This window comes from Mycobacterium sp. IDUB_24 (assembly GCF_055419385.1).
This window is the reverse complement of sequence record NZ_JBVAXO010000002.1, coordinates 112883-222988: the sequence shown is the minus strand read 5'-3', so window position 1 is coordinate 222988 and position 110106 is coordinate 112883. Positions and strand designations below refer to the sequence as shown.

Sequence of the window (110106 nt, the reverse complement as noted above, 5' to 3'; positions counted from 1 at the left end):
ACCCAAAGGCGCGTTGCTGACCGCGGCAGCGTTGCGATCCAGTGCCGAGTCCACCCACGCCCGATTGGGTGGCGACGGGCGGTGGCTGCTCGCCCTGCCCGCCTATCACATTGCAGGACTGCAGGTCCTGGTGCGCAGCACGCTGGCGGCCACCACGCCCGTCGCCGTCCCGCCTTCGTTCGACCCGAGCGAGTTGCCCTCTGCGGTGGCCGCTTTGGGCAGTGGACGCCGCTACGCCTCGCTGGTGGCGGTGCAGCTGGACAAGTCCTTGCAACACCCGGCCGCCGCGGATGCGCTGGCCGCACTCGATGCCGTGCTGATCGGCGGCGGGCCGATGCCTGCCGGTGTGGCCGAACGTGCGCAGGCGGCAGGGGTGAACGTGGTGCGCACCTACGGGATGAGCGAGACCGCGGGCGGCTGCGTGTACGACGGCGTGGCGCTGGATGGGGTGAAGGTGCGTATCGACAATGCCCGCATCGTGCTGGGTGGCCCGACCGTGGCCAAGGGGTATCGCAACCCGATCACCCCTGACCCGTTCGCCGAGCCCGGCTGGTTCCGCACCGACGACCTTGGCACCCTGGATGATTCGGGCACATTGCGAGTTCTGGGCCGGGTCGACGACGCGGTGAGCACCGGCGGTCTGACCGTGCTGCCGCAACTGGTCGAATCGGCTCTGGCCGGCCATCCGGCGATCGCCGAGTGCGCGGTGTTCGGCGTTCCCGACGAGCGGCTGGGCCAGCGAGTGGTGGCTGCACTGGTGCTGACCCCGGGTGCGGTGCCCCCCGGTGTGGCCGAACTGCGGACCCAGGTGGCACAGACCCTCGATGCCACGGCCGCACCACGTGAGCTGCACATCGTCGACGCCTTGCCCCGCCACGGCATCGGCAAGGTGGATCGCCGGGCGCTAATGGCGCGATTCGGTGCCTCATAAACCATTGGCCATCACAGGCATGATGGAGGCATGCGCCGAGAAGTGACCTCCGCGGATGAGCTGCGTGCCATCGTCGGGCAACCCACCGCCGCCGTCGCCAAGAAGGTGACTGCCCGACTGTCAGAAGCACAACAGGGCTGGCTCAAACAGTCGCCGCTGGGCTTCGTGGCGACCACCGATGCGCACGGCCGCGTCGACGTCTCTCCCAAGGGAGATCCTCCCGGCTTCGTCCAGATCATCGATGACACCACGATCGCGGTTCCCGAGCGGCCCGGCAACCGGCGGGTCGACGGTTTCCTCAACTTGCTGCAGCGCCCGCATGTCGGCACGGTCTTCGTCATCCCCGGCCGCGGCGACACCCTGCGGATCAACGGGACAGGCCGGATCCTTTCGGACGCAGATTATTTCGATGACATGGCAGTGGGCGGCAAGCGACCGATCCTGGCTCTGGAGATCGCCATCGAAGAGGTGTTCTTCCACTGCCCCAAGGCATTCCTGCGCTCTGACACGTGGAAGCCCGAGACCTGGAATCCGACGGCGGTGCCCTCGGTGGCGCAGATGGCAAAGGCCTTCAAACCCGACCAGAGCCAGGAGGAACTCGACGCGTATTACCGCGAGGACAACCTGCGCAAGATCCTCTACTGAACGTCCTCAACAGGTTTCACCAAAATCGCCCGCGTGTAGAGCAACTGGAAGCCCCAGCGCTGCACGTTGTGTTGGGACTTCGAGCCGGGCGCTGTCGTCACCACGGCGATCTCGCATCCGGCGTCTGCCGCCTCGGCCAGCCGCACCCCCAGGAGCGCGGCCTGCACGCCGCGGCGCCGGTAGGCCGGAGCCGTCGCCGCTCCCGCCAACTGGGCGACCCCATCGGCCAGGCGCATCATCGCCCCACCGGCTACCACTCCGTCACAGAACGCGATATACGGTGTCGCCCCGGCTTTTTCGATGTCGCGCTCGGCTCGCTCGATGATGTCGGCGGGGAACTGCTCGTGGCTGACGAGCCCCTCGCCGTCGGGATGCGCAAAGCCTTCGACCACCACTTTCACCCACACGTCGAGATCGTCGGCCCGGCGCACCTGTATGTCGGTCGCCGGCGCCTCCTCGATGCCGATCGGCCTGCCGAGCACGTTTTCGAACTCGACCAGCCGATAGCCTCGGCCGGACAACAGCGCGGCGATCTCGGGATCGGCCAGATTGGACAGCTCCACCCGGGTCGAGCCGCCCCTGGCCGCGAAGGCCCGTTCGATCTCCCCCAGAACGGCCTCGTCGGGCACACCGTCGAAGCCGAGGCCGACCACCTTGTTCATCGGCGACTCGGCTTCGGCGAAGCAGGCGAATCCACCGGTGACGGGTAGGACCAGCCCGTCGCCGCCGCGGTGCCCGGCAGCGTGCGTCGCCGCGGTGATCAGGTCGGCCTCGGCCTTCTCGATACGTCCGGCCAGATCGATACCGCAGAACAACTGATCCGAGCCCGCATCCGGGTCACCGTAAATAGTCACGTCGATATTGTGCCCGCACAGGCATTTCCGAAACGTCCCGCCATCGTGTCGGTCAGCGCGGCGGCCCAGCCGGCTCCCACGACTGCATCGCGGTGTCGAGCTCATCGGCATCGAGCGCCTTCACCGGAATGGGCGATTGACCGGCGTGGTAACGCATGCCATCCAGCAAGATGGCGACGTAGCGACGCCACAGTTCGCCGTCGACATTGCCGGCGTATTCACTGACCGTGCCGGCCAGAAGCCCGAAGATCGGCATGTCCGTGGACGACAGCTCCGGGCGGAGGTACCCGTCTCCCTGGGCTCGCTCGACCAGTTTGGTCAGCGCCGGGACGAGTTGCTCCTGGCAGGCCTTGACCCGGTCGCACCCATAGGCCTTGCTGAACGCGATTTCCCGCAGTCCACGGTCAGTCGCCGTGACCTCACACATCTTCTCGACGTACCACGCGAACCCTTGCCATGAATCTTCTTGTCGCAGCGCGGATTCAGCCAGCGCGGTGAGCTGCTCCATACCGTCCACGAAGATCGCCCCGATCAGCTCCTCCTTCGTGGCGAACCGCCGGTACACCGTGCCCACCCCGACATTGGCGTAGCGCGCCACGTCGTTGAGCGTCGCTTCGAGACCTTTCTCGGCAAACAGCTCCCGCGCAGCGTCGAGCACTCGCTGTCGGTTGCGCTCTGCGTCCTTGCGCAGTGCGGGGCGTGTTTCCTCGGTCATATCTCTCAGTTCAAGTGAGCGGCGTCATAAGTGGATTGATCCTATCCACTTATTCCGATAACTTTACCCTTCGAAGTGCGTAGGCCGCCTGAAAGCAAGGTCGTCGCGAACGCATCGAAACGTCGGGAGGCCCTACCAATGACAGCTGTCATCGACATGCCCGCCGCGGGCCTCCCCTCGGGACAGCCGCAATGCTGAAGGCCATCAGCCGAATATGGCTGCCCGTACTGATCGTCATCGCCATGGGGGCAGGCGTGCTGATCGTGATGAACGTCCGCAAGGTCTTCGGCGCACATCCGGTCATCATCACCGACACCACCTCGGACAACGCCGAGGACTTCAACCCCAAGTTCGTGAAGTACGAGATCTACGGCACAGGCAGCACTGCCGTCATCAACTACATGGACCTCGAAGGCAAGCCCCAGCGCACCGGAGAGGTGCCGCTGCCATGGACTTTGACACTGCAGACCACGTTGCCGTCGGTACAGCCCAACATCCTGGCGCAAGGCGACGGGAACAGCATCAGTTGCCGAGTCACCGTCGATGACAAGGTCAAAGAAGAGAGAACGGCTACTGGATTGAACGCGCAAACTTTCTGCTTTGTGAAGGCAGCATGAGCAGCCCGAAGGAAGAGACCCAGACCGACGACACCCCGACCGACGCCATCGCCACGGGGCGCCACGCGGCACCTCCCCGTCCACCGATCCCGCGACTGATCCGGACGCTCGCCCTGCCGATCATCCTGGCGTGGATCGTGATCGTCGCACTGCTCAACACCGTCGTCCCGCAACTCGAGGTCGTCGGAAAGATGCGCGCGGTGTCGATGAGTCCCAACGACGCCCCGTCGATGATCGCGATCAAAGAGGTCGGCAAGAAGTTCCAGGAGTACGACACCAGCAGCTCGGTGATGGTGGTACTCGAAGGCGACAAGCCGCTGGGCCTCGAGGCGCACATCTTCTATGACCAGATGGTGCGTGAACTGCGCGACGACACCACCCACGTGCAGCATGTGCAGGACTTCTGGGGCGACACCCTGACCGCCAAGGGCGCGCAGAGCCGCGACGGCAAGGCCGCCTACGTGCAGGTCTACATCGCCGGCGACCAGGGCGAGACGCTCGCCAACGATTCCGTCGAGGCCGTACGCCGCATCGCCACCGAAACGCCCGCACCCGACGGCGTCAAGGCGTATGTAACGGGATCCGCGGCGTCGAGCACCGACCAGAACATCGTCGGCGACGAGAGCATGGAGCTGATCGAGCTCGTCACCTTCGGCGTCATCGCGGTGATGTTGCTCGGCGTCTACCGGTCGATCATCACCACGCTGATCGTGCTGGCAATGGTCGTACTCGAACTGTCCGGCGCCCGAGGAATGATCGCGCTCCTCGGTTACCACAACTTCTTCGGTCTCACGACGTTCGCGACCAACATGCTGGTGACCTTGGCCATCGCCGCGGCCACCGACTACGCGATCTTCCTGATAGGCCGATATCAGGAAGCCAGACGCAACGGCGATGACAAGGAAGCCGCCTACTACGACATGTTCCACGGCACGGCCCATGTCGTGCTCGCGTCGGGTCTGACCATCGCCGGCGCGACGTTCTGCCTGCACTTCACCCGCCTGCCGTACTTCCAGACCATGGGTATCCCACTGGCGATCGGAATGACCGTCGTGGTCGCCATGGCACTGACCTTGGGGCCGGCCGTCATCTCGGTGTTCAGCCGATTCGGCAAGATCCTCGAGCCCAAGCGGCATTCGAAGTCGCGCGGATGGCATCGGGTCGGCACCGCCACCGTCCGCTGGCCGGGCGCAATCCTCGTGTGCGCCATCGTGGCAGCGTTGGTGGGCCTGCTCGCCCTGCCCGGCTATCACACCACTTACAACGACCGCATCTTCCTGCCCAAGGACGTCGGTACGAACATCGGCTACGACGCCGCGTTCCGGCACTTCTCGCAGGCCAAGATGAACCCGGACCTGATGATGATCGAGTCCGATCGAGATCTGCGGAACCCGGCCGATTTCCTGGTGATCGACAAGATCGCCAAAGCGCTCAAGGGGGTGCACGGTATCGCCCAGGTGCAGACCATCACCCGCCCCGACGGCGAGCCGATCAAGCACTCCACGATCCCGTACACGCTGGGCCAGAGCGGCACGACCCAGCTGATGAACAACGACTACCTGCAGAGCAATCTGGACAACATTCTCAAACAGGCCAACGATCTGCAGACCAGCATCGACTCGATGACCGAGATGATGAGCATCCAGACCGAACTGGCCGCGGTGTCGCAAAGCATGGCCGACAAGATGAAGAAGACGTCCGGCGACATGTCCGAAGTACGGGACCACCTGGCGGATTTCGACGATTTCTTCCGGCCGATCCGCAACTACTTCTACTGGGAACCGCACTGCTTCGACATCCCGGTCTGCTGGTCCATGCGGTCGATCTTCGAAAGCCTGGACGGCATCAACACGATGTCCGACGACTTCCAGGAACTGGTTCCGGAGATGCAGCGCATGGCCGACCTGATGCCGCGGATGGTGGCCGTGTTGCCGGCGCAGATCCAGACCATGAAGAACCAGAAGCAGATCCTGCTGAACCAGTACCAGGTGCAGAAGGCCCAACAGGACCAGACGATGGCGATGCAGAACACCGCCACCGCCATGAGCGAAGCGTTCGATACGGCCAAGAACGACGACTCGTTCTACCTGCCACCGGAAGCCTTCGGGACCGAGGACTTCCAGCGCGGCCTCAAGCTGTTCATGTCGCCCGATGGACATGCAGTGCGGTTCACCATCATTCACCAGGGTGATCCACTGACCCCGGAAGGCACCGCACGCATCGCACCGCTCAAGGTCGCGGCAGCCGACGCGATCAAGGGGACACCGCTCGAGGGATCCAAGATCTACCTCGGCGGCAGCTCGGCGACATTCGCCGACATGCAGCAAGGCGCCGACTACGACCTGATCATCGTCGCCGCGGCGGCACTGATCCTGATCTTCATCATCATGTTGGTGCTCACCCGGGCCGTGGTGGCCTCTGCGGTGATCGTCGGCACGGTGGTGCTGAGTCTCGCCTCGGCCTTCGGGCTGTCGGTACTGCTGTGGCAACACATCGTGGGAATCCCACTGCACTGGATGGTGATGCCGATGTCGGTGATCGTCCTGCTGGCCGTGGGCGCGGACTACAACCTGCTGCTCGTCTCACGAATAAAGGAGGAGATCCACGCCGGGCTCAAGACCGGAATCATCCGGGCCATGGTCGGCACCGGTGCCGTGGTCACCTCCGCCGGCTTGGTCTTCGCCTTCACCATGGCCTCGATGGCGGTCAGCAGTTTGATCGTTATCGGTCAGGTCGGAACGACAATCGGCCTAGGCTTGCTGTTCGACACCCTTGTGGTCCGGTCGTTGATGACACCGTCCATCGCCACGCTGCTCGGACGCTGGTTCTGGTGGCCTCAGCGGGTCCGTCAACGTCCGTTGCCGCAACCGTGGCCGAAGCCCGTTCAACGAGATCCAGAGGAGGCCCTGGCCTGATGAAACGCCTGATCATTGCCCTGTCGATCTGCGCCGCAACCGGTCTGGCCGTCTCAGCGCCGGCCTATGCCGACCCGGACACCGATTTCGCCAATGAGCTGCACACATTCGGTATCTACGGGCAGCGTGACTACAACGCCTGGATCGCCAAGATCATGTGCAAGCGGTTGCACAACGGGGTCGATCACACCGCCCAGGACTCGGTCGGTTTCGTGAAGAAGCAACTGGCCAAGGACAGCACCGACGCCCAGGCCTGGCAGTTCACCGGCACCGCCATCAATTACTACTGCGTCGATCAGCGCGGCGTTTACGAGCAGGCCGCGCACTAACCGACTTTGGGAGCGACATGTCCAACCGCACGAGCGTCAAAAACCTCTTCCGCACCGGCGTAGCCACCTGTGCCGTCGCCGCCAGCCTGGCCGGAGCCGGCATCGCCTCGGGGCTGTTCGGGGTCGGCACTGCCTCCGCCGATGCCACCGACGACTACCCGATCCCCAACCGGATCCTGCGCACCCCCTGCACCGCCGAACAGATCATGGCCGCCGCCCGCGACGTCGAACCGGTCTACTACGAGCGCTACATGATCGACTACAACAACAAGCCCGTCGCCGATCAGCAAGGCGCCCAGGACCGCATCCACTGGTTCTTCTCCATGGACTACGCCGGCCGCCGCCAATACTCCGAGAACACCGCCACCAACGCCTTCTTCGAGAACATGGCCTGGCGCTGGCCGAACTGGGCCAAGCTCTTCTTCAACAACAAGGGCGTCGCCGCCAACACCACCGACGTCTGCCAGAACTACCCACCCAACGACATGTCGGTCTGGGACTGGCACTGACGCACCGCGCCAAGAGCGTCCCCGAGCGTCCATAGCGCAACACCGATGAGCACCAGGTCCTTCAACAGGAACTGACCGGGTTGCGCGCCGAGCACCGGGATCGGGCCTGCGTGGTTGACCACCACGCGACCGCTCCGGCTCTGAGGAAGTGATAGATCCACGACATGTTGGGACTGTGTTCGATAAGGACGCGGGCCTCCATCTTCACGTACTTCCCCGCGCCGATCCACGCCCGTACGATGACGAGCCCGTAGCGGCTCACCCCTTGGCCGATCGCGGAAAGACGCTTCGGTAGCGCTGCACTCATCGTCATGTCGTCCTCCGATGTCATGAGTTCCACGATGCGCGGAACGAGGGGTGAATCCCACGACTCACCACCCGACGTCACCGAAACGTCAGACATGTCCCAGCGACGCGTGCCTAGGCTTGGGCCATGCAGATCAGTCGCCGGGAAGCTGTCGCGGTGGTCATCGGCCTGATCCTGGTGATAGCCGCATTCGCTGTGCCCCGCCTACATCTGGGTATCGTGACGCCACTGGTCAACAGCACACCCGCGCAGATCTACAGCTTCACCGACACCGCACCGATTTTCGGCTGGTGGAACGCGCACGTCGGCTGGGGCACCATCCCGGCGATCGCAATCGGAATAGCCGCGGTGTGGTGGGGTCCCGCACTCGCGCAACGGCTTTCGTGGAGAGCCGTTCCAGTGACTGCGTGGGCGGCATCGTGCGCCTGGGCGTTCTCGCTGGCGATGGTCGACGGTTGGCAGCGCGGCTTCGCCGGCCGCCTCACGGCGCGCCACGAGTATCTGCGCCAGGTTCCGACGATCACCGACATCCCCGAGGCGCTGCGCACTTTCTCCTCGAGAATTCTCGACTACCAGCCCGATTCATGGATCACCCACGTGTCGGGGCACCCACCCGGCGCGCTGCTGAGTTTCGTGTGGCTGGACCGTATCGGCCTGGGCGGTGGCGCGTGGGCCGGCCTGCTGTGCCTGCTCGCCGGGTCCAGCGCGGCTGCGGCGATCGTCATCGCGGCACGTGTCCTCACCGACGAGGCCACCGCACGGCAAGTGGCGCCGTTCGTGGCGGTGGCACCGACGGCCATCTGGATCGCGGTCTCGGCCGACGGGTACTACGCGGGGGTGGCAGCATGGGGAATCACACTGCTGGCCGTGGCTGTGCACGGATCGGGATCGCGCCGGATCCTGTGGGCCGGCGCGGCCGGGTTGGTGCTGGGCTGGGCCATCTTCCTCAACTACGGACTGGCTCTCATGGCGGTGCCTGCACTGGCGGTGCTCGCGACAGCCGCCGACTGGCGAACTGCCTTACGTGTCGCGGTTCCCGCCGTGGTGACAGCACTGGCCGTGGTCGTGGTGTTCACGGCGGCAGGATTCTGGTGGTTCGACGGTTACACCCTGGTCCAGCAACGCTATTGGCAAGGTATCGCCGCCAACCGTCCGTTCCAGTACTGGTCGTGGGCCAACCTGGCATCCGTGGTCTGCGCCATCGGCCTGGGCAGCGTCGCCGGGATCGGCCGGCTGTTCGATGTCGCCGCGGTCCGGCGCCAACCGGGCCTTCGGATCGTGCTGATCGCCGCGCTCGTGGCCATCCTGTTCGCCGATCTCAGCATGTTGAGCAAGGCCGAAACCGAACGCATCTGGCTGCCATTCACGGTGTGGCTCACCGCTGCGGGGGCGTTCCTACCGGCTCGGTCACAGCGCTGGTGGCTGGCGGTCAACGTCGTCGGCGCGCTTGCGCTGAACCACCTCATCCTCACCAATTGGTAGTAGTCGCACGAGCAGCTGATACAGCAGTACGCTCAGCCACACTACCGCCAGTGAAACATACAGTCCCAGAGGATAATTACGGTCGAGGACAGTCATGTTGTCGGGCCGCATCCCGGGCCGGCCGAACACCGGGACGGCCAGCAGAACCAGCACCACGCTGCACAGCGCCGCCACCGCGATCGGCGCGCGGGACGCGCCAGGGATCAGCCGACGACCCGCCCATCCCATTGCGGCGCACAACGGCGCGAAAACGAAATCGTGCACAACCACTCCGACTACTGCCCACACCAGGATCCTCATGATGATCACCGGCGGGTTCTCCGACAGCAGCAGCGCGCCGTAGCCCATCATTCCGGCACCGATCAACGCGAGCAGCAGCCGCGTCACTGTCATCTCACCACCTCGATTCGCGACAGCCACTTCGTCTGCAGCACACCAGGTCTACTAGGAGCGATGAGACGGCACGGGTACCCGTGGTCCAGGTCGAGAGGCTCACCGTTGAGCCGCAACGCGATCAACGTCGCGCTGTCGCGAGCGTGCCGCGCGGGCAGCACCGTGCGGGAGTACGGGCCCGGTGGTTCCAGCGAGATCATCCGTAGATCGGAGTCCGGAGCGCCGCCCACGGCGGCGAGCAGATCGGCCAGCACCACCCCGGTCCAATCCGCGTCGACGCTCCAGCCCTCGACGCACGCCATCGGCAGCCGCCGGGTGGTCTGCGGTAGAGCCGACAACTCGGCGATGGTGAAGGTCCGCACGACGGCTCCCGAGGTCACAGTCAGCCGGTAGTCCGGGGAGGACGCGCTGCGCAGCACACCGGCCGCGATTGCCGACCGGTTCACCGGAACCCCTTGCGGCCCTTGCCCGGACCGCGGCGCCAGCACGGAGACGCGGCGCAGAAACCCCACACTCTGCCCGGCGGTCACGGTCGTCGCCAGCGCCACCGCCAGTCCGGTGGCACGGAGCACGGTGCGCCGGGTGGGGCCCGCGGTCACATCTCGTGTCGCAGTACCCGCCTCCCGATCCGGCGACTCCCCCAAGACGCGCCGGATCACTGGCAACTTCACCGCGACATGTACCAGCACGGCCCCCGCGGCCAAATAGGCCATGGCGTAGTGGGCGGTCGTAAAAAAGAAATCGAACGCGTACCACTGCGCGATGTTCAGCAGCCCGGTGGACAGTTCGAACAGGATGGCGCCCACCAGCACCAGGATCGACAACCGTTCCACTTGGCGCGTGAGGCCGCCGATCACCGGGCGCTCGAACAGCTTCGGCCATACCGACCACAGCTTGACCACCACGAGCGGAATCGCGGCGATCCCCGAGATCACGTGCAGCCCTTGGGTCAGCCGGTACAGCCAGACCGGACGGGTGGGCCAGAAGAACCAGGGCTGCGGATGCTGGATGAAGTGGCTGATCAGCCCGGTGATGAAGCAGATGGCCACCGCGACGCCCAGGGCCGTTCCGAAGCGGACGGTCACCGCCGGTCCGCGCAGGCTCATATCGCTTCCAAGGACGCGATGACCCGGTTGCCGACGGGGTGCACCGCCGTCACCGCGAGGCCGACATCCCCGGCGAGACCGGCCGCGCAGTTCAAACCCACCGTCGCCCAACGGAACCACGGTCCGATGCTACGTACCGTCTCCAACCTGACCCATGCCGCGTCGACCCCCGTTGTCATCGTGTCGAATTCGACAAGGCAGCGGCCGCCCCGCCGAAGCAGCTCACCGGCGCGCTGCAGCACCCGCCACGGATCACCGCCCAGCCCGACATTTCCGTCGGCCAACAACACGGTGTGCCAGCGACCGGTTCCCGGCAGCGGTTCGAACAGGTCGCGGCAGAGCACCGGTGCGCCACTGTCGCGGGCCAGCTCGACCGCGGTGCGCGACAGGTCCACGCCGAGCGCAGGTAACCCGCGCTGCACCAATCCGGCGACCAGCCGTCCCGGCCCACAGCCGAGGTCGAGCGTCGGCCCTGAGCACAGGTTCACGATGGCCTCGTCAAATCGCCGGTCCAACCGCCGGTCGAAGCGGTGGTCGGCGCCGGCACCGCCCAGCCAGCTGTACACCGGCAGGTGACGCAGGCTGCCGTCGTCGCGCCGGATCCAGCAGCGTTCCCCTACGAGGGCACGGTCGTAGAGCCGCCCGTGCATGTCAGATCCCCCGGACCGCGCGGACGAACCGGCTGCCCGGCGCACACGCCCGCCGCACCCCGGCGATGTCGTCAACCGTGTCGAAATCCGCCACCTCATCGACCAAGGCCACTGTCGCACCGGTGTCGCGCAGGGCGGCAAGGGTTTCCGCGCCAGTATGCGACGTGGACATCTCGACGCCGGCCAGGCATGCGGCCGTGCGGGAGTCCCGGACACCCAGCACCCACCAGCCGCCGTCACGCGCCATCCCGAGCACCGCGTCCGCATCGGCCAACGCGAGCCCGCACTTGTCGAGCAAAGCGGCTGTCACCTGCGGGGTGTCCATCCCGATCTGCAGCACCGGCAACCCGGTCACCGCGGCCGCGTCGGCGTGCGCATTGGCCAGCCGCTCGGCGAAGCCGACGCCGCGCTGGGGCACGACGATGAAATCGTCCAGCCGGTCCTGAATTTCCTTGCCGCAGTGCGCCCGCTCGAGATCACCGGTGAGCGCCACCACCCGCGCGGCGACGGCGGTGTCGACAACCGCGTCGAGGGTGTCCAACAGCGCCGCGGCCGCGATGTCGGCGGCGGCCTCCGCACCGACTCCAGCGGCCAGCCGAGTCTTGGCCAGCCCGGGAACCGGCGCCTTGGCAACCACAAGAACCGCAATCGATTTCACGAGATCACCCGCCAGAAATCCAGTGCGGCAACAACACTGCCGCGCACCGATCCACTCACCTTGGATCGCCCTCCGGTGCGGGGTCCGTATGTCACGTCACGCTCGACCACCCGCCAACCGGCCTGGGCAGCACGGACCAACAGCTCGAGTGGATAACCGGACCGGCGATCGGTCACCCCCAGCCCGATCAGGGCATCTCGGCGGACCACCCGCATCGGTGCGATGTCGTGCACCGGCAGCCGGTATCGCTGCCGCAACCGCCAGCACACCACGGCGGTACCGAGCCGGGCATGCCACGGCCATTTCAATCCGGGGACCGGTCGTCGCCGGCCGATGACCAGATCGGCGCCTCGGTCGAGTTCGGCGACCAGCCTCGGGAGCTCCCCCGGATCCAGCGATCCGTCCGCGTCCAACACCGCCACGACCGGCGTGGCAGTCGCGACGACGCCTGCGTGCACGGCCGATCCGTACCCGCGGCGCGGCTCGGCCACCACACCCGCACCGAGGGCACGGGCCACCTCCGCCGTGCGATCAGTGCTGTTGTTGTCGACGACCAGCACCCGGTATCCATCCGGTATCGCCGCCAGCACGCCGGCCAGCGAGTGCTCCTCGTCCAGGCAGGGCAGCACTACGGTCACGTGGTCGGCAGGGGCCATGACATCCGACGGTAGGCCGCCCCCGGCCCGCTGACCAGGGCCCAATCATGACGAAACTGTGACATAGCCGCAGGTAGCGGCGCCGCGGCAGTAGCCTCGAAAGGTGACCCGGGTACTGATCGCCGATGACGACACCGTGGTGCGCGATGTCGTACGGCGCTACCTGGAACGCGACGGCCTGGACGTCTCGATCGCACACGACGGCACCGAAGCAGTGCGGCTGCTCGACTCCGAGCAGATCGACGTCGCCGTTCTCGACGTGATGATGCCCGGTTCCGACGGGCTGTCGTTGTGCCGCGATCTCCGCCGCGACGGCGACTACAGCATGCCGGTGATCCTGCTGACCGCCCTCGGAGAGGAGGACGATCGCATCGCGGGCCTGGAAGCCGGCGCCGACGATTATCTGACCAAACCGTTCAGCCCTCGTGAACTGGCGTTGCGGGTGCGGTCGGTGCTGCGACGCAGCAGCGGCCTCACCACGCCGGTGCCCGCGGAGCTCGCCGTCGGAAATCTGCACGTCTCTACCGCGGCGCGCTCCGCCGCCGTCGCCGGGCGCCCGGTCAATCTGACCAACCGCGAGTTCGATCTGCTGGTGTTCTTCCTGACCAACAGCGACGTCGTGTTCTCCCGCGAGGAACTGCTGAAGCGGGTCTGGCGGTGGGACTTCGGCGATTTGTCCACCGTGACGGTGCACATCAAACGGTTGCGGTTCAAGCTCGGCGATCAGCACCGGATCCAGACCGTGTGGGGACGGGGCTACCTGTGGGGTGGCGATGAGCGCTTGCGCGAAGAACAGAGGATGTAGTGCAGAACCTCGTTGAGATCATCGGCTGGGCGCTGGCCTGCTCGGTGCCGGTCGTCCTCGCCGGGGCGATCATCATCCGGCTGGCCCGGTCGTGGTCGCTCGCGCTGAGCATGGTGGTGCTGGTGCTGATCCCGACGCTGGCCACGTTCACCGGCGTGCTCGGCGCCAGCGGATTCATGATCACCGAGACCTTCGAGCAGACCGGTGTCGTGCTGGTGATCGTGTCGGTGGTGACCATCCCCGCAGCCGTGATGCTGGCCCGCTACCAGGCCCGACGCACTGTATGGGAGCAGGAGATCCGTGATTCTGAGCGGGCGGCCGAGCACTCCCGCCGCCGGCTGGTCGCGTTCGTCAGCCACGATCTGCGCACCCCGCTGGCGGGGATCCGCGCGGTCTCCGAGGCCATCGCCGACGGTGTGGTCACCGACGACGAGGTCAGGACTCAGGCCAAACACATCGAGCAGGAATCGATCCGGCTTTCCGAGATGGTCGACGACCTGTTCGAGATGTCGAAGATCAACGCCGGTTCAGTGCAGCCCGTACGCGAACCGGTGGCGCTCGACGAGGTGGTGGCCGATGTGATCGCCGCCCACCGGATACCGGCCGGCCGCGCGGGCGTGCGGTTGACCGCGGAACTCCCCCCGCAACCGGTGCGGGTACTGGGCAGTGACCGCTCCCTGGTCCGCGTGCTGTCGAACCTGGTGGCCAACGCCATCGCGCACACACCAGACGGGGGCAGCGTGACGCTGACCCTCGGGGCGGACCATGACGGCGCATGGGCGCACGTCGACGACACGGGCGTCGGCATCGACGAAGCCGATCTTCCGCGAGTATTCGACGTGGCCTACCGAGGCTCCAACGGCCGTGTGCCACGGGCGGATTCATCGCTGCCGAGCGGATCAGGGCTGGGCCTCACCATCGCGGCGGGCCTGGTGCAGGCGCACGGCGGCACGTTGTCCGCCCGCAACCTGGACACCGGGGCGCGCTTCGAGGTGCGACTGCCCTTGGCAACCGACGCGGTCGAATAGCCGTCAGTCCGGCAGCGAGTTGCTCAGCCGCTCGGTGGCGGCCACATAGTCCTCGATGAACTCGCGCACCACCTCACGTGCCGGTTTCACCTTGTTCATCAGCCCGACGCCCTGCCCGACGAAGTACGTCGCCAATGCTTGCGCACCCGGATGGCCTTGCGCGGCAAGCACATCGATTCGCCGGATCACGGGCTCGGCGAGCATGTTCTGCAACGGCAACGGAAGCGTTTGGTGTCCGGCAGGATTCGGTGCCCACGCCGCCGTCCACTCCGAGGCCAGCTGGCGCGCCGGCTTGCCGGTACGCCCGGTCGAGCGCACGGTATCGCGCGACGTGGCCGCCAGCATCTTCTGCACGGTGTGCGGCGCCGTCTCGGCCTCCTCGGTGGTCAGCCACACCGACCCGGTCCAGGCACCGGCAGCGCCCATCGCCACAGCAGCCGCCATCTGCCTGCCGGTCACGATGCCGCCCGCGGCCAGCACCGGGATGTCGCTGCCGGCAGCCTCAAGGGCTTCGATTACCTCGGGGACCAGCACCAGCGTCGACACCTCGCCACAATGCCCACCTGCCTCGGTGCCCTGCGCGACGATCAGGTCCACGCCGGCCAGCACCTGCTTGAGCGCATGTTCCCGGGCACCCACCAGGGCGGCGACCGGGACCCCGCGCTCACGACCCGCCTCGATCATGTAATCCGGCGGTACCCCGAGCGCGTTGGCGATCAGCTTGATCGGATGGCTCATCGCCACATCCAGCAGCTCGTGGCCGGTGTCGCCGGACAGCGAGGAGCCGCCCAGGCGCTGCTCGGCCTCGGGCTCGATGCCGTGATCGGTAAGCAATCGCGCGACGAACTCGCGGTACTCGGCGGGAATGCGGTCGGTGAGCTGCCCGCGGGACAGATTCTCGCCCTTGCCCTCGAATTTCGCCGGGACGATGATGTCGGCGCCATACGGTTTGCCGCCCACCTGTTGGTCGATCCAGGTCAGCTCGCGGTCCAGCTGCTCGGGCGTATACGCCGTGGCGCCGAGGACACCGAAGCCGCCGGCATTGGTCACCGCAGCCACCACGTCGCGGCAGTGGCTGAAGGCGAAGAGGGGGAAATCGATCCCGAACTGCTCACAGATGGCGGGTTTCACCCCGTCAGTATTGCCACGCGGACTTGACGGGTGTCAAGAGCGCTCCCGCTCGCCACTCAGACGCGCAGCGGCGCGAACGCGAACTCGGCCAACCCGTCGTACGGGTCGATCGCAGCCTCAAAGCCCAGCACCTGCGCGGCGTGCACCGGTGAGGCCACGATGTGGCGAACGTCGCCGCTGCGGTACTGACCGGTGACGACGGGCCGGCCCGCACCGCGGGCCGCGCACAGGCGGGCGGCCACCTCCATGATCGAAATCGGCCGCCCCGAGCACACGTTGAACGCGTTGAAGCCGTCGAGCCCGGCACCGACCGCCGCCACGTTGGCGGCCGCGACGTCGTCGACGTGAACGAAGTCGCGCATCTGCCCACCGTCCTCGAAAACCCTTGGCTCCTGCCCGGATTCGAGCTGTGAGCGGAAGATCGCCGCGACTCCGGAGTACGGGGTGTCGCGCGGCATGTTCGGGCCGTAGACGTTGTGATAACGCAGTGCGACCACAGCCCCGGCACCTGCTTCCGCCCACGCCAAGGCGTAGTGCTCCTGCGCGGCCTTGCTGGCGGCGTACAGACTGCGGGGGCGCAGCGACGCACCCTCCCCGACGAGCCGCCACCGCAATTCTTCCCCGCCGATCGGGCAGCGGTGCTCGAACACGCCGGCGTCCAGGTCGGCGCGGGTGCGCGGTGCCGGGTCGACCGGGCCGTGCTCAGGACAGTCGTAGCCGCCCTGCCCGTACACCACCATCGACGAGGCCAACACCAGACGGGTGCAACCGGCGGCGAACATCTCGGCAAGCAATACCGCCGTCCCGTAGTCGTTCACGCCGGCATAGGACGGCGCGTCGGCCGCGTTGACCCCGGCACCCACCACCGCGGCCTGATGACACACCACATCGACCCCGGCAAGCAGGGGCGCGAGCGCCGAGCCGTCACGGATGTCGACCACGCGGCACTGCGGCGGAGGTTCTGCGCCGGGACCGTGCGCGGCGGGCAGCATGGTGTCGACGGCGACCACCTCGTGCCCGGCGGCCTGCAACGCGGCCCAGGTACGGGTACCGATGAAGCCCGCCGCACCGGTGAGCAGAATCCTCATGGCAGTTCGAACGGCAACTTCACGCCGTCGTGGGCGAGGCAATGCGTGCAGGCGCGCTCAGTGTCGATCGCGGCTACGGTTTCCAGGGCCTTGTACACGAGCTTCTTGAACGGCACCAGGTTGCGCTCGAATTCGGCGAACACATCCACGGTCCTAACCCCGGAACCCGCCTCGATTCCGGCATCCAGATCAGTCACCAAAGCTATTGCCGCATAACACATCTCAAGTTCACGCGCCAGCACCGCCTCCGGATAGCCGGTCATGTTGACCAGGGTGAAACCCTGATCGGCGAACCATCGGCTCTCTGCCCTGGTGGAAAACCGCGGACCCTGGATCACCACCATGGTTCCGCCGTCCACCACGTCGGGTAGCCCGGCCGCCGCGGCCCGCAACGCCGGACAGTACGGATCGGCGAAGCCGACGTGAATGCCGCCGGAATCGAAGTAGGTATCGGCCCGGGCGCTGGTGCGGTCCACCAATTGATCGGGCACCACGATCGAACCCGGGCCCAGCTCGGCGGTCAGACTGCCCACCGCGCAGGGACCGAAGATCCGTCGTACCCCCAACGAGCGCAGCGCCCACATGTTGGCCCGGTACGGAACCGTGTGCGGCGAGTACTCGTGGTTGACCCCGTGGCGCGGCAGAAAGGCCACCTCATGGCCGCCCACCGTGCCGACCGTGATCGCGGCGCTGGGAGCACCGTAGGGGGTGTCCAGGCCGACGGTACGGGCATCGGGCCCGAAGAACGAATAGAAACCACTACCGCCGATGACGCCGAGCATGTAGTGCTATTCAGCCTCGTCGGGTGTCGCGACGTCCTTCGGGTCATCGACGGGTTCGACGACGGGATCGTCGAAATCGGCATCGAAATCCTCATTGGCCTTGCGGGCGCCGTCGGCGATCTCGAAGACATCGGTGGCCAGGCCACCGATGACCGTCGCCACATCCTTGACGGCCGTGGTGATGATCGAGGTGACCTGCCCGACCGTCGAAGCCACTGCCTCGACGGATTCCTGCAGCACGTCCTTGCCGATCTCGGTCTTGCTGAGCTGCTCCTTCATGACGCTCAGTGTAAGAGTCCGCGCGGCCGGGCACCCGGCCAGCTCATACGATGACCGTCGTGGCCAGTTTCGCGCAATGGATCGAAGGCGCCCGTCCCCGCACCCTGCCCAACGCCGTCGCCCCGGTGCTCGCCGGTACCGGCGCCGCCGCCTGGGTGGGTTCCGCGGTGTGGTGGAAAGCCTTGCTGGCGCTGGCCGTATCGCTCGCGCTGATCATCGGGGTGAACTACGCCAACGACTACTCCGACGGCATCCGCGGCACCGACGACGTGCGGTCGGGCCCGCTGCGGCTGGTGGGCTCCAAGCTGGCCTCGCCGCGGGCCGTGCTGACCGCAGCGGTGGTGAGCCTGGCGGTCGGCGCGGGCGCCGGGCTGGTGCTCGCGGCTCTGAGTGCACCGTGGCTGATCGCGGTCGGCGCGGTGTGCATCGCCGGGGCCTGGCTCTACACCGGCGGCAAGAAGCCCTACGGCTACCTCGGCCTGGGCGAAATAGCCGTGTTCATCTTCTTCGGCCTGGTCGCGGTGCTGGGCACGCAGTACACCCAGACCCTGCGCGTCGACTGGGTCGGGTTGGTCGCGGCGGTGGCGATGGGCTCGCTGTCGTCGGCCGTGCTGGTGGCCAACAACCTGCGCGACATCCCCACCGACAGCCAGTCCGGCAAGATCACGCTGGCCGTACGTCTCGGCGATGCCCGCACCCGGCTGCTGTATCAGGTGCTGGTCGCCGTGGCGCTGGCGCTGCCTCTGGTGCTGATGCTCGCCACGCCGTGGTGTGCCGTGGGCCTGGTCGCGTTGGCGCCGGCGGTGCGGGCGTTGCGGCCGGTGCGTGACGGCAGCACCGGCGCCCAGCTGATCCCGGTGCTGCGCGATACGGGGCTGACCATGTTGCTGTGGTCGATCGCGGTGTCCCTGGCCCTGTTTCTGGGATCCTGAGCCGACGGCACTACGCCGCGTCGTCCAGGAGTCCGACGACGCCGTCGCGCAACTCGCCGGCACCTACACGTTCGGTGATCAGACCGACAGCGCGGCGGTCTCCCCCACGCAGGATTCCCAGCAGGATGTGCTCGGTTCCGATATAGCCGTCCTTGTGCGCCAACGACTCCCGCAGTGCCAGCTCCAATACCTTCTTGGCCGGTCTGGTGAAGGGAAGATGCCCACGCCGCCTACGCCGTCGTCCGGTGCTGCGCAGCGCGTTGTCGAAGGCGCCGTCGCCGAAGGTGCGATCGACGTTGGCTCGTACCGCCCTGAGATCGATGCCTATGGACCGCAGCGCTTCGGCGTCCCCGTCGAACGACTCGTCCCCGGGCGCATCGGCAGCCGCCAGCTCGGCGCGGACCACATCTGAGGTCAAGCCGAAACCGGCCAGCAGGGCGGATAATTCGCGTCCGGAACTCTGTAGCACACCGACCAGAATGTGTTCGGGCCGAATGTCGTTGGCCTCGAGTTCGCGGGCCTCTTCCTGCGCCAGAACCACCGCAACGCGCGCGTGACGACTGAACCTCTCGAACATGTCATCCCTTCCGATTGTGCTTCTGGTGTACGGCCTGGCGGCTGACCTCGAGTGCGTCGGCGATCGCCTGCCAGCTCCAACCCTGCTCCCGGGCATTGGCGACGTGTATCGCCTCGAGCCGCTCCTGCAACCGCTGCAGAGCCCGCACGGCACGCAGCCCCACGGCTGGGTCCGGGCTACTGACACCGTCAGCGATCAGCTCATCGACTTCACTCACCCTGTCAAGATAACTTGACAGAGTGGGGTCGTCAAGAAAAGTTGACAACTCCGGGAGGGGAGGCGGGAAGCCAATTCGACGCCGCATACCAGCGGTTGCACTAACGTGGCCGTCGGCCGAGGCAACGCCGATCACTGGGGGATGCGCATGACCATTTCGACCGAGGCGCATCAGCCCGCACCATCGGGCCGCGCCGAAACCCGCCGCGCCATCTGGAACACCATCCGGGGCTCGTCGGGCAACCTCGTCGAGTGGTACGACGTCTACGTCTACACCGTGTTCGCCACCTACTTCGAAGCACAGTTCTTCGACAAGGCCGACAAGAACGCGACCGTCTATGTGTACGCGATCTTCGCGGTCACCTTCCTCACCCGCCCGATCGGCTCGTGGTTCTTCGGCCGGTTCGCCGACCGGCGCGGCCGCCGAGCCGCGCTGACGTTCAGCGTCTCACTGATGGCGCTGTGCTCACTGGTCATCGCGCTCGTGCCCTCGCGCGAAACCATCGGTGTCGCAGCACCGATCATCCTCATCCTGTGCCGGCTGGTGCAGGGCTTCGCCACCGGCGGCGAGTACGGCACCTCCGCGACCTACATGTCCGAAGCGGCCACCCGGGAACGGCGCGGCTTCTTCTCCTCGTTCCAGTACGTGACCCTGGTGGGCGGTCATGTGCTCGCCCAGTTCACTTTGCTGATCATCCTGACGACCTTCAGCACCGCACAGGTCCACGAATTCGGTTGGCGCATCGCCTTTGCCATCGGCGGTGTGGCCGCGATCGTGGTGTTCTGGCTGCGGCGGACCATGGACGAATCACTGTCCGAGGAGCAGCTCCAGGCGATCAAGGAAGGCAAGGACAAGAGCGCAGGCTCGCTCGCCGAACTGCTCACCCGCTACTCGAAGCCACTGTTGCTGTGCTTCCTGATCACCATGGGTGGCACCCTCGCGTTCTACGCCTACAGCGTCAACGCCCCGGCCATCGTCAAGACCACCTATAAAGACCAGGCGATGACAGCTACCTGGGTGAACCTCATCGGGTTGATCTTCCTGATGGCGATCCAACCGGTCGGCGGCATGATCAGCGACAAGGTCGGCCGCAAACCGCTGCTGGTGTTCTTCGGCGTCGGCGGGGTGATCTACACCTACATCCTGTTCACCTATCTGCCCCAGACACATTCACCACTCTTGTCCTTCCTGCTGGTGGCCGTCGGATACGTGATCCTGACCGGCTACACCTCGATCAACGCGCTCGTGAAATCCGAGCTGTTCCCCGCGCATGTGCGCGCCCTCGGGGTGGGAATTGGCTACGCACTGGCGAATTCGATGTTCGGCGGCACCGCGCCGGTGATCTACCAGGCGCTCAAGGAACGCGACCACGTGCCGCTGTTCATCATCTACGTCACGGTGTGCATCGCCATCTCGCTGGCGGTGTACATCTTCTTCCTCAAGAACAAGACCGAAACCTACCTGGACCGAGAGAAGGGTTCGGCCTTCATCCGATAGCGCGACCCGCAGGGATCACGTTCGGGGAAAAGAACTGCTGCCTACGCGGATTTCGGTGGCTCGTCGCCGCGCAACCGTGCCTGCAGCTGCTCACGATCCTTGCGGCGCCGCTCGTCGACCAACGCGATGGAAGCTGTCGCCCGTTCACGCAACGGCCGGAACAGCCAGATGCCCAACGGCAGCGCGATCACGATGGCGAACAGCAGGGCCACCACTACCGGGAAATTCGCCACAACCAGCTGCCCCACCCCGTAGATCGCCGCGGCCAGCACAGCGACCAGCACCAGCCTGGCAATGAGGTAAACCGCGACGTCGGTGACCATACGGGAGGTCGAACCACTTCCTGACACGCTCCGAGCCTACCGACGACGCGTATATTCAGATCAAGGAGGTTTCGAGTGGCATATCTACTCCTGCTCATTGCCGCGGCAAGCCTGGTGTATCTCGGCTGGCGGCTGGCGCGGGTTTCCGGCAGTCGATCCAAGACCCGTGTGATCGGCCCCGACGACGACCCGGAATTCCTGCGTCGCCTCGGGCACGGCGACAATCCCCGTAACTAGCGCGCGTCGGGCGCGCGGTTCATCGAGCGACGTGCCCCGGCAAAGTCGGACGCCACCACGGCCGCCAGCTCGATGAGCGCCTCACGGGTGCCGGGCTTGAGCCGCTCGAGGCTGATCTCGGCACCCTCCTCCAGATGCGGATCGAAGGGCACCAGGCGCACCGCACGGCAACGCCGGGAGAAGTGGTCCACCACCTTGGACAGGTCCACCTTGCCCGAGCGTGGGCGCACCGCGTTGATCACCGCAATGGAGTTGCGCACCAGATCCTGATGCCCGTGGGCGTCGAGCCAGTCCAGCGTCGCCGACGCACTGCGCGCCCCGTCCACCGAACCCGAGCTGATCACGACCAGCACGTCGGCCTTGGACAGCACCGCCGACATCGCCGAATGCATCAGACCCGTGCCACAGTCGGTGAGCACGAGGCTGTAGAACCGCTCCAACACCTCCAGCGCGTGCAGATAGTCGTCCGAGCTGAACGCCTCCGACACTGCCGGGTCGCTTTCGGACGCGAGCACCTCCAGCCGGCTCGGCCCCTGCGAGGTGTACGCCCGCACGTCGCTGTAGCGCTCGATGCCTTCGGCGTCGCGCAGCAGGTGCCGCACCGTCGCAGCCGTCTCCAGCGGCACCTTCTGGCTCAGCGTGCCCCGGTCGGGGTTGGCGTCCACCGCCACCACCCGGTCACCCCGGATCGAGGCGAACGTGGCCCCCAGCGTCGCGGTGATCGTGGTCTTACCCACGCCGCCTTTCAGCGACATCAGCGCGATCCGGTAGCAGCCCTGCAGTGGCTGGCTGACCTCGCCGATCAGATTGTTGTGGTGGGTGGCCTTGGGGCTCTCGCCGACGTTGATCTGTTTGAACGACGCGACGTAGAGGGCCTTGCGCCAGCCCGAGGTGGGCGGGTTCTTGCGCTGGCCGAGCAGCGCGGCGGTGGATAGGTCGCGGTAGGGCGTGGCGAAGTCGGCAGCGGCGGGCCGCTCATTAGCTCCAGCGGCGGGCCGCTCAGTGGACCCAGCGACGGAACGCTCAGGCGCGACGGAACGCTCAGGCGCGGCGGGGCGCGCAAGTGCGGCGGGCTGCAGGGGTGCGGGGCCCGCGAAAACTCCGGCCGGTGCTCCGTCGAAACTTCCCGGCACCGGCGGTGCGGTGATCACCGGGATACCGTGCGGCGGCGTCGGAGCGGTCCACTCGGCGGGCAGCGGGGTGGAGACGCCGGGCTCGGCGGGATTGCTGAACCGCTGCTGACCGCGGAATCCGGGGATCGGGGCGAACACCGACGGGACGAGCGGCGGCTCGGCGACCGGGGCCGGCGCGACAGCCGGGGACGCAGACGGCTCTGCTGCCGGCGGCTCGTCGACCGGTGCGTCTGTCGAGGGTTCGCCGGTGTCCTGCGGCGCAGGCTCCTGCGCTTCGGACGGCTCAGGCACCGGTTCCGATACCGGCTCCGACATCGGATCCGACACTGACTCAGACACTGGCTCGGACACGAAATCTCCTCTTTCCCACACGCTTCCGACCGGACTGCAGCGGCGCCTCAGCCTCCGGGCGCACGGTCATCTCACCAATCTGACGACGGCTAGCCGACCCCAGCGTACGAATGCAGGCCCACGGTCACCAGGTTGATGAAGAACAGGTTGAACACCATCGCGACGAAACCGACCACGTTGATCCAAGCCGACTTACGGTCCCGCCAACCCGCGGTCGAGCGCGCATGCAGATACGCCGCGTAGACCACCCATGCGATGAACGACACCGTCTCCTTGGGGTCCCAGCCCCAGTACCGACCCCAGGCTTCCTCGGCCCAGATCGCGCCGAAGATCACGCCGAAACCGAAGATGGGGAAAGCGAAGATCGTGGTGCGGTAGGCGATGCGGTCCAAGGTCTGGGCGTCGGGCAGTCGCTCGACGATGCGCGCCACAGTGCCCTCCCGCCCCGGCTCCCCCAGCGGGGACATCTTGAGCAGGAACAGGATGCTGGCCACACCGGCCACCAGGAACACACCGGAGCCCAGGCTGACCACCGACACGTGGATGGGAAGCCAGTAGGACTGCAGCGCGGGCATCACCGGGGCGGCGTTCGAGTACAGCCAGCGTCCCGACACCGTCAGCAGAATCAGCACCGGAACCAGGACGAACACCCAGAGCGCGCGGAACTGCGGCTTGCGCAGCACCACCGCGGCCGCGACCAGGCCGCAGAAGCTGGTCAGGTTGATGAACTCGTACATGTTGCCCCACGGCACCCGTGAGGTGGCCAGGCCACGCAACACGATGCAGATGAACAGCATGCCGATGCCGACGTAGGTGAGCGCCAGGCCGGTTTGGCCGACGCGCTCGTCGAACGGGCGCCGGGCTTCCTCGACGACGACGCCGGGGGTGGCGCTGTCGGCGCCGACGGTGGCGCCGACCAGTTCACGGCTTTCGACTTTGCGGCCGCGACTGGAGGCGAGTTCGACGGCGAGCAGGATCAGCGCCCCGACGAGGACGACGACCGACGACGTGAACGCCCAGTCGGAGTACCTGGCCAGCCCGATGTCGATGTGCTCGGTATTCACTGCTCCGCCTTCTCTCCTGCCGGCTGCTGCTCGTAGCCCTCCAACAACCGCTCGGTCAGCTTCTCGAACTCATCGCCCCAGCCGGAGTTGTCGGTACGGGCCAGCCCGCCCAGCTCGACGTTCACCGTACCTGCTGGAGCGCCTTGCACCCGAACCCAGATCCGGCGCCGGCGCACCACCAAAGACACCAGCAACCCGGCCATCATGGACATCGCGAACACCAGCACCCAGATCTGGGCGGGGTCGTGCGAGACCTGCAGGTTGACGAACGGGACAGCGCCGTCGAAGCGGACCTTCGTGCCGTCATCGAGCCGGGTGTCCTGGCCCTTCACCAGGTTGACGCGGGCCGCTTTGGTCAGTTGCTTGCGATCGATTAACCGGGGGTCGAGGGAGAACAACGACTGCGGCCGGCCGGTGTCCAGGCCGGTGTCGCCACGGTAGATGTCGATGGCCACCGCCGGGTCGTTGAGCGCCGGATACTTCGACGACAACAACGTGCCCTCGAGTTCCTTGGTGGGCGCGAACAGACCCTGGATGGCGATCTGATGTTTGCGACGCTCGTCGGCATCGGGATAGGTGCCCGCCGGCGGGTCGATGCGCACCACCCCCGAGGACAGCAGCGTCGTCTGCTCCTCTGGCCGCCACTGGATGGTCTGGCTGCGCTGTTGGCCGTCGGGGAACGTCACCGTGAACGACGGCGCATACCCGTGTCCCTGCAGGTACACCCGGTCGCCGCCGATGCGCAGCGGATGGTTGACCTCGAGGCGGTAGGGCCGCCAGGTGTTGGCAGCCAGATCGTCGCCGGACTGGTAGTCGATATCGGCGGCGAACGACAACGCCTGCCCGGTGGGCAGATAGTTTGCGTCGAAGCTGTTGACCCGCAGGCAGACCGGGCTCAGCGAGGTGCCGTCGACGGTGTTGCCCGCGCGGAACGAATCGAAGGCGGCCGGCGAGGCGGTGCAGAATCCGGGGCCGCCGTCGGCGATGACGATGACATTGCCCTCGTAGCCGAACAACTTGCCCGCGGCCACGGCCACCAGCAGGCCGAGTAGCGAGAAGTGGAAGACGATGTTGCCGAACTCCCGCAGATAGCCCTTCTCTGCTGATATCTCGGTGTCGCCATCTTGCTTGCGGGTGACCGTGCGCCACCCCTTCAGCCGTCGCGTCACGGTGGTGGCGACCTCGTCGGCGTCGGCGCTCACCTGCGCGGCGTGATGTTTGGGCAACCGGCCCAGGTTGCGCGGCGCGGGCACCGGCTCCGCCCGCAGGTTGCGGAAATGCTCGATCATCCGCGGTGTCAGGCAACCCACCAGCGAGATGAACAGCAGCGCGTAGATAGCGGTGAACCAGAAGCTGGAGAAGACGTCGAAGGCCTGCGCGCGGTCCAGCCACGGACCCAGCGTGGGGTGTGCGACCAGGTATTCGTCGACCTTGGATTCGTTGAGGCTGCGTTGCGGCAACAGCGCGCCTGGGATCGCGCCGAGGGCGAGCAGGAACAGCAGCACCAGCGCGGTGCCCATCGACGTCAGGGTCCGCCAGGTGTTGCGTACCAGCGCGAGCAGACGCAAACCTGCCCCAAAACGCGGCTTTTTGGGCAGGTTTGTGTCTGCTCGCGGAGAAACCTGGGTCATATCGGCAGCCTCACATCACTGACGAAGGCGTCGCGCACCCACGACACGAACTCGTTCCACAGACCCGTCACCAGCGCCGCGCCCACCAGGATCAGCAGCACACCGCCGAAGATCTGGATGGTTCGGGTGTGCCGGCGCAACCAGCCCAGGCCGGTCACCGCCCGCGCCGACCCCAACGCCAACAGCACGAACGGGATGCCCAGCCCCAAGCAGTAGGCCAGCACCAGCACCACCCCGCGCGCCACGGTGGCGCCGTCGGTGGCCGAGGCCACCGCGATCACCCCGGTCAGCGTCGGGCCCAGGCACGGAGTCCAGCCCAGAGCGAACACCGCACCCAGCAGCGGCGCTCCCGCCATCGTGGACCACTGCCGCGGGGCGAACCGGGCCTGACGTTGCAGTGCCGGCACAAAACCGACGAACACCAGACCCATCACGATCGTGACGACACCGCCGATGCGTTGCAGCAGAACCTGATTGGCGATCAACGTGGTGGTCATCCCGAGCACTGCGACGGCGCCGAGCAGAAAAACCACGGTGAAGCCGGCGACGAACAAGGCGGCCGCGCCGGCCACCCGCAGTCGGGCCGTCTTGGTGGCGACAGTTCCGGCAACCGCATCGGAATCCTGCACGCCGACGACCGCGGCCAGATAGGACAGATAGCCGGGCACCAGCGGCACCACACACGGCGAGGCGAACGACACCAGCCCGGCCAGCACGCTGATCCCCAGCGCCAGCAGCACCGGCCCGGCGGCGGCGATCTCGGCGAATCCGGTCATGGCTGCTGCCCTTCGGCAGCCAACCGTTCGACGACGGGGCGCAGATCGTCGGCCAGCAGTTCACGCAGGAACACCGCGGCCACCCGGTGCTGACGGTCCAGCACCACGGTCGACGGGATCACCGTGGTCGGGTACTTGCCACCGAACGCGATCATGGTGCGCATCGACGGGTCGTAGATCGACGGGAAGGTCACCTTGCGGTCGGTGACGAAATCGACTGCGGCTTCACGGTTGTTGTCCCGCACGTCGATGCCCAGGAACTGAACGCCGTCTCGACGGGTCTCTTCGTACACCTTCTGCAACTGGCCGATCTCGGCCCGGCACGGCCCACACCACTGGCCCCACACGTTGATCACCACGACCTTGCCGGCGAAATCTTCCAGCGAGATGGTCTTGGTCGGGTCGGTCAGTTCGGGCCCGCTCAATTTTCCTGGGGTGCCGCGCTTTTCGGGTGGATCGTAGAAGATGTCGGTCTTGCCGCCGGGCGCGACGAACTCGAAGGTGCCGCCTTGGGCCACCGCGTCGTCACCGGTGGAGCATCCGGTGAGCAGCACCAGCCCTGCCAGCACCGCCGCACTCACCCGGGCGACCCACGATCTCATTCAGATGCCCCAGGGCTCCGTGTAGCCCCATCGGATCAACGTGTCGTCGTCGAAGGTGAACGACGTGATCGAGGACAGATTGCACAGCCGGCTGTGCGGCAACGGCAAGTGGGCCAGCTTGCGCCCGGTCATCGCCCGGCGCAGCGTCTCGACCGGAAGCTGGTGGCTGACGCACACCGCCTCGTGCCCGGCCGCCTTCTCCCGGGCCCGGTGCATGGCCGCCATCATCCGCGGGGCGATCTCGGCGTAGGGCTCACCCCACGACGGCTTGGCGGGGTTGCGCAGCTTCGGCCAGTTCCGCGGATCGCGCAAGGCACCGTCGCCGGGGGCCACCCGCTCCCCCTCGAACTGGTTCCACGACTCGATCAGGTCGCCGTCGGTGGCGATCGGCAGCTTGTGGCTCTCGGCGATCGGCGTGGCCGTCTCCTGGGCCCGTTCCAGCGGAGAGGCCACCACGTAGACGATGTCCTTGTCGGCCAGCCAGTCCGCGGCAGCCCGCGCCTGGGCCTGGCCACGCTCAGACAGGTGGTAGCCGGGCAGTCGGCCGTAGAGCACCTTCTCCGGGTTGAACACCTCGCCGTGCCGCATCACGTGCACTGTCGTGCGTACGGTCACGGGCGGGCCTCCGCGGCAGCCCGGGCCGCACCGGGCAGCGCGTCGGCGATGCGGGAGAACGCGTCGTCATCCAAAGCCGCTGAGACGAACCAGGTTTCGAAAGCGCTGCACGGTGGGTAGACACCGGCGTCCAGCAGTGCGTGGAAGAACGGCGGGAAGCGCCAGGTTTCGGTGGCCTTCGCCGCGGCGAAGTCGTTGACCGGCTCGTCGGTGAAGAAGACGCTGAGCATGTTTCCCGCGCGCTGCACGCGGTGGGCCACACTCGCGTCGGTCAGGGCGCCGGTCAGCAGGCCGGCCAACCGGTCGGCGTTGGCGTCCAGCCGGGCGTAGGCGGCGTCGTCGGCGTGGCGCAACGTGGCCAGCCCGGCTGCCATCGCCACCGGGTTACCGGAAAGGGTCCCGGCCTGGTAGACCGGCCCCAGCGGGGCGAGCCGACCCATCACCTCGGCGCTGCCGCCGAAAGCCGCGGCGGGCAACCCGCCGCTCATCACCTTCCCGAAGGTGAACAGGTCGGCATCGACGGGATCCAGCCCGTACCAGCCGGCCCGGCTGACCCGGAAACCCGTCATCACCTCGTCGAGGATCAGCAGCGCGCCGTGGGCCGCGGTGATCCGGCGCAACGCCGCGTTGAAACCGGGCAGGGGGGCCACAGTTCCCATGTTGCCCGGGCTGGCTTCGCTGATGACACAAGCGATCTCGTCGCCGAACCGGCCGAAGATCTCTTCCACGGCCTCAACATTGTTGTAGGGCAGCACGATCGTGTCGGCCGCGGCCGCACCGGTGACCCCGGGCGAGGACGGCAGGCCCAGGGTGGCCACGCCCGAGCCGGCGTCGGCCAGCAGCGCGTCACTGTGGCCGTGATAGCAGCCGGAGAACTTGATGATCTTGGCGCGGCCGGTGTAGCCGCGGGCCAACCGGATCGCGCTCATGGTGGCCTCGGTGCCCGAGTTGACCAGACGCAGCCGCTCGACGGGGGCGACGCGGGCGATGATCTCGGCGGCCAGCTCGGTCTCCGACGGGGTCGGGGCGCCGAAGCTCAACCCGTCGGCCGCCACCTTCTGTACGGCCTCCACGACAGCCGGGTGCGCGTGGCCGAGCAACATCGGCCCCCAGGAGCAGACGAGGTCGACGTAGCGGTTGTCATCGGCGTCGGTGAGCCAGTAGCCCTTGGCCGACGTGATGAACCTGGGGGTGCCGCCGACGGAGTTGAAGGCACGCACCGGGGAGTTGACGCCACCGGGGATGACGGCGCAGGCATCGGCGAACAGCTGGGCCGATCGCTCAGTCTGCTTTTCGTGCACAGGCATGACCACCAGTGTCCCAGCCGGTGCAAATCGGTCAACTACAGGGTGTAGTGGACTCGGTCACCCAGCCGGCGTGAGCGCGAACACCGGGTGATCGGCGTCATCGGGCAGATCACGGAAGTAGCCCTCCACCACCTTGCCCGCGAGCGGACGGTAGGCGGCGATGACCGGTGCCCGCTGCGGTACCGGAACCTCGGCAGCGATGTACTCCACGCCTCCGAGCCGGACCTTGGGTTCGGCCCGCACATTGCGCACCCAGTCCGACTCACCACGGGTCGACACCAGATATCTGACCCCGTCGACCACCGGAACGACGACGGGAATCTGCTGTGGCTCCTTGTTGGTCCGCCGGGTCACGGTGAGCGTCTCGCTGTGCCCCACGCCCGTCGCCATGGCGATCCGGTTGAACACCTTCCGGACGAACCACGGTGGTTTGAGATAGGCCATTTCTTCAGTCTCGGCTCATTCGCCCCGGCGCGGCAAGATAGGGACCAAGATCCGACCACAGTAGGTTGTGACCGCTGTCACGGCCGCGCTTGAATGGGGCCATGCAACTGCCGCAATCGCTGGCCCGGTTCAACCGCCACGTCACCAACCCGATCCAGCGACTCTGGGCGGGCTGGGCACCGACGTTCGGGATTCTCGAGCACGTCGGCCGCAAATCAGGTCGGGCATACCGGACTCCCCTGAGTGTCTTTTCGACCGACACCGGTGTGGCGATTCTGCTGACCTACGGGCCGGACCGCGACTGGTTGAAGAACATCACCGCGGCCGGTGGTGCCGAGATGCGTCGCCACGGCAAGACCATCCGGCTCGCCGACCCGCAGGTGATGTCCAAGTCCGAGGCCGCGGCTCACGTAAAAGGTCGCGTCAGGCGGGTCTTCGCCCGGCTGCCGTTCGAGCAGGCGGTGCTGCTGCGGCGGATCTGAGGCGGTTCGCCGATCCCCGAGAGCGGGCGCACACGTGTGTGCATAGTGTGTGTATGGCGCGGCTGAATGTCTATGTCCCCGATGAGCCAGTGGATCGGGCGCGCTCAGCTGAGGTCAATGTGTCCGCAATGGTGCAGATGGCCGCGTGGGCACGACGGGGGGACATCCGACTGCTCGGTGCTCTTTATGTCGAACTGGCCAGTCAGCTTCGCATACCTCTGCTTACTGCTGATCGCAAGCTCGCACGAGTGTGCGGCATCGCCGAGGACCTCACGGCCTGATCCTGACCGACGCACTCGACACGGCTGAAAATACCTGCGCCTCAATAGCAATCGCTCCCTCGCCGGCCGCGGGGCCCGGTGCGTGGATCGCCACCGTCGGTGACCGATGCCTGTCCAACACATAGGCAGGTCGTTCATGGACCCCAGATCGGTCGTTCCCTCATCGTGGCGCAACAGTCCGGTCGGACGGGCGCGGTGTTGTTTGCGCGTCTGAACCGTCGCCGGCTCGACCGCCGGCGCCGAACTGGGCCCGGGCCGCCAACCGGGCCGCCACCGATGAACTCCCGGCACCACCGGTGCGTATACCTCGTTGAGAGCAAGCGCCTCTTCAATGTCGAAGGTAGACAGGAGTTTTGGACATGAGACTATCGATTGAGGTTGCTGCCATATTGCTCGCTGCCGGCTTCGTCGGCGGGGCCGCACCCGCCGCGGCAGCGCCCTCCGCGGGTATGGACGCGTCCGAGGTGGTGGGCCGGCTGCAGAAAGAGGGCTACACCGTGCAACTGAACGGGCCTACCGGTATTCCTTTGTCGCAGTGCACCGTAACCGACGTGCACGGGCAACCGGCCCACGCCGGAACGGCCGTCGGATCCGGCCTGTTCACGACGGTCTACGTCGACATCAACTGCCAAGCCGAAGGCTGAGCGCGGTGCTGCCGATCTCATCCGGCGAGCACCACGGCAGATTCGCAGTGGGAACCTCGTAATCCGGATACATTGACTGCCGAGCAGTGTGACCACCCGATAACCGCTCGGCAGAAAAGGAACCATCCCGAATGTGCCGTACGCGATGATGACAGCGGTCGACTGGATCGTTCGCACCCTGGAATCGACTCCCGAGATCGCGCTGTTCGTATGCCTTGCGGCCGGATTCGCAGTGGGCAAGGTGCGGGTCTGGAAGATTTCCCTCGGCGGGGTAGCCGGAACGCTGGTCGTCGCGATCCTGATCGGCATGCTCGGTGACATCAAGCTGAACGACGAAGTGAAGACGATCGCCTTCGCCCTGTTCATCTTCACGCTCGGCTACGTCTCGGGGCCGACCTTCGTCGCCAGCCTCAACCGCAAGAGCCTGAAGTACGCCGCGTTCACCGTCATCGAGGTCGTCTCTGTGCTGGGCATCACCGCCGCCGCGATCCTCATCATGGACCTGGATGTCGGCACCGCGGCCGGACTGCTCGCCGGCGGCGCCACCGAATCCGCCGTGGTGGGCACGGCGACCGACGCCATCGCCAGGCTCCCGCTCTCGGACGCCGACATCGCGACACTGCAGGCCAACGTGGGCACCGCGTACTCGATCTCCTACATCTGCGGGCTGATCACGATCGTGGTCCTGTCCAGCCAGATCTTTCCGCTCATCATGCGCGTCTCCCTGCGCGACGAGGCGGCCAAGCTGTGGAAGCAACTCGGAGGAGGGTCCGACGAGGACACCGCCACCCCCGCCGCACCGCGCGTCGTCGGGCGCGTCTACCGGGTCGACAACGCGACCGGCCAGACGATCGCGCGCGTCCTGGACAGCCTGGGCGACGAGATCACCATCGAGCAGGTCTCCCGGGCCGGCGCCGTCCTCGACGTCCAACCCGACCTGGAACTGGCCCGGGGCGACGAAGTCCTCGTCGTGGGCCTCCGCGACAAGGTGGTCGGAGCATCGAGCAGCCTCGGCACCGAAGTCGCCGCAGACGACCTCGGGATGGACATCGACGTCGCCGATGTCGTCGTCACCGACGACGACTACCGGACCACGACGCCCGGCCAGTTCAAGCGCGACATCGATGTCGAAGAGCGGCGCGGCGTGTTCCTTCAGCGAGTGAGACGTGGGGACCAGGACCTTCCGGTGAACGACGCGACCGTGATCCAGCACGGGCGACATCGTGCGCCTGGCCGGTTCCTCCCGCGACCTCGAACGCGTGATCGGTCGGATCGGGTTCCGGCTGGACCCGACCGTCAAGATCGACCTCGTCTTCATCTCGGTCGGACTCATCGCCGGGTTTCTCATCGGACGCCTGATCCTGCCGATCGGAGACATCCCGCTCACCCTCGGCACCGGCGGAGGCTGCCTGCTGGCCGGGCTCCTGTTCGGATGGATCCGCTCCAAGCGGCCGACATTCGGGCAATACGACTCTGACGCGGCCGACGTGATCAAGACGATGGGACTGGCCGTATTCATCTGCGCCGTCGGCCTTTCGTCGGGTCCGCAAGCCGTGGCGCTGGTCGAACAGTTCGGCATCGGCCTGCCGATCGCCGGCGTCGCGATGACCGCGATACCGGCGACCATCTCACTGTTCGTGGCCTGGAAGGTCATGCGCCTGCCCGCACCGCTCACGCTGGGTGCGCTCACCGGCCAGCAGTGTTCGACGCCGGGTGTCACCGCGGTTCAGCAAGCCGCAGGCAACGCCACTCCGCTGGTGGCATACACGATCGTCTACGCCTTCTCCAATGTGACGCTGCCGCTTCTGGGCCCGATCGTGGTGGCGATGGCTCACGCGCTGGGCTCCTGATCGCCTGCGCCGAGAAGTACGCAGCGAAGTTCGACGCCTCAGAATTCTGATTCCGGGGCGATTTGCACCACCGCGTACGCTCGAGGCAATCGGCGGCACTTCGTGGCATGACACGCCGACGGCATGCCGCCGCCGATTCGGATAGATTTGACCGGGCCCCACAGGCTTGGGCGCACCGACAGCGTTTATCGCGGCTTGAGGAATCGTCACCCCGTATCACCGAAGATCGGGGAAAGCGGTTATCAACGACAAGGACTTCGCTTTCACCGCATCGGAGGGGAGCCGGCGGGTGAGGTTCGACGTCACACACGCCGGTGCCGACCGCGCGCCCGGCGCAGGCGCACTCCCGCATTGCTGGAATGGGTCACGTTCGAGGCGTGGAAGCACCGATCTACGGGTTGCGCGGGCTACGGTCATATACACACAACGGTCGGGTCACGACTTGATGGGACGCTGATGCAGAGACAATTGACCGACACCGAGATCCTCAAGGAACTTGAGCCGGTTGCCGAAGAAGGCCTCAATCACCACTTGAAGGTCGCCAAGGAGTGGCATCCGCACGACTACGTCCCGTGGGACCTCGGCCGCAACTTCGCGGCACTGGGTGGCGAAGACTGGGCACCGGAACAGTCGGGCCTGTCCGAAGTAGCCAAGGTCGCGATGATCACCAATCTGCTCACCGAGGACAACCTGCCGTCCTATCACCGCGGGGCGGCGAATCACTTCTCGCTCGACCGCGCCTGGGGTCATTGGGTAAACCAGTGGACCGCGGAGGAGAACCGCCACGGCATCGTCATCCGCGACTACCTCGTCGTCACCCGCGGAGTGGACCCCGTCGCCCTGGAGCGGATGCGCATGGAGCACATGCGCAACGGCTACGACCCCGACGAGGAAGAACGCGAGATCCACGAGCCCGGCCCGCTGATGATCGCGGCGTACGCCACACTGCAGGAACTCGCGACCCGCGTCAGCCACCGCAACACCGGCAAGATCTGCGACGACCCACTCGCCGAGTCGATGCTGCAGCGCGTCGCGACGGACGAGAACCTGCACATGGTCTTCTACCGCAACGTGTTCTCCGCCGGCTTCGACCTCTCCCCCGACCAGGCGATGGAGGCGGTGTGCGCCATCATCGAAGGTTTCCGCATGCCCGGTCGCGGGATGCCGAACTGGCGGCGCAACAGCGTGATCATGGCCAAGCACGGCATCTACGATCTGCGTCAGCACCTCGAAGAGGTCGTGATGCCCAACGTCAAGAAGTGGCGGATCTTCGAACGCAACGACGTGACCGCAGTCGGCGAGAAGCGCCGCGAACAGCTGGCCACCTATCTGGGGGATCTCGAGAAGCAGGTTCTGCGGTTCGAGGAGCAACGGGACCGCATGCTCGCCCGCGAGGCCGCCAAGGCGGAGCGCTCCGCGTAGTTCAGACCTACGCCGTAGTTCAGACCGACGTCGAGTAGGTGCGGACGGTGCAGTAGACCCCTGTTCACCTGGGGATACAAGGTCTACCGTGGAGAGGCCACTACTGCGGCCGGCAGCGGGGCGGCATCTGTCCCATCGGTGGCTGGAGGTCACCATGAAGCGCCTACCCATCATCGTCTACGGCATCGCGAGCTATCTCCTCTTCGTCGTGTCGTTCCTCTATGCGATCGGATTCGTCGGCAATCTCGTGGTGCCGCGCACGGTCGATTCCGGCATCGCCGCACCCATCGCCGAGGCGGTGCTCGTCAACCTGCTGTTGCTGTCGGTGTTCGCCATCCAGCACAGTGTCATGGCTCGGCCCTGGTTCAAGGACCGCTGGACGCGGATCGTCCCGCAAGCCATCGAACGCAGCACATACGTGTTGCTGTCCAGCCTGGCCCTGCTCCTCATGTACTGGCAGTGGCGCACCATGCCCGCGATCGTCTGGAGTGTGGAATCCGCCGCAGGCCGGATGATCCTCTGGGCGCTGTTCTGGCTTGGCTGGGCCACGGTGTTCGCCTCGACGTTCATGATCAACCATTTCGACCTGTTCGGATTGCGGCAGGTGTGGCTGAACTGGCGCGGCCGGCCGTATCGCGAGCTGGGATTCCAGACGGTGATGCTCTACCGGGTCATCCGGCACCCGATCATGGCCGGGTTCATCGTCGCGTTCTGGGCCACCCCGACCATGACCGCGGGCCATCTGCTGTTCGCGGCCGTCAGCACCGTCTACATCCTGGTGGCGATCCAGCTCGAAGAACGCGACCTGGTGGACAGCCTGGGTGATCAATACCGCGACTACCGGCACCGGGTGGCGATGCTGGCTCCCGGTCTCCACCTCGGCCATCACGACGCCACCCCGAAGGTCAGGCACCGGCCGGCCTAGACGGCCGTATTCAACGCACCTGGCGGCCGAAAAGTCGCCGACTGGCTTTTAATTTTTTCTGATGTATGGTCGGGCTCAGTGATTGTTTGCGAGTAAAAGGAGCAACGATGGCTGATAAATCCCAAGGTCGCGCGCCCAAGAAACCGGCAATGACCATCAAGGAACGGCGAGCAGCAAAACGCGACAAGGCCGCCGAGTCCGGGGAGATGATTCCCAGGAGGAAGCGCCCTGACCGGGCGTAGCACTCTGAAGTGCACGTTTTTCAACTTCCCGCTGTCGGCACCATCGATAGATAGGCCCCCGAGCCTGCCGGGATTTCCTCCGTATCGAATTCGCACCATTGATCATCCAGCATTCGGCGAAATTCGAGAAGCCCCATTTATTGTTCGAGGTGTATTACGTTGCGAAAAATAAGATCGGCCGGAAGTATGACAATTTCTTATTAGCATCGAGAACGGCGGATGGAATTGCAGTGTCGGGGCGAGAATCCGTCGGCCCGCAGGTCCTGACGCTCGGTTGGCTGACGGATCTGTCCGAGGCGATCGCCGCGGCGCTGGGGCGCTCCGACATCCGGGTCAAACACGCACATCCGCCGCGTGCACCGGTACCGATCCGGACACGTTGGCGCACGACCGATACGGCAACACCGCCATTGACCGCCGACGAGATCGACTCGATCGAATCGGTGATCGTCATTTTCGACGGGCAGTCGGTGCGATCCCGGTTCGTCGGACGCCAGACCATCGCATGGCGCAGGCGGTTACGCGCTCGCGCGAACGACGCATGCGCGTTGGCAACCACCACCGCCCTTACCGTGGGTGCGCGTCGGGTCCTGTTGATCTGCGACGCACGACGATTGCCGTCGAACCGGAGGCGCGACGCGATCCGCTGGACCCGCAACCTGGCGCACCGGATCAGATACGAATGCCTGGTCAACGGACTGCCCGGGCACTCGGCCGGCTACGCGGTGATCGACACCGACGAGGACGTCAGCGACGTCGCCGAGTCCGTCGTGCCGTGGCATGCCGGCCACGGGGCCGAGCGGCAACGGTGGCCACTGCATCCGGTCGTGAGCGGCGCCGGCGTCACGCCCGCCAGTTCAGCACCTCGCCGGACCCCGCTGTCATGACCGTGCCCGGCATCACCCGCAGCCGGTAGGGAGTCAGGCGCAACGCCGCGAACTGGTCCGACGTCGGCCCGCCACTCCACTGCGGGATCACATACGGGTCATAGCCCACCGGCGCCGGGCCGTTGGCGAAGCGGTCCCACACCCGCTTGCAGGTCTCGTCGTCGGTGTACCACTCCACCAGGCAGTCCGCCGCGCACGTGTCGTGGTTGGTGGTCCAGTAGCTGACCGAGACGTGCGGATGCACCGCCAAGTGCGCCCGCTTGACCGGGCTGGGCACGGTGGCGATCCAGCCGAACAGATCGGTCCCGTCCCACTCCCAGATCGGGTGCAGGATCCGACTGCGGGGTTGGCCGTCGGCATCGACAGTGGCCACCGATGCCCACACGATCTCGTGGGCCATCGTCACGAAGGCAGGGGCGATTCGTTCGAGCGGGATCGCAGTCACACCAGCCACAGTAGGCAACGACGGGCCAGCGACGGCATGGGTTCGCGGTTACTGCTCGGTGTCGGGCCGGCCGTAGATCGGCTTACCGTCATCGTCCAACCAGTCGTTGACAGCTGTGCCCGAGACCGTGCCGTGGCTGCCGGGCAGGGTGACGGTCGAGCGGTCGCTGTCGTAGGACTTCATGACGCGCTCGGCTTCCTTGCGGTTCTCTTCGGTGACGCGGGGCTTCTCGGTGGTCATCCCTATCGGCTGCCCGAAAGTGCGAGCTGCCAAACACTTTGCCACCGCCCCTCGCGCGGATCAGGCCGAGACGGTGCGCAGCGACGCCGGCAGGCTGGGCAGGAAATGGCGGGTGGCGAATGCCCGGATGTCCTCGGGCGTGGCGAGGGGTTCGACGCTGGGCAGCAACAGGACCATCCCCGCGTAGCGCAGGATGGTGTCGGCCAGGTCGTTGACCGCCTGCTCGCCGATGCGGTCGGCGAACCCGGCCGGGAAGATCACCTTCAGCGCCGCGGCCATCCGCTCGACCGCCGCGCCGTAGTGGGTGTGCAGCATCTCCATGACCAGGGCCGGTTCGTCGGCGATCAGCTGGTTGAGCACATGGTGGCGCCGGAACCGCAGGATCGACAGCGTGAACGCTTCGACATAGTAATTCGATTGCGGCCCTGCACTTTTCAACTCGTTGGCGATGTCGGCGAACAGCGCCACATTTTCCCGCTCGATCACGGCGGCAACCAGCTCGTCACGGTTGGCGAATCGACGGTAGATCGTGGTGCGGCTGACGCCTGCCCGGCGCGCCACATCGTCGAGCGCGACGCGGCGCAGGCCGTGCCGTTCGAATTCGACGAGGGCGGCATCCAGGATCGCCACCGTCGCGGGCGACGAATCAGACACCGTCGCGGGCGACGAATCAGCCTCGCGCATAGCCCTTTTGCGCAAATTTGTTGTAGCGCACACTCATCGGTAGATGATCCCACACCCAGTTCACCGGGCGGGACCGCCAGAACGCTGCAAACCGCTGGTAATTGCGTTCCTGGCGTTCACTCCACGGCAGGTCGAGCAGGTCACGGGCGCGCGGCGGCAGCCCGCCCGCGGTCAGGAAGGCCGCGGCCGGGTCGAACACCGTGGCGGCCACGCGCCACACCGCCGGGTGCACCCCCTTCGGACACGGGAAACCCTTGGTCACATAGCCGACGCCGTAGCGGGCGGACTTGTGCGGCACGGCCACCTCGTTCATCACCCGGTCCCAGTACTGCTCGAACTCGGCGTAGGTGGCCGGCATCGGCCGGTCACTGACCCCATAGCGGCGGTACCAGGTCTTGGACTCCAGGTAGATCTGTTCCTTCTCGGCGTCGCTGAGCCGTTTGACGAAGGTGTCGGCGAAGTAGAGGACCTGCTCGACGAACGTCGCGTGGGCCCAGAAGTAGGTGTCGGGGTCCAGCGCGTGGTAGCGCGAGCCGTCGGGCATATCGCCCTTGACGTGGTGATGGAAGTCGCGCACCTGGGTGCCGGCGTTCTCGTCCTCGGTGCCGTAGACGGTCCGGAAGATCGGCGGGATGGTGCGTTTGAGCCGCTCGGCGGTGTCGGAGAAGAACGTCGAATGGTCCAGCACGCCCTGTCCCAGCTCGGCCAGCATGTTCTGCAGCACGGCGGGCCGGGGGCCGATCAGATACATCCGGTTGTCGCCGAAGTACTTCCAGACCAGCGATTGCGGCCCCAGGGGCAGGGCGTCGGTCTGCTGCGGCTGCTCAACCAATTCGGTCATGGACACAGTGTTACAGATTTCGAACTTTGTACCAAGAGTTCTGTGACCGGGATCACCGACACGGTGGGCGGCGTTATCCCGCTGTGCCCGGACCGTGTCACCTGCTGAGACCCGCAGTTGGAATGATGCGCAGGTGACCTCGCTGACCCGCCGCGACGCGCTGCGTCTAGGCGTCACCGGTGCGGGTGCCGCGGGACTGATGGCGTTGGGCAGCCTGCTCGGTCCGCCCAGGCCCGGCGCGTCTCCGAACCCCAACCAACCGCCCGCCGCGGGCGCGCCCTTGCCGACCCGCGACTCGGGGTCGTTCATCTCCGCGGCCCGCGGCGTCGAAACCAACTGGATCATCGCCCGCCCGCCGGGCCAGCACGGCCCACTACGTCCGGTGATCGCCCTGCACGGGATGGACAACGACGCCGCCGGTGTGATGAGCCTGGGCATCCCCGAAGCGCTGGCCCAGCTGACCGCGGCCGGCCGGCCGCCGTTCGCAGTGGTCAGTGTGGATGGCGGCAACTCGTTCTGGCGCCGCCGAGCCTCTGGTGGAGACTCCGGGGCGATGGTGCTCAACGAACTGATCCCGATGCTGGCCACCAAGGGCATCGACACCTCGCGCGTGGCCTTCATGGGCTGGTCGATGGGCGGCTACGGCGCCATGCTGTTGGGCGCCAGACTGGGCGCGGCGCGCACCGCGGCGGTCTGCGCCATCAGCCCGGCGCTCTACCTCACGTACTGGGGCGCGCCGCCCGACGCCTTCGACAGCCTCGAAGACTGGCAGCAGAACTCAGCGCTGAGACTGGTACCGGCGCTGGGGTCGATCCCGCTACGCATCGACTGCGGCACCGGGGACGGGTTTTACGCCGCGACCCGAATGTTCGTCAACCAACTGCCCAGGACCCCGGCCGTCGGCTTCTACCCCGGCGGCCACGATCAGGACTTCTGGCGCGCGCACCTGTCCGACGAGCTGGCCTGGCTCGATTCCTGAACCGCGCCTTGGGCTCTCACCCCCAGGTCAGCGGATCCAATGCGAGGTAGAACCGCAGCCGGTCCTCGTCTATCGCCGCCGGATAGTCCACTGCCAGGCCCGCCGCGGCGCCCTCGGCGAATCCCGGAAAGGTGTCGGCCGTATTGGCCAGCAACAACGCCAGGTCGGCATGGCGGTCCGCGAGTCCCAGCCGGCCCAGGTCGACGAACCCCGCGACGGTAAGCCGGTCCGGGTCGATCAGGATGTTCGGCAGGCACAGGTCGCCATGGCACACCACCTGATCGGCGGCCTCCTGGCGGCGACGCAGACCGGCCTCACGTTCGACGCGGGCGAGCAGTTCTCCGGGCGGGACGTCCCGGTCCTCGTCGCACAGGAACTCCGGGTTGACCGCACCCGCGGCGACGACCGAGCGGGCCCGGGCCAGCATGTCGTCCAGATCGCGCCGGTAGGGACACTCGTGGGCCGCGATGCCGTGCAGCGTGCGGACCGCCTCCACGATCGAGGGCCAGGCCGCCCGCAGAGCCGGTTCCGCGAGCCGATCCGCAGCGACGCCGCCGATGGCACTGGTGACCAGGACGGCACCGCCGTCCTCGGTGGCAGACCAGTCGATGATTTCCGGCACCGGAAGCCCGTGGTCGTGCGCCCAGGACACCCGGTCCCGTTCCGCGGCCAGATCGGCCGCTGCCGCGGGGCCGACCACCTTGGCGTACCTGGCACCGTCAGCGTCCCGGAACACACCGGCGCCGGATTCTCCCTGCGAGACGGGCTGCCAGTCGGTCATGTGTCAGCGGCGCAACCGGGCGACACCCAACACCGTCAGTACGCCCGCCAGACCCGCCAGCACCAACGCCAGCACCAACAGCGGCGACGAATAGCTGACCGCCGTGGTGACCGGCTCACCGTCCAAAACGGGTGCCACCTCGATCGTCGTCGCCGCCGCCATCCAGCTCAGCACACAGCCCACGGCGGCCACGGCGGCCACCACGAGCTCGACGACGGCGCGACGCTTCACGGGGTGCGCTCCTCGACCAGTGGCGTCAGCACTTCCCGCAGCCGACGATGCTTGCGTGCCCAGGCCTGGGCCCCGCGACCGCCGGTGAGTTTCAGCCCGATGCCGGTGCGGCCCCGGGGCACCCCGGAGAGCTCGCCGAGGGCCCGGTCGGACTGCCACTTCGGCGACTCAGAGCCCGACGCCGGCGGGTAGATCCGCACGATCTCGTCGATCTTCAGGATCTCGGCGCCCTGGCGCAGGGTCTGGGCGGTCAGCTCAACCGAGGTGTGGATGCGCGCGGCCTTGATCTGGATGGCCACGAACGCCGACACCAATACCAGGAACAGGATCGGAATCCACAGGTCGTAGCCGTATCCGCCGGTCATCTGCAGAATCGCCATGCCGACACCGGCGAACGGCCCCAGCAAGAGCCACGCCCAGCTGGCCCCCTGCTCGTAGAACAGGACCTCGGCCGCAACTTTGTTCACCGGTTCACTCTCCATCGTCACCCCTCCGCTGCGACAGCGCGCTCAGGCCGGTACCCGCGATGAGCGGGAGCAGCGCGACCAGCACGAGAATATTGAGGCCGGTCAACAGCACCAGAACCACGATAGCCAGCGACAACGCCATCGCGGCGCGCCGGTAGCGCGGATCGGCGGAGCGACTCCGGCCGGCCAGGAAGGCCATGCCGAGGCCCGCGAGCACCGTGAGCACTCCCACCCACCGGTACAACGTCGCGTTCACGGGCGGGCTCGACGAGACTGCGAGCATTCCGCCGGCGATCAACAACACCGAGCCGACCAACCAGCAACTGAACCCGATGGTCGCGCGTCGCGACGGGGATGAGTGTGCAGACATTGTCGGGAAGCGTAGCGACTCAGCGGGTGAAGAAACCGTCGGCGTCCTTGCGGTACAGCAGGTAGAGCCCGCCGGCGATCAAGACAGACCCGACGATTGCGGTGACCGCGTAACCCACCGCAGCCGCGTCCTGACGTTCGCCACTCAGCAGGCTGCCGATCGAGTGGAGCACCGAGATGATCCCGCCGCTGGTCAACAGGGTGCGAGCCCAGCGATACCCCTGCCGCATCAGCAACAGGAACGCCACCACGATCGAGGACAGCACCACCACGAACATCACCGAGAAGACGACCGTCATCGACTGTTGCACGCCCTTGCCGGAGCCGGTGAGTGCGTCGATCAGATACCCGACCACCATGAGCACCAGTGCGGCCGCCCACAACCAGAACCCGGTGTCGACGTCCTCGGGACGTCCGGTCGGGCTCGGTTGCTGTTCGGTCACCTGATCGGTCACGCGAGCCAGCCGGCCACGTCGGCCGCCCAATAGGTCAGCACGATGTCGGCACCGGCCCGCCGGATTCCGGTCAAGGACTCCAGGGCGGCGGCCTGCAGGTCGATCCAGCCATTGGCCGCAGCGGCGCAGATCATCGAGTATTCGCCCGAAATCTGGTACGCCGCAACGGGTACCGGTGAGATATCGGCAGCGGCGCGCACCACATCCAGGTAACTCATCGCGGGCTTGACCATCACCATGTCGGCGCCCTCGTCGATGTCGAGTTCCACCTCGTGCACGGCCTCGCGGATATTGCCCGGATCCTGTTGATAGGTGCGCCGATCGCCCTGCAAGCTCGATGACACCGCTTCCCGGAACGGGCCGTAGAACGCCGAGGCGAACTTGGCGGCATAGGCCAAGATGGCGACGTCGGCATGTCCGGCGGCATCGAGGCCGTCGCGGATGGCGGCCACCTGACCGTCCATCATGCCGCTGGGACCCACCACGTGTGCACCCGACTCCGCTTGTGCCACAGCAAGTTCCACATAGCGCGTGTTGGTGGCGTCGTTATCGACCCGGCCCGCGGCATCCAGCACCCCACAGTGCCCGTGATCGGTGAACTCGTCGAGGCAGGTGTCGGCCATCAGCACCGTCGCGTCACCGAGATCCTTGGCCAGATCGCGCAGGGCCACGTTGAGGATGCCGTCCGGATCGATGCCCACGGCACCTGTCGGATCCTTGTCCTCGTCGCGGGGCACGCCGAACAGCATCAACCCGCCCACACCGGCCGCCACCGCGTCGGCGGCCGCCTGCCGCAACGAATCCCTGGTGTGTTGCACCACGCCGGGCATCGAGGAGATGGGGCGCGGAGCGTCGATACCGTCAGCGACGAACATCGGCAGCACCAGATGCCGCGGCTCCAAAGAGGTTTGGGCCACCAGCCGACGCATCGCCGGCGTGGACCGCAGACGACGAGGACGATGCCTTGGAAAGGCCACAGCTATCCCTCCTCCGATCCATCCTCGAAACGGCGTTCCAGCAGGAAAAGTTCGAGTACGGCCCTGCCGGAATGCTGTTTCGGCGAAACTAGCGCCGGCGGCTCTTCTTGCGCGGCGGAGGCAGCGCCCCTTCGGCGCGAAGTCGAGCGGCATGCTCGGCAAGCGCATCGACCAGCGGTCCCACCGCGGCCGACTCGGGCTGGACATCCACCCGCAGGCCGAATTCCGCTGCGGTTTCAGCAGTTTTCGGTCCGATGCAGGCCACGATGGTCCGAGCGTGCGGCTTGCCGGCGATACCGACCAGGTTGCGCACCGTGGAGCTCGAGGTGAAGCAGACCGCATCGAAGCCGCCGGTCTTGATCATCTCGCGGGTCTGCGCCGGCGGCGGAGCCGCCCGCACGGTGCGGTAGGCAGTGACGTCCTCGATCTCCCAGCCGCGCTCCCGCAGGCCCTCGGCCAGCGTCTCGGTGGCGATGTCGGCACGGGGCAGCAGCACCCGATTCACGGGATCGAAAACCTCGTCGAACGGCGGGAACTCATCGAGCAGGCCGAGCGAGGACTGCTCACCCGACGGCACCAGCTCGGGGTTGATACCGAACCCCCGCACCTTGTCGGCGGTGGCCTGCCCGACACAGGCGATCTTCACACCCGAGAACGCCCGCGCGTCCAAGCCGAACTCGTTGAACTTCTCCCAGACCGCACGCACGGCATTGGTCGAGGTGAACACGACCCACTGGAAACGACCGTCGACCAGGCCCTTGACCGCGCGCTCCATCTGCGCGGGGCTGCGCGGCGGTTCGACCGCGATGGTCGGCACCTCGATCGGCAGGGCGCCGTGGCCCACCAGCCGATCGCTCATCTCGCCGGCCTGATCCTTGGTGCGCGGCACCAGCACGGTCCAGCCGTACAGGGCGCGGCTCTCCCACCAGTTCAACTTGGCCCGGTTCGCCACGGTCTTGCCGATGGTGACGACCAGCGGACCGACCAGCGGCCCCGCCAGCTCACTTCCGGCCGGCTTCTCCAGCACCGCCTTGTCGGTCAGCCCACCAAGGGTGGCCTCCACCGAGCGCTGCTGGCAGGTGGTACCGCTCGCGGTCACCACCGCAGGAGTGTTCTCGGACAGACCGAACTCGATCAGGGTGCGGGCGGCATCCGGCAGGTGCGACGCGGTCGCGTGCAGGATCAGCGGCCCGGGTGCGGCGGCCAGGGCCGCCCAGTCCACGTCACCGCGGACATCGGCCACGGTGTGCGACGACCCGAGCGGCAGGCCCGCGTAGGTGGGCACAGCACTCGTGGCGGGCAATCCGGGGACGATCTCGAAGTTCATGTGGGATTTGGCCAGTGCACCGATCTCGGTGATGACGGCGTCCACCGACAGCGGGTCACCGGCGACCAGGCGCACCACGTCGTAGCCGTGGCGGGCCTCGGAGATCAGTGTCTTGGCCACCTCAGCGGGATCGCCGAGAGCCGGACGGATCTCGGGCCCACCCGCGATGATGGCGGCTTGTCCGGCGTCGGGCGCTCCGGCGGCGTCGCCACCGGCGGCGGCGTCGGCCTTGGTCGGCTCAGCCGGGGCCGGGCCGGATGCCGGTGGCAGCTCGGTGCCGATCAGGGCCAGTACGGCCTCTGGGACGTCGGGATCGGTGAACACCAACTCGGCGTGCGCCAACACTGTTTGCGCCCGTGCCGTCAGCAGCCCCGGGTCTCCCGGGCCTGAGCCCACAAATGTGATGCGGCCGGGCTTCGCCTTGCGACCTCGCATGGTCATTCTTCACTCCCGCGCTCTACCAACAGCTCGCGTGCACCCAGCTCGAAAAGCTCCGCGGCCACCGAGACACCCAAGTCGGCGGCCCGTTCGGGAGTTCCGATACCGGACGCACGGATCACGTCGGATCCGTCCAGCGTCGCTACGCAGCCGCGCAACGACAGCTCCTCGAAGACATTGCCGTCCTCATCGATCGACTCGACCACTTCTGCGATCGCGCCCACCGGTGCGGAACAGCCCGCCTCCAGTTCGGCGAGCAGGGTCCGTTCGGCGGTGACCGCGGCGCGCGTGTCGGTGTCATCCAACTCCGACAGCACCGAAATCAGCTCGGTGTCGCCGGAGCGGCACTCCACCGCGAGCGCACCTTGAGCCGGCGCTGGCAACATCTGCACCGGCTCGAGCGACTCGGTGACTGCATCGAGACGTCCGATGCGGGCCAGACCCGCACGGGCGACCACGATGGCGTCGAGATCGCCGCTCGTAACCCTGTTCAACCTGGTATCTAGGTTGCCTCGTAGGGGGCGGATTTCCAAACCGAGACCCAGTGCTCTAAGCTGCGCGGCCCGTCGCGCACTCGACGTGCCGATCACAGACCCGGGCGGCAACTCGCCGAGCACCATTCCGTCGCGCGCCACCAGCGCGTCACGGGAGTCCTCACGCCGCGGGACGGCGGCGATCACGAACCGCTCGTCACGTGCGGTGGGCAAATCTTTGTAGGAGTGCACTGCCATGTCCACCCGGCCGTCGTGGATCGCCTCCCGCAGCGCCGCGGTGAAGACCCCGACGCCGATTTCGGCGATGGGACCTTGGTTGCGGTCGCCCTCGGTCGAGATGATCACCAACTCGCAGGGGTGACCTGCGGCCCGCAAAGCGTCCCTGATGGTGCCGGCCTGCGTGGTCGCCAGCAGGCTACCCCGGGTGCCGATCCGGATTACCGTATCGCGCGTTTCTACCAAGCTCTACTCAGACTTATCGAGATCTGTTGTCATAAAGGGCAATTCGCTGGCCGCCACAGCTTCGACGGCCTGCGGGTCGAGTTCGAACAGCTCCCGCAGAGCCTCTGCGTAGCTGTCCCCGCCAGGTGCGCTGGCGAGTTGTTTCACCCGCACCGTGGGTGCGTGCAAAAGTTTGTCGACGACGCGGCGGACCGTCTTGGCCACCTCGTCGCGGTATGCCGCCTCCAGTTCGGGCAGCCGGTTGTCCAGGCGCAGCAACTCGGCCTCCACCACGTCGGCGGCGCGTTGCCGCAGCGCGGTAACGGTCGGGGTGACCTCGGCCATCCGCTGACCCGCCAGGTAGTTGGCAACCTCGGTGGCGACGATCGTGCGGGCCGCATCGGCATCGGTCGCCGCGGCCCGCGCCGACGGCTCCCGCTGAATCCGGTCCATGTCGACGACCCAGACACCGGGTAACCCGGAAACCGCCGGATCGACGTCGCGGGGCATTCCGAGGTCACAGATGACCAGCTGACGATCACCGGCCGCGGCGTTGCGCTGCGCCAGCGCGTGGTGCACGTCGGCCAGGGAGACCACCGGCCGTACCGCCCCGGTGCTGCTGACCACGACATCGGAATCGGCCAGGGCTTCCGCGAGATTGTCCAAGGAGAAGGGCTGCGCCTGCACGCCCTGCTCAGTCAGGTTCGCGGCGAGGCGCTGGGCCCGCGGCAGCGAGCGATTCACCACGTGAACCCGTTCGATTCCGGCCCGCACCAGATGTGCGCCGGCCAGGGCGCCCATCGAGCCCGCGCCGATGACGGCTGCGGTGCGCCCGGCGAGCCCACCGGTGAGTTTGGTCTCGGCCATGCCGAGGGCGACCGACACGACGGATGCACCCGCGGCGTCGATCCCGGTCTCGGAGTGCACGCGCTTACCGACATTGAGTGCGCGCTGGGCCAGCTCGTGCAGGGTGCGCCCGACGGTCTGGTGCTCCTCGGCCGACGAATAGGCACGCCGCACCTGCCCCAGCACCTGGGCTTCACCGATGACGGCCGAATCCAGGCCGCTGGTCACCGCGAACAGATGCTCGACAGCGGCCTCGGCGTAGCGCACGTAGGCGTATTTCGTGAGGTCGTTCAGCGACATGCCGGAGTGCTCCGAGAGCACCTGCCCGATGATCGAGAGGCCGCCGTGGAAGGCCTCGACCACGGCATAGATCTCGACGCGGTTGCACGTGGACAGGACCATTGCCTCGGTGACCAACGAGGATCGAAGGACCTCGTCGATGATCTTGGCCTGATCGGATTCGTCAGTGCTCAACTGCTCGAGAACAGACACCGGCGCGCTGCGGTGCGAAACCCCGAATAGCAGCACACTCACGGCTTCATCACCACGTCACCAAGGTAATCGTTTCCTGCCCGCCCACCAAATTTCATCTCGGTGCGATGTCGGCCCGAAGCGCCTGCTCGTCGACTTCCCAATAGCTGTGCTGGGTCCCGTTCAGCAAAACCACCGGCAACAGATCGCCGAACCGGGCCCTCAGGGTCGAGTCCCCGGCGGCGGCAGCGGCATCGACGTCGGTGTTCACCAGGTCGAAGTCCAGTTCTTCGCGCAACGCGGCCAGCTGCCGGGCCGCCTGCTCACACATGCTGCAGCCCGTTCGGGTCAGCAACGTCACAGTGGTTCGACCGCCGGTACCCGCCTGCTCGCCCTCCACACCGCCAGTATCCCGGCCGGGTGACTTAGGGTGAAAACGTGCCCGAATCCGGTAGTGCCGATGCGCTCGAACAGGAGCTTGCCGCCGAGGCCAGCGCCGAACTCGCTGTGACTGAGCTCGAGCCCGACACCGTAACCGCGGCGACGCCGGCGCCGCCGCCCGATCTGACGGCCGCAGCGTTCTTCGACGTCGACAACACCCTGGTGCACGGGTCGTCATTGGTGCACTTCGCCCGCGGCCTGGCCGCCCGCAAGTACTTCACCTACGGCGACGTACTCGGGTTCGTCTATGCGCAGGCCAAGTTCCAGCTCACCGGCAAGGAGAACAGCGACGACGTGGCGGCCGGGCGGACCAAGGCCCTGGCCTTCATCGAGGGCCGCTCGACAGCCGAACTCGTCGAACTCGGCGAGGAGATCTACGACCAGATCATCGCCGACAAGATCTGGCCGGGCACCCGGGCGCTGGCCCAGATGCACCTGGACGCCGGTCAGCAGGTGTGGCTGGTCACCGCGACTCCCTACGAACTGGCCGCGACGATCGCCAAGCGCCTGGGGCTGACAGGGGCGTTGGGAACAGTCGCCGAATCGGTCGACGGGGTGTTCACCGGCCGGTTGGTCGGGGACATCCTGCACGGCACCGGCAAGGCCCACGCCGTGCGGTCCCTGGCCATCCGCGAAGGTCTCAACCTGCGCCGGTGCACCGCCTATTCGGACAGCTTCAACGACGTACCGATGCTGTCGCTGGTCGGCACCGCGGTGGCGATCAACCCCGACGCCGCGCTACGCGATGTGGCCAGGGAGCGCGGCTGGGAGATCCGCGACTTCCGCACCGCACGCAAGGCTGCGCGCATCGGGGTGCCGTCGGCATTGGCGCTCGGCGCGCTGGGCGGCGCGCTGGCCGCTGCCGCCTCACGCCGACACGACATTCGCTGACCTGACAGGCCGCGTTATAAGCTTCGGCGGGCCGCTCCAGCGGCTCGGCAGTCAGGCACGTTTGTGCGCACCGCGCACCGCATACCGAACAGCGCAGGGAATATGAGCATCGCCGCAAACATCATCGGGACTCACTACCGGTACCCCGACTACTTCGAGGTCGGCCGGGAAAAGGTCCGTGAGTTCGCCAGCGCGGTCAAGGATGACCATCCGGCGCTCTACGACGCCGAGGCCGCCAAAGAATACGGCCACGACTCCGTGGTGGCGTCGGTGACGTTCCTCGCAGTGGCCGGCCGGCGGGTCCAGCTCGAGCTGTTCGACAAGTTCGACATTCCGATCAACCTCGAGCGCGTGCTGCACCGCGACCAGAAGCTGATCTTCCACCGGCCGATCCTGGTCGGCGACAAGCTGTGGTTCGACTCCTACCTGGACTCGGTCATCGAGTCGCACGGCACCGTGATCGCCGAGGTCCGGGCCGAGGTGACCGACGACGACGGCAACCCGGTTGCCACCAGCATCGTCACCATGCTCGGCGAGGCCGCCATCGACGAGGCCGACGAGATCAGTTCACAGATCGCCGCGGCACGCGACGCCGCCATCGCCAAGATGGTTGCCGGGCAAAAGTCCGGCGCCTGATTTTTCTTGCGACATTTCCCGCGAGCAGTCCCCCGCAAGCGGGAAAAGGGTGAGCGAAAAACTCAGCCGAAGAACATGTTTCGGCGACCGGCGAGCAGCTGATACAGCGTGTGCTGGATGGTCTCGCGGACCTGATCGGTCAGCTCGAACGTGATCATCGGATCGTCGGCGGCGGTCTCGTCGTAGTCGACCGTCTCGATCGGCTCACCGAACTGGATGTGCCACTTCGACGGCAACGGCACCAGGCCGAGCGGGCCGGCCAGCGGGAACAGCGGGGTCACCGGGAAGTACGGCAGACCGAGCAACCGGGCCAGCAGCTTCACGTCGGCCATCATCGGGTAGATCTCCTCCGAGCCCACTATCGAGCACGGCACGATCGGCGCCTGGGCTCGCAGAGCTGCGGAAACGAAGCCGCCACGGCCGAACCGCTGCAGCTTGTAGCGATCTTTGAAGTTCTTGCCCAGCCCCTTGAAGCCCTCCGGGAACACCGCGGTGAGCTCACCGTTGGCCAGCAGCCGGTGCGCGTCGGTGCTGCAGGCGACGGTGTGCCCCGCCTTGCGCGCGGCCTGCCCGACCATCGGCAGGTCGAACACCAGATCGGCGGCCAGCAGACGCAGATCCCGGTGCGCGGGGTGGTGATCGTGTACGGCCACCTGGGTCATCAACCCGTCGAAGGGCAGCACCCCGGCGTGGTTGGCCACCACGAGCGCGGCCCCGCTCTCGGGCAGGTTCTCGATACCGGACACCTCGACCCGGAACCAGGACCGGAAAAACGTTCGCAGCAAAGGCAAGAAGATTGCGTTGGTGATGTGCGGGTCGAACCCGAACTCGTCCACCGAGTACTCACCGGTCATCCGGGCGCGGACGAATTCCGAGACGGCGGCTATGCCCTTGACGAGTTCGCTGGGGCCTTCGTCGACAGTCGACTGACCCGACGCGCTGCTGCGGTGCTGATCGATCTCACGGACCACCGCGGCGATCTGCTCGGCCGAGGCACGGCTTCCCGGATCGGCCAGGACAGAAGGATGCCTGCGGGCGCTGTCGGACCGGGCCGCCGCTCGGCGCGCAGCCGAGGAACGATTCGAGTTCCCATGTAGCGGAATGACTTTCGCTTTTGATTCGCCCGCCACGTCGATACCTTCTCCCACCCCGGATAGAGCCAGTACTAATGTCCCAAACGCTGCGCCACCCCCGCGGCGCGACTCTCCATTGAGCGTACCCATCGCGGATCGAGTATCGGTGTCAATCCACGACCTCGGACGTAGTCGTCGAATGCCTCGGCGGTCGTCCACTTGGGACTGTAGCCCAGAACCCTGTGCATCCGCGTAGTGTCCATGACCCGGCCGTAGCTCAGATAGTTCATCTGATCGCGGTCGAGTTCGGTGTAACGCGTTGCGCGACTGAGTGAATTGATCGCCGACAACGCCCCACGCGGGACCGGGAGCCGGATCCGTCCGGAGCGCCGGATCGCCTGGCTCATCATGATGATGCCGGAGGCGCCGATGTTGAACGTGCCCGCCTTGCCGGCCATCGTCGCACGCTCGAGGGCGCCGAGGGCGTCCTGTTCGTGCAGCAGTTGCAGCCGCGCGTCATGCCCGACGACCGACGGAACCACCGGCCCGGCCAGATACCGCGAGAGTGCGGTGTCCATCGCGGGCCCGATCATGTTGGCCAGCCGCAGGATGGTCAGGTCGATGTCCGGACGGCGCCGGGCCAGGCCGCGCGCGTAGCCCTCCATGTCGATGCTGTCGCGAGCGAACCCGTCACCCGGCGGACGCCGAGCGCTGCTCTCCTCGCTGAACATCACCGGATCGCGCGGGGACGCGCCGTACACCTCAGAGGTGGACTTGAGCACGACCCGACGGACCGACGGTGTCTTCTGGCAGGCGGCGAACAACTGGATGGCGCCCATCACGTTGAGTTCCTTCAACGTGGCGGGGCCTCCGGACCGCGGCGCATAGGATGCCGCCGCGGCATGCACGACGGTGTCCACATTCCCGTTTCGGATCACCTTGGCGATAAACGGGTTGCGGATGTCCGCGCGGACGAACTCCGCGCGTCCCATCCGACGCATCAGATCCTTGCTCGGCACCACCGCATCGACGGCGATGATGTGCTCGATCGCCGGGTTCTGCGCCAGCCTGGCGATCAGGTATCCACCGAGAAACCGGCACGCACCCGTGACCAGAACTACTTTCGGAGCGGGTGACGCATCTGCGGACTGTCCCGCACCGGAAGTGTCCGAGCCAGATCCGGGGACTCCCGTAGGGCGTCCCCCCGAACGACCATCAGAATCCATCGGCTCAGCCTAGCGGCCGCAGCAGTTGGCTACTTGCCGAGTTTTCTACGCTGCACCCGGGTACGGCGAAGCAGCTTGCGGTGCTTCTTCTTCGACATACGCTTACGCCGCTTCTTGATGACTGAGCCCATAAACCCTGGTGTCTCCGCTACTGACGCTGATGATTGACCTGGTTACTTTACCCGGGACGGTCACCGAAACGGAAAACGCCAGCCTGCTCTGGGCGCTCAGCCCGTACGGCCGCGCCCTCGACCCGGATTGTCAGCCGGCGTCGAAGTACGAAGACTCCAGCAGATCGTGGACTGCCTTGGCGTGGACCCGGAACGATCGGCCCACTCGAACCGCAGGCAGTTCACCGTTGTGCACCAACCGGTACACCGTCATCTTCGAGACCCTCATCAGGCTCGCCACTTCGGCGACCGTCAGAAATTGAGCTCGAGGCTGACCGTCGCCAGCATCCCGCGCCGATGGCCCGTTCATAGACGTCATCGCAACCCAATCAATCAGGCACGGGCAGTTCCAGCGGCTTCCCCACCGCTGGCACCGACCCGCGCATACATAGGGAGAATAGCGTGGCGGGTGGGGTTACTGCGACGGGTGTGGGCTAATCAGTTGGAATTAATCTAATTACTCAGATGTAATTCCGAGCTGCTCAGAGCGCGTTTTCGCGGCCAGAACGGCGTTGGACACCGCACCCCGCAGTCCCCCGCGCTCCAGTTCCCGCAGCCCAGCGGCGGTGGTGCCGGCCGGCGAGGTCACCATGGCCCGCAATCGCGCCGGTGTGGTGTCCAGCGCGGCGCCTCCGGCCGCGTTCACCTCATCGAGACGCTCCAGCAGCATTGCCGCCGAGCCTGCCATCGTCTGGACCGCCAGATCGGTGGCCACCGCACGCGACAGACCCGCTTCCACGCCCGCATCCACCAGAGCCTCGACCATCAGGAAGAAGTACGCCGGCCCCGACCCGGACACCGCGGTCACCGCGTCCAGCTGCGACTCACTCACCGTGAGCACGCCGCCGACCGCATCGAAGATCGACGAGACCTCCTTGAGCTGCTCGGCAGTCGCGAACCGGCCCGCCGCCAAGGCGCTCACCCCGCCGCCGACCACGATCGGGGAGTTGGGCATCACGCGGATGACCGGAGACCCGGCCGGCAGCTTGTTCTCGTAGTACGACGTGCTGACGCCGGCCGCGATGCTGACGAACACCTGCTCGGCGGTGTCGGAATCGGCACGCGCCACCGCGTCGGCGATCTCGTCGATCACATTCGCGACGTCGGTCGGCTTGACCGCGACCACCACGTAGGCGGCGTTGTCGGCGGCATCGGCGACCGAGGTCACCAGCACCGAGTACTTCTCCGACAGGTACTTGGCCCGGTCCGGGTACTTCTCCGCGACCACCATGTCCTTGACCTGCCTGCCAGCCCTCAACAGCCCCGACAGCAGCGCCTCGCCCATGCTTCCGCCGCCGATTATCGCGATTCTCGACATGGGCGACAGCATTCCATGTCGAGACGTCAGGACGCTGCAGGCACCATCGCCAACTGCCGCGTCTGCACGACGATCCGGCCCTCGCAGTCGACGACGATGTGATCCTCGTCGAACCAGTCCTGGCCGATCTGCACCGAGGTGCACATCACCCGCAGCCAGCCATCGGCCGGCAATGCCCGCAGATAGGCCGTCAATTGGACCGTGGGCGCCCAACCGGTGCGTTCCACGGCGAATGTCACCGGAGCCGACACATCTCCGCACAGGAGCGCGAACAGCACGTCGGGAGCCACCCCCTTCGGACGCACCCAGTACTCGAACACCGGCGGCCCACCATCGGAACGCGGACCCATGGTGTGCAGGGCCGGCCGGATGTCGCAGCCGTGCGCCAGGTGCACGACGTGCTCCATCGGATGCCCGGGGCCGATCGGCTCCAGCCCAGGTGGCGGTTCGGGCGTCATCAGCGGCACCACGGGGTTGAACGACAGCAGCGGCGGCACGTGATGCTCCGGCTCACCGAGGGTGACCGACACCGTCACCGCGGTTCGGTCCCCCTGCCGGAGCTCGACGTCCACCAGACCGATCCGGCGGCCCCGCTTCCGCACCGTGGTGACCACCTGCATCGGACCGGGATCCGGCGCCCACAGGAAATTTCCGGAGACCGCCAGGGGCTGCGCGGACGTGCCCAGCTCGGTGCGGGCGGCGTTGGCGCACAGCGCGAGCATGGCGCCGCCGTGCACCTTGGGCCCGATCGTCCAGTGCTCGTTGAGCTCGCCGTGATAGACGCCGTCGCCGGCCGACGTCAGTGCCATGGCATCGGTGAACAGGGTGGAACCGGTCATGTGCGTCCTTTGCAGCCGGGGCGTGGGTGGGATCGAGCTCAGCGCAACAGGTGTGTGCGGGCGAACTGCAACGACTCGGTCAGCAGCGCCTCGCGTTCGGACGCCGTCCTCGCCGCCGAGGTGGTGACCTCGAGGACGACGTGGCCGGAGAAATCGCCCGCCGCCAGCATCTGGCACACCTCGGCGGTGGGCTGAGTGCCGCGGCCCGGGACCAGATGCTCGTCGGTGGATGCGCCCTTGCCGTCGCACAGATGCAGGTGCACCAGACCGTCGCCCATACGCCGGGCCATGTCCATCGCATCGGTGCCTGCCGTCGCGGTATGGCTCAGATCGAGCGTGTAGTGCGCATGATCGCCGTCCAGCGGGTCATACGACGGCGCGAAAGCGGAGATGCCCGGGCCCGGCCTGCCACCGCGCTTGCGCATCCGCTCGATCGACGTGCCGCCCGCCCCGAAAAACCGGTCGGCGCGGAACGGGAACATGTTCTCCACCGCCACCAGGACCTCGCTGTCGGCCTCCAACTGGGCCACCTGCTCGCTGAACCCCTCGGCGTAGCGGCGCTGCCAGCGGAACGGTGGATGCACGACGACGGTCTGCGCACCCAACTCCTCGGCGGCACGGACGCTGCGTTCCAGCTTCGGGATCGGGTTGGAACCCCACACCCGCTGTGAGATCAGCAGACAGGGCGCGTGCACCGACAACACCGGCACGCCGTAGTGCGCCGACATCTTGGCGACGGCCTCGACATCTTGGCTGACCGACTCCGCCCACACCATCAGCTCGACACCGTCGTAGCCGAGGCGGGCGGCGTACTCGAACGCGGCCTCCGTCCTCAGCGGATAGACCGAGGCGGTGGACAGACCGATCTTGATGGCTGGGCGCACGACCTAATTGTGTACTGAGGCCCGATCGCTCCTCGCGTGCGCGGTGGCTGTTTCGCTCCTCGCGTGCGCAGTGGCTGATTCGCTCCTCGCGTGCGCGGCAGCCTAACTCGCCTGCAGCAGTGCCAACGGCCCGAAGGTCACCAGCGCTCCGACCGCCACCGCGGTCAGCGTGCTGCCGATGTCCTCGGTCTTGCGAACCACCCGCACGCCACCGGCCAGGCCGAGGATGACCAGCACCCCGAGCACCAGCGCGACGATGGTGTTCCACTTCCACAGCTGATCGAAGGCGACGAAAAGGCCGGCGCCGAAGGCCACCGCGATCACGCACTGACCGACGATCCACAGCCCGCGAACCAGCGGGGAGGCCGGCTGCTGCTCCTCGTCGAATTCGTCGTGCTCGTCGAAGTCGTCGACGCCCTGCGACAGGTCCTCGTCGTGTTCGAGATCGATGCCGTCACGGCCCCGGGAACGCCGCGCCTGCTCATCGGCCACGGACCCTCCGCCGAACAACGGCCCGAGTGACGAGTACGAACGATCTCCGTAATCGTCGCCGTAGTCGTCGCCCGCGTAGTCGTCGTACACGGTGTCGTCGACAGAATCCACGCCGTGCAGGTCGTGGTCATCGGGCTCGACCAACGCCTCGGCCGGCCCTGCCGCGGCATCCGCGTCAAGGTCGTAGAGGGGATCCGGGCTCATCCGCTCGGCACCGGTCCCCGACGGTCGGTAGTCACGCGCCGCCTTTTTGGGCTGCCCGCGGCGGGGACGCGGCCGGAACTCGACAGGCTCGGGGTCGGCATCGCGCGCAGCCAGGTGCGCGTCGTAGTCGTCCTCGGCCTCGCCGCGCACCACGTCGGGTTCGGCCGGCCTGATGGGCGGCTTGACTCGTGGGGGCCGGGGGCCGCCGTTGCGGACCCGCGGCTCTTCGCGGGGTTCGCGGGGCTCGCGGGGCTCGCGGGGCTCGTCCAGGATGGGCGCCACGACGGCGGTGTCGACCAGTGGGTCAGGCGCGGGAACCGGCGTATCGAGGAGTTCGTCCTCCATGTCATCGGTGATGACGGGGATCTCGCCGGTGAGCTCGGCGACCGTCACCGAGTCGCTGTTACCGCGCCGACGCCGACGGCGACCGCCCACCGGGGGTGCCCCGATCGTCCCGTTCTTTGCCAGCAACTCCGCGACCGAGATCGGTCGGGTGCCGGTTGGGCTGTTCTCTGGTCCTGTCATACCGTCATACCTATGTTGCCTTTGGGGCTAGCTTTTCCTTAACGTCCGGCGTCCCGCGCGTACGTCTCTACCAAGGCTGTGCCGTCGGCCTCGCTGTCGAGTTTCCGCAGAATCAATCCCTCTCGCAACGCCCAGGGGCAAATGTCGACGGAATCGATCTCCAGTGCTCGCATACTAGCCTCAGCTACCAAAGCACCGGCCACGATCTGTGGTGCCCTCTCGGCACTCACCCCTTCCAGTTCGGCACGGTCAGCCGCTGTCATCCTAGAGATGAAAGCTATGAGCTGTCTTAATCCGGCAGCGGTGAGGGTCCGCTTGACCCGTGGGCCTGCGCCCGACGGGGCCGCCCCGGTGAGTCGGGCCAGCGATCGGAAGGTCTTGGACGTGGCCACCGCGAGGTCCGGGTTCCCAGCCCGGCGCATGGTCGTACCGGCATCGGCGAGCTCGGTGGCCAGCCAGTCCCGCAGCATCGCGACCCGGCGCCGCCCAGGCGGGTCTTCGGCCAACCACTCCCTGGTCAGCCGGCCGGCGCCCAGGGGCAGCGACATTGCCACCTCGGGCTCCTCGTCGACCCCGGAAGACAGTTCCAGCGAGCCCCCGCCGATGTCGATGTTGATGATGCGGCCCGCGCTCCAGCCGTACCAGCGGCGCACCGCCAGGAACGTCAGGCGGGATTCGTCGACGCCGCTCAGCACGCCCAGGGAAACCCCGGTCTCAGCCCGAACCCTGGCCAGGACCTCCTCGGAGTTGGTGGCGTCGCGCACCGCCGAGGTGGCAAACGCCATCAATTCGGAACAACCCGAGCTGGTGGCGATTTTGGCGAACTCGTCCACCGTGGCCACCAGGCTGTCGGCGCCCTTGCGGGTCAGTTTGCCGGAGCTGTCGATCGCCTCGGCGAGTCGCAGCGCCGCCTTGGTGGAGCTCATCGGGGTCGGGTGTCCCCCACGGCGCGCATCCACCACGAGGAGATGAACCGTGTTACTCCCGACATCGAGCACGCCTAGCCGCACTGGACCAACCTAACCGCAGGCGACCAGCGCTCCGTGGCCGGACCTCCCCGAATCCGCGAGATGCGCCCGCCCGGGCTGTCTGACTTCCCACCGCCGGTAGTGCCGCGGTTGGGAAATGCGTTCCGCCGTATGCGAGTACCGTTTGCGCCGTGACAGATTTGCATCCCGGCGAAGTCGAACTCGACTTTGCCCGCGAATGGGTGGAGTTCTATGACCCGGAGGACGCGACCCACCTGATCGCGGCCGACATGACGTGGTTGTTGTCCCGCTGGACGTGTGTCTTCGGCACACCGGCCTGCAAGGGCACCGTCGAGGGCCGCCCGGACGACGGCTGCTGCTCGCATGGCGCGTTCCTCTCTGATGACGACGATCGGGCCCGGCTCGACGACGCGGTCAAACAGCTGACCGACGACGACTGGGAGTTCCGGGAGAAGGGCCTGGGCCGCAAGGGCTACCTGGAAGACGACGAGTACGACGGCAAGCCCAATCTGCGCACCCGAAAGTACAAGGGGGCGTGCATCTTCCTGAACCGGCCAGGTTTCCCCGGCGGCATCGGATGTGCGCTGCACAGCAAGGCCCTCAAGCTCGGTGTCGAGCCGCTGACCATGAAGCCCGACGTGTGCTGGCAGTTGCCGATCCGGCGCAGCCAGGAATGGATCACCCGGCCCGACGACACGCAGATCCTGCGAACGGTCATCACCGAATACGACCGGCGCGGCTGGGGCGAGGGCGGTGCCGACCTGCACTGGTACTGCACCGGTGATCCCGCCGCCCATGTCGGCGCCCGCCCGGTGTTCGAGTCCTACGGCCCCGAGCTCACCGCGGTGCTCGGCGAGAAGGCCTACGCCGAGTTGGCCGCGATGTGCCGGCGGCGCAGCGCCCTGGGTTTGGTCGCCGTGCATCCGGCCACCCGCGCCGCCGAGTAGCGCGGGGTTCAGCCCTCCAGCTTGTACCCGAGGCCACGCACGGTGACCAGGTGCACCGGGTTGGCCGGGTCGGACTCGATCTTGGAACGCAGCCGTTTGACATGCACGTCAAGGGTTTTGGTGTCACCCACATAGTCGGCGCCCCACACCCGGTCGATGAGCTGGCCACGGGTGAGCACCCGGCCACTGTTGCGCATCAGGTACTCGAGCAGGTCGAACTCCTTGAGCGGCAAGGTGATCTGTTCCCCGTTGACACTGACGACATGCCGCTCGACGTCCATTCGGACCGGGCCGGCCTCCAGCACGCCGTCACCGATCGCGCCGTCATCGGTGTCGGAGCCGCGGCGCAGCACCGCCCGGATCCGCGCGATCAGCTCGCGGGCCGAATACGGCTTGGTGACATAGTCATCGGCACCCAACTCGAGGCCGACAACCTTGTCGATCTCACTGTCACGCGCGGTGACCATGATCACCGGCACGCTGGATCGGGCACGCAGTTGCTTACAGACGTCGGTACCGCTCATCCCCGGCAGCATCAGGTCCAGCAGGACGATATCGGCGCCGGAGCGCTCGAACTCGGCCAGTGCGGAGGGACCATCGGCCACGACGGTGGCCTCGAAGCCTTCCTTGCGGAGCAGGAATGCCAGGGGATCGGCCAGCGACTCCTCGTCTTCAACGATCAACACGCTGGTCATTGGTCTCGCTAGTCCTCTCGGTCGTCTGAGTCGCCTGTGGACTCATCGGTTTCGGGATAGGCCGGAATCGACAGGGTGAATGTCGACCCGGTGCCCGGCTGACTCCACAGCCGGATGGTTCCGTTGTGGTTGGCGGCCACATGTTTGACGATCGCCAGGCCCAGCCCGGTGCCGCCGGTGGCGCGCGACCGGGCCTTGTCGACCCGGAAGAACCGCTCGAAGACCCGCTCCTGATCGGCCTTGGCGATTCCGATACCGCGGTCGGTGACCGCGATCTCGACACTGCCGCCCCGCCGGCGCCGGCTGACGGATATGCCGGATCCGTTGGGCGAGTACGCAATTGCATTGGACACCAGATTGGCGATGGCGGTCACGAGCAAAGTCTGGTCACCCAGCACCCGGAAGCCGGTCGGGGCGTCGGTGGTGATCGAGATGTCGGCCTTGTCGGCGGCCACCTTGTGCCGCGACAGCGCCTCGGACACCACGGTGTCGACGTCGACGGCCCCCAGATCGGGCAACCGCTCGGCACCCTGCAGCCGGGACAGTTCGATCAGCTCGCCGACCATGTCGGCCAGCCGCAGCGATTCGGCCACCATCTTGTCGGAGAAGCGACGCACCATGTCCGGGTCGTCGGCGGAGGCCTGCAGCGCCTCGGCGAGCACCCGCATGGCGCCCACCGGAGTTTTGAGCTCATGACTGACGTTGGCGACAAAGTCGCGCCGAGTGGCTTCCATCCGGGCGTGCTCGGACTGGTCGTCGGCGTAGACGACGGCGAAACGGCCGTCTTCGGCGGACAGCGGCCGCACCCAGCCGCGCACCGATATCCCCGAGCGTCCGGGGTGCGGCAACTTGCGTGGCGACAGATCGACGTCGATGGGCTGGCCGGTGACGAACACCTGCTCGGCTGCGCGCCAGGCTCGGTCGTCGAGCAGACGGTCACGCACCACGCCCAGCTCGGTGGCGCGGTCGTTGGCGTAGACGACGTCGTTGAACGAGTCGACCACGACGATGCCGTTGGGCGCTGCGGACACGATGTGCTGCAGCATCTGCGACACCGTCAGGCCGGCCTCATCAGCCTCGCGCTGCTGCCGCTTGGCCACGATTCGAGGGGCGACCACGGCGGCCACCCCCGCACCGACGATCAGCGCGAGCAACGACACGACCACCGTCAGCAGTAACGCCGACACCAAGCTCACGCGAAAATCGTACGCACACGGTGAACGTCATCGGTGCAACGTGCGGCCAAAACGGGACAAGTCACACCGACAAATACAGGAGTTCGGCTCTCGTTAACCCTCGGTAACCTGCTGTTTGCCCGTAAGCCCGAGTGTCCAGCGAACTATTTCTTGGCGCCTTGCGCGGCGACGGCGGCGGCCCCGGCAGCGGCGGCCTCGGGGTCGAGGTATTCACCACCCGCCACCAGCGGCTTGAGGTTCTCGTCGAGGTCATAGCGCAGCGGGATGCCGGTCGGGATGTTCAGGCCGACGACCTCCTCGTCGGACATCCCGTCGAGGTACTTGACCAGCGCACGCAGCGAGTTTCCGTGGGCGGCGATCAGGACGGTCTTGCCGGATTTGATGTCCGGCACGATGGCCTGCTCGAAGTACGGCACGAACCGCGCCACCACGTCGGCCAGGCATTCGGTCAGCGGGCCGCCGCCGATGTCGGCGTAGCGCGGGTCGGCGTCCTGACTGAACTCGCTGCCCTTCTCGATCGCCGGGGGCGGGGTGTCGTAGCTGCGCCGCCACGCCATGAACTGCTCTTCGCCGTACTTCTCCTTGGTCGCGGCCTTGTCCAGGCCCTGCAGCGCACCGTAGTGCCGCTCGTTGAGTCGCCAGTCGCGATGCACCGGGATCCAGTGCCGGTCGGCGGCGTCCAGCGCCAGGTTGGCGGTGGTGATCGCGCGGCGCAGCAGCGACGTGTAGACCACGTCGGGCAGTACGTCGTTCTCGACCAGCAGCTTGCCGCCGCGGACCGCCTCGGTGCGGCCCTTGTCGGTGAGGTCGACGTCGACCCATCCGGTGAACAGGTTCTTCTGGTTCCAGTCGCTCTCACCGTGGCGGAGCAGGATCAGCGTCGGCATGCGAGTGATCTTCTCACGAGCGCCGTCACCGCGGCCGAGCGTGGGTGCTGTGCACGTACCCGGGCGAATCCGTCTGCACGAGGCCCACGCTCACACCTGAACCTCAGCACAATCAGTCGTCGATCAGGTGCTCGAACGCCTCCAAGTTCTTCAGCGATTCGCCCCGCGAGACCCGCCACTCCCACTCTTTCTGGATCGACGAGCGGAAACCGAGTTCCAGCAAGGTGTTGAAGTCGGAGTCGACGGCTTCGAGCACCTGCCCGAGCACCCGGTCGATCTCGTCGGCGGTGACCGCTTCCAGCGCCATCCGGCCGACGAGGTAGATGTCGCCGACGTTGTCGAGGGTGTAGGCGACGCCGTAGAGCCTGCGGTTGCGTTTGAGCAGGAACCGGTAGACGCCTTCGAAGTTTTCGTCGGGCTTGCGGCAGACGAACGCCTCGACCCGCACCGAGTGCTCGCCGATGCTCAGGATGGTGTTGGTCTTGAGCTTCCGTTCCCCCGGGAGCTCCACCACGATGCCGGGCAGCCCGCCGCGGGCGCCCTCGTGCCGGTGGTAGACCAGCTCGTGCTCCTCGAGGGTGTCGACGATCAGCTGTTCGACACTCACGCCCGCACCCCGCGTCGCAGCGCGAACCGGCGTCCCGTACGGCGCGCGGACGGCCTGCGGTGCCGGGACCGGTAATCGCTCATCGCATGGGCGTAGCTGTTGAGCAGCGCATCGACGGTGTGCGCCCAGGAGAACTGCGCGGCGTGGGCCGCGGCGGCCAGGCGCAACGGACCCGGGTCGCGCTGCAGTACGTCATCGATCGCAGCCGCCCAGTCGTCGACGTCGTGCCCGTCGACCAGGGCTCCGCTGACACCGTCGGCCACCGCGACCGGCAAACCGCCGACCGCGGCCGCCACCACCGGTGTCCCGCACGCCTGGGCCTCGATCGCGACCAGGCCGAATGATTCGGAGTAGCTGGGCACCGCGACCAGATCGGCGGCGCGGTACACGTTGACCAACTGTTCGCGGGACTGCGGGGGCAGGAACGTCACCCGGTCGGTGATACCCAGATCGTCGGCAAGTCGAACCAAGGTGTCGGGCTCGGCCAGGCCACTGCCCGACGGCCCACCGGCGACGAGCACCCGGAGCCCGGGCAGTTTGGCGGCGGCACGCAACAGCACGTCGGGTGCCTTGAGCGGCTGGATCCGGCCCACGAACGCGACCACCTGCTCGTGCGGTGCAATGCCGAGCACTGCGCGTGCCGCGTCGCGATCACCCGGGGTGAAGGCATCCAGATCCACTCCCGGATGCACCACATCGATACGCCCCGGATCGGCGTGGTGAAGCGAAACCAATTGCTGCGCTTCATGTTCGGTGTTCACGATGAGGCGATCGGCCTCGTCGACCACCTGCTGCTCCCCCACCGCGCGCAGCGGTGGCTCAGGCGAATCACCGGCGGCCAGTGCGGCGTTCTTCACCGCGGCCAGGGTGTGCGCGGTGTGCACGAGCGGCACCGCCCAGCGGTCCCGGGCCAGCCAGCCGACCTGTCCGGACAGCCAGTAATGCGAGTGGACGACGTCGTAATAGCCGGGCTCGTGGGTTGCCTCGGCACGCAACACCCCCGCGGTGAACGCGCACAGCTGAGTCGGCAGGTCGTACTTGTCCAGGCCCTCGAACGGACCGGCCACCACGTTGCGCACCAACACCCCGGGCGCCACCGGCACCACCGGGGCATCCGACGACGAGGTGGCCCTGGTGAAAACCTCCACCTCGACGCCGCGCCGGGCCAGCTGCAACGCGGTCTGCAGCACGTAGACATTCATCCCGCCGGCGTCACCGGTACCCGGCTGCGCCAGCGGCGAGGTGTGTACGGATATCACCGCAACGCGGCGGGGAATCTCGAGGTCTGTGGCTAGACGCACAAAGACATGTCTACACCGCCGCCGATCGGCGGGTTTGAGCGCGCCGCATGGCGCCGATCGGATCCGCATAAAGGCCGCCTAGCGAAACAATGCCGGCACTGGCCTCCTGAACCCGGTTGCCGAAGGCCGTCAGCCGGATATCACGGGGGCCCAGCACCGAGCGGCGCGTGACAGCGTCCTCCACGACGGGCAGGCCTTCGGGGTATTCGGTGAAGGCCTGGCCACCGAGCACCAGATCGTCAGGGTTGAGCAGATCGCGCAGCAACGCCACGGCCTCGCCGAGCACCCGGGCCCGGTCCGCCAGCAGCTCGCGGGCCTTCTCCCCGGATTCCGAACCGCCCTGCCGGGCTACGCGCAGCACCGTCGACAGCGTCGAGGACGGGCCGTCGGCCGGGACGATCCGCAGCTTGCGGGCCGCGTTGAGCACCGCTTCGTCACTCACGGTGGATTCCAGTTGCCCTGAGCCGCCGAGCAATTCGGATTGCGCGGGCAGGCCCGCGATCGTGCCGGGCCCGCTGGCCGGCGAGTGCACGCGTCCGTCGATCGACAGCGCGTAGCCGACGGTCTCGCGGGCGTAGACGTAGAGGCTGGTCCGTGCCGGAGCGCCGGCGGCCTCCGGGGAGGAACGCCGTCCCCCCAGCAGCAGTTCGGCACCGGCCATCGCGTCCACGTGCGAGGCGACCGACACCGGCAACGCCAGCGCTTCGGCGAGCACCGGGCCCACCGGGGCATCGACCCAGCCCAGCCGCGGATGATCGAGATATCCGGTGGCACTGTCGACGACGCCACCGGCGGCCACCCCGACCCACAGTGGACGACGACGGTGCCAGCGGCTCAGGTACCGGCGGGCGCTGGAGGCCAACGTGGCCAACGCCGCGGACTGGGATCCCGACGGGGTTGGCGTCTCGACCACGTCGAGAGTGCGACCGAACAGGTCGGTGGCGACGATGCTGGTGGTGCGCGCACCGATGTGGATGCCGAGCGTCAGGTAAGGCTCGTGGTTGACCTCGACGGGCACGCGGGGCCGTCCGATGGCCCCGGAAACCGCGAGATCGGCGCGCTCACGCAGGATTCCGGCTTCCAGAAGTGCAGTGACCTGACGGTTGACGGTCGCGATGCTCAACTGCGTGAGCTGTGCGATGGCATCCCTGGCGATGGGCCCGCGGGTGCGGATGGCACTGAAGACCGATGCCGCGGCGGCGTCGGGCACCTTCAGCGACGGGGCGACGATGTGCAGCAGCCGCGACTGCGGGTAGCGCGAGGCCGCCGACAGCGACCGGGCACCCGACGAAGCAGAGGAAGCCGAGGAGTTACTGGAGCGCTTCCGAAGGGGAGCGGCGATGGCGGTGGTCACGTGAATGGTCCTTACTGGTTGTCGGCTGGTGGGGAGAGACCACACCTGGCGACTCAGCAGGACGGGAAAACGGTGTCCGGGTTCAGTCAGGCGCGGCGGGGTGCGCAACAACAACACGCACGCCGCGCGAAGCGGGACTGGAGACTTCCGGACACACGACGAACTTAGCACGCCATCTAATGTTGGGCAGATGACGACACCACAGTCAGACAAGCGAGTGGCAGTGGTTACCGGCGCCAGCGCCGGAATCGGTGCCGCGACGGCCAGATCCCTTGCCGCCCTAGGTTTTCACGTTATCTGTGCGGCCCGTCGAGCTGATCGGGTCCAGGCGCTGGCCGAGGAGATCGGCGGCACCGCGATTGTGGCGGACGTCACTGACCAGGACGCCGTCGACGCCCTGGCGGCGCAGCTGAACCGGGTGGATGTGCTGGTGAACAACGCCGGCGGGGCCCGCGGGCTGGAATCCGTCCTGGACGCTGACCTGGAGCATTGGCAGTGGATGTGGGAAACCAACGTGCTGGGCACACTGCGGGTCTCCCGGGCGCTGCTACCCAAGCTCATCGCCTCCGGCGACGGGCTGATCGTCACCGTCACCTCGATCGCGGCATTCGAGACCTATGACGGCGGCTCGGGATATTCGGCGGCCAAACACGCCCAGGGCGCCCTGCACCGCACGCTGCGCGGCGAGCTTCTCGGAAAACCGGTGCGGCTCACCGAGATTGCACCAGGTGCGGTGGAGACCGAGTTCTCGCTGGTGCGCTTCGACGGAGACCAGCAGCGGGCCGACAACGTGTACCGCGGCATCACCCCGATGGTGGCCGAGGATGTCGCCGAGGTGATCGGGTTCGTCGCGTCGCGACCCTCACACGTCAATCTCGACCAGATCGTGATCCGTCCGCGTGATCAGGCGCCGCACGGAAGGTTCAATCGCCGGGTGTGATGCACCGAAGGTTCCTCGTCGTCGGCTGCTCGACGATTTCGACATCACGGCTGCGCTTCTTCGCGGGTTAGCGACCCTCAAGTCGAAAACGGCGAACGGCTAACCGCCCGGCGTGGGCTTCGGCGGGGTCGTGGTCGTGGGCGTGCCGGACAGTGTCGGAGCGTCCGTCGGCGTCGCCGGGGCCGATGCAGGCAGATTCGTGGGCGAATCCTGCGTGGACAGCGCCGACATGGACTTCCACTCGTTCCAGTCCACCGCCCAGTCCCAGATATCGCCGTCGGCGTAGGACAGCTCGATCCGGGTACCGGTCACCTCGACCGGATCCCCGTACATCGCGCTGTTGAAGTACTGCTGGGAGTTCTCCAGGTTCAGGTTGATGCAGCCGTTGGTCACGTTGGTGTTGCCCTGCGAACCGATGCTGTTCGGGTTGCAGTGGATGAACTCGCCGTTGTTGGAGATCCGCACCGCGAAACGTTCGTGCACATTGCTGTACCCGGCGGCGGGGTTGGTCATCCAGAAGTCCTCGTACTTCTCGGTGACCACGTGGATGCCGCTGCGCGTGACGTTGCGGTCCAGGTCGCCCTCCCCGTAGCTGCAGGCGAAGTCCATGATCACCGCGCCGGATCCGTCGAGCACCTGGATGCGGTGGCTGGAGGCCTCGGCCTTGACCACCTGGCGGCGTCCGATCTCGAAGTCGAGCGTCGAGTCGGCCGCACCGTAGGCACCGTCACCGAAGCTGACGCCGTACAGCGGCGCCTTGACGCTCACCTTGGTTCCGGTCGGGTAGTACTCCCGGGTGCGCCAGTGCACGCGCGAGCCCCCGGCCTCGTCGGGCAGCCATGCCCAACTGCCCTCTACGGACGGCGTGGTGGTCACCTGAAGCGCTTTTTCGACGGTCGCCCGGTACTTGTCGTCGATCGCGGCGTCGAACTGCAGGATGATCGGCGCGGCCACGCCGACAACCTGGCCGTCGGCAAGCTGGAACTGACCGTTGACCTGTTTCTGCGGGGCGACGGTGGAGAACTTGCCCTGTACGGACTCGGCCTTGCCGTCCTGCCCCACCACGGATCCCGCCCACGTGTAGGTGGATTCGTAGCCAAGCGGTTCGGTGGCAGTGAACGCCGTGCGGTCACTGTTGAATTTGCCGGCGACGACCTTGCCGTTGGCATTGGTCAGGCTGACGCGCTGGAACACACCGTTCTCGACCTTCACTCCGACCGGCGCCGTCGGCAGCACGTCCTCGGAGTCGGCGGCAGGCTCGTAGGTCACCGTCGGCGCCGCGGTCCGCTCGGCCTCAGGGGCGGAGACGGACGATTCTCGCGAGCAGGCAGCCAACAGTCCGGCACCCACTCCGACGGTCAACACCGTCAGGGCACGCCGCCGATTGAACAACGGCGCATCCGCCTCTATATCACCGCCAGGGCTCACGTGGACCTAGGGTACTGATAGATCGCACCCAATCAGAATCGGTTCGGGGTGCAGCATGATCCCGAAGCGGTCCAAAACACCCGCCTGCACCGCTCTGGCCAGGGCAATCACATCGGCAGTGTTCGCCTCGCCACGATTGGTCAGAGCCAGGGCATGCTTGGTGGAAAGCCGCGCGGGAGCACCGTCACCGGGGTACCCCTTGCCGAACCCGGCGTGTTCGACGAGCCAGCCCGCCGCGAGCTTGACGCCGTCGGGCGCGGGGTAATGAGGCACCTGTCCGGCCGCCGCTTCCGGGTCAGCCCCGCCCGCCCGGACCGCCCGGCCCGCCCGGAACATGGCCTCGACCCGCTCGAACTCGGCCGGCGACACCACGGGGTTGGTGAAGAACGACCCGACGCTCCACGTGTCATGGTCTTGCGCGTCGAGCACCATCCCTTTGCCGGCACGCAACTGCAGCACGGCCTGGCGAACACGCATCGGGTCGGCCCGCTCCCCCGGTTCGACACCGAGCGCGGTGGCCAGTTCGCGGTAACGCAGCGGTGCACTTCGCCGGTCCGGGGCCCCATCCGCATTCAAGGCAAACTCGACTTCGAGCACGATGACGGCGTCGGAGCGTTTGAGGATGCTGGTGCGGTAGCCGAACTTGAGCTCTTCCGGTGCGGCCCAACGGACTTCACCCGTGCGCCGGTCGAGGAGCCGGACCCGGCTGATGGTGTCGGCGACCTCGGCCCCGTACGCACCCACGTTCTGCACCGGGGTGGCCCCGGCCGATCCCGGTATCCCGGACAGACATTCGAGCCCGCCCAGCCCGTGCTGCAGCGAGGCGACGACGACGTCGTCGAACACGGCGCCGGCCTCGGCGCGCACCAGGTCGCCCTCGACCGTGATCGCGGTGTTGGCCACGCGCACCACGGTGAGGTCCGGCATCGTGTCGGAGAGGTCGTCGGCCAGCACCACGTTGGATCCGCCGGCGAGCACCAGGATGGGGTCGGATACCGCCCGCAGGACATCGATGAGCTGATCGGTGCTGGTGCAGGTGAGCACCCTGCGCGCCACCGGACCGACCCGCAGCGTGGTCAGCGGGGCCAGCGCAACCGACTCGGCGATCGCGACACCGGCAACATACGAACTGACCACGGGCCGTAACGGTAGCCTGACCAGCTATGCCGCGATCATTCGACATGGCCACCGACTACGAAGCCGGCGTCGAACAGGTCCACCGGGCATTCGCCGACGAACGGTATTGGCTGGCACGGCTTGCCGATTCGGGGGCCGACCAAACCGCGCTCGACGCCCTGACCGTGACCGACGACGGCGATATCGAGGCGGCCACCACGCAGATCCTGCGCGCAGGCCGGCTGCCCGGGCTGGTGTCGCAGTTTCACCGCGGCGATCTACACATCCGGCGCGAGGAGCATTGGGAGCCGATCCGAGACGGCGTATCTCACGGCACGGTGCAGGGCTCCGTCACCGGGGCGCCGGTGTCCCTGTCCGGAACCGCGACGCTCGCCACGACCGGCGGCGGGTCCCGGCTGTCGGTGCACATCACGGTCGAGGTGAGAGTGCCGCTCGTCGGCGGCAAGATCGAGAGTTTCATCGGCGCGCAGCTGGTCGACCTGTTGACCGCCGAGCAACGGTTCACGTCGGTGTGGATCACCGATCGCGGCTGACCCCGCCGGTACCTTCGGTAGCCATGAGCCGCTCCCGGCAGTCGACGATGTCGTTCGACGCACCCGCCGAAACGATCTACGCCGTGTACGCAACCGGCGCGTACTGGCAGGCCCTGATGGACCGGTACGACGACCTGACACCCGGAAAATCCGACATCACGGCCTTCAGCTCCGACGAGGGCGGGATCGCGGTCGAGTTCCGGCAGGTTCTGCCGCGCGCGGAGTTACCCGCGATCCTGCGGTCGGTGATTCCGCTCGACCTCGCCATCACCCGTAAGCAGTATTTCGGCCCCTTCGATCCGAACGGCGCGAACGGCCACTACACCGCGTCGGTTTCACACGCACCGGGCCGGCTCGATGGCCGTTATGTTCTCACCGGGGTCTCCGCGGGCAGCCGACTGCAGGCCGAAAGCACGTGCAAGGTGCCGATGCCCCTGGTCGGGGGCAAGCTCGAAGACCTGGTCCTGCAGTCCGTAAACGACGTGTTCACCATCGAGGGGGCGTTCACCGCTGAATGGATCGCCGAGCACGTCTAGGCCCGTCGGGGCGGTCACCCGCGGCACCACCGGGTACAACCGGCTGCGCCGCAGCGACCGTTGGCTGGTGCACTCGCCGCGGGTGCGCAGCGTGTTGCGGGCCGCGGCCGATCCGCTCGTGGTCGACCTCGGATACGGCGCGCTGCCGGTGACCACGCTCGAATTGGCGGCGCGGCTGCAATCGGTTCGTCCCGACGTGCGCGTCGTCGGCCTGGAGATCCACCCCGAACGCGTGGCCACCGCCCGGGCGATGGCCGGCGGCAGCGACGTGCACTTCGCCCTCGGCGGGTTCGAGTTGGCCGGGCTGCGTCCCGTGCTGGTGCGGGCGTTCAACGTGTTGCGTCAGTACCCGGTCGAGGCAGTGCCCGAAGCGTGGGCGACGATGTCGCGCCGGCTCGCTCCCGGTGGGCTGATCGTCGACGGAACGTGCGACGAGCTGGGCCGCAGATGTTGCTGGGTGCTGCTGGACGCCGACGGGCCGGTGAGCCTCACGCTGGCGTGCGACCCGTTCAGCATCGAGCGGCCGTCGGATCTGGCCGAACGGCTGCCCAAGGTGCTGATCCACCACAACGTCGAAGGACAGCCGGTCCACGCACTCCTGAGCGCCGCCGACCGGGCCTGGGCGAGTGCTGCCGGGCACGGCGTGTTCGGCCCGCGGGTGCGCTGGCGGGCCATGGTGGATCTGTTGCGCGCAGACGGTTTCCCCGTCGCCGCGGCGCGCCGCCGATTGCGTGACGGGGTGCTCACAGTCCCGTGGGCAGCCGTGGCGCCAGTAAGCTGAACCGCATGCGAATTGCCCTGGCGCAGATCGCCACCGGCACCGACCCGTCGTCGAATTTGGCCCTGGTCGATGAGTACACCCGGCGCGCCGCCGCTGACGGCGCCCGGTTGGTGCTGTTCCCCGAGGCCACGATGTGCCGGTTCGGGGTGCCACTGGGTCCCGTCGCCGAGGACCTCGACGGACCGTGGGCGACGGCGGTGCGCGAGATCGCCACACAGGCCGGGGTCGTCGTGGTGGCCGGGATGTTCGCCCCCAGCCAGGACGGGCGGGTCACCAACACCCTGATCGCGACCGGACCCGGGGTGGACGCGCACTACCACAAGATTCATCTCTACGACGCCTTCGGATTCGCCGAATCACGCACTGTCGCACCGGGTTTCGAGCCTGTGACGATCACCGTCGACGGGGTCACCGTCGGCCTGAGCACGTGCTACGACATCCGGTTCCCCGAGCTCTACGTCGAGCTGGCCCGGCGCGGCGCCCAGCTGATCACCGTGCACGCCTCGTGGGGATCCGGGCCCGGCAAGCTGGAGCAGTGGACCCTGCTGGCCCGGGCCCGGGCCCTGGACACCACCGGATTCATCGCCGCGGTGGACCAGGCCTATCCGGGTGATGAGATCGCCAAGGCCGGGCCGACGGGCGTCGGCGGCAGTCTGGTTACCTCCCCCACCGGGGAGGTTCTGGCCACGGCCGGCGGCGAGAGCGAGTTGCTGGTCTTCGACGTCGACCTCGATGCCGCCAACCAGGTCCGGCACACCATCGCGGTGCTGCAGAACCGCTCACAGTTCGCTCAGTTCGGTAAGGCACAATCGCTGGGGTGACCGATCCCTGGGCTCGCCCAACCGACCAGTCCCCGCCGGCGCCTTCGGCGGAGCAGCCACCGCAGCCGCCCCCGCCTGACCAGCCTCAGCAGCCATCCTCCGACGCTCCGGCCCCGCAGGAAACGTCGGCACTGGCGAAGGTCAAGAAGCTGCTGTCGGATCCGTTGTCGGTGGTGCTGGTCTTCGTGATCGTGGTGGCCCTGGTCGCCGCGGGTGTGCTCGGCGGCGAGCTGTATGCCCGCAGCCGGGCCGACAAGATCGTCGCCTCGATCGTGGGATGCATCGTGGATGACGGAGCCACGGCCTCATTCGACCCGCTGCCGCCATTCCTGATGCAGCACGTGACGGGGCACTACACGAACATCAACATCGAGACCGCGGGCAACCAGATCCGCGACGCCAAGGGCATGAAGGTCAAGCTGGGCATCGAGGATGTGCGCATCAAGGAGACCGCTGACGCCAGCGGCACCGTGGGCTCACTGGTCGCCGACATCACCTGGAACACCGACGGCATCCGCCAGACCGTGGCAGACATGGTCCAGTTGCCGTTCATCGGCTCGGCCATCTCCGATGTGCGGACCAATCCCTCCAACGGGACGATCGAGCTCAAGGGCATGCTCGGCACCATCACGGCCAAGCCCACGGTGGTCAACAAGGGCATCTCGCTGCAGATCGTCGACCTGAGCGCCATCGGCTTGTCCTGGCCGCGGGAGACCCTGCAGCCGATCCTGGACAAGTTCACCGCCCAGCTGACCGAGAACTACCCGATGGGGATCCACGCCGACAGCGTGCAGGTCACCGACAGCGGCGTGGTGGCGAAGTTCTCCACCACGAATGCGTCGATGCCCAAGGCCACCGAGGACCCCTGCTTCGACAAGCTCTAGGTTTCGGTGAGGCCGTCGAGCACTGCTCTGGTGCCCGACAGGCCGAGCCGGGTGGCCCCGGCGTCGAGCATCGCCACGGCCGCCTCGGCAGTGCGGATGCCGCCGCTCGCCTTGACGCCGATACCGTCGCCCACCGCGCGCGCCATCAGTTCGACGGCGCGGGCGGAGGCGCCTCCGCTGGGATGGAAGCCGGTGGAGGTTTTGACGAAGTCGGCCCCGGCGCCCACGGCGGCCCGGCAGACGTCCTGCAGCAACGCCTCGCTGGCGAACTCCAGCAGCGCCGCGGATTCGACGATGACCTTGAGCGTGGAACCGGGTACGGCAGCGCGCACCGCGGCGACCTCGGCGGCGGTGACCTCCAGGTCACCGGCCAGCGCGGCCCCGACGTCGATCACCATGTCGATCTCGGCGGCGCCCGCAGTCACGGCCAGTTGCGATTCGCGGGCCTTGATCTCGGCCAGGTGTTTGCCCGACGGGAAGCCGGACACCGCCGCCACTGCCAGGCCGGACGGGGCGACCCCGGCCGCGGCAGCCACCAGCGTCGGGGACACGCACACCGAGAACACCCCGAGGTCGGCGCCCTCGGCCACCAGTTTCGCGACGTCGGCCACGGTGGCCTCCGGCTTGAGCAGGGTGTGATCGACCAAGGCGGCTACCTGTGCACGGGTGTAACTGCCCATCAGAACGGTTCCTCGCTGCCGCCGGGATTGCACCCGCTGGCCAGCAGCACCTCGCGGGCGACCTCGGGCCGCCACGGCTCCAGATTCCAGCTGGTCTTACCGGGTTCGGCGAGTTCGGCGAACGTCCAGTGGCACAGGAACTGCTCACGCATCCCGGGGAGGTCGGCATCTGGGGACTGTGCCAGCACCTCGGTCCAGGCCTGGTCGGCCTCTGCGGCGCTGCCCGGCTGGTGGGTCAGCGCCCGGGCGGCGTCAGTGGGATAGACGCGCAGGCTGGACAGGTCGCCCCATTTGGCCCATTCGACGTGATCGACATAGACGTGGTCCATGGAGCCCGAGACAGGGTCGGCAGCAGCGGCGGGGGCCCAGGTCAGTGCCGCGCCCAGTGCGAGACATGCCGCGCCGAGCGCGGCCGGCGACGAACGCATCGAGTCAGCGTGACTTTCCCTGGATCTCGAGCAGTTTGGGCCGCACGTCGACGAGATAGACGCCGGTGGCGCAGGCGGAGATGACGGCGCCGAAGTCGCGCAGCAGCACCGCCAGCAGCAGGCCCACCCCGAGGATGGCCAGCCATACCGGCTTGGTCAGCTTGCCGGTAGCGGTATAGGCATCGGGGCGCTGCACAGCAGCGTGTACGAGGGCGTAGACACCCACGCAGAAGACGACGACGACGAGCGCAAAGACAATGACGCCCGCAAGGTTGGCGAGTTGCACCTCACCAGCCTATGCGGGCGTCATCATCAGCGTCGAGCGGCGGGCGTTGCGCCCGCCCTCAACACCGGTACTACTTCTGGGTGACCTTCTTGGCCGGAGCGGCCGTGGTCTTCTTGGCGGCCGGGGTGGCAGCCTTCTTGGCCGGAGCAGCCGGGGCCTTCTTGGCGGGAGCCTTCTTGGCGGGGGCGGCAGCAGCGGGCGCTTCCGCCTTCTTCTTCGGCAGCTCGACGCCGACCAGCTTGGCGGCACGCTCGCCGACCGCGCGGGTCTGGGTCGCCACGGTGCCCAGGGCATCCTGGGTCAGCTCGACGGCCTGGTCGGTGTAGCCCTCGACCCGGCTGGCGGCTTCTTCGATGGCCGGCTGGTTACGCAGGCGCTCGAGGGCGGCCTCGCCGCGCTCGACCAGCTTGTTGTAGGTCGCGGTGGCCTGATCGGCGTAGCCCTCGGCGGCCTTGCGCAGCTCGTCGGAGTTCAGCTTCTCGCGCAGCTCACCGAACTGGGCGGGCAGCTCTTCCTGCAGCTTGTTCAGGCGGGCACGGCTCTCCTCGACGCGGGCCTCCGCGTCGGTGCGGGCATCCTCGGCACGCTCGCGCAGGCTGGCGACGATCTCGTTGACCGTGGCCAGGGCCAGGTCGGCAGCGCCGACGGCGGCCAACAGCGGGGCCTTGAGGTCTTCGATGGTGGGCTGAGTCTTCTCGGTCATGCGAATTCCTTTCTCTCAGGTGGGCTTTTCGTGCGGATGGTTATCGGTCAGCGGGTGAGGTGTCAGTCGTCGTCTCAGATGTCTGCCCCTCACCTGCTTCGGCTTCGTTCTGCTGCCGGAACGATGTGTAGATGTCGAGCAGCACCTGCTTTTGCCGCTCGGTGATCCCCACGTCGTTGACGATGGCGTCGCGGACCTCGCTGGGCTCGCTGGGCTCCAAGATCCCGGCACGCACATAGAGGACTTCCGCGGACACCCGAAGTGCCTTCGCGATCTGGTTGAGCACGTCGGCGGACGGTTTCCGCAATCCCCGTTCGATCTGGCTCAGGTAGGGATTGCTGACGCCGGCCTTCTCGGCCAGCTGCCGAACCGATACCTGCGCCGCCTCACGCTGGGCCCGGATGAAGCTTCCGATGTCCTGCGCAGCGTTGGAGACGACAGCCGCGAGATTTTCGTCTTGCGCCATGTCATTCCCCTCGTAGGCCGTGTATCCGTTAACGACGAAATTCACGCTACGACGGGGTGCTAACTTTTGCAAGCACTAGTTAGCGCAGGTCAGAAGAGTAGTTGGGCTATCGAGTAGATGATCAGGCCCGCCAACGACCCCACCACGGTGCCGTTGATCCGGATGAACTGCAGGTCACGACCCACATGGAGCTCGATCCGGCGGCTCGCCTCGTCGGCATCCCACCGTTCGATGGTCTCGGTGATGATTGCTGTGATCTCGGTCCCATACTCGGCGACCAGGTGTTTTGCCCCCCGGACGATCCAGCTGTCGACCTTGTCGCGTAGCTCGGCATCGTCACGCAGCGACTCCCCGATACGCATCACCGAGTCAGCGATCCGGGTACGCAGCGCCGACGACGGGTCGTCCACCGACTCGAGGATGATCCGCTTCGCCGCCGCCCACGCGGTTTCGGCCGCCCGCGTCACCTCGTCGCGGCCCATGATCTGTTCCTTGACGTTCTCGGCGCGCTGGATCGTCGCCTCGTCGTTCTGCAGGTCGTCGGCGAACTCGAACAGGAACCGGGTGGCCGAGCGACGCAGCTCGTGGTCGGGATTACGGCGCACCTTGTCGGTGAAGTCCATCAGCTCCCGGTGGATCCGGTCACCGACCAGATGGTCCACCCAGCGCGGCGACCAGGTCGGCGAATCCCGCTCGATCACCCGCTCGATCACCTCACCGGAGTTCAGCGACCACTGGAACGCCCGGTCGCACAACAGCTGGATCAGCGCTTCCTGACGGCCCTCCTGCAGCAGTGTGGACAGCACCCGGCCGATCGGCGGGCCCCATTTGGGCTCGGCGATCCGCTTGACGATCATCCGGTCCAGTACGTGCTGGACGTCTTCGTCGCGCAGCATCTCGACCCCGACCCGCAGCACGGTCGACGCCTCGGCGGCCACCCGCTCGGCATGCGGACGGTCACACAGCCACTTGCCCAACCGGCCCGCCACCTGGGCATCGTGCAGTTTCGTCGCGATCACCTCGGGAGACATGAAGTTCTCCCGGACGAACATGCCCAAACCCTCGCCCAGCTGGTCCTTCTTGCGCTTGATGATGGCCGTGTGCGGGATCGGCAGACCCAGCGGATGCTTGAACAGCGCGGTCACGGCGAACCAGTCGGCAAGTGCGCCGACCATGCCCGCCTCGGCTGCCGCGCGCACATATCCGATCCATGGCGCCGCACCCAGCCCTGCCGCGCCCCGCGACTGCGCCCACGTGCACAAAAGAAAGATCACGGTTGCGCCGACCAGGAAACTCAGCGCAACCAGCTTCATTCTCCGCAAACCCCGTTGGCGTTCGGCGTCGGCAGCGCTGTCCGCACCGGCCAGCGTCTCGGCAAAACTCTGCCGCGGGCCGGCAAGCGCGCGGACTCCCGCGTCGGTTCGATGTGCCACGTTTCCATCTTGCGCTATCCCGGCGACTGACGGTCTGACCCTGGAGCCGGTATACGCAGATTCGCCGTAGTATCAAGTGGAACTAGGGAATGGGACTACTGCGACTGTGGCACAGACTCCGCCGGTGACGGTGAAGACCGATGGACGCAAACGGCGCTGGCACCAGCACAAGGTGGAGCGGCGCAACGAATTGGTAGACGGCACCCTGGAAGCAATCCGGAGCCGGGGCAGCAACGTCAGCATGGACGAGATCGCGGCCGAGATCGGCGTGTCCAAGACCGTGCTGTACCGCTATTTCGTCGACAAGAACGATCTCACCACCGCCGTCATGATGCGGTTCGCCCAGACCACCCTGATCCCGAATATGGCTTCGGCCCTGTCCTCGAACCTCGACGGGTTCGACCTGACCCGCGAGATCATCAAGGTCTACGTGGAAACCGTTGCGGCCGAGCCAGAGATCTATCCGTTCGTGATGGCCAACAACTCAGCCAGCAAGAGCAAGGCCGTCGCCGATTCCGAGCAGATCATCGCGCGCATGCTGGCCGTGATGCTGCGCCGCCGGATGGCCCAGGCCGGCATGGACACCCGCGGCGCCGAGGCGTGGGCGTTCCACACCGTCGGCGGGGTCCAGCTGGCCACCCACTCGTGGATGTCGAACCCGCGGATGACCGCCGATGACCTGATCGATTACCTCACCATGCTGTCCTGGAACGCACTGTGCGGCATCGTCGAAGTCGGCGGCTCGCTGGAGAAGTTCAACTCACTGCCGCACCCGTCACCGGTTTTACCGCCGCAACTGCTTGACTGAACGGGTGACCGACAAGGACCTGCCTACGCTGTGGACCCACGAACCACATGACCAACTGGTTTTTCGTCCGGGCGACCAGGTTGCGCGCATCGACGCCAACGGCACTCCGGGATTCCGGGGCAACAAGAGCGATGCGCCCACCCTGCAGACCGAACGCAATCTGAGGTTGGCCTCGCTGCAGGAAATGCTCTACGCCCGCTCCAAGAGCGGTGACGACAACCGCTCGATTCTGCTGATCCTGCAGGGAATGGACACCGCCGGCAAGGGCGGCATCGTCAAACATGTTGTGGGAGCGGCGAATCCGCAAGGCATCCGGTACACCAGCTTCGGCAAGCCGACCGAGGACGAGCGCGCCCACCACTACCTGTGGCGGATTCGCAACGCCCTTCCGCCGGCCGGGCACATCGGGGTGTTCGACCGTTCGCACTACGAGGACGTGCTGATCGTCCGCGTGCACAACCTGGTACCGCCGGACGTCTGGGGCGCCCGCTACGACGAGATCAACGCCTTCGAACGCGAATTGGTCGACGCCGGCACCACATTGGTGAAGGTGGCCATGTTCGTCTCACTCGCCGAGCAGAAGGAACGCCTGGCCGAGCGGCTCGAACGGCCCGAGAAGTACTGGAAATACAACCCGGCCGACATCGACGAGCGACTGCTGTGGCCCAAGTACCAGGAGGCCTACCAGGCCATGCTGGAGAAGACGTCGACCGACTACGCGCCGTGGCACATCGTGCCGTGTGACAGGAAGTGGTACAGCCGGCTCGCCATCACCGAACTGCTCATCGAGGCCCTCAAGGGTCTCAACATGTCGTGGCCGCCGGCGGACTTCGACGTCGAGGTGGAGAAGAAGCGGCTGGCGGACGCCTGAGTTCGCTCGGGTCTGGTTGCGCCGAGATGGAATCCAGGGACAAATACCTCAGGCGCTTCGGATCTGGGATCCGAAGCGCCTGAGGTGAAAGAGCGAAACTACTTGACCAGCGTGAACTGGCCGATGTTGGTGATGCCGCGACGGAAGAAGTCGGCGCAACCGGTCAGGTACTTCATGTACCGGTCGTAGACCTCCTGGCCCTGCATGGCGATGGCCTCGTCCTTCTTGGCTTCGAGGTTGGCCGCCCACATGTCCAGCGTCCGCGCGTAGTGCGGCCGCAGCAGGTGGGTGCGCTCCAGCTTGAAGCCCGAGCCGTCGGCCAGCTTCTCGATGTCCTCGACCGCAGGCAGCTGCCCACCGGGGAAGATCTCCTCGCCGATGAACTTCATGAACTTCAGGTCGCTGATCGTCAGCTTGATGTTGTTCTCACGGAAGAACTGCTGGGTGTGCGCCAGGATCGTGTGCAGCAGCATCCGGCCGCCGTTCTCCGGCAGGATGCTGTAGGCCCGCTCGAAGAACACCGGGTAACGCTCCTGCTTGAACGCCTCGAACGCGCCGATCGACACGATGCGGTCGACGGGCTCGTTGAACTCTTCCCAGCCCTGCATCCGGATCTCGATGCTGCGGTTGGTGTCGATCTTGGCGAGCCGCTCACGGGCATACTCCGACTGAGCCTTGCTCAGCGTGATGCCGATGACGTTGACATCGAACTTGGTGACGGCGCGCTCCAGGGCGCCACCCCAGCCACAGCCGATGTCGAGCAGCGTCATGCCCGGCTTGAGGTCGAGCTTGCCCAGCGCGAGGTCGAACTTGGCGTTCTGCGACTCCTCGAGGTTCATGTCCTCGCGCTCGTAGTAACCGCAGGTGTAACCCATGGTCGGACCGAGCCACAGGGCGAAGAACTCATTCGAGATGTCGTAGATCGACTGCGACTCCTCGTAGTACGGAGCAAGATCGGACTCGACGTTAGACATACGAAAAATTACCTCTTTGCGTTTCTGCTGCTGACGACCGTTGGGTTTGGGGCCGACATACGTTCTTACATGCAGACTCTATTGAGCGAGCCGGCAGGCCCTACTGTGGGTAGACTAGCTAAGCCTCGGCCATAGTGCCAGCGCGGCCCTTCTCAGTACTTGTAGAAGCCCTGGCCCGATTTCTTGCCCAGCTGTCCCGCCTCCACCATGCGCAACAGGAGCGGTGGCGCGGCGTACAAAGGCTCTTTGAACTCGTCAAACATCTTGTCGGCGATGAGCTTCAGGGTGTCCAATCCGACCAGATCGGACAGCCGCAGCGGCCCCATCGGATGCGACAGCCCGGCCACCACTGCTTTGTCGACATCTTCGATTGTGGCAAAGCCACCCTCGACCATCCGGACCGCTGCCAGGAGGTAGGGAACCAGCAACGCGTTGACCACAAAACCGGACCGGTCAGAACAACGGACAACCTGTTTTCCGAGAACCGTGCCGGCGAATTCCTCGACGCGCGCCGACGCGGCTTCCGAGGTCACCAGGGTGCCGACCAATTCGACCAGCGGCAACACCGGAACCGGGTTGAAAAAGTGCAGGCCAAGGACCCTGGCAGGATTCTGTGTAGCTGCTGCGAGTTTCATGATCGGGATGCTCGAGGTGTTGGAGGCGAGCACCGCGTCGGGGTCGGTGATCACGCGATCCAGGTCGGCGAAGATCTTCGCTTTGACGTTCTCGTCTTCGATCACGGCCTCGATGACCAGTTGCCGGTCGGCCAGATCGTCGATCGTGGTGGTGAACTTCAGCTTGTCCAGCGCGGCGTCCTTCTCCCGCTCCGTGACCTTGCCCGAGCTGACGGCACGTTCGAGCGATTTGGTGATGCGGTTACGGCCCGCGGTGACCAGTGCGTCGGTGGTCTCGAACACCAGCACGTCGACGCCGGCTCGTGCGGACACCTCGGCGATACCCGCGCCCATCTGGCCGGCACCGATCACGCCTACTCGTTCAATTTGATTGCTCACTACTTCACTTTCTCAGTACGCGGATACGCAACAGGCCCCGCCCAAGAATTCTGAGCGGGGCCCGTGCTGTCAAGCCGTGTCAGTACCGCGAGCAGACGCAAACTCGTCCATTTCGGGACCGAAACGTGCGAGTTTGTGTCTGCTCAGCGGATGCGGCCTAGTGGAACTGACCCTCTTCGGTGGAACCGGCCAGGGCGGTGGTCGAGCTGGTCGGGTCGACGGTGGTGGCGATCCGATCGAAGTAGCCGGCGCCGACCTCGCGCTGGTGCTTCGTGGCGGTGTAACCGCGCTCCTCGGCGGCGAACTCGCGCTCCTGCAGCTCGACGTAGGCCTTCATCTGCTCGCGGGCGTAGCCGTGGGCCAGGTCGAACATCGAGTAGTTGAGGGCGTGGAAGCCGGCCAGCGTGATGAACTGGAACTTGAAGCCCATCGCGCCCAGCTCGCGCTGGAACTTGGCGATGGTGTCGTCGTCCAGGTGCTGCTTCCAGTTGAACGACGGCGAGCAGTTGTAGGACAGCATCTGGTCCGGGAATTCGCTCTTGACGCCCTCGGCGAACTTCTTCGCGAGCTCGAGGTCCGGGGTGCCGGTCTCCATCCAGATGAGATCCGAGTACGGCGCGTAGGCCTTCGCACGGGCGATGCAGGGCTCGAGGCCGTTCTGCACGCGGTAGAAGCCTTCCTTGGTGCGCTCACCGGTGATGAACGGACGGTCCCGCTCGTCGACGTCGGAGGTGATCAGCGTGGCGGCCTCGGCGTCGGTCCGGGCGATGACCAGCGTGGGCACGTCGGCGACGTCAGCGGCCAGACGGGCCGAGGTCAGGGTGCGGACGTGCTGCTGGGTCGGGATCAGCACCTTGCCACCGAGGTGGCCGCACTTCTTCTCCGAGGCCAGCTGGTCTTCCCAGTGCGAGCCCGCGACGCCGGCGGCGATCATGGCCTTCTGGAGCTCGTAGACGTTGAGCGCACCACCGAAGCCGGCCTCACCGTCCGCGACGATCGGGGCGAGCCAGTTCTCGACCGAGGTGTCGCCCTCGACCTTGGCGATCTGGTCGGCACGCATCAGCGCGTTGTTGATGCGGCGGACCACCTGCGGCACCGAGTTGGCCGGGTACAGGCTCTGGTCGGGGTAGGTGTGGCCGGACAAGTTGGCGTCGCCGGCGACCTGCCACCCGGACAGGTAGATGGCCTTCAGGCCGGCACGCACCTGCTGGACGGCCTGGTTGCCGGTCAGCGCGCCGAGCGCGTTGACGAAGTCCATGTCGTGCAGCTGCTCCCACAGCACCTCGGAGCCGCGGCGGGCGAGGGTGTTCTCCTCGACCACGGAGCCCTGCAGGGCAACCACGTCGGCCGGGGTGTAGGTACGGGTGATGCCCTTCCAGCGGGGGTTGTGATCCCAGTCGTGCTGGATCTGCTCCGGTGACTTGGGGGTGCCCACGGTCGACATAGGACTGCTCCTTCGGTTGTTAAGTCCGCTTGTTCGGCCACTGGGCGCCTTCAACTTGTTAACGCCGAGCAGCTTTACTCTTGTGCTCACACGACGATGGCACAGCACATATCCGCAGGTCCACCCGTTTCATCTGCCAATTTTCGCCAAAGCGCCAGGCTAACTTGCAAAGGTTGCGAAGAAATATGATGGCTGTACCGGTTCAGAAGCTACCGACGGGTAGCCCAAAGGCGCAGGTCAGTACGCTCGTACTGTTAAACCTGGCGGGGTCAGAGCGAGAACAGTGAGGCGATCGCTTTTGTCTCGTCGCCGACGGCATATGTGAGCGTTCTAACAGTGCGGTCGGTGAGCTCTTCGCCGAATTTGTCGGTCGATCCGGCCGGGTGGACGTGCGACAGGATCTCGAGTTTCTCGCCGAGGGCCACCGCGGCATCGTGCTCGATGGTCACCCGCAGCGGCTTCTCCAGCAGCTCGGGGTGGGAGTACAGGTAGTCCTCGATCACCGTCCAGTACACCGAGTTGTTCATGTGGTCGAACAGGTCGATGTCGGACACCCGCACCGGGTATTCGCGGATCTCTGCGGCATCCTCACGGCTGCCGGCCTTCAGGTAGGACTTCCAGCGCAGCCTGGACTCGTCGGTGGTGCGGCGCAGACCGGACAGGAAGTCGTCAGAGATACGGGAAGGCCCCTGCGTCTCCCGGTTGATGTGGATCCAGAACGCCTCGGACTCCATCAGTCCGCCCTTGCGCCCGTCGATACGCACCCGCATCTCGCACCACCGGTTGGACGTTCCCGAACACCACCGCCGCATCCGCAGGATGTCGCCGCCGATGATGGGCCGGATCAGATCGATCATCGTGCGCCGCACGATCCACGCGGGGTGGACGTCTTCGTAGCCCATCTCCCGCAGTTGGTCCTGGCCGATGTCCTGAATGTGTCGGCAGGCGCCGTCGAAACGCAGCCGCCCGTCGCGGTCGACATCGGCCATCCGCAGCGGCCATTCCCGGTCGAAGACGTCGGGATGGGGATCGGGCACCGGCATCATCACCTTGTTCAGCCCGGTGGTCGAATTCTGCGCGGTACCCGCCATGATCATCTCCAGTCGCTATCGCCTGAGCCGATCATGCCAGGCAGCCCGATACTGCCAGTAGTAGCTGAACTGCTAAGAATGCAAAGGCCGTCTTCACATTCTTGTTAGGCTGTTTGACGTGGCAAAAACGTTCGTCGGGTCACGCGTGCGGCAACTGCGGAGCGAGCGTGGATTCAGCCAGGCGGCGCTGGCCCAGATGCTGGAGATCTCCCCCAGTTACCTCAATCAGATCGAGCACGACGTGCGGCCGCTCACCGTGGCAGTGCTGCTGCGCATCACCGAGGTTTTCGGGGTGGACGCGACGTTCTTCGCGCCGCACGACGACACCCGACTGGTCGCCGAGATGCGCGAGGTGGCGATGGACCGCGACCTCGGCGCCGACATGGATGTCGCCGAAGTCGCCGACATGGTGGCGGCCTACCCGAATTTCGCCCGGGCGATGGTCAACCTGCACCGTCGGTATCGCTTGACCACCACGCAATTGGCGGCCGCCACCGAGGACCGCTACTCCGACGGCAGCGGCAGCGGTTCGATCACCATGCCGCACGAGGAAGTGCGGGACTACTTCTACCAACGGCAGAACTACCTGCATCAGCTCGATGCCGCCGCCGAAGATCTGACCGCCAAGATCCGGATGCACCGCGGTGACCTCGCCGGCGAGCTGGCCAACCGGCTGACCACCGAGCACGGGGTACGGATCGTGCGACGCATCGATCTGGGCGACACCGTGCTGCACCGCTACGACCCGGCCACCAAGACCCTGGAGATGGGCAATCATCTCTCCCGGGGCCAGCAGGTGTTCAAGATGGCGGCCGAACTGGCCTTCCTGGAATTCGGCGATCTCATCGACAAGATGGTCGACGAGGGCATGTTCACCAGCGTCGAATCCCGCACCCTGGCTCGGCTCGGGCTGGCCAACTACTTCGCCGCGGCGACCGTGCTCCCCTACCGCCAATTCCACGATGTCGCCGAGAATTTCCGCTATGACGTGGAGCGGCTGTCGGCGTTCTACTCGGTGAGCTACGAGACCATCGCACACCGGCTTTCCACCCTGCAGCGCCCTTCGATGCGGGGTGTGCCGTTCTCCTTCGTCCGAGTCGACCGCGCCGGAAATATGTCAAAGCGCCAGTCCGCCACCGGCTTTCACTTTTCATCTTCTGGCGGCACCTGCCCGCTGTGGAACGTCTACGAGACATTCGGCAATCCCGGCAAGATCGGCGTGCAGATCGCCCAGATGCCCGACGGCCGCAACTACATGTGGGTGGCTCGCACCGTGGAGCGTCGCGCCTCACGCTACGGCCAGCCCGGAAAGACCTTCGCGATCGGCCTGGGATGTGAACTGCGCCATGCACACCGGCTGGTGTACTCCGAAGGCCTCGATCTCTCCGGCGAGGTGGCAACCCCCATCGGCTCCGGTTGCCGCGTGTGCGAACGCGACAACTGCCCGCAACGCGCGTTCCCCGCGCTCGGTAAGGCCCTGGACCTCAACGAACACCGCTCGACGGTGTCGCCGTATCTGGTGCGTCAGCCGTAGCTGCCCGGCGAGATCGCCCGCCGCTTTCTGCCCCTGGGCCGTGGCGACGGCCGATCAGCAGCCCGGCTGAAGAAACCGGTGCGCACACCCCGGCCGCTCCGCCTGTGCCAGACTCGGCTGGGTGAGTGCACTCGAGCCGGCCCGCATCGCGCCGGGCGGATTCCGCGAGCTGGGCCCGGTCAATTGGGCCATTGCCAAGCTGGGCGCCAGGGCCATCCGTGCGCCCCGGTTCACCTTGATGAACGTACTGGGCCAGCACAAGCTGTTGTTCCTGGCCTGGCTGCCGTATTCCGGGCTGCTGCTCGGCCCCCTGGGCAAGTTGCCGCGTCAGGATGCCGAGCTCGTCATCCTCCGGGTGGGCCATCTGCGTGATTGTGAATACGAGCTGCAGCAGCACCGCCGGCTGGCCCGCAGCCGCGGCGTCGACGCCGAGACCCAGGCCAGGATCTTCGAGGGTCCCGACGCCGAGGGCCTCACCGACCGTCAGCGGGTGTTGATCACCGCGACCGACGAGTTCGTCGTCACCCGCTCCGTCTCCGCGGAAACCTGGGGCGCGCTGTCCACCCTGCTCACCAAGCAGCAGCTCATCGAATTCTGCATGCTGGCGAGCCAATACGACGGCCTGGCCGCCACCATGACGACGCTCCGGATCCCGCTGGACTTCCCCGACTGAGTGATTTCGGTGCATCCGGTAACGGCCGGCGTTACCGGATGCACCCAAATCGCATCAGAGGTAGGTGACCCCGAGCAGCACGAGGGAGAAGATCACCGGGGACACCGGCAGCGCCCACAGGAACGCCGCCCAGGTGTGGGATTTCTGCTGGTACTTGCGCCGGCCGAAGTAGGCGCCCGCGGCCCCACCGATGAACGACAAGGCAGCGACCAGCAGCACCCAGATGTTGACCCGGGAGCCTTCGGTGGCCAATGTGATGGCGGCCAGCCACAGGATGTGGCCGACCACCAATCCGGCTATGCCGGCGACGATTTCGTTTCTCAAAAGTTGATCATGTGGCCGGCCAGACCGTGGAAGCACTCCTGCAGCGCCTCCGACAGGGTCGGGTGGGTGTGCACGTTGCGGGCCAGCTCGTGGGCGGTCAAATCCCACTTCTGCGCCAAGGTCAACTCCGGCAACAGCTCGGAGACATCCGGCCCGATCAGGTGCCCCCCGATCAGTTCGAGGTGCTTCTTGTCGGCGATCAGCTTCACGAAACCGGTCGGATCCGCCAAGCCGTGCGCCTTGCCGTTGGCGGTGAACGGGAACTTGGCGACGACGACGTCATAGCCCTCGGCCTTGGCCTGCTCCTCGGTGAGCCCGAAGCTGGCCACCTGCGGCTGACAGAACGTGGCGCGCGGCATCATCCGGTAGTCGCCCAGCGCCAGAGTCTCTGCGCCGCCGATGGTTTCGGCCGCGACAACACCTTGGGCCTCGGCCACGTGGGCCAGCTGCAGCTTGCCGGTGACGTCGCCGATGGCGTAGATCCCCGGCACATTGGTGCGCATGTAATCGTCGATGCCGATGGCCTTGCGATCGGTCAGCGCCACGCCTGCGGCCTCCAGGCCGTAGCCCTCGACGTTGGGCCCGAAACCGATGGCCTGCAGCACCTTGTCGGCCTTGAGCTCTTCGGACTTGCCGTCCTTGCTGACCGTCACGACAACGGGGCCCTCGCCCCCCTTGTCCGAGATGCCCTCGACCTTGGTACCGGTCAGGATCTTCACGCCCAGCTTCTTGTACTGCTTCTCGATCTCCTTGGAGACCTCGGCGTCCTCGTTGGGCAGCGCACGCGGCAGGAACTCGACGATGGTGACGTCGACGCCGTAGTTCTTGAGCACGTAGGCAAATTCCATGCCGATCGCACCGGCACCGGCGATGATGATCGAGCCCGGCAGGTCACGCGAGAGGATCTGGGTTTCGTAGGTGACGACGTTGTCGGACAACGAGGTACCCGGCACCAGACGGGTCGACGACCCGGTGGCGATGATGGCGTTGTCGAAGGTGAGCTCGTCTGTCCCGCCCTCGTTGAGCTTCACCGACATTGCCTTGGGCCCGGTGAAGGTGCCGTAGCCGTGGATCTCGGTGATCTTGTTCTTCTTCATCAGGAAGTGCACGCCGGCGACGCGGCCGTCGGCGACCTTGCGGCTCCGGTCGAAGGCGGCACCGTAATCGAAGGTGGCCTCACCGCTGATACCGAAGGTCTTGGCTTCCTTGTTGAAGATGTGCGCGAGTTCGGCGTTGCGCAGCAGCGCCTTGGACGGGATACACCCGACATTGAGGCACACGCCGCCCCAGTATTTGGGTTCGACAATTGCGGTGTTCAGCCCCAGTTGGGCGGCACGAATGGCCGCGACGTATCCACCGGGACCAGCTCCGAGAACGACGACGTCAAAGTGGGTCACGACCCCACCCTAGTGGGCCGCGCAATGGTCCTACCGGGCGATCCAGCCGAACACGTAGGCACCATAGAAAACCGCCGCAGCGCCCATCGCCGCCAGCGGCGCCGACATCAGCGCGATGGCCAGGGCCGATATCACCGGTTTGCGCTGCGCCGTCGATGCCAGCAGCGCACCGACCGTGGTGGCGACGACGTAGGCGAGCGCGACGAACACCGGCCAGGTCTTGTCGACCGACTGATACCAGTAGTAGTACAGGCCCGCGCCTGCCGCGGCCGAGACGAACCACACCGCGGCCAGCACGCCCACGAACGTCCACCACTTCACCGACAGATACGACCCCTCGACGACGATGGAGGGGGCCGGCGCGGGCAGCGGCGCCGACGGTGCGTCGTCGGATTCCACCTGGTCCGGCGTCATGTCTTCCGCGGGCGTCAGACCGGCCGACGATTCGTCGGCAACGATCTCGTTTTCCCCGGTGTCGAACAGCGGCGCGAAGTCAGCGGTGGAGGTGTCGACGTCTTCAGCCATGGGATGCCACCTGGATGATCGCCAGCGCACCGAACCAGCCGGGCGCGATGGCCAGGGCGAACGCCCCGAGTGTGGTGACCCAGCGCCGCCCCGAGAGGAGCACCAGAAGCGTCCCGAGGACACCGGGTACCCCGAGGACCAGGGCAATCACCACATCCGGCCGGACGGAGACCGTCACCAGCAATGTCGTCGCGATCCCGGTCAGCAGCCCGACCGCTACGCCGACCGACATTGCGCCGGTCAGCAGCCACGCCCGTGGCAGCGGAATCACTCTTCGACGATAACGCCGCGACCCGTGCGACCCGCTACATCTGCGCGGCGCGTCCCCCGGGTACCGGGCAGGCGTCGGCGGCTTCGTCGACGAGGTGGCTGCCGATGTCGGGTGGACGGGCGCCGGCGCTGTACTGCGCGCCGGTCACCAGGGATTGCGCGGCCAGCAGCGCGTTCTCCTGGTCGGTGAAGGCCCGGCCACGAGACAGGAACCGCATCCCGTCGGGCGCTTCCAAGCTGAACCCACCGCCGCGGCCGGGGACGACGTCGATCACCAGCTGAGTGTGTTTCCACGCCTCGAACTGCGGGCCGGAGATCCACACCGGCACGCCGGCAGCGCCCACATCGAGCACCGCCAGCAGGATGTCGCGGTCCCCGACGATGAACTCGCCGTCGGGGTAACACATCGGCGACGATCCGTCGCAGCAGCCGCCGGACTGGTGGAACATCAATGCCCCGTGGCGCTCCTGCAACCGAGCCAGCAGATCGGCGGCGGCCACGGTGATCAGGGCCCGCGCCGGTGCTCGATCCATCACGTCCTCGCTTCCACTGGCAGCGGTGTTGTTCAGCTCACAGTACGCGCGCAGTCACAATGGACGGGTGGCAGCGGACCCCTTCCTATGGCTTGAGGACATCACCGGCGACGACGCGTTGGCGTGGGTGCGGGCGCACAACGAGCCGACGATCGCCCAGCTGAGCGGTGAGCGTTTCGAAAAGATGCGCGCCGACGTGTTGGAGATCCTCGACACCGATGCGCGTATCCCCTACCCAGGTCGCCGTGGTGACTATCTGTACAACTTCTGGCGCGACGAGGCGAACCCGCGCGGCCTGTGGCGGCGCACCACGCTGGAGAGCTACCGCACCGACGAACCCGAATGGGACGTGATCCTCGATCTCGACGAGCTGGCCCGGGACGAGGACGAGAACTGGGTGTGGGCCGGGCCCGAGGTGATCGAGCCGGATCACACATTGGCCATGATCAGCCTGTCCCGCGGCGGTGCCGACGCCACCGTGGTGCGTGAGTTCGACATGCGGACAAGGGAATTCGTATCCGACGGGTTCGAACTGCCTGAGGCCAAGTCCTCCGTGTCATGGGAGGACGAGGACACACTGCTGGTGTGCACCGACTTCGGCGAGGGCTCGATGACCGAGTCGGGTTACCCGCGGATCGCCAAGCGCTGGCGCCGTGGCCAACCCTTGGCCGAGGCCGAGCCGGTGTACGAGGCCGAGCCGACCGATGTCCGGGTGATCGCCTCGATCGACCGGACACCGGGCTTCGAGCACACCCGACTGGGTCGTTACACCGACTTCTACCACCGCGTCCGCTACGAGGTGCGCGACGGCGAGCTGATCGAGATCAAGGTGCCGACCGACTCGTCGCTGTCGCTACACCGGGAGTGGCTGCTGATCTCGCTGCGGACCGACTGGCAGGTGGATGGGATCACCTATCCGGCGGGGGCGCTGTTGGGCGCGAAATTCGACGATTTCCTCTCCGGCACAGCGGATCTCGTGATGGTCTACGAACCCGATGAACACAGCAGCCTGGCCGGCGTGCAGTGGACCAGGGAAAAGCTGATCCTCGTCACGCTGCGCGATGTCGCCAGCCACGTCGAGATCATCACTCCCGGGACGTGGGAGCACAGGGACGCGCCGGACATTCCGCCCGCAACCGACACCATCGTCGTCGACATCGACCCCTTCGGGGACGAGGTCTTCTACAACTCAAGCGGATTCACCACCCCGTCGCGGCTGCTGTACGGCACAGCCGGCGGACCGCTGACCGAAGTGAAGTCCGCACCGGCGTTCTACGACGCCGACGGCATCGACGTCGAGCAGTATTTCGCGACCTCCGAGGACGGCACGAAGGTTCCCTACTTCGTGGTCGGACGCCGCGACGAACCGAGCCCGACCCATCTCTACGGCTATGGCGGATTTCAAAATTCGTTGACGCCGGGTTACATCGGTGGTGCCGGGCGCGCGTGGCTGGAACGCGGTGGGACCTACGTGCAGGCCAACATCCGCGGCGGCGGCGAGTACGGCCCGGGCTGGCACAAGCAGGCGATGCGGGAGAACCGTCATGTGGTGTACGAGGATTTCGCTGCGGTGGCAGCAGATCTGGTGCGCCGGGGAATCACCACAGTCGAGCAACTCGGCGCTTCCGGCGGCAGCAACGGCGGGCTGTTGATGGGTGTCATGTTGACCCACTACCCCGAGTTGTTCGGGGCGCTGGTGTGCAGTGTGCCGTTGCTGGACATGAAGCGTTTCCACCTGTTGCTGGCGGGCGCCTCGTGGGTGGCCGAGTACGGCAATCCCGACGATCCGGCGGACTGGGAATTCATGTCGAAATATTCTCCGTACCAAAATATTTCGGACTCGGCGACGTACCCGCCGATCCTGATCACCACCTCGACCCGCGACGACCGGGTCCATCCCGGGCATGCCAGGAAGATGACCGCGGCGCTGGAGGCGGCAGGACACCGGGTGCTGTACTACGAGAACATCGAGGGCGGCCACGGCGGCGCGGCCGACAACAAGCAGGCCGCGTTCAAGGCCGCGCTGACCTACGAGTTCCTCTGGCAGACGCTGGGCGGCTAGCGGGCCCTGGCGGGGAATTCGTGCGCAGCCGCGCCTGGCCGGGCCAGTATCGTTCTCGAAATGCAGTCGTGGGGTCCGTTCGGTCCGCCGCCCAAGTCCTGGGATGACAACAATCCCTTCGGCGCGGGCGCCGACCCGTTCACACCGGCCGAGAAGGGCACTGCCAAGCCGGCGGACTCGTGGACTTCTGCTGTCGATCCCTGGGCAACCGCACCATCAGGACCGCCTCCGCAGCAGCACTTTGCCGACCCGTGGGGTGCTCCGTCCCCCGCCTATCCGACACCTGTGCCGTTGCCGAGAAGGTCTCGGCGCCCCGCCATCCTGATCGGCTCGGCCGCAGCCGTCGTGGTGGTGATCGCACTGGTCACAGCCGGGGTTTTCGTGCTCAACAGGCAGGGCAGCACCACCGCCGGAGAGCCGGACAGCCCGGCAGTCGCGGTCCCCACCAGCGAGCTCACGTCCGCGCCGTCGTACACAGCCGCCACGACTCCGCACCCGACCGCCACCAGTGCGCAGCCCCTGCCCACCGGCGAGGCGGCGCTGGGGCAAAACCGCATCTACGCCAACTTCGACGCAGGCCTGGCCAAACACCCGTGCAACCCCGCTGGCTGGCCGAGCGACGCAGCGGCTGCTGAGGCCTTCTACCAGGCGGCCCTGCGGTGTTTGGACGACGCATGGGAACCTCTCGTCACTGCCGCAGGATTCGAGTTTCGAAGAGCGGCGCTGTCGGTGCCGGCGGGCGACGTCATGACCACTGCGTGTGGCACGTACCCGTCGAATCCTGGCCAAAACCCTGCCCGGTACTGCGGTTCGGACGAAACGCTGTACATGCCGCTGGCGGGAATGCCGGCAGAACGATATGGGGACAAGGCGATCATCTACCTGGCGATGCTCGCCCATGAGTACGGCCACCACATCCAGTCCCTCACGGGGACCGGGGGTGAGGAGTACAAGCAGACCCACGCCCTGGGGGAGCAATCCGCGGAAGGCCTGGAACTGTCCCGCCGCTATGAATTGCAGGCGCAGTGCTTCTCCGGCATGTTCGTCGGCTCCATCGTCGAGACCGGAGGACGATTCACCGTGGCCGACTACCAGACCGCACTTGACGACAACGCCACCCGTGGCGATTGGAATCCGAGTGCACCACGTGACCACGGATCGACGGCACACTTCGGTGGTTGGTGGGATCAGGGCTACCGCGAGAACAAGATCGGCGAGTGCAACACGTGGCTGTCGCCCGCCGGCGACGTGTCGTAGCGGGTAGAGCTCGCTCAGGGCTCTCCCTGCCCGGCCCCGTAATTAACGGAAGAGTCACAAAACGCTGACGATGGATCTCGATCGGCATCTTCGCCTGGCCGTCGTGGGTAACCTCCAGGCCGGGTAATCGGTTCATGCCCCGAGACAATGTTTTCGGCTTCAACCGCAGTCTGTGCTGCGGCCACTAAGAGGGGGCTTCCGGGCATGAGGCCGCGCGGTCTGCGATGGGAAGAATATTCAGGGATCGCCACCGGGAGAATGTCTTTGAGGCTTCTGTCGACCGCAATGGCTGTGGTGTTGACCGCCGTTGCAGCCGGACCCGCGATGGGTTCGGCCGCCGCCGATCCGGCCCAGACGCGCTACTCGCTGGTGAACGGCTGCTACCTCGTCGACACCCCGACCGGACCGGTGGCGCCGGCCGCCGGGCCGTATCGGATGCAGGCAACCGGGCTCGGCGAATACCTGCTCTACGGCCGGAACCAGGAGGTGCTCAACGCCACGCTACGGTCGGTCAATACCGTCAGCACGCCGTCATTGACGTCGGTGTGGCGGGTAGATGGTTCTGGCACAACTGGTTTCACCCTCACCAATGCGGTGACCAAGCTCAGCGGAGCCGTCACGTTCGTGCCCGCGACCGGCTGCGCGGAGTATCCCGAGGCGAACGATGGGACCGCTGGAATCCCGGGCCCGGGTGTCGGGCCGGATGGGTCGATCGTCGGGACGGTCGACCCGCATGTGCACGTCACCGCCTACGAGTTCATGGGCGGCAACTTCCACTGCGGACGGCCGTGGCACCGCTTCGGCGCGATGTACGCACTGCCCGACTGTGCGCCGTACCGCACCGGGACCAACGGACTGGTGGCCAGTTTCCTCGATTACGGTGAGCCCTTTCACGCCTCCGACACCCGCGGTTGGCCGACCTTCCGCGACTGGCCCAAACCGTCGGTACTCACCACCGAAAACACCTACTGGACCAGCATCCGGCGGACCTGGAAGGCCGGCCTGCGCATGATGACCGTCGACCTCGTCGACAACGAGTCACTGTGCACGCTGATGACCAGCCGCCGAAACGCATGCAACGACATGACTTCCGTGCGCACCCAGGCGGCCGGCTTGCGCGCACTGCAGGACTACATCGACGCGCAGTCCGGAGGGCCCGGCCAGGGCTTCTTCCGTATCGTGACGGATCCCGCAACCGCGCGCCAGGTGGCCGCGTCCGGCAAGCTCGCGGTGGTCATGGGCATGGAGCTGTCCGACCCGATGAACTGCGGCGTTATTCTGGGACAGCCGAAATGCGGGCGGGCCGACATCGACCGCTGGCTCACCGAACTCCGGAACATCGGTGTCAGCAGCTTCTTCCCGATCCACAAGTTCGACAACGCCTTCGGCGGCACCAAGATGGACCCTGCAGCCACCGGCCTGTTGGTCAACGCAGGCAATTTCATGCAGACGGGCACCTTCTGGAATGTCCAGTCCTGCAACGGGACCGAGTCGGACAGCACGCAGTTGTCGGTGCCACTTGCCGGCAATGTCAATCAATTCCTGGCCAAACTCGTCGGTCCTTTGATCGGTGGCGCCTCGCTGCCGCTCTACGCCGACGGACCGCACTGCAATGTCCGCGGCCTGACCGATCTGGGCCGATACCTGATCAACGCGATGATCGACCGGGGCTTCCTGATTGAGGTCGACCATATGGACGAGGTCACCGCAGACCAGGTCATGACGATCATCGAACAGCGTCAGTACCCCGGCGTCGTGTCCTCGCACAGTTGGGGCTCCACCCGCACCATCCAACGTGTCTATGCCGTAGGCGGTTTCGCCACGCCATACGCCGGTGGGCCGGGCAGCACCATCGGGGCCTGGCGTGAGGCCCGCGCCATGTACCGCCCGAGTTCCGACTTCGGGTTCGGCTTCGGTTCCGATATGAACGGCCTGGCGCCTCAGGGCGGGCCGCTCGGCGCCGGCGTCGTCAACTATCCTTTCACCTCCCACGACGGCCACGTGACTTTCGACCGGGAGCGTTGGGGCGAGCGCACTTTCGACATCAACACCGATGGCACCGCTACCTACGGCAGCTATGCCGACTGGCTCGAGGCGATCCGTGTCCAGGCCGGCCCGGAGATGATGACCGACATGTTCCACGGCGCAGAGATCTATCTGCGCCTGTGGGGCCGTGTTCGGGGAGCCTGAGCCTCAGTCCCGACGCCGCAGCCCACCCAGCAGCGCCACCACGATCCCGAACACCACCAGCGCACCGCCGGCGGCCAGGGCGAGGTTGAGCCAATGGTGCAGGCTGGTTATCGCGTGGCCGGTCATGGCATCGGCGATCTGGCGGATATCGCCGCTGGTGTGGTTGAGCGCCTCGTTGAGGTAGCGGCGGCCCGCCTCCAGCCCGGCCCAACCGGCCGCCCCTACCAGCAGTGCGGAAATCCCCAGTGCAGCAAGGGTTTTACCGCGGGCTCGGGCCGCGGCCAGGGTCAGCAGGGCGAAGACGCCGGCCAGCACCGTCACCCCGACGCTCGCCCACGGACCCCAAACGGCCAGCGGCCGCAGGATCCCTGGTCGCAAACTGTCCGGCGCCGAAGAAGCGATGGGGACCGTAAGTGTTTGCGGCACTTCGATACCGAAGCCGGACAGGGTCTCGTGGAATGTGGCGTCCGAGAGCATCGGGGCCACGTCGATCACCCAACTGCCGTTCTCGTTGCGCGACAACCGGTCGGTGAACATCCAGGTGTGGGCGAGTTGATTGGCCAGTGCGAACTGCCCGGGAAAGTCCGGCCCCGCGGTATAGGCGCCTGCCACGGCACGGATCCGCCGCGAATCGACCTCGGTGCCGTTCCGTGCGGCCAGGGATTGCACCTGGGTGGTGAGTTCACCGGCCACTGCCTGCTGCAACTGCGGGTCGGCGGCCGCACCCGCGGCGAACGCCGAGTAGCCCTGCTGGTCGATGACGTTCTTCTGCACCCATGCCGACGGCACCGCCACAGCGAGCAGGATCGTCGTCAGCACCCACAGGAACAGCGTCATGACGAATCGCACGCCGTCCTCCTAGTTCTCGGGCGGCGGCCAGTCTGCTCAGTCCGACAGGGCACGCCCCACGATCAGCGGATCGGCGTGGCCGACCACCTCAAAATCCTTGTTGTCGTAGTCGAACTTACCGAGCACGTAGCGCATGGCGTTGATGCGGGCGCGTTTCTTGTCGTTGCTCTTGACCACGGTCCAGGGCGCCATTTCGGTGTCGGTCCAGGCGAACATGTCTTCTTTGGCCGCGGTGTAGTCGTCCCACTTGTCCAGCGACGCGAGGTCGGTGGGTGAGAGTTTCCACTGCCGAACCGGATCGACCTGGCGGATGGTGAACCGGGTCCGCTGCTCGGATTGAGTGACGGAGAACCACAGCTTGGTGAGGCTGATGCCATCGTTGACCAGCATCTGCTCGAACAGCGGGGCCTGACGGATGAACTCGGCATGCTGTTTGGGCGAGCAGTACCCCATCACGCGCTCCACCCCGGCGCGGTTGTACCAGGAGCGGTCGAATAGGACGATCTCGCCGGCGGCGGGCAGGTGTTGCACGTAGCGCTGGAAATACCACTGGGTGCGTTCTTTTTCAGTGGGTTTCTCGAGAGCGACGACGCGGGCACCGCGGGGGTTGAGGTGCTCCATGAACCGCTTGATGGTGCCGCCCTTGCCGGCCGCGTCACGCCCCTCGAAGACGATGACGTGGCGCAGCCCGTTGCCCTGGCTCCACTTCTGCAGCTTCAGCAGTTCGATCTGCAGGAGCCGCTTCTGCTCCTCGTACTCCTGGCGCGACATGCGGTCGAAGTACGGGTAGTTCTCCCGCCAGGTGTCGACGACGTCGCCGCCGGGTTCCAGCAGCAGCACGGGGTCGTCATCGTCGTCGTCACGGACCGCGTAGCCGGTGATGTCCAGAGTCACCGGACGACGGTATCCACTCCGGCGAACACGAAGGTGTCGCCGGAGTGAACGGCCGGTACGTCGTTACTTGGACTTACGGCGCGGACGTGCCAATGCCAGCTTGGTCATCAGCTTGTTCATCCGGGCCAGCGCCTTCTCCGAGTTGTTGTAGTAGCTGCCGCCGGCGCCGACATTGGTGCGTGGCACCACGACGGTCTCCTGCTTGCAGAACTTGCGCACCCCGTCGACCCCGCCGAAGCGCGCGCCGATACCCGAGGTCTTCCAGCCGCCCATCGGGGCAGTGGTGCACATCAGGTTGGAGATCACGTCATTTACGTTCACCGCACCGCAATCGAGCTGCAGGGCAACCGCTTTGGCGCGCTCGACGTCCTTGGAGAACACCGAGGCGCTCAGCCCGTAGGGGCTGTCGTTGGCCAGCCGGACGGCCTCCTCGACGGAGGTGACCTTCATGATCGGCAGCGTCGGCCCGAAGGTCTCCTCGGCCATGCAGGCCATCGAGTGGTCGACGTCGACAAGCACCGTGGGCTCGAAGAAGCTGCCCCCGCCTTCGGGGCGCTTGCCTCCGGTCAGCGCCTTGGCGCCGGCGGCGACAGCCTCGTTGACGTGACGTTCGGTGATCGCCACCTGGCTGTCGTCGATCTGGGAACCGAAGTGGTAGCCCTCGCCGGTGCCCATCTTGAGGTTCTCCACGGCACGCACGGTGGCCGCCACGAACTGGTCGTAGACGGGCTCGAGCGCGTACACCCGCTCGACGGACACACACGTCTGGCCGGCATTGAACATCGCGCCCCACACCGCGGCATTCGCGGCCAGCTCGACGTCGGCGTCTTCCAGCACGATCATCGGGTCCTTGCCACCCAGCTCCAGGCTCACCGGGGTCAGGCGGCGCGCGGCGCGTTCCATCACCTTGGCGCCCGTGGCGCTGGACCCGGTGAACTGGATGTAGTCCGAGTTGTCGATGACGGCCTCGGACACCGCACGTGCACCCTGCGCCAGCGCGAACACCTCGGGGGCACCGGAGTCCAGCCAGCCGCGCAGCAGCACCTCGGCGGTCAGCGGAGTGCGCTCCGACGGCTTGAGCAGTACCGCGCACCCGGCGGCCAGGGCGCCGATGGCGTCCATCATCGCGTTGGCCACGGGGTAGTTCCACGGCGCGATGATCCCGATGACGGGCCGCGGCCGGTAATGCACGGCGATCTTCTTGATGGACAGGAAGGGCAGCGGGGCCGGCCGGGAATCCGGCGCCATCGCCTTCTCGACCACCTTGACGTAGTACGAGAGGATCATGATCAGCAGCGGGACCTCCTGCGCGGCATCCATGGCCGACTTACCGGTCTCGGCGATCAGGAGTTTCTCGATCTCCTCGCGGTGGTCCCCCAGCCATACGGCGTAGCGGGACAGGACCTTGGCACGGCCTTTGGCGCCGCGGGCCTCCCACTCTCTTTGCGCTTCCCGCAGACCCGCCGCGATACGCGGCACGTCGGCGGCGTCGGTCCAGGTCACCTGGCCGGCGACGGCACCGGTCGCGGGGTTGTGAATGGTGCCGGAGCCCGTGAACTCTCCGGTCAGAGCTACTTCTGGCGTCGCTGTCATGGCGCCTATGTTAATCGCCGTTTGTGACGCACGTCGCACCGGGGTTGACACCTGTCAAGTTGGTGGGCCGCACCCGGGTGCCCAGATCGGCGAAATGGCCGCCCCGCGTACGCGTGAGCGACCATCTCGCCGATTTCGAGGGGAGGATTACCGAGAGCGCGGCGACCCCTCGCCACCGCGCTCCACGCCGGCAGTGCTCAGTCCTCTGAGCCCTTCTTCGGGTTGAACTTCTTGGCCGTCCTGTCGGCGGCCGCGCGCACCTTCTTCACGACCTTGTCGACATTCGCCTTGGCCTTGTCCCTCCGCTTCTCGGCCTTGTCCTTGGCATCGGTCAACTGGGCGTTGAGGCTGGTGACGTGGGGCTTGAGCTTGTTCACCTTCGGCGCGTCGGCGCCTGGCTCGTCGTCACCGGCTGACAGCTGCGCGCGGTTGAGATTGTTGGTGGGCAAGCTGCCGTCGGCGTTCACGTCGACCCCGAGGGCGTTCGCAGCCGCGACCCGCACGGCGTTCCTCGCGCCGAGCATCTGGTTGTTGCGGAACTGCATGAGAGCGCCATCACCCGTCGGATCCTCGGGAATGTGGTTGGTACCCCCGCCGAGCGACGCAGGGAGCGCTTCGGCAAGCCCCTCGATGGCGGGATCGATCGCCCATTGCGGGGCATCGATGTACTCGCGGACTGCCTTGTAGACCGCGACGTTGTCACCCGAAGCGATCGCCTGGGCAACCGAGACAACACCGGCCGCTCCGAGCAGAGCACCGTTGACGGTCCGCACTGCAGACTGCTGCAGTCCCTGAGCGAGCGCCGCGACGTAGTTCTCGTTGGGCCACGGGGTACCGACCCCGAGGGCCGCAGCGAACTGAGCGTTGATGTCATCCCGGAGGCCCAGGAGTTCGTTGTTGCGGAACTGCATGAAGGCGCCGTCACCGGCCGAGGTGTTGGTCACGTGGTCCGAGCCGCCACCGAAGTCAGCCGGCAACGTGATCGCAATCGCCTCGATGAGCGGATCCGCGACATAGAGCGGTGAATCGACGATCTGCCGAATCTGGGAGAACAGCCGCTCCTTGTCGCCGCCCGCAAGCTGGGCCGCAAGGACGAAGGGAGTCAGCGGTGCCTGGACGAACTGGTCGACGAGGCGCTCGCCGGCGATGATCGTCAGGGCGATTTGATCCTTGCTCTCGAAGCTGGCCATCAGCGCGGCCTGAGCATCGACGACACGCGGCGGCGTGGGCGTCGACGACACGACCGGAGTGATCGCGATGACGCCGGCGGCGGCGACGGCGACGCACGCGGTGAAACCGCTCGAGACACGACTGTTGACACGACTGTGCATAGGTGAAATCCCCTCGATGACTTGCTGTTTGGGCTGACCGATTGCTCGGTACGCGCCGAAACTTACCTGCCACTAATCAAGATCTCAGGTTTTTCTCAGGTGATAATTTTGCGGTTCTTGCACATGCAAATACCTTCACTTCCGACACTGTTGCCGCAAAGACAGGAAAGTAGCCATCTGCGCAGCTCGCGCCAACATAAGGGGTTTGCCGAGGTGCGGTGCCGGGACTGAAGACTTGCGGAATGCAACACGGGGCAACAACCCGGCTGAACTGAACTATCAACTGGTACTTGACCGTTAATCGATCTTGAAAAGATCCCGCGGAGATCGGGTGCTTCTCGGCACCTGCCGGCTCCGCCATCTGAATTGCCATCACCCAAAATGGGTGAGACCGGCAGATGATCGCTCAGCGAAGATCAGGCGAGGCGCTGTCCAAGTGGCCAAATTGCTCATCGCGGGCGAACATCACGGCGATGCCCACCACCGAGGTGCCCAGCAGAACCCCGCCGATCGTGTCGGTGAAGTAGTGAAACGTGATCGACAGACCGAACATGCCGAGCAGGACGATGCTGACCGCGACGACCAGGGCCCACAGCCTCATGCCCGCCAGCAGCACGAGAAGGCTCGTCACCGCCACGAGGAAAGTGGTGTGGCCGCTGGGATACGCCAGCGCGCCACCCTTCTCCCTGCCGAAGATCGGCTTGATGACGCGCACGATGGTGATCGCCACCAGCGGACTCAGCACCATGGCGAGCGCAAACCGCTTGCGGTGTTGTCGCAGGGCCACGACGATGCCGGCCAGCAATGCGGCCGCCACCAGCAACGGCTTGGTGAACACCAGGAACACGGCCCGATACGAACCGAGTTCGACGCCGATGTGCTGAAACCAGTCATCGATCGGCACCGGTCCGGTGCGTACCGCCCAGCCGAGCAGCACCATGGCGGCGAGACCGACTACCGGCCACCACCGGGCGATCAAGGGATGATGCCGCGCAGATACGCGGCCTGGCCCAGGTGCTGGGCGCAATCGTCGATGATGCTGACCAGCCGCGCACTGGCCGTCACCGGCGGATTCCACCGGGTATCGACGATGCGGCCGAGATCATCGGCGGTCACCCCGGCGATGTAGGCCAGCGTCACCTTGTGCACCGCCAGGTAGTACCCCGCCAGCAGCTCGGCCGGGGCGTGCACCTTCGCAACATCCTCGGGACTGTGGCCGTACCCGATGTCGTCGGCCGGCAGGTCGAGCCCGAACCGGTCCTTCCAGCCGTCACGGGTCCACACCTGTTCCATCCCGGCGATGTCGCACAACTGCATGTCCTGACAGCGTGCGCTGTGCCAGATCAGCCAGGCGATGCTGTTGGCCTGCGGGGTGGGCCGGTAACCCGACACCGCCTCGGTCAGCCCGTCGGTGAGATCGTCGACATGCTCAATGAGCCGGGTGAATGCGTCGCGCAGCAATTCGCGGACGGCATCGGAATCAGCGTCGGAATCAGCAGCAGCCATGGCCTCGACGCTACTCGCGAATCGGCCCGTCACCGGTCCGACTACCATCACGGGCATGCCGTTGAATACCGGTGACGTGTTCGCCGGGTACACGATTCAACGTCTGCTCGGTTCAGGCGGCATGGGCGAGGTCTATCTGGCCCAGCACCCACGGCTTCCCCGTCAGGACGCGCTGAAGATCATGCCGTCCTCTCTGACCGCTGACGCCCAGTACCGCGAGCGGTTCAATCGCGAAGCCGACATCGCCGCCTCGCTCTGGCATCCCCACATCGTCGGCCTTCACGATCGCGGCGAGTACGAGGGGCAGCTGTGGATCGCGATGGACTACGTCGACGGTACCGACGCCGCGCGGCACGTACGTGAACGCCACCCCGGCGGGGTGCCCCTACGTGAAGCGGTCGAGATCGTCACTGCCATCGCCGAGGCACTCGACTACGCCCACGAGCGCAACCTGCTGCACCGCGACGTGAAGCCGGCCAACATCCTGCTGACCGGACCGGAAGTGGCGCGCCGTCGAATCCTGTTGGCCGACTTCGGTGTTGCCCGCCGTATCGACGACATCAGCGGGATCACCGCCACGAACATGGCTGTCGGCTCCATGGCGTATTCCGCTCCCGAGCAGCTCCTGGGGCAGGCGATGGATGGGCGCGCCGACCAATATGCGCTGGCGGCCAGTGCATTTCAGCTCCTGGCCGGGCACTCGCCGTTCCATCACTCCAACCCGGCCGTGGTGATCAGCAAGCAACTCAACGAGCCCCCGCCGAGCCTGCGGACCGAACGCCCCGAACTGGCCTACCTGGACGAGGTGATGCTCAAGGGGATGTCCAAGGACCGGGCCGGCCGCTACCCGCGATGTAGCGATTTCGCCGAGGCGCTCGCCGGCGCCCGACCGACGGCCACCCCGGCCGCTCCCCTCACTCAGCGGCCACCCACACCGCAACCACCACAGCCGCCGCCACCGGTCTCCCCCGAGCCCCCGCGGGTCATCACGGCCCCGACTTTCACGGCGCCCACCCACCCGGTGGTCAGCCCGTCGCACACCTCCCCCCACTGGTCGGGGCCGAGCCCGATCCCGCAGCCCCGCCGCCCCGAGAAGAGCAGTGCGGCAAGGGTTGTGGTGCCCACCGTGCTGGCCGTGCTCCTGGTGTGCGCCATCGGCTTCGCGATCAGCCAGTTCGTCCGCGACGCCCCGGTGGCGCGAACCGCCCCCTCGTGGCAGCCGTACGTGGATGCCGCCCAGACTTTCGCGCTGCACACCGTCACCGTCAGCGCAGACACCGTCGATACCGATCTCGCGATGATCATGGACGGAGCTACCGACGAGTTCCGCGCCGACCTGCAGAACCAGGCCCCTCAGATCAAACAGAAGGCCAAGGACCTGGGCGTGAAGACCGACGGAACCATCACCGGGGCCGGCGTCGAATCGTTGTTCACCGACGAAGCCGTCGTACTCGTCACCGTCGACACCAAGGTCACCGTCACGAGCAACCGGGTCGGCGTGGTTTCGCTGCAACGGGTCAGGGTCACCGTTGAGCATGTCGACGGCAGCTACAAGGCCTCGAAGCTGGAGTTCGTGAACTGATGGGCGCACGCACACGAGGCTGGACCCTGTCGGTCGTCGCGCTGGTCGTGGGGATCGTCATCGCGGCCGGCCTGGGGTTCTGGCAGTTGTCGGTCAAGAGCACGCCGGCGCCCACGCCGATTGCCGACGACGATCATGCGCGCGATCAGGTCACCGATTTCGTGAAGACCAATGTGGTCAAGGTGCTGAGCTTCACCCCGACGATCAGCCGCGGTGAAATCGATGCGGTCACCGAACTGCTGACCGGCTCCGCCGCCGACGACTACCGGAAGACCATCCGCGCGAAGGCCGACAACGTCACGCGGACCGCGACGGTACGCAACACCGGCGTGGAATCGCTGACGGCAGACGAGGCGAAGGTGGTGGCGTTCGTCGACCAGAACTCCGAGACCGCCGGCGGTCCGTCGAACAAGGACGCAGTGGCCTACCGGGTCACCCTGACCCGTGTCGACGGTGACTGGCGGATCTCGGAACTGGAAGAGCTCTAGGGGCTACTGCGCTGCAGCCCCGTGGAACACCGCCTCGACGTTGTTCCCGTCGGGATCGCGGACGAATGCGCCGAAGTAGCCCGGGTGATATTCGGGCCACAACCGTGGCGCGTGCAGCGACTCGGCACCCAAGCGCAGGGCCGCGTCGTAGAACGCCTGCACGGCATCGGCGTCGGCCGCCTGGAATGCCACGTGGATCTCCCGGTTGGGCCCACCGGCGTCGCCGGCACTGGCGTCCGCGATCCAGAAGTCGGGCTTGCCGGCGCTGCCGTAGCCGATCGCAACCTGGTAGTCCATTTGGCGGCTGTATCCGAGTACGCCCAGCACAGAGTCGTAGAACTCCTTCGATTTGGCCCAATCGGTGCAGTTGATTCCCAAGTGATCGATCACCGGTCGATCCTTGCACCCGGCACCGACACGTCAGCAGCTGTTCCCCGAACGGCCGCGGCGTCGTACGTTAGTTAGGTGACCTACGACTTGTGTATCCGCGGCGGCACCATCGTCGACGGCCTGGGTGGTGAACCGTACGTGGGCGACGTCGCCGTGCGCGAGGGCGTCATCGTCGAGATCGGTACCGGAGCGGGATCCATCGACGGGTCCGCCGAGCGCGAGATCGATGCCACCGGACTGTTGGTCACTCCTGGCTTCGTCGACCTGCACACGCACTACGACGGTCAGGCGATCTGGTCGGAACGGCTCAATCCCTCGTCGGCGCACGGGGTCACCACCGCCGTGATGGGCAACTGCGGCGTCGGGTTCGCGCCGTGCCGCGTGGACGATCACGACGTGCTCGTCGACGTGATGGCCGGCGTGGAGGACATCCCCGGGGTGGTCATGGTCGACGGTCTGCCCTGGACGTGGGAGACGTTCCCCGAGTTCCTCGACGCGTTAGGGGCCCGACGGCTCGATATCGATGTGGCGGCGTTCCTGCCGCACTCACCGCTGCGGGTGTACGTGATGGGGCAGCGCGGCATAGATCGAGAGCCCGCTAACACCGAAGATCTGGCCCTGATGCGCAAGCTCGCCGCCGAGGCCGTGCACTGCGGCGCACTGGGATTCGCCTCGTCGCGGCTGACCATCCACAAGACCGAGAGCGGCAAGCCGATTCCCAGTTACGACGCCGGCTACGCCGAGATCGAGGCGATCGCCCGGGGCGTCGACGACGCCGGAGGCGGGCTGATCCAGTTCGTACCGGACCTGGTCGCCGGAGACTACGAACCGGCGCTGCAGACCGTGTTCGACGTGGCCGCCGACGTCGGGTTGCCCGTCACGTTCACGCTGGCGGTCGGCAACGCCGGCCCGGCGTTCTTCGAGGACGCGCTGCGGATGGTGGAGAAGGCGAATCAGAACGGCGGCAGTATCACCGCCCAGATCTTCCCGCGGCCCATCGGGCTGGTGCTCGGCCTGGAACTGTCGGGCAACCCCTTCGTCCTCTACCCGAGCTACCGCGAGATCGCCCACCTGCCACTCGCCGAGCGCGTCGCCGAGATGCGTAAACCCGAAGTCCGCCAACGGATTTTGGCTGATTCAGCGGCCAGTGACGGGCATCCACTGATGTTCGCCGTGCAGGCCTGGGACTACATGTATCCGCTGGGCGAGCAGCCCGACTACGAGCCCGACCCGTCAAACTCCATCGGTGCGCGGTCCCGGGCTCGCGGCGTCGACCCCCTCGAGGAGGCCTACGACCGCGTGCTCGACGACGAGGGTCACGCCATGCTGCTGGTCACGCTGGCCAACTTCCGCGACAACTCGCTCGACACCGTTGCCGAGCTGATCCGCCGCGACGACGTGGTGCTGGGGCTCGGTGACGGCGGGGCGCATTACGGGATGATCTGCGACGCCAGCTTCCCCACCTACCTGCTGACCCACTGGGTCCGCGACCGGAGCGAGGGCACGCTGAGCGTCCAGGACGCCGTCCGAGAGCTGACCTCGGTGCCGGCCAGAGTTGCCGGACTGGCCGACCGTGGCCGAATTGCGTTGGGCTACAAAGCCGATCTGAACATCGTCGACCATTCGACCCTGCGGTTGCACCGGCCCGTCGTGGCCTACGATCTCCCCGGTGGCGGACGCCGCCTCGATCAGGCCGCCGACGGCTACGTCGCGACCGTCGTCTCCGGTGAGGTCATCGCCGAGAACGGCGTGCCGACCGACGCGCGGCCCGGCCGGCTCGTGCGCGGGCGCCAATCTGCGCCGGTCTGACAGGTCGGGCACCCCGCGCCGTCAACCGGCCTATTCTCACGTCATGAGCGTGAAAGTGGACCTCAACCAGCTGGCCGACAAGCTGGCGGACTACACGTTCGCCTACCTCGTCACGGTCGATGACGACTACCACGCGCACACCGTCGCGGTAGAGCCACACCTGGCCAACGGCGTCATCCACGTCGGGCCGGTCGGCGGGCACACCCGCAGGAATCTCGCCTCACACGAGAACGCCACCCTGGTCTGTCCACCGAACAAGCCCGGCGGATATTCACTGATCGTCGACGGACGAGGCCAGGCCGGCGCGAGCGAGGACGAGGCGCAGCAGATCGTGCCGAGCCGCGCGGTATTGCATCGCAAAGCGGCGAAGCCCGGCCCGCCCGGTCAGTGCGACAGCGATTGCATCGTCTTGTCGGAGAACTGAAAGCACGCCTGGCGAGCTGCGCCGACGAGTGTGACGCCCCTGTAGGGAGATTCGGCAAATCCTTTGCACAGATGCCACGCTGGGGATAGGAAAAAGCCCCGGCGCGCCAAGCGCACCGGGGCTTCCTCGAAAAAAGGACTTAGAAGTCCATACCGCCCATGCCACCGGTCGGGTCGCCCGCGGGCGCTCCGGCCTTCTCCGGCTTGTCGGCGACGACAGCCTCGGTGGTGAGGAACAGTGCCGCAATGGACGCCGCGTTCTGCAGCGCCGAGCGGGTGACCTTGACCGGGTCGGCAACGCCGGCGGCCAGCAGGTCCTCGTACTCACCGGTCGCGGCGTTGAGGCCGTGACCCGCAGGCAGGTTCGACACCTTCTCGGCGACGACGCCCGGCTCCAGACCACCGTTGAAGGCGATCTGCTTCAGCGGGGCCGACAGCGAGACGCGCACGATGTTGGCGCCAGTGGCCTCATCACCGGTGAGCGACAGCTCGTCCAGCGACGGAGCCGACTGCAGCAGAGCCACGCCACCACCGGCGACGATGCCCTCTTCGACGGCAGCCTTCGCGTTGCGAACGGCGTCCTCGATGCGGTGCTTGCGCTCCTTGAGCTCCACCTCGGTGGCAGCTCCGGCCTTGATCACCGCAACACCGCCGGCCAGCTTGGCCAGGCGCTCCTGCAGCTTCTCGCGGTCGTAGTCGGAGTCGCTGTTCTCGATCTCGGCGCGGATCTGGGCGACACGGCCCTGGATCGCGTCGGCATCGCCGGCACCCTCGATGACCGTGGTCTCGTCCTTGGTGACCACGATCTTGCGGGCGGTGCCCAGCAGCGCGACATCGGCGGTCTCCAGCGAGAGGCCGACCTCTTCGCTGATGACCTGGCCACCGGTGAGGATGGCGATGTCCTGCAGCATGGCCTTGCGGCGGTCACCGAAGCCGGGAGCCTTGACGGCAACCGACTTGAAGGTGCCACGGATCTTGTTGACCACCAGGGTCGACAGGGCTTCGCCCTCGACGTCCTCGGCGATGATCAGCAGCGGCTTGCCGGACTGGATGACCTTCTCCAGCAGGGGCAGCAGGTCCTTGACGGTCGAGATCTTCGAGCTGACCAGGAGGATGTAGGGATCCTCGAGGACGGCTTCCTGACGCTCGGCGTCGGTCACGAAGTAACCCGAGATGTAGCCCTTGTCGAAGCGCATGCCCTCGGTGAGCTCCAGCTGGAGTCCGAAGGTGTTGCTCTCCTCGACGGTGATGACACCCTCGTTGCCGACCTTGTCCATGGCCTCGGCGATCAGGTCGCCGATGGACTGGTCTCCGGCGGAGATACCGGCGGTGGCAGCGATCTGCTCCTTGGTCTCCACCTCCTTGGCGCTCTTCAGCAGCGTCTCGGTGACCTTCTCGACGGCCTTCTCGATGCCGCGCTTCAGACCGAGCGGGTTGGCGCCGGCAGCGACGTTGCGCAGACCTTCGCGAACCAGTGCCTGGGCCAGAACGGTGGCGGTGGTGGTGCCGTCGCCCGCGACGTCGTCGGTCTTCTTGGCGACCTCTTTGACCAGCTCAGCGCCGATCTTCTCGTACGGGTCCTCCAGCTCGATCTCCTTGGCGATGGACACACCATCGTTGGTGATCGTGGGGGCGCCCCACTTCTTCTCCAGGACGACGTTGCGACCCTTGGGGCCCAGCGTCACCTTTACCGCGTCGGCGAGGGCATTGAGGCCCCGCTCGAGGCCGCGACGGGCCTCTTCGTCATACGCAATTGTCTTAGCCATTGCGAAGTGATTCCTCCGGATAGGGGATCGCACGTTGTGTGGTCAGGTTCAGTGCCCGCGACGGACGGCGTGGGTGTGCTCCCGCAGGTGCGGTCCCTGCCTCACCGGCCTGACCTAGCACTCACTGATCGAGAGTGCCAACTGCATTCTTAGCACTCGACCAGGGCGAGTGCAAGGTCGATGAGGGTCCGCTCCGGTATCCGGACTTCGCCCGTGGCGAAACCCCTCTGGCTACGCCCGCCGACTGGCGATGCCCCCGCCATCCCTCGAACCCTCGATCCCTCGCCGGTTTCTACCTCACGGCTGTTCCCGCCCGCGGTCCGACAACCCTCAGGTAGAAAACGGCGATGTCTGACGATGGGAACTGCGCCCCGGCAATTACCCCGCAGCCCGCCCCGTTGGTGACACGAACTGCCAGCCCGCCGCCTGCATCGCGGAGATCGCTTCGGCGAACCCGGCATGCGTGCCCGATTGCGGGTGGTTCATGTGGGCGATGACGATCGACCCCGGCGCGGCGTTCATGACGTTGGATCGCACGGCCGCGGCGGACGCCGTCGCACCGTTGTCGGCGTTGACGGTGAACCCCAGTGGTTGCTCGCCGAGTTCATGCACGATCTCGACGGCCACGTCGTCATAGTGCGCAGTGCCGGGTCGGAACCAGGTCGGGGCCCGGCCGGTCAGCGCAGTCAGCTTTCGATGGTTACCCCACACCTCATTGACCACTTCGTCGGCCGACCTGGTCCCGGCGATCCCGTAGGCAGACCGACCCGTCACCGACAGCGGGACATGACGCGTGCCGTGATTGCCGATCTCGAACAACGGGTTGCCGGCCAGCTGGCGTGCCCGGTCCGGATTCCGGTCGATCCATCGCGAGTTGAGCATGAGCACCGCGGGAACACCGTTGCGCTGCAAGGTATCAAGCAAAGCGTCGTCGCAGGCACCGTCGCACGCGTCGAACGTCAGGGCGATCTGGCACCCGGCGGCAACGAATGATGTGGTGATCCCGGGCACCGCCATCCCCCACTGCGTGGGTGCGCGCCTCTTGTTGAGCACCGCAACCGAAGGTGGGTCGACAGCGTTGGGGTCAGCGTGTGCGGTCGGCACGCCGGCTCGCAGCGCGTATCCGGCAGCGATCGAACCGACGGCGGTCGCCGTCAGGAACGAACGCCTGGTGATCACATGCCGGACGGTAGGCGCGGATCTTGAAGGTCAGCCCGTCATCAGCTGTGGGTTGACTGCGGACGCCTCAGTCGCCGATTTCTACCGCAGGGCTGCTCTGAGCGCAGCTAGCGACCCTCACGTGGAAAACGGCGTCGAGAATAGACCCGCCCACGAAGAACAGGCCTCAGCTCCCCGACTGATACTTCCCCACCTCTGCGGCGAATTCATCGAGCAGGCGCAGTGACTCGTCTTTACCCACGGACGGCAGGAACAGGCCGAGCTGACCGAAGCCGAGATCCTCAGCGGCACGCCAATAGTCGGCCTTGATGGGCGCGCCGAACATCATCAACGGCACCTCGCGCGCACCGCCGGAGCGCATCTGCCCGATGCGTTTGGTCAGCACATCCCTGGGCAGTGGATTCGAGATCCAGCCTGCCCCATGGCGGATCACGCGTTTGACCGTGGCATCGGAGTTGCCGCCGATGTAGATCGGCGGGTGCGGCTTTTGGACGGGCTTGGGGCGGCAGTAGGACGACGCGAAGTCGACGTACTTGCCGTGATACTCAGCAGGCTCGTCGGTCCAGAGCGCCTTGACTGCCTCGATGCTCTCATCGAGCAGTGCGCCACGGGTTTTCGGATCGGTGCCGTGATCGCGCATCTCTTCGAGGTTCCAGCCCGCGCCGACACCGAAGGCGAACCGGCCGCCGGAGATGAGGTCGATGCTGGCGGCTTCCTTGGCGGTGTGGATCGGGTCGCGCTGGATCAGCAGTGCGACGCCGGTGACGAGTTCGATCGTGGAGGTCACCGCGGCCGCGGCGGCGAGGGTGACGAACGGGTCGAGCGTGTTGTAGTACCACGGCGGCAGGTCGCCACCGTTCGGGTACGCCGATTCCCGACTGACCGGGATGTGGCTGTGTTCAGCAACGATGAGCGAGGCGAACCCGCGCTCCTCGATCGCTTGGGCCAGCGATACGGGATCGACGCTGTCGTCGTCGACGAAGGTGGCGATGCCGAACTTCATCTGGCCGACGCTACTCCCGCCCGGAGTCCGTCGAACACCACCGAGGTGACCCGCTCGGCCACGTCGGCGTTGTAAGTCTGCATGGCCTGGCAGCCGACCAGAAGTGCCTTCACGTCCGCGACCGTCACGTCGTCTCGCACTGTTCCCGCGCGTTGCGCTGCGGCGAGCAGGTCACCGAGGGCCGACAGGTACTCGCCTTCGGCCTCGGGAACCACGGTGTTGACGTCGACGCCGGATCCGGCGAGGGCGTCGACCAGTCCGCGGTCGGCGGCCCCCCACTGCAGCACCATCGACCGCAGGAACGTGAATATCGCCTCGGCCGGATCGGCCTCGACGAGCAGAGTCCGCGCCTCCTCGACGACGCCGCGGATCCGCTCGGCGATCACGGCCTGGAACAACGCTTCCTTGGTCGGGAAATGGCGGTAGACCGTGCCCGCTCCCACCCCGGCCCGCCGGGCGATCTCGTCGATGGGCACGGACAGTCCGTCGGCCGCAAATGTTTCGTAGGCGACCTCGAGCACCCGGGCACGGTTCCGTGCCGCATCCGCACGCATTCGCGATCACCTCACAAAGTCAGCCGGGCACAAACCATTGACAAAACGGGGCGTGCGTTCCGTATAGTCGAGCACAACCGGAGTACACACTCCGTTTAGCCCTCCTAGGAGTCTCTCATGGCCAAGTGGACCACCGCCAACATTCCGGACCAAGCCGGCCGCACAGCCGTCATCACCGGCGCGAATACCGGCCTCGGACTGGAGACCGCCAAGGCCCTGGCCGCCGCCGGTGCCCACGTCGTTCTCGCCGTCCGCAACCTGGACAAGGGCGAGGCCGCCGTCGAGTGGATCTCACGGTCCGTGCCGGACGCCGACCTCGAATTGCAACGCCTCGATCTGGGCTCACTGGCCTCGGTACGCGACGCGGCCGATCAGCTCAAGGACAAGCACGACCGCATCGACCTGCTGATCAACAACGCCGGGGTGATGACCCCGCCGAAGGAGACCACCACCGACGGGTTCGAGCTGCAGTTCGGCACCAATCACCTCGGCCACTTCGCCTTGACCGGCCTGCTGCTGGAGCGCCTGTTGCCGGTCACCGGCTCACGGATCGTGACCGTCAGCAGCACCGGCCACCGCTTCTCGCGCGGCATCCGGTTCGACGACCTGCAGTGGGAGCGCAGCTACAACCGTCTCCAGGCGTACGGTCAATCCAAACTCGCCAACCTGCTGTTCACCTACGAACTGCAGCGCCGCCTCACGGGCGAGAAGACCACGGCGCTGGCCGCCCACCCCGGTGGATCCGATACCGAACTGGCGCGCCATCTGCCGAGCGCGCTGCAACGCGCCGTCCCCCTGCTGCGTCCGCTGTTCCAGGAGGCCGCCATGGGTGCGCTGCCGACGCTGCGCGCCGCGACCGATCCGGGCGCCCTGGGCGGTCAGTACTACGGTCCCGACGGGTTGGCCGAGCAGCGCGGCTACCCGAAGCTGGTGACGTCCAACGAGCGGTCCTATGACATCGAACAGCAGCGCCGGTTGTGGGCGGTGTCCGAGGAGCTGACCGGAGTGACGTTTCCGATCCTTCAGGACGCGCGCGCCTGAATTCTCACCGCCTATTTCGACACCAGGGCTGCTTCGCCGCGCCGCGAACAACCCTGGTGTCGATCTCGACGCCGAAGGCCGAAGCCCCGGCTAGGGTGACACTCGTGTCGTTCTGGAATCCGAGGGATGTGCCGCCCTATCCCCCGGCCCGCTACACCAAAGACGAGCCCGAGGTCAGCGCGTGGGTGCGGCGCGGGGACGAGCCGCCGGACTATGAGTCGTTCGGCCTCGTCAAATACCACTACCTGGCCAACCAGCAACAGACCGACGGTGATTACGGCCTGTACCGGGTGGACATCAGCCCGCAGGGCGGTGGCCCCGGCCCACACTTTCACCGGGCGATGTCCGAGGCGTTCTTCGTCCTGTCCGGCACCGTGAAGCTGTATGACGGCACCGACTGGAAAGACGGCAACCAGGGCGATTTCCTGTATGTTCCACCGGGCGGTATCCACGGTTTCCGAAATGAGGCCGACGCGCCGACATCGTTGCTGATGTTGTTTGCTCCAGGCGCGCCGCGAGAGGCCTATTTCGAAGGGTTCACCCAGTTGGCCGACCTCAGCGACGACGAACGCGCCGAGTGGTTCATCAAGAACGACAACTACTTCGTCTGAGCGACACGCCCGGTACTTTCCTGCAGAGATGCGCCGACGTAACGCGCTGGCCTAGACTGCATCTCGACTGAGAGGAGTCCTAGGGTGCGGGCTGATGCAGCGCCCAGCACCCAGGCACTTCGGGGCTGGCAGCGCAAGGCGCTGGTGAAGTATTTGACGGCCAAACCTCGGGACTACCTGGCGGTCGCCACACCTGGCGCAGGGAAGACAACGTTTGCGCTGCGGATCGCGGCCGAACTGCTCAACGACCGAACGGTCGATGCGATCACCGTGGTGGTGCCCACCGAGCACCTGAAGATCCAGTGGGCCGAATCGGCGGCACGTAATGGCATCGCACTGGACCCGAGGTTCAGCAACTCCGACTCCCAGACCTCGGCCGAGTACCACGGTGTCGTCGTCACCTATGCCCAGGTGGCCAGCCACCCCACCCGGCACCGGGTGCGGACCGAGAACCGCAGGACGCTCGTCATCTTCGACGAGATCCACCACGGCGGTGACGCGAAGAGCTGGGGCGACGCGATGCGCGAAGCGTTCGACGACGCGACACGGCGCCTCTCCCTGACGGGTACCCCGTTCCGCAGCGACGACAGCCCGATCCCGTTCGTCAACTACGAACCCGACGAGGCCGGGTTCCAGCGCTCCCAGGCAGACCACGTGTACGGCTATGCCGACGCACTGGCCGACGGAGTGGTCCGGCCCGTGGTGTTCCTGGCGTATTCGGGTGAGGCCCGCTGGCGCGACAGTGCCGGCGAGGAGCATGCGGCGCGCCTCGGCGAGCCCCTGACCGCTGAGCACACGGCGCGGGCCTGGCGCACCGCGCTGAACCCGACGGGCGAGTGGATGCCTGCGGTCATCGCCGCCGCCGACAAGCGGTTGCAGCAGAAGCGTCAGCATGTGCCCGATGCCGGCGGCATGATCATTGCCACGAACCAGACCACCGCCCGCGCCTACGCCGATCTGCTCACCAAGATCACGGGCGAGGTGCCCACCGTGGTGCTCTCCGACGATCCCGGCGCCTCCGACCGGATCAGTAGGTTCTCCGAAGGCTCCAGCCGCTGGCTGGTCGCGGTCCGCATGGTGTCCGAGGGTGTCGACGTGCCGCGCCTGTCGGTCGGCGTGTACGCCACGAGCGCCTCGACTCCGCTGTTCTTCGCGCAGGCCATCGGCCGGTTCGTGCGATCGCGCCGGGCCGGCGAGACCGCCAGCATCTTCCTGCCCTCAGTGCCCAACCTGCTGTTGCTGGCCAGTGAGATGGAAGCCCAGCGCAACCACGTACTGGGCAAGCCGCACCGGGAATCCGACGGACTGGACGACGAGGCCCTCGAAGCTGCCGAGAAGCGCAAGGACGAGAAGGGCGAGCTGGAGAACGGCTTCGAGTCCCTCGGCGCCGACGCCGAGCTGGACCAGGTCATCTTCGACGGCTCCTCCTTCGGCACCGCGACTCCGTCCGGCAGCGACGAGGAGGCCGACTATCTCGGCATTCCCGGCCTGCTCGATGCCTCACAGATGCGAGATCTGTTGCGGCGCAGGCAGGATGAGCAACTCACCAAGCGCACGGCCGAGGCCGCGGTATCCGGCGGTCCGC

At 66.6% G+C, this 110106-nt stretch carries 125 protein-coding genes (2 of these 125 only partly in view); 45 read left to right on the top strand and 80 right to left on the bottom strand.

The annotated features are described in order from the left end of the window. On the top strand, nt 1-931 hold the 3' portion of the coding sequence (menE, locus tag ACZYZF_RS08805) for an o-succinylbenzoate--CoA ligase (RefSeq protein WP_463835321.1). 167 nt of this gene lie to the left of the window's left edge; the window shows 931 of its 1098 coding nt (coding positions 168-1098); the start codon falls outside the window, past its left edge; it ends in the stop codon at nt 929-931. Nucleotides 932-961: 30 nt separating this feature from the next. Next, entirely contained in the window at nt 962-1576 is a 615-nt protein-coding gene (locus ACZYZF_RS08800; protein WP_463835320.1) for a pyridoxamine 5'-phosphate oxidase family protein, read from the top strand. On the opposite strand, the gene ACZYZF_RS08795 is transcribed toward ACZYZF_RS08800, so the two are convergent. Together ACZYZF_RS08795 and ACZYZF_RS08790 are read right to left on the bottom strand one after the other, a co-directional pair. Further along, entirely contained in the window at nt 1570-2430 is an 861-nt protein-coding gene (locus ACZYZF_RS08795) for a GNAT family N-acetyltransferase (protein WP_463835318.1), read from the bottom strand. The genes ACZYZF_RS08800 and ACZYZF_RS08795 overlap by 7 nt on opposite strands. A gap of 52 nt (nt 2431-2482) precedes the next feature. Continuing rightward, nucleotides 2483-3145: a TetR/AcrR family transcriptional regulator gene (locus ACZYZF_RS08790; protein WP_463835316.1), complete on the bottom strand. Its 663-nt coding sequence runs from the start codon at nt 3143-3145 to the stop codon at nt 2483-2485. Nucleotides 3146-3336: 191 nt separating this feature from the next. Between ACZYZF_RS08790 and ACZYZF_RS08785 the strand changes: the two genes are divergently transcribed. Genes ACZYZF_RS08785 through ACZYZF_RS08770 form a run of 4 tightly spaced genes read left to right on the top strand, consistent with a single transcriptional unit; the run spans nt 3337 to nt 7515 of the window. Then, a complete protein-coding gene (locus ACZYZF_RS08785; RefSeq protein ID WP_463745239.1) occupies nt 3337-3762 on the top strand; it encodes an MmpS family transport accessory protein in 426 nt (141 codons plus the stop codon). After that, nucleotides 3759-6677 (top strand): MMPL/RND family transporter, encoded by a 2919-nt coding sequence (locus tag ACZYZF_RS08780; protein ID WP_463745240.1) that lies wholly within the window; start codon nt 3759-3761, stop codon nt 6675-6677. The genes ACZYZF_RS08785 and ACZYZF_RS08780 overlap by 4 nt, the downstream gene beginning before the upstream one ends. Further along, the gene (locus ACZYZF_RS08775) at nt 6677-7006 is read left to right on the top strand and encodes a DUF732 domain-containing protein (RefSeq protein WP_463745241.1); all 330 of its coding nucleotides are present in this window, start codon (nt 6677-6679) and stop codon (nt 7004-7006) included. Before ACZYZF_RS08780 ends, ACZYZF_RS08775 begins: the two co-directional genes overlap by 1 nt. Before the next feature lie 17 nt (nt 7007-7023). Beyond that, nucleotides 7024-7515 (top strand): DUF5078 domain-containing protein, encoded by a 492-nt coding sequence (locus ACZYZF_RS08770; RefSeq protein WP_463835314.1) that lies wholly within the window; start codon nt 7024-7026, stop codon nt 7513-7515. A gap of 61 nt (nt 7516-7576) precedes the next feature. Here ACZYZF_RS08770 and ACZYZF_RS08765 read toward each other — a convergent pair whose 3' ends face one another. Further along, nucleotides 7577-7846 carry a hypothetical protein gene (locus ACZYZF_RS08765; RefSeq protein ID WP_463835313.1) on the bottom strand — a complete coding sequence of 90 codons (270 nt, stop codon included), beginning with the start codon at nt 7844-7846 and terminating at the stop codon, nt 7577-7579. Nucleotides 7847-7948: 102 nt separating this feature from the next. Here ACZYZF_RS08765 and ACZYZF_RS08760 point away from each other — a divergent pair, with 102 nt between their 5' ends. Then, entirely contained in the window at nt 7949-9304 is a 1356-nt protein-coding gene (locus ACZYZF_RS08760; RefSeq protein ID WP_463835312.1) for a hypothetical protein, read from the top strand. Here ACZYZF_RS08760 and ACZYZF_RS08755 read toward each other — a convergent pair. From ACZYZF_RS08755 to ACZYZF_RS08735, 5 genes are read right to left on the bottom strand one after another with little or no spacing between them, the layout of a single operon-like run. Then, complete coding sequence (locus tag ACZYZF_RS08755) at nt 9230-9697, bottom strand: hypothetical protein (RefSeq protein WP_463835311.1); 468 nt, start codon at nt 9695-9697, stop codon at nt 9230-9232. The genes ACZYZF_RS08760 and ACZYZF_RS08755 overlap by 75 nt on opposite strands. Continuing rightward, nucleotides 9694-10803, bottom strand: coding sequence for a molybdopterin-dependent oxidoreductase (locus tag ACZYZF_RS08750; protein WP_463835310.1), 1110 nt, complete (start codon nt 10801-10803; stop codon nt 9694-9696). Before ACZYZF_RS08750 ends, ACZYZF_RS08755 begins: the two co-directional genes overlap by 4 nt. Then, on the bottom strand, nt 10800-11453 hold the full coding sequence (locus ACZYZF_RS08745) for a methyltransferase domain-containing protein (protein WP_463835309.1): 654 nt from the start codon (nt 11451-11453) through the stop codon (nt 10800-10802). The genes ACZYZF_RS08750 and ACZYZF_RS08745 overlap by 4 nt, the downstream gene beginning before the upstream one ends. A gap of 1 nt (nt 11454) precedes the next feature. Then, nucleotides 11455-12111 (bottom strand): TIGR04282 family arsenosugar biosynthesis glycosyltransferase, encoded by a 657-nt coding sequence (locus ACZYZF_RS08740; RefSeq protein ID WP_463835307.1) that lies wholly within the window; start codon nt 12109-12111, stop codon nt 11455-11457. Beyond that, nucleotides 12108-12767 carry a glycosyltransferase family 2 protein gene (locus ACZYZF_RS08735; RefSeq protein WP_463835306.1) on the bottom strand — a complete coding sequence of 220 codons (660 nt, stop codon included), beginning with the start codon at nt 12765-12767 and terminating at the stop codon, nt 12108-12110. The genes ACZYZF_RS08740 and ACZYZF_RS08735 overlap by 4 nt, the downstream gene beginning before the upstream one ends. 103 nt (nt 12768-12870) lie before the next feature. On the opposite strand from ACZYZF_RS08735, the gene ACZYZF_RS08730 reads away from it, so the two are divergent. Beyond that, nucleotides 12871-13572, top strand: coding sequence for a response regulator transcription factor (locus tag ACZYZF_RS08730; RefSeq protein WP_463835304.1), 702 nt, complete (start codon nt 12871-12873; stop codon nt 13570-13572). Then, nucleotides 13572-14600, top strand: a complete 1029-nt coding sequence (locus ACZYZF_RS08725) for a sensor histidine kinase (RefSeq protein WP_463835303.1) — start codon at nt 13572-13574, stop codon at nt 14598-14600. The genes ACZYZF_RS08730 and ACZYZF_RS08725 overlap by 1 nt, the downstream gene beginning before the upstream one ends. Before the next feature lie 3 nt (nt 14601-14603). Here ACZYZF_RS08725 and ACZYZF_RS08720 read toward each other — a convergent pair whose 3' ends face one another. From ACZYZF_RS08720 to ACZYZF_RS08705, 4 genes are read right to left on the bottom strand one after another with little or no spacing between them, the layout of a single operon-like run. Further along, nucleotides 14604-15731 (bottom strand): nitronate monooxygenase, encoded by a 1128-nt coding sequence (locus ACZYZF_RS08720; RefSeq protein ID WP_463835302.1) that lies wholly within the window; start codon nt 15729-15731, stop codon nt 14604-14606. Between the two features lie 56 nt (nt 15732-15787). After that, nucleotides 15788-16819 (bottom strand): NAD-dependent epimerase/dehydratase family protein, encoded by a 1032-nt coding sequence (locus tag ACZYZF_RS08715; protein WP_463835300.1) that lies wholly within the window; start codon nt 16817-16819, stop codon nt 15788-15790. Further along, entirely contained in the window at nt 16816-17601 is a 786-nt protein-coding gene (locus ACZYZF_RS08710; protein ID WP_463835299.1) for an S-methyl-5'-thioadenosine phosphorylase, read from the bottom strand. Before ACZYZF_RS08710 ends, ACZYZF_RS08715 begins: the two co-directional genes overlap by 4 nt. A 6-nt stretch (nt 17602-17607) precedes the next feature. Next, nucleotides 17608-17880, bottom strand: coding sequence for a hypothetical protein (locus tag ACZYZF_RS08705; RefSeq protein ID WP_463742590.1), 273 nt, complete (start codon nt 17878-17880; stop codon nt 17608-17610). Nucleotides 17881-17939: 59 nt separating this feature from the next. Between ACZYZF_RS08705 and ACZYZF_RS08700 the strand changes: the two genes are divergently transcribed. Then, the gene (locus tag ACZYZF_RS08700; protein WP_463835298.1) at nt 17940-18812 is read left to right on the top strand and encodes a 1,4-dihydroxy-2-naphthoate polyprenyltransferase; all 873 of its coding nucleotides are present in this window, start codon (nt 17940-17942) and stop codon (nt 18810-18812) included. Nucleotides 18813-18822: 10 nt separating this feature from the next. On the opposite strand, the gene ACZYZF_RS08695 is transcribed toward ACZYZF_RS08700, so the two are convergent. Both ACZYZF_RS08695 and ACZYZF_RS08690 read right to left on the bottom strand, forming a co-directional pair. Then, the gene (locus ACZYZF_RS08695) at nt 18823-19389 is read right to left on the bottom strand and encodes a Clp protease N-terminal domain-containing protein (protein ID WP_463835297.1); all 567 of its coding nucleotides are present in this window, start codon (nt 19387-19389) and stop codon (nt 18823-18825) included. A 1-nt stretch (nt 19390) separates the two neighbouring features. Beyond that, nucleotides 19391-19606: a helix-turn-helix domain-containing protein gene (locus ACZYZF_RS08690; protein ID WP_454788410.1), complete on the bottom strand. Its 216-nt coding sequence runs from the start codon at nt 19604-19606 to the stop codon at nt 19391-19393. Between the two features lie 147 nt (nt 19607-19753). Here ACZYZF_RS08690 and ACZYZF_RS08685 point away from each other — a divergent pair, with 147 nt between their 5' ends. Next, a complete protein-coding gene (locus ACZYZF_RS08685; protein ID WP_463742593.1) occupies nt 19754-21103 on the top strand; it encodes an MFS transporter in 1350 nt (449 codons plus the stop codon). Nucleotides 21104-21144: 41 nt separating this feature from the next. On the opposite strand, the gene ACZYZF_RS08680 is transcribed toward ACZYZF_RS08685, so the two are convergent. Beyond that, nucleotides 21145-21426 carry a DUF4229 domain-containing protein gene (locus ACZYZF_RS08680; protein WP_463744085.1) on the bottom strand — a complete coding sequence of 94 codons (282 nt, stop codon included), beginning with the start codon at nt 21424-21426 and terminating at the stop codon, nt 21145-21147. A gap of 75 nt (nt 21427-21501) precedes the next feature. Between ACZYZF_RS08680 and ACZYZF_RS08675 the strand changes: the two genes are divergently transcribed. Continuing rightward, entirely contained in the window at nt 21502-21663 is a 162-nt protein-coding gene (locus ACZYZF_RS08675; RefSeq protein ID WP_463742594.1) for a hypothetical protein, read from the top strand. Here ACZYZF_RS08675 and ACZYZF_RS08670 read toward each other — a convergent pair. The 8 genes from ACZYZF_RS08670 to ACZYZF_RS08635 form a co-directional block, all read right to left on the bottom strand. Continuing rightward, on the bottom strand, nt 21660-23111 hold the full coding sequence (locus ACZYZF_RS08670) for a MinD/ParA family ATP-binding protein (protein ID WP_463835856.1): 1452 nt from the start codon (nt 23109-23111) through the stop codon (nt 21660-21662). The two genes, ACZYZF_RS08675 and ACZYZF_RS08670, sit on opposite strands and share 4 nt — an antisense overlap. 125 nt (nt 23112-23236) lie before the next feature. Continuing rightward, entirely contained in the window at nt 23237-24211 is a 975-nt protein-coding gene (ccsB, locus tag ACZYZF_RS08665; protein WP_463835296.1) for a c-type cytochrome biogenesis protein CcsB, read from the bottom strand. Next, entirely contained in the window at nt 24208-25731 is a 1524-nt protein-coding gene (locus ACZYZF_RS08660; RefSeq protein WP_463835855.1) for a cytochrome c biogenesis protein ResB, read from the bottom strand. The genes ccsB and ACZYZF_RS08660 overlap by 4 nt, the downstream gene beginning before the upstream one ends. Nucleotides 25732-25838: 107 nt before the next feature. Then, nucleotides 25839-26618, bottom strand: a complete 780-nt coding sequence (locus ACZYZF_RS08655; RefSeq protein ID WP_463835294.1) for a cytochrome c biogenesis CcdA family protein — start codon at nt 26616-26618, stop codon at nt 25839-25841. Continuing rightward, nucleotides 26615-27220 carry a TlpA disulfide reductase family protein gene (locus ACZYZF_RS08650; RefSeq protein WP_463835293.1) on the bottom strand — a complete coding sequence of 202 codons (606 nt, stop codon included), beginning with the start codon at nt 27218-27220 and terminating at the stop codon, nt 26615-26617. Before ACZYZF_RS08650 ends, ACZYZF_RS08655 begins: the two co-directional genes overlap by 4 nt. Continuing rightward, on the bottom strand, nt 27221-27808 hold the full coding sequence (locus ACZYZF_RS08645) for a histidine phosphatase family protein (protein ID WP_463835854.1): 588 nt from the start codon (nt 27806-27808) through the stop codon (nt 27221-27223). It abuts the gene before it with no gap. Between the two features lie 23 nt (nt 27809-27831). Further along, complete coding sequence (gene hemL, locus ACZYZF_RS08640; protein ID WP_463835292.1) at nt 27832-29142, bottom strand: glutamate-1-semialdehyde 2,1-aminomutase; 1311 nt, start codon at nt 29140-29142, stop codon at nt 27832-27834. Between the two features lie 57 nt (nt 29143-29199). Next, the gene (locus tag ACZYZF_RS08635) at nt 29200-29586 is read right to left on the bottom strand and encodes a nitroreductase/quinone reductase family protein (protein WP_463742600.1); all 387 of its coding nucleotides are present in this window, start codon (nt 29584-29586) and stop codon (nt 29200-29202) included. A gap of 101 nt (nt 29587-29687) precedes the next feature. Between ACZYZF_RS08635 and ACZYZF_RS08630 the strand changes: the two genes are divergently transcribed. From ACZYZF_RS08630 to ACZYZF_RS08590, 9 genes are all read left to right on the top strand, one after another. Further along, nucleotides 29688-30068, top strand: a complete 381-nt coding sequence (locus tag ACZYZF_RS08630; protein WP_463742601.1) for a nitroreductase family deazaflavin-dependent oxidoreductase — start codon at nt 29688-29690, stop codon at nt 30066-30068. 53 nt (nt 30069-30121) lie between these two features. Next, nucleotides 30122-30349, top strand: coding sequence for a hypothetical protein (locus ACZYZF_RS08625; RefSeq protein WP_463835291.1), 228 nt, complete (start codon nt 30122-30124; stop codon nt 30347-30349). Between the two features lie 359 nt (nt 30350-30708). Beyond that, nucleotides 30709-30993, top strand: coding sequence for a hypothetical protein (locus tag ACZYZF_RS08620; RefSeq protein ID WP_463835289.1), 285 nt, complete (start codon nt 30709-30711; stop codon nt 30991-30993). A gap of 133 nt (nt 30994-31126) precedes the next feature. Then, a complete protein-coding gene (locus tag ACZYZF_RS08615; RefSeq protein WP_463835288.1) occupies nt 31127-32470 on the top strand; it encodes an aspartate-alanine antiporter-like transporter in 1344 nt (447 codons plus the stop codon). Continuing rightward, a complete protein-coding gene (locus ACZYZF_RS08610; protein WP_463835852.1) occupies nt 32352-32843 on the top strand; it encodes an aspartate-alanine antiporter-like transporter in 492 nt (163 codons plus the stop codon). The genes ACZYZF_RS08615 and ACZYZF_RS08610 overlap by 119 nt, the downstream gene beginning before the upstream one ends. Before the next feature lie 456 nt (nt 32844-33299). Then, complete coding sequence (locus ACZYZF_RS08605) at nt 33300-34265, top strand: acyl-ACP desaturase (RefSeq protein WP_463742604.1); 966 nt, start codon at nt 33300-33302, stop codon at nt 34263-34265. Between the two features lie 154 nt (nt 34266-34419). Continuing rightward, complete coding sequence (gene mddA / locus ACZYZF_RS08600; RefSeq protein WP_463835287.1) at nt 34420-35190, top strand: methanethiol S-methyltransferase; 771 nt, start codon at nt 34420-34422, stop codon at nt 35188-35190. Nucleotides 35191-35297: 107 nt separating this feature from the next. Next, the gene (locus tag ACZYZF_RS08595; RefSeq protein WP_463835286.1) at nt 35298-35432 is read left to right on the top strand and encodes a hypothetical protein; all 135 of its coding nucleotides are present in this window, start codon (nt 35298-35300) and stop codon (nt 35430-35432) included. Between the two features lie 230 nt (nt 35433-35662). Next, nucleotides 35663-36319 (top strand): hypothetical protein, encoded by a 657-nt coding sequence (locus tag ACZYZF_RS08590; protein WP_463835285.1) that lies wholly within the window; start codon nt 35663-35665, stop codon nt 36317-36319. Here ACZYZF_RS08590 and ACZYZF_RS08585 read toward each other — a convergent pair. The 4 genes from ACZYZF_RS08585 to ACZYZF_RS08570 form a co-directional block, all read right to left on the bottom strand. After that, a complete protein-coding gene (locus tag ACZYZF_RS08585; RefSeq protein WP_463835851.1) occupies nt 36276-36719 on the bottom strand; it encodes a pyridoxamine 5'-phosphate oxidase family protein in 444 nt (147 codons plus the stop codon). The two genes, ACZYZF_RS08590 and ACZYZF_RS08585, sit on opposite strands and share 44 nt — an antisense overlap. Nucleotides 36720-36812: 93 nt before the next feature. Continuing rightward, nucleotides 36813-37004 carry a hypothetical protein gene (locus ACZYZF_RS08580; protein ID WP_463835283.1) on the bottom strand — a complete coding sequence of 64 codons (192 nt, stop codon included), beginning with the start codon at nt 37002-37004 and terminating at the stop codon, nt 36813-36815. A 60-nt stretch (nt 37005-37064) separates the two neighbouring features. Next, nucleotides 37065-37688 (bottom strand): TetR/AcrR family transcriptional regulator, encoded by a 624-nt coding sequence (locus tag ACZYZF_RS08575; RefSeq protein ID WP_463742608.1) that lies wholly within the window; start codon nt 37686-37688, stop codon nt 37065-37067. After that, nucleotides 37675-38529 carry an oxygenase MpaB family protein gene (locus tag ACZYZF_RS08570; RefSeq protein WP_463742609.1) on the bottom strand — a complete coding sequence of 285 codons (855 nt, stop codon included), beginning with the start codon at nt 38527-38529 and terminating at the stop codon, nt 37675-37677. Before ACZYZF_RS08570 ends, ACZYZF_RS08575 begins: the two co-directional genes overlap by 14 nt. 133 nt (nt 38530-38662) lie before the next feature. Here ACZYZF_RS08570 and ACZYZF_RS08565 point away from each other — a divergent pair, with 133 nt between their 5' ends. After that, complete coding sequence (locus ACZYZF_RS08565) at nt 38663-39508, top strand: alpha/beta hydrolase (protein WP_463835282.1); 846 nt, start codon at nt 38663-38665, stop codon at nt 39506-39508. Nucleotides 39509-39524: 16 nt separating this feature from the next. Here ACZYZF_RS08565 and ACZYZF_RS08560 read toward each other — a convergent pair whose 3' ends face one another. The 10 genes from ACZYZF_RS08560 to ACZYZF_RS08515 form a co-directional block, all read right to left on the bottom strand. Next, nucleotides 39525-40289, bottom strand: coding sequence for an APH(3'') family aminoglycoside O-phosphotransferase (locus ACZYZF_RS08560; RefSeq protein ID WP_463835281.1), 765 nt, complete (start codon nt 40287-40289; stop codon nt 39525-39527). A gap of 3 nt (nt 40290-40292) precedes the next feature. Then, a complete protein-coding gene (locus ACZYZF_RS08555) occupies nt 40293-40520 on the bottom strand; it encodes a hypothetical protein (RefSeq protein WP_463742612.1) in 228 nt (75 codons plus the stop codon). Beyond that, nucleotides 40517-41002: a DUF3093 domain-containing protein gene (locus ACZYZF_RS08550; RefSeq protein ID WP_463835280.1), complete on the bottom strand. Its 486-nt coding sequence runs from the start codon at nt 41000-41002 to the stop codon at nt 40517-40519. Before ACZYZF_RS08550 ends, ACZYZF_RS08555 begins: the two co-directional genes overlap by 4 nt. Next, nucleotides 40992-41357: a hypothetical protein gene (locus ACZYZF_RS08545; protein ID WP_463742614.1), complete on the bottom strand. Its 366-nt coding sequence runs from the start codon at nt 41355-41357 to the stop codon at nt 40992-40994. Before ACZYZF_RS08545 ends, ACZYZF_RS08550 begins: the two co-directional genes overlap by 11 nt. A gap of 19 nt (nt 41358-41376) precedes the next feature. Beyond that, a complete protein-coding gene (locus ACZYZF_RS08540; protein ID WP_463742615.1) occupies nt 41377-41811 on the bottom strand; it encodes a hypothetical protein in 435 nt (144 codons plus the stop codon). Beyond that, complete coding sequence (hemB, locus tag ACZYZF_RS08535) at nt 41808-42740, bottom strand: porphobilinogen synthase (RefSeq protein ID WP_463835849.1); 933 nt, start codon at nt 42738-42740, stop codon at nt 41808-41810. The genes ACZYZF_RS08540 and hemB overlap by 4 nt, the downstream gene beginning before the upstream one ends. 136 nt (nt 42741-42876) lie before the next feature. Next, nucleotides 42877-44556, bottom strand: coding sequence for a bifunctional uroporphyrinogen-III C-methyltransferase/uroporphyrinogen-III synthase (locus tag ACZYZF_RS08530; RefSeq protein WP_463742616.1), 1680 nt, complete (start codon nt 44554-44556; stop codon nt 42877-42879). After that, entirely contained in the window at nt 44553-45509 is a 957-nt protein-coding gene (gene hemC / locus ACZYZF_RS08525; RefSeq protein WP_463742617.1) for a hydroxymethylbilane synthase, read from the bottom strand. Before hemC ends, ACZYZF_RS08530 begins: the two co-directional genes overlap by 4 nt. A 3-nt stretch (nt 45510-45512) precedes the next feature. Continuing rightward, entirely contained in the window at nt 45513-46868 is a 1356-nt protein-coding gene (locus ACZYZF_RS08520; RefSeq protein WP_463742618.1) for a glutamyl-tRNA reductase, read from the bottom strand. 52 nt (nt 46869-46920) lie between these two features. After that, a complete protein-coding gene (locus tag ACZYZF_RS08515; RefSeq protein WP_463835278.1) occupies nt 46921-47205 on the bottom strand; it encodes a glutaredoxin family protein in 285 nt (94 codons plus the stop codon). Between the two features lie 38 nt (nt 47206-47243). Here ACZYZF_RS08515 and ACZYZF_RS08510 point away from each other — a divergent pair, with 38 nt between their 5' ends. Beyond that, nucleotides 47244-48137, top strand: a complete 894-nt coding sequence (locus ACZYZF_RS08510) for an HAD family hydrolase (RefSeq protein ID WP_463835277.1) — start codon at nt 47244-47246, stop codon at nt 48135-48137. Nucleotides 48138-48239: 102 nt separating this feature from the next. After that, the gene (locus tag ACZYZF_RS08505) at nt 48240-48773 is read left to right on the top strand and encodes an FAS1-like dehydratase domain-containing protein (RefSeq protein WP_463742621.1); all 534 of its coding nucleotides are present in this window, start codon (nt 48240-48242) and stop codon (nt 48771-48773) included. Between the two features lie 62 nt (nt 48774-48835). On the opposite strand, the gene ACZYZF_RS08500 is transcribed toward ACZYZF_RS08505, so the two are convergent. From ACZYZF_RS08500 to ACZYZF_RS08460, 9 genes are all read right to left on the bottom strand, one after another. Continuing rightward, nucleotides 48836-49909, bottom strand: a complete 1074-nt coding sequence (locus ACZYZF_RS08500) for a lysophospholipid acyltransferase family protein (protein ID WP_463835847.1) — start codon at nt 49907-49909, stop codon at nt 48836-48838. 29 nt (nt 49910-49938) lie between these two features. Beyond that, nucleotides 49939-51072, bottom strand: coding sequence for an SDR family oxidoreductase (locus tag ACZYZF_RS08495; protein ID WP_463835276.1), 1134 nt, complete (start codon nt 51070-51072; stop codon nt 49939-49941). Between the two features lie 29 nt (nt 51073-51101). Next, nucleotides 51102-51203 (bottom strand): 30S ribosomal protein bS22, encoded by a 102-nt coding sequence (locus ACZYZF_RS08490; protein ID WP_003402602.1) that lies wholly within the window; start codon nt 51201-51203, stop codon nt 51102-51104. Between the two features lie 130 nt (nt 51204-51333). Then, complete coding sequence (locus ACZYZF_RS08485; RefSeq protein ID WP_003882954.1) at nt 51334-51561, bottom strand: cell division/environmental response transcriptional regulator; 228 nt, start codon at nt 51559-51561, stop codon at nt 51334-51336. A 138-nt stretch (nt 51562-51699) separates the two neighbouring features. Next, nucleotides 51700-52560 (bottom strand): pyrroline-5-carboxylate reductase, encoded by an 861-nt coding sequence (proC, locus tag ACZYZF_RS08480; protein WP_463835275.1) that lies wholly within the window; start codon nt 52558-52560, stop codon nt 51700-51702. A 26-nt stretch (nt 52561-52586) separates the two neighbouring features. Continuing rightward, nucleotides 52587-53399, bottom strand: a complete 813-nt coding sequence (locus ACZYZF_RS08475) for a thioesterase family protein (protein ID WP_463835274.1) — start codon at nt 53397-53399, stop codon at nt 52587-52589. A 38-nt stretch (nt 53400-53437) separates the two neighbouring features. Next, a complete protein-coding gene (locus tag ACZYZF_RS08470; protein ID WP_463742625.1) occupies nt 53438-54283 on the bottom strand; it encodes a sugar phosphate isomerase/epimerase family protein in 846 nt (281 codons plus the stop codon). Nucleotides 54284-54385: 102 nt separating this feature from the next. Then, complete coding sequence (locus ACZYZF_RS08465; protein WP_463835273.1) at nt 54386-55504, bottom strand: FUSC family protein; 1119 nt, start codon at nt 55502-55504, stop codon at nt 54386-54388. Nucleotides 55505-55542: 38 nt separating this feature from the next. Further along, on the bottom strand, nt 55543-56514 hold the full coding sequence (locus ACZYZF_RS08460; RefSeq protein ID WP_463742627.1) for a Ppx/GppA family phosphatase: 972 nt from the start codon (nt 56512-56514) through the stop codon (nt 55543-55545). A gap of 149 nt (nt 56515-56663) precedes the next feature. On the opposite strand from ACZYZF_RS08460, the gene ACZYZF_RS08455 reads away from it, so the two are divergent. Beyond that, nucleotides 56664-57440 carry a DUF3109 family protein gene (locus ACZYZF_RS08455; protein WP_463742628.1) on the top strand — a complete coding sequence of 259 codons (777 nt, stop codon included), beginning with the start codon at nt 56664-56666 and terminating at the stop codon, nt 57438-57440. 8 nt (nt 57441-57448) lie between these two features. Here the strand turns inward: ACZYZF_RS08455 and regX are convergent, their stop codons facing one another. The 6 genes from regX to ACZYZF_RS08425 all read right to left on the bottom strand — a co-directional run bounded on the left by regX (nt 57449) and on the right by ACZYZF_RS08425 (nt 63480). Beyond that, on the bottom strand, nt 57449-58135 hold the full coding sequence (gene regX, locus ACZYZF_RS08450) for a two-component sensory transduction protein RegX (RefSeq protein WP_463742629.1): 687 nt from the start codon (nt 58133-58135) through the stop codon (nt 57449-57451). Nucleotides 58136-58143: 8 nt separating this feature from the next. Further along, the gene (locus tag ACZYZF_RS08445) at nt 58144-59331 is read right to left on the bottom strand and encodes a sensor histidine kinase (protein ID WP_463835272.1); all 1188 of its coding nucleotides are present in this window, start codon (nt 59329-59331) and stop codon (nt 58144-58146) included. Nucleotides 59332-59474: 143 nt separating this feature from the next. Further along, nucleotides 59475-60218, bottom strand: a complete 744-nt coding sequence (locus ACZYZF_RS08440) for a phosphoglyceromutase (protein ID WP_463742631.1) — start codon at nt 60216-60218, stop codon at nt 59475-59477. A 112-nt stretch (nt 60219-60330) separates the two neighbouring features. After that, the gene (locus ACZYZF_RS08435) at nt 60331-60825 is read right to left on the bottom strand and encodes a type III secretion system chaperone family protein (RefSeq protein ID WP_463742632.1); all 495 of its coding nucleotides are present in this window, start codon (nt 60823-60825) and stop codon (nt 60331-60333) included. After that, the gene (mshA, locus tag ACZYZF_RS08430; protein WP_463742633.1) at nt 60822-62126 is read right to left on the bottom strand and encodes a D-inositol-3-phosphate glycosyltransferase; all 1305 of its coding nucleotides are present in this window, start codon (nt 62124-62126) and stop codon (nt 60822-60824) included. Before mshA ends, ACZYZF_RS08435 begins: the two co-directional genes overlap by 4 nt. Before the next feature lie 10 nt (nt 62127-62136). After that, on the bottom strand, nt 62137-63480 hold the full coding sequence (locus ACZYZF_RS08425) for an ROK family protein (protein ID WP_463835271.1): 1344 nt from the start codon (nt 63478-63480) through the stop codon (nt 62137-62139). A gap of 190 nt (nt 63481-63670) precedes the next feature. Between ACZYZF_RS08425 and ACZYZF_RS08420 the strand changes: the two genes are divergently transcribed. Then, nucleotides 63671-64420, top strand: a complete 750-nt coding sequence (locus ACZYZF_RS08420) for an SDR family NAD(P)-dependent oxidoreductase (protein WP_463835269.1) — start codon at nt 63671-63673, stop codon at nt 64418-64420. Between the two features lie 99 nt (nt 64421-64519). Here ACZYZF_RS08420 and ACZYZF_RS08415 read toward each other — a convergent pair whose 3' ends face one another. Together ACZYZF_RS08415 and ACZYZF_RS08410 are read right to left on the bottom strand one after the other, a co-directional pair. Then, nucleotides 64520-65848: a L,D-transpeptidase gene (locus tag ACZYZF_RS08415; protein WP_463742635.1), complete on the bottom strand. Its 1329-nt coding sequence runs from the start codon at nt 65846-65848 to the stop codon at nt 64520-64522. 6 nt (nt 65849-65854) lie between these two features. Further along, nucleotides 65855-66985 carry a UDP-N-acetylmuramate dehydrogenase gene (locus tag ACZYZF_RS08410; protein ID WP_463835267.1) on the bottom strand — a complete coding sequence of 377 codons (1131 nt, stop codon included), beginning with the start codon at nt 66983-66985 and terminating at the stop codon, nt 65855-65857. Nucleotides 66986-67011: 26 nt separating this feature from the next. On the opposite strand from ACZYZF_RS08410, the gene ACZYZF_RS08405 reads away from it, so the two are divergent. From ACZYZF_RS08405 to ACZYZF_RS08385, 5 genes are read left to right on the top strand one after another with little or no spacing between them, the layout of a single operon-like run. Further along, nucleotides 67012-67518, top strand: coding sequence for a DUF2505 domain-containing protein (locus tag ACZYZF_RS08405; protein WP_463742637.1), 507 nt, complete (start codon nt 67012-67014; stop codon nt 67516-67518). A gap of 23 nt (nt 67519-67541) precedes the next feature. Next, a complete protein-coding gene (locus ACZYZF_RS08400; RefSeq protein WP_463742638.1) occupies nt 67542-68054 on the top strand; it encodes a DUF2505 domain-containing protein in 513 nt (170 codons plus the stop codon). Further along, the gene (locus ACZYZF_RS08395) at nt 68029-68835 is read left to right on the top strand and encodes a methyltransferase domain-containing protein (protein ID WP_463835846.1); all 807 of its coding nucleotides are present in this window, start codon (nt 68029-68031) and stop codon (nt 68833-68835) included. Before ACZYZF_RS08400 ends, ACZYZF_RS08395 begins: the two co-directional genes overlap by 26 nt. Nucleotides 68836-68840: 5 nt before the next feature. Beyond that, nucleotides 68841-69656 carry a carbon-nitrogen hydrolase family protein gene (locus ACZYZF_RS08390; RefSeq protein ID WP_463835265.1) on the top strand — a complete coding sequence of 272 codons (816 nt, stop codon included), beginning with the start codon at nt 68841-68843 and terminating at the stop codon, nt 69654-69656. Continuing rightward, nucleotides 69653-70540, top strand: coding sequence for an LmeA family phospholipid-binding protein (locus ACZYZF_RS08385; RefSeq protein ID WP_463835264.1), 888 nt, complete (start codon nt 69653-69655; stop codon nt 70538-70540). The genes ACZYZF_RS08390 and ACZYZF_RS08385 overlap by 4 nt, the downstream gene beginning before the upstream one ends. Here the strand turns inward: ACZYZF_RS08385 and deoC are convergent. From deoC to ACZYZF_RS08355, 6 genes are all read right to left on the bottom strand, one after another. Beyond that, on the bottom strand, nt 70537-71220 hold the full coding sequence (gene deoC / locus ACZYZF_RS08380) for a deoxyribose-phosphate aldolase (RefSeq protein WP_463835263.1): 684 nt from the start codon (nt 71218-71220) through the stop codon (nt 70537-70539). The two genes, ACZYZF_RS08385 and deoC, sit on opposite strands and share 4 nt — an antisense overlap. After that, nucleotides 71220-71648 carry a DUF2599 domain-containing protein gene (locus ACZYZF_RS08375; protein WP_463835262.1) on the bottom strand — a complete coding sequence of 143 codons (429 nt, stop codon included), beginning with the start codon at nt 71646-71648 and terminating at the stop codon, nt 71220-71222. The genes deoC and ACZYZF_RS08375 overlap by 1 nt, the downstream gene beginning before the upstream one ends. 4 nt (nt 71649-71652) lie before the next feature. Next, the gene (locus ACZYZF_RS08370; protein ID WP_463742643.1) at nt 71653-71934 is read right to left on the bottom strand and encodes a DUF2516 family protein; all 282 of its coding nucleotides are present in this window, start codon (nt 71932-71934) and stop codon (nt 71653-71655) included. Nucleotides 71935-72004: 70 nt separating this feature from the next. Further along, nucleotides 72005-72637, bottom strand: a complete 633-nt coding sequence (locus ACZYZF_RS08365) for a heparin-binding hemagglutinin (RefSeq protein WP_463742644.1) — start codon at nt 72635-72637, stop codon at nt 72005-72007. A 40-nt stretch (nt 72638-72677) separates the two neighbouring features. Continuing rightward, complete coding sequence (locus ACZYZF_RS08360; RefSeq protein WP_463835260.1) at nt 72678-73103, bottom strand: helix-turn-helix domain-containing protein; 426 nt, start codon at nt 73101-73103, stop codon at nt 72678-72680. Between the two features lie 89 nt (nt 73104-73192). Beyond that, nucleotides 73193-74536 carry a DUF445 domain-containing protein gene (locus ACZYZF_RS08355; protein WP_463742646.1) on the bottom strand — a complete coding sequence of 448 codons (1344 nt, stop codon included), beginning with the start codon at nt 74534-74536 and terminating at the stop codon, nt 73193-73195. A gap of 106 nt (nt 74537-74642) precedes the next feature. Here ACZYZF_RS08355 and ACZYZF_RS08350 point away from each other — a divergent pair, with 106 nt between their 5' ends. Beyond that, entirely contained in the window at nt 74643-75344 is a 702-nt protein-coding gene (locus ACZYZF_RS08350; protein WP_039314381.1) for a TetR/AcrR family transcriptional regulator, read from the top strand. Nucleotides 75345-75348: 4 nt separating this feature from the next. After that, nucleotides 75349-76215, top strand: a complete 867-nt coding sequence (locus ACZYZF_RS08345) for a polyphosphate kinase 2 family protein (protein ID WP_463742647.1) — start codon at nt 75349-75351, stop codon at nt 76213-76215. A gap of 98 nt (nt 76216-76313) precedes the next feature. On the opposite strand, the gene ACZYZF_RS08340 is transcribed toward ACZYZF_RS08345, so the two are convergent. The 4 genes from ACZYZF_RS08340 to ACZYZF_RS08325 all read right to left on the bottom strand — a co-directional run bounded on the left by ACZYZF_RS08340 (nt 76314) and on the right by ACZYZF_RS08325 (nt 80737). Then, nucleotides 76314-77189, bottom strand: coding sequence for a cyclopropane mycolic acid synthase family methyltransferase (locus ACZYZF_RS08340; RefSeq protein ID WP_463742648.1), 876 nt, complete (start codon nt 77187-77189; stop codon nt 76314-76316). A gap of 152 nt (nt 77190-77341) precedes the next feature. Further along, a complete protein-coding gene (locus tag ACZYZF_RS08335; protein WP_463742649.1) occupies nt 77342-78202 on the bottom strand; it encodes a 3-hydroxybutyryl-CoA dehydrogenase in 861 nt (286 codons plus the stop codon). A gap of 157 nt (nt 78203-78359) precedes the next feature. After that, nucleotides 78360-79646, bottom strand: a complete 1287-nt coding sequence (gene aceA / locus ACZYZF_RS08330) for an isocitrate lyase (RefSeq protein ID WP_463742650.1) — start codon at nt 79644-79646, stop codon at nt 78360-78362. A gap of 269 nt (nt 79647-79915) precedes the next feature. Further along, nucleotides 79916-80737: an acyl-ACP thioesterase domain-containing protein gene (locus tag ACZYZF_RS08325; RefSeq protein WP_463742651.1), complete on the bottom strand. Its 822-nt coding sequence runs from the start codon at nt 80735-80737 to the stop codon at nt 79916-79918. A 118-nt stretch (nt 80738-80855) separates the two neighbouring features. On the opposite strand from ACZYZF_RS08325, the gene ramB reads away from it, so the two are divergent. After that, nucleotides 80856-82271, top strand: coding sequence for an acetate metabolism transcriptional regulator RamB (ramB, locus tag ACZYZF_RS08320; RefSeq protein WP_463742652.1), 1416 nt, complete (start codon nt 80856-80858; stop codon nt 82269-82271). A 121-nt stretch (nt 82272-82392) separates the two neighbouring features. Continuing rightward, a complete protein-coding gene (locus ACZYZF_RS08315) occupies nt 82393-82944 on the top strand; it encodes a carboxymuconolactone decarboxylase family protein (protein ID WP_463835258.1) in 552 nt (183 codons plus the stop codon). 54 nt (nt 82945-82998) lie between these two features. Here the strand turns inward: ACZYZF_RS08315 and ACZYZF_RS08310 are convergent, their stop codons facing one another. The 5 genes from ACZYZF_RS08310 to ACZYZF_RS08290 are packed head-to-tail and all read right to left on the bottom strand — an operon-like array spanning nt 82999 to nt 85993. Then, a complete protein-coding gene (locus ACZYZF_RS08310) occupies nt 82999-83268 on the bottom strand; it encodes a flagellar basal body-associated FliL family protein (protein WP_463835257.1) in 270 nt (89 codons plus the stop codon). Further along, nucleotides 83265-84665 carry a dihydrolipoyl dehydrogenase gene (lpdA, locus tag ACZYZF_RS08305; protein WP_463835256.1) on the bottom strand — a complete coding sequence of 467 codons (1401 nt, stop codon included), beginning with the start codon at nt 84663-84665 and terminating at the stop codon, nt 83265-83267. The genes ACZYZF_RS08310 and lpdA overlap by 4 nt, the downstream gene beginning before the upstream one ends. A 30-nt stretch (nt 84666-84695) precedes the next feature. Further along, entirely contained in the window at nt 84696-85190 is a 495-nt protein-coding gene (locus tag ACZYZF_RS08300) for a hypothetical protein (protein ID WP_463742656.1), read from the bottom strand. Then, entirely contained in the window at nt 85183-85461 is a 279-nt protein-coding gene (locus ACZYZF_RS08295) for a putative holin (RefSeq protein WP_463742657.1), read from the bottom strand. The genes ACZYZF_RS08300 and ACZYZF_RS08295 overlap by 8 nt, the downstream gene beginning before the upstream one ends. A gap of 34 nt (nt 85462-85495) precedes the next feature. Beyond that, a complete protein-coding gene (locus ACZYZF_RS08290; RefSeq protein ID WP_463835255.1) occupies nt 85496-85993 on the bottom strand; it encodes a DUF779 domain-containing protein in 498 nt (165 codons plus the stop codon). 25 nt (nt 85994-86018) lie between these two features. On the opposite strand from ACZYZF_RS08290, the gene ACZYZF_RS08285 reads away from it, so the two are divergent. The 3 genes from ACZYZF_RS08285 to ACZYZF_RS08275 all read left to right on the top strand — a co-directional run bounded on the left by ACZYZF_RS08285 (nt 86019) and on the right by ACZYZF_RS08275 (nt 91502). Further along, nucleotides 86019-88055 (top strand): prolyl oligopeptidase family serine peptidase, encoded by a 2037-nt coding sequence (locus ACZYZF_RS08285; RefSeq protein ID WP_463835253.1) that lies wholly within the window; start codon nt 86019-86021, stop codon nt 88053-88055. A gap of 60 nt (nt 88056-88115) precedes the next feature. After that, complete coding sequence (locus ACZYZF_RS08280) at nt 88116-89312, top strand: neutral zinc metallopeptidase (RefSeq protein ID WP_463835252.1); 1197 nt, start codon at nt 88116-88118, stop codon at nt 89310-89312. A 285-nt stretch (nt 89313-89597) separates the two neighbouring features. After that, nucleotides 89598-91502, top strand: a complete 1905-nt coding sequence (locus tag ACZYZF_RS08275) for a peptidase (protein WP_463835251.1) — start codon at nt 89598-89600, stop codon at nt 91500-91502. 3 nt (nt 91503-91505) lie between these two features. On the opposite strand, the gene ACZYZF_RS08270 is transcribed toward ACZYZF_RS08275, so the two are convergent. The 6 genes from ACZYZF_RS08270 to ACZYZF_RS08245 form a co-directional block, all read right to left on the bottom strand. Then, nucleotides 91506-92351, bottom strand: coding sequence for a hypothetical protein (locus tag ACZYZF_RS08270; protein WP_463742662.1), 846 nt, complete (start codon nt 92349-92351; stop codon nt 91506-91508). 36 nt (nt 92352-92387) lie between these two features. Further along, entirely contained in the window at nt 92388-93245 is an 858-nt protein-coding gene (gene ppk2 / locus ACZYZF_RS08265) for a polyphosphate kinase 2 (RefSeq protein ID WP_463742663.1), read from the bottom strand. 63 nt (nt 93246-93308) lie between these two features. Beyond that, entirely contained in the window at nt 93309-94838 is a 1530-nt protein-coding gene (locus ACZYZF_RS08260; protein ID WP_463742664.1) for an aldehyde dehydrogenase family protein, read from the bottom strand. A 197-nt stretch (nt 94839-95035) separates the two neighbouring features. Further along, nucleotides 95036-96169 (bottom strand): hypothetical protein, encoded by a 1134-nt coding sequence (locus tag ACZYZF_RS08255; protein ID WP_463835249.1) that lies wholly within the window; start codon nt 96167-96169, stop codon nt 95036-95038. A 406-nt stretch (nt 96170-96575) separates the two neighbouring features. After that, nucleotides 96576-97148, bottom strand: coding sequence for a phosphatase PAP2 family protein (locus ACZYZF_RS08250; RefSeq protein ID WP_463742666.1), 573 nt, complete (start codon nt 97146-97148; stop codon nt 96576-96578). Beyond that, a complete protein-coding gene (locus tag ACZYZF_RS08245) occupies nt 97145-97675 on the bottom strand; it encodes a mycothiol transferase (protein ID WP_463742667.1) in 531 nt (176 codons plus the stop codon). The genes ACZYZF_RS08250 and ACZYZF_RS08245 overlap by 4 nt, the downstream gene beginning before the upstream one ends. A gap of 55 nt (nt 97676-97730) precedes the next feature. On the opposite strand from ACZYZF_RS08245, the gene ACZYZF_RS08240 reads away from it, so the two are divergent. Both ACZYZF_RS08240 and ACZYZF_RS08235 read left to right on the top strand, forming a co-directional pair. Beyond that, complete coding sequence (locus ACZYZF_RS08240) at nt 97731-99257, top strand: serine/threonine-protein kinase (protein WP_463742668.1); 1527 nt, start codon at nt 97731-97733, stop codon at nt 99255-99257. After that, the gene (locus ACZYZF_RS08235; RefSeq protein ID WP_463835247.1) at nt 99257-99745 is read left to right on the top strand and encodes a hypothetical protein; all 489 of its coding nucleotides are present in this window, start codon (nt 99257-99259) and stop codon (nt 99743-99745) included. The genes ACZYZF_RS08240 and ACZYZF_RS08235 overlap by 1 nt, the downstream gene beginning before the upstream one ends. Before the next feature lie 3 nt (nt 99746-99748). Here ACZYZF_RS08235 and ACZYZF_RS08230 read toward each other — a convergent pair whose 3' ends face one another. After that, a complete protein-coding gene (locus ACZYZF_RS08230; RefSeq protein ID WP_463835245.1) occupies nt 99749-100135 on the bottom strand; it encodes a VOC family protein in 387 nt (128 codons plus the stop codon). A 75-nt stretch (nt 100136-100210) separates the two neighbouring features. Here ACZYZF_RS08230 and ACZYZF_RS08225 point away from each other — a divergent pair, with 75 nt between their 5' ends. Both ACZYZF_RS08225 and ACZYZF_RS08220 read left to right on the top strand, forming a co-directional pair. Further along, nucleotides 100211-101944: an N-acyl-D-amino-acid deacylase family protein gene (locus ACZYZF_RS08225; protein WP_463835243.1), complete on the top strand. Its 1734-nt coding sequence runs from the start codon at nt 100211-100213 to the stop codon at nt 101942-101944. A gap of 43 nt (nt 101945-101987) precedes the next feature. Then, nucleotides 101988-102368: a pyridoxamine 5'-phosphate oxidase family protein gene (locus ACZYZF_RS08220; protein ID WP_463742672.1), complete on the top strand. Its 381-nt coding sequence runs from the start codon at nt 101988-101990 to the stop codon at nt 102366-102368. Between the two features lie 139 nt (nt 102369-102507). Here the strand turns inward: ACZYZF_RS08220 and groL are convergent, their stop codons facing one another. The 4 genes from groL to ACZYZF_RS08200 all read right to left on the bottom strand — a co-directional run bounded on the left by groL (nt 102508) and on the right by ACZYZF_RS08200 (nt 106869). Further along, nucleotides 102508-104133 carry a chaperonin GroEL gene (gene groL / locus ACZYZF_RS08215; protein WP_463742673.1) on the bottom strand — a complete coding sequence of 542 codons (1626 nt, stop codon included), beginning with the start codon at nt 104131-104133 and terminating at the stop codon, nt 102508-102510. Between the two features lie 378 nt (nt 104134-104511). After that, entirely contained in the window at nt 104512-105312 is an 801-nt protein-coding gene (locus ACZYZF_RS08210; protein WP_463835241.1) for a polysaccharide deacetylase family protein, read from the bottom strand. 166 nt (nt 105313-105478) lie between these two features. Continuing rightward, nucleotides 105479-106315: an LLM class F420-dependent oxidoreductase gene (locus ACZYZF_RS08205; protein ID WP_463742675.1), complete on the bottom strand. Its 837-nt coding sequence runs from the start codon at nt 106313-106315 to the stop codon at nt 105479-105481. Then, a complete protein-coding gene (locus ACZYZF_RS08200; RefSeq protein WP_463742676.1) occupies nt 106312-106869 on the bottom strand; it encodes a TetR/AcrR family transcriptional regulator in 558 nt (185 codons plus the stop codon). The genes ACZYZF_RS08205 and ACZYZF_RS08200 overlap by 4 nt, the downstream gene beginning before the upstream one ends. 117 nt (nt 106870-106986) lie before the next feature. Between ACZYZF_RS08200 and ACZYZF_RS08195 the strand changes: the two genes are divergently transcribed. The 3 genes from ACZYZF_RS08195 to ACZYZF_RS08185 form a co-directional block, all read left to right on the top strand. Further along, nucleotides 106987-107910 (top strand): SDR family NAD(P)-dependent oxidoreductase, encoded by a 924-nt coding sequence (locus ACZYZF_RS08195; RefSeq protein WP_463742677.1) that lies wholly within the window; start codon nt 106987-106989, stop codon nt 107908-107910. A gap of 104 nt (nt 107911-108014) precedes the next feature. Continuing rightward, nucleotides 108015-108521, top strand: coding sequence for a cupin domain-containing protein (locus ACZYZF_RS08190; RefSeq protein ID WP_463742678.1), 507 nt, complete (start codon nt 108015-108017; stop codon nt 108519-108521). Between the two features lie 84 nt (nt 108522-108605). Then, a protein-coding gene (locus tag ACZYZF_RS08185; RefSeq protein ID WP_463742679.1) for a DEAD/DEAH box helicase crosses the window boundary here: on the top strand, nt 108606-110106 show its 5' portion. 206 nt of this gene lie beyond the right edge of the window; only the first 1501 of its 1707 coding nucleotides appear in the window; the start codon lies at nt 108606-108608; its stop codon lies off the right edge, out of view.

What these genes read in the sequence shown, in the direction of transcription:
- ACZYZF_RS08800 (WP_463835320.1), top strand. Translation starts at nt 962, where the DNA reads ATGCGCCGAGAAGTGACCTCCGCGGATGAGCTGCGTGCCATCGTCGGG.
- ACZYZF_RS08790 (WP_463835316.1), bottom strand. Translation starts at nt 3,145, where the DNA reads ATGACCGAGGAAACACGCCCCGCACTGCGCAAGGACGCAGAGCGCAAC.
- ACZYZF_RS08785 (WP_463745239.1), top strand. Translation starts at nt 3,337, where the DNA reads ATGCTGAAGGCCATCAGCCGAATATGGCTGCCCGTACTGATCGTCATC.
- ACZYZF_RS08780 (WP_463745240.1), top strand. Translation starts at nt 3,759, where the DNA reads ATGAGCAGCCCGAAGGAAGAGACCCAGACCGACGACACCCCGACCGAC.
- ACZYZF_RS08775 (WP_463745241.1), top strand. Translation starts at nt 6,677, where the DNA reads ATGAAACGCCTGATCATTGCCCTGTCGATCTGCGCCGCAACCGGTCTG.
- ACZYZF_RS08770 (WP_463835314.1), top strand. Translation starts at nt 7,024, where the DNA reads ATGTCCAACCGCACGAGCGTCAAAAACCTCTTCCGCACCGGCGTAGCC.
- ACZYZF_RS08765 (WP_463835313.1), bottom strand. Translation starts at nt 7,846, where the DNA reads ATGACATCGGAGGACGACATGACGATGAGTGCAGCGCTACCGAAGCGT.
- ACZYZF_RS08760 (WP_463835312.1), top strand. Translation starts at nt 7,949, where the DNA reads ATGCAGATCAGTCGCCGGGAAGCTGTCGCGGTGGTCATCGGCCTGATC.
- ACZYZF_RS08755 (WP_463835311.1), bottom strand. Translation starts at nt 9,697, where the DNA reads ATGACAGTGACGCGGCTGCTGCTCGCGTTGATCGGTGCCGGAATGATG.
- ACZYZF_RS08750 (WP_463835310.1), bottom strand. Translation starts at nt 10,803, where the DNA reads ATGAGCCTGCGCGGACCGGCGGTGACCGTCCGCTTCGGAACGGCCCTG.
- ACZYZF_RS08745 (WP_463835309.1), bottom strand. Translation starts at nt 11,453, where the DNA reads ATGCACGGGCGGCTCTACGACCGTGCCCTCGTAGGGGAACGCTGCTGG.
- ACZYZF_RS08735 (WP_463835306.1), bottom strand. Translation starts at nt 12,767, where the DNA reads ATGGCCCCTGCCGACCACGTGACCGTAGTGCTGCCCTGCCTGGACGAG.
- ACZYZF_RS08715 (WP_463835300.1), bottom strand. Translation starts at nt 16,819, where the DNA reads ATGAGGATTCTGCTCACCGGTGCGGCGGGCTTCATCGGTACCCGTACC.
- ACZYZF_RS08710 (WP_463835299.1), bottom strand. Translation starts at nt 17,601, where the DNA reads ATGCTCGGCGTCATCGGCGGTAGTGGTTTCTATTCGTTCTTCGGGCCC.
- ACZYZF_RS08705 (WP_463742590.1), bottom strand. Translation starts at nt 17,880, where the DNA reads ATGAAGGAGCAGCTCAGCAAGACCGAGATCGGCAAGGACGTGCTGCAG.
- ACZYZF_RS08695 (WP_463835297.1), bottom strand. Translation starts at nt 19,389, where the DNA reads ATGTTCGAGAGGTTCAGTCGTCACGCGCGCGTTGCGGTGGTTCTGGCG.
- ACZYZF_RS08685 (WP_463742593.1), top strand. Translation starts at nt 19,754, where the DNA reads ATGACCATTTCGACCGAGGCGCATCAGCCCGCACCATCGGGCCGCGCC.
- ACZYZF_RS08680 (WP_463744085.1), bottom strand. Translation starts at nt 21,426, where the DNA reads ATGGTCACCGACGTCGCGGTTTACCTCATTGCCAGGCTGGTGCTGGTC.
- ACZYZF_RS08670 (WP_463835856.1), bottom strand. Translation starts at nt 23,111, where the DNA reads ATGTCGGAGCCGGTATCGGAACCGGTGCCTGAGCCGTCCGAAGCGCAG.
- ACZYZF_RS08660 (WP_463835855.1), bottom strand. Translation starts at nt 25,731, where the DNA reads ATGGGCACCGCGCTGGTGCTGCTGTTCCTGCTCGCCCTCGGCGCGATC.
- ACZYZF_RS08655 (WP_463835294.1), bottom strand. Translation starts at nt 26,618, where the DNA reads ATGACCGGATTCGCCGAGATCGCCGCCGCCGGGCCGGTGCTGCTGGCG.
- ACZYZF_RS08650 (WP_463835293.1), bottom strand. Translation starts at nt 27,220, where the DNA reads ATGAGATCGTGGGTCGCCCGGGTGAGTGCGGCGGTGCTGGCAGGGCTG.
- ACZYZF_RS08645 (WP_463835854.1), bottom strand. Translation starts at nt 27,808, where the DNA reads ATGCGGCACGGCGAGGTGTTCAACCCGGAGAAGGTGCTCTACGGCCGA.
- hemL (WP_463835292.1), bottom strand. Translation starts at nt 29,142, where the DNA reads ATGCCTGTGCACGAAAAGCAGACTGAGCGATCGGCCCAGCTGTTCGCC.
- ACZYZF_RS08635 (WP_463742600.1), bottom strand. Translation starts at nt 29,586, where the DNA reads ATGGCCTATCTCAAACCACCGTGGTTCGTCCGGAAGGTGTTCAACCGG.
- ACZYZF_RS08630 (WP_463742601.1), top strand. Translation starts at nt 29,688, where the DNA reads ATGCAACTGCCGCAATCGCTGGCCCGGTTCAACCGCCACGTCACCAAC.
- ACZYZF_RS08625 (WP_463835291.1), top strand. Translation starts at nt 30,122, where the DNA reads ATGGCGCGGCTGAATGTCTATGTCCCCGATGAGCCAGTGGATCGGGCG.
- ACZYZF_RS08620 (WP_463835289.1), top strand. Translation starts at nt 30,709, where the DNA reads ATGAGACTATCGATTGAGGTTGCTGCCATATTGCTCGCTGCCGGCTTC.
- ACZYZF_RS08605 (WP_463742604.1), top strand. Translation starts at nt 33,300, where the DNA reads ATGCAGAGACAATTGACCGACACCGAGATCCTCAAGGAACTTGAGCCG.
- mddA (WP_463835287.1), top strand. Translation starts at nt 34,420, where the DNA reads ATGAAGCGCCTACCCATCATCGTCTACGGCATCGCGAGCTATCTCCTC.
- ACZYZF_RS08595 (WP_463835286.1), top strand. Translation starts at nt 35,298, where the DNA reads ATGGCTGATAAATCCCAAGGTCGCGCGCCCAAGAAACCGGCAATGACC.
- ACZYZF_RS08585 (WP_463835851.1), bottom strand. Translation starts at nt 36,719, where the DNA reads ATGGCCCACGAGATCGTGTGGGCATCGGTGGCCACTGTCGATGCCGAC.
- ACZYZF_RS08580 (WP_463835283.1), bottom strand. Translation starts at nt 37,004, where the DNA reads ATGACCACCGAGAAGCCCCGCGTCACCGAAGAGAACCGCAAGGAAGCC.
- ACZYZF_RS08575 (WP_463742608.1), bottom strand. Translation starts at nt 37,688, where the DNA reads ATGCGCGAGGCTGATTCGTCGCCCGCGACGGTGTCTGATTCGTCGCCC.
- ACZYZF_RS08570 (WP_463742609.1), bottom strand. Translation starts at nt 38,529, where the DNA reads ATGACCGAATTGGTTGAGCAGCCGCAGCAGACCGACGCCCTGCCCCTG.
- ACZYZF_RS08560 (WP_463835281.1), bottom strand. Translation starts at nt 40,289, where the DNA reads ATGACCGACTGGCAGCCCGTCTCGCAGGGAGAATCCGGCGCCGGTGTG.
- ACZYZF_RS08550 (WP_463835280.1), bottom strand. Translation starts at nt 41,002, where the DNA reads ATGGAGAGTGAACCGGTGAACAAAGTTGCGGCCGAGGTCCTGTTCTAC.
- ACZYZF_RS08545 (WP_463742614.1), bottom strand. Translation starts at nt 41,357, where the DNA reads ATGTCTGCACACTCATCCCCGTCGCGACGCGCGACCATCGGGTTCAGT.
- hemB (WP_463835849.1), bottom strand. Translation starts at nt 42,740, where the DNA reads ATGCGTCGGCTGGTGGCCCAAACCTCTTTGGAGCCGCGGCATCTGGTG.
- ACZYZF_RS08530 (WP_463742616.1), bottom strand. Translation starts at nt 44,556, where the DNA reads ATGACCATGCGAGGTCGCAAGGCGAAGCCCGGCCGCATCACATTTGTG.
- ACZYZF_RS08505 (WP_463742621.1), top strand. Translation starts at nt 48,240, where the DNA reads ATGAGCATCGCCGCAAACATCATCGGGACTCACTACCGGTACCCCGAC.
- ACZYZF_RS08495 (WP_463835276.1), bottom strand. Translation starts at nt 51,072, where the DNA reads ATGGATTCTGATGGTCGTTCGGGGGGACGCCCTACGGGAGTCCCCGGA.
- ACZYZF_RS08490 (WP_003402602.1), bottom strand. Translation starts at nt 51,203, where the DNA reads ATGGGCTCAGTCATCAAGAAGCGGCGTAAGCGTATGTCGAAGAAGAAG.
- ACZYZF_RS08485 (WP_003882954.1), bottom strand. Translation starts at nt 51,561, where the DNA reads ATGACGTCTATGAACGGGCCATCGGCGCGGGATGCTGGCGACGGTCAG.
- proC (WP_463835275.1), bottom strand. Translation starts at nt 52,560, where the DNA reads ATGTCGAGAATCGCGATAATCGGCGGCGGAAGCATGGGCGAGGCGCTG.
- ACZYZF_RS08475 (WP_463835274.1), bottom strand. Translation starts at nt 53,399, where the DNA reads ATGACCGGTTCCACCCTGTTCACCGATGCCATGGCACTGACGTCGGCC.
- ACZYZF_RS08465 (WP_463835273.1), bottom strand. Translation starts at nt 55,504, where the DNA reads ATGACAGGACCAGAGAACAGCCCAACCGGCACCCGACCGATCTCGGTC.
- regX (WP_463742629.1), bottom strand. Translation starts at nt 58,135, where the DNA reads ATGACCAGCGTGTTGATCGTTGAAGACGAGGAGTCGCTGGCCGATCCC.
- ACZYZF_RS08440 (WP_463742631.1), bottom strand. Translation starts at nt 60,218, where the DNA reads ATGCCGACGCTGATCCTGCTCCGCCACGGTGAGAGCGACTGGAACCAG.
- ACZYZF_RS08420 (WP_463835269.1), top strand. Translation starts at nt 63,671, where the DNA reads ATGACGACACCACAGTCAGACAAGCGAGTGGCAGTGGTTACCGGCGCC.
- ACZYZF_RS08405 (WP_463742637.1), top strand. Translation starts at nt 67,012, where the DNA reads ATGCCGCGATCATTCGACATGGCCACCGACTACGAAGCCGGCGTCGAA.
- ACZYZF_RS08400 (WP_463742638.1), top strand. Translation starts at nt 67,542, where the DNA reads ATGAGCCGCTCCCGGCAGTCGACGATGTCGTTCGACGCACCCGCCGAA.
- ACZYZF_RS08390 (WP_463835265.1), top strand. Translation starts at nt 68,841, where the DNA reads ATGCGAATTGCCCTGGCGCAGATCGCCACCGGCACCGACCCGTCGTCG.
- deoC (WP_463835263.1), bottom strand. Translation starts at nt 71,220, where the DNA reads ATGGGCAGTTACACCCGTGCACAGGTAGCCGCCTTGGTCGATCACACC.
- ACZYZF_RS08375 (WP_463835262.1), bottom strand. Translation starts at nt 71,648, where the DNA reads ATGCGTTCGTCGCCGGCCGCGCTCGGCGCGGCATGTCTCGCACTGGGC.
- ACZYZF_RS08365 (WP_463742644.1), bottom strand. Translation starts at nt 72,637, where the DNA reads ATGACCGAGAAGACTCAGCCCACCATCGAAGACCTCAAGGCCCCGCTG.
- ACZYZF_RS08360 (WP_463835260.1), bottom strand. Translation starts at nt 73,103, where the DNA reads ATGGCGCAAGACGAAAATCTCGCGGCTGTCGTCTCCAACGCTGCGCAG.
- ACZYZF_RS08340 (WP_463742648.1), bottom strand. Translation starts at nt 77,189, where the DNA reads ATGTCTAACGTCGAGTCCGATCTTGCTCCGTACTACGAGGAGTCGCAG.
- aceA (WP_463742650.1), bottom strand. Translation starts at nt 79,646, where the DNA reads ATGTCGACCGTGGGCACCCCCAAGTCACCGGAGCAGATCCAGCACGAC.
- ACZYZF_RS08325 (WP_463742651.1), bottom strand. Translation starts at nt 80,737, where the DNA reads ATGGCGGGTACCGCGCAGAATTCGACCACCGGGCTGAACAAGGTGATG.
- ACZYZF_RS08300 (WP_463742656.1), bottom strand. Translation starts at nt 85,190, where the DNA reads ATGGCTGAAGACGTCGACACCTCCACCGCTGACTTCGCGCCGCTGTTC.
- ACZYZF_RS08290 (WP_463835255.1), bottom strand. Translation starts at nt 85,993, where the DNA reads ATGGATCGAGCACCGGCGCGGGCCCTGATCACCGTGGCCGCCGCCGAT.
- ACZYZF_RS08280 (WP_463835252.1), top strand. Translation starts at nt 88,116, where the DNA reads ATGCAGTCGTGGGGTCCGTTCGGTCCGCCGCCCAAGTCCTGGGATGAC.
- ACZYZF_RS08275 (WP_463835251.1), top strand. Translation starts at nt 89,598, where the DNA reads ATGGCTGTGGTGTTGACCGCCGTTGCAGCCGGACCCGCGATGGGTTCG.
- ACZYZF_RS08260 (WP_463742664.1), bottom strand. Translation starts at nt 94,838, where the DNA reads ATGACAGCGACGCCAGAAGTAGCTCTGACCGGAGAGTTCACGGGCTCC.
- ACZYZF_RS08255 (WP_463835249.1), bottom strand. Translation starts at nt 96,169, where the DNA reads ATGCACAGTCGTGTCAACAGTCGTGTCTCGAGCGGTTTCACCGCGTGC.
- ACZYZF_RS08245 (WP_463742667.1), bottom strand. Translation starts at nt 97,675, where the DNA reads ATGGCTGCTGCTGATTCCGACGCTGATTCCGATGCCGTCCGCGAATTG.
- ACZYZF_RS08240 (WP_463742668.1), top strand. Translation starts at nt 97,731, where the DNA reads ATGCCGTTGAATACCGGTGACGTGTTCGCCGGGTACACGATTCAACGT.
- ACZYZF_RS08235 (WP_463835247.1), top strand. Translation starts at nt 99,257, where the DNA reads ATGGGCGCACGCACACGAGGCTGGACCCTGTCGGTCGTCGCGCTGGTC.
- ACZYZF_RS08220 (WP_463742672.1), top strand. Translation starts at nt 101,988, where the DNA reads ATGAGCGTGAAAGTGGACCTCAACCAGCTGGCCGACAAGCTGGCGGAC.
- groL (WP_463742673.1), bottom strand. Translation starts at nt 104,133, where the DNA reads ATGGCTAAGACAATTGCGTATGACGAAGAGGCCCGTCGCGGCCTCGAG.
- ACZYZF_RS08205 (WP_463742675.1), bottom strand. Translation starts at nt 106,315, where the DNA reads ATGAAGTTCGGCATCGCCACCTTCGTCGACGACGACAGCGTCGATCCC.
- ACZYZF_RS08200 (WP_463742676.1), bottom strand. Translation starts at nt 106,869, where the DNA reads ATGCGTGCGGATGCGGCACGGAACCGTGCCCGGGTGCTCGAGGTCGCC.
- ACZYZF_RS08195 (WP_463742677.1), top strand. Translation starts at nt 106,987, where the DNA reads ATGGCCAAGTGGACCACCGCCAACATTCCGGACCAAGCCGGCCGCACA.